Source organism: Streptomyces parvulus (assembly GCF_014648855.1).
Taxonomy (GTDB): domain Bacteria; phylum Actinomycetota; class Actinomycetes; order Streptomycetales; family Streptomycetaceae; genus Streptomyces; species Streptomyces parvulus.
Genome location: NZ_BMRX01000008.1, coordinates 256580 through 369978, shown reverse-complemented (window position 1 = coordinate 369978; position 113399 = coordinate 256580). Strand labels below are relative to the sequence as shown.

100 protein-coding genes and 1 pseudogene (1 of these 101 cut by a window edge) are annotated in these 113399 nt (G+C 73.3%); 57 read left to right on the top strand and 44 right to left on the bottom strand.

All coding sequences use genetic code 11. The features are described from left to right. The 4 genes in view from IE108_RS17905 to IE108_RS17890 are tightly spaced (at most 58 nt apart) and all read right to left on the bottom strand, a layout consistent with a single transcriptional unit that may run on beyond the window. Window positions 1-44: the start of a 1,4-dihydroxy-6-naphtoate synthase gene (locus tag IE108_RS17905; protein WP_064728506.1), read on the bottom strand. It extends 805 nt beyond the left edge of the window; 44 of the gene's 849 nt are visible here — the first part of the coding sequence; it begins with the start codon at window positions 42-44; its stop codon lies beyond the left edge, outside the window. After that, window positions 34-759 (bottom strand): futalosine hydrolase, encoded by a 726-nt coding sequence (locus tag IE108_RS17900; protein ID WP_107420442.1) that lies wholly within the window; start codon window positions 757-759, stop codon window positions 34-36. The genes IE108_RS17905 and IE108_RS17900 overlap by 11 nt, the downstream gene beginning before the upstream one ends. Beyond that, complete coding sequence (locus IE108_RS17895) at window positions 756-1268, bottom strand: DUF2771 domain-containing protein (RefSeq protein WP_181849146.1); 513 nt, start codon at window positions 1266-1268, stop codon at window positions 756-758. The genes IE108_RS17900 and IE108_RS17895 overlap by 4 nt, the downstream gene beginning before the upstream one ends. 58 nt (window positions 1269-1326) lie before the next feature. Next, window positions 1327-2718, bottom strand: a complete 1392-nt coding sequence (locus IE108_RS17890) for an MFS transporter (RefSeq protein WP_064728503.1) — start codon at window positions 2716-2718, stop codon at window positions 1327-1329. A 344-nt stretch (window positions 2719-3062) separates the two neighbouring features. On the opposite strand from IE108_RS17890, the gene IE108_RS17885 reads away from it, so the two are divergent. Together IE108_RS17885 and IE108_RS17880 are read left to right on the top strand one after the other, a co-directional pair. After that, window positions 3063-3986, top strand: a complete 924-nt coding sequence (locus IE108_RS17885; RefSeq protein ID WP_064728502.1) for a DUF3027 domain-containing protein — start codon at window positions 3063-3065, stop codon at window positions 3984-3986. 270 nt (window positions 3987-4256) lie between these two features. Beyond that, window positions 4257-7406 carry a sacsin N-terminal ATP-binding-like domain-containing protein gene (locus tag IE108_RS17880; RefSeq protein ID WP_064728501.1) on the top strand — a complete coding sequence of 1050 codons (3150 nt, stop codon included), beginning with the start codon at window positions 4257-4259 and terminating at the stop codon, window positions 7404-7406. Window positions 7407-7482: 76 nt separating this feature from the next. Here the strand turns inward: IE108_RS17880 and IE108_RS17875 are convergent, their stop codons facing one another. Both IE108_RS17875 and IE108_RS17870 read right to left on the bottom strand, forming a co-directional pair. Continuing rightward, on the bottom strand, window positions 7483-9876 hold the full coding sequence (locus IE108_RS17875; RefSeq protein ID WP_064728500.1) for an HAD-IC family P-type ATPase: 2394 nt from the start codon (window positions 9874-9876) through the stop codon (window positions 7483-7485). A gap of 99 nt (window positions 9877-9975) precedes the next feature. After that, on the bottom strand, window positions 9976-10230 hold the full coding sequence (locus tag IE108_RS17870) for a DUF2530 domain-containing protein (RefSeq protein ID WP_064728499.1): 255 nt from the start codon (window positions 10228-10230) through the stop codon (window positions 9976-9978). 198 nt (window positions 10231-10428) lie between these two features. Between IE108_RS17870 and IE108_RS17865 the strand changes: the two genes are divergently transcribed. Further along, a complete protein-coding gene (locus IE108_RS17865) occupies window positions 10429-11886 on the top strand; it encodes an NCS2 family permease (protein WP_064728498.1) in 1458 nt (485 codons plus the stop codon). Between the two features lie 11 nt (window positions 11887-11897). Here IE108_RS17865 and IE108_RS17860 read toward each other — a convergent pair whose 3' ends face one another. Beyond that, window positions 11898-12080, bottom strand: coding sequence for a ribbon-helix-helix protein, CopG family (locus IE108_RS17860; RefSeq protein WP_064728497.1), 183 nt, complete (start codon window positions 12078-12080; stop codon window positions 11898-11900). A gap of 156 nt (window positions 12081-12236) precedes the next feature. Between IE108_RS17860 and IE108_RS17855 the strand changes: the two genes are divergently transcribed. Then, window positions 12237-12674 (top strand): MarR family winged helix-turn-helix transcriptional regulator, encoded by a 438-nt coding sequence (locus IE108_RS17855; protein WP_064728496.1) that lies wholly within the window; start codon window positions 12237-12239, stop codon window positions 12672-12674. A 27-nt stretch (window positions 12675-12701) separates the two neighbouring features. Beyond that, entirely contained in the window at window positions 12702-14069 is a 1368-nt protein-coding gene (locus IE108_RS17850; protein ID WP_079163551.1) for an MFS transporter, read from the top strand. 12 nt (window positions 14070-14081) lie between these two features. On the opposite strand, the gene IE108_RS17845 is transcribed toward IE108_RS17850, so the two are convergent. After that, complete coding sequence (locus IE108_RS17845; protein WP_064728494.1) at window positions 14082-14669, bottom strand: Uma2 family endonuclease; 588 nt, start codon at window positions 14667-14669, stop codon at window positions 14082-14084. A gap of 116 nt (window positions 14670-14785) precedes the next feature. Between IE108_RS17845 and thpR the strand changes: the two genes are divergently transcribed. Continuing rightward, entirely contained in the window at window positions 14786-15358 is a 573-nt protein-coding gene (thpR, locus tag IE108_RS17840) for an RNA 2',3'-cyclic phosphodiesterase (RefSeq protein WP_064728493.1), read from the top strand. Window positions 15359-15480: 122 nt separating this feature from the next. Here thpR and IE108_RS17835 read toward each other — a convergent pair whose 3' ends face one another. Both IE108_RS17835 and IE108_RS17830 read right to left on the bottom strand, forming a co-directional pair. After that, on the bottom strand, window positions 15481-16473 hold the full coding sequence (locus tag IE108_RS17835; RefSeq protein WP_064728492.1) for an aldo/keto reductase: 993 nt from the start codon (window positions 16471-16473) through the stop codon (window positions 15481-15483). Window positions 16474-16585: 112 nt separating this feature from the next. After that, window positions 16586-17266 (bottom strand): GDSL-type esterase/lipase family protein, encoded by a 681-nt coding sequence (locus tag IE108_RS17830; RefSeq protein WP_064728491.1) that lies wholly within the window; start codon window positions 17264-17266, stop codon window positions 16586-16588. A gap of 121 nt (window positions 17267-17387) precedes the next feature. On the opposite strand from IE108_RS17830, the gene IE108_RS17825 reads away from it, so the two are divergent. After that, window positions 17388-18365, top strand: coding sequence for a hypothetical protein (locus tag IE108_RS17825; RefSeq protein ID WP_064728490.1), 978 nt, complete (start codon window positions 17388-17390; stop codon window positions 18363-18365). On the opposite strand, the gene IE108_RS17820 is transcribed toward IE108_RS17825, so the two are convergent. Then, window positions 18339-19145 carry a TetR/AcrR family transcriptional regulator gene (locus tag IE108_RS17820; protein ID WP_064728489.1) on the bottom strand — a complete coding sequence of 269 codons (807 nt, stop codon included), beginning with the start codon at window positions 19143-19145 and terminating at the stop codon, window positions 18339-18341. The two genes, IE108_RS17825 and IE108_RS17820, sit on opposite strands and share 27 nt — an antisense overlap. A gap of 90 nt (window positions 19146-19235) precedes the next feature. On the opposite strand from IE108_RS17820, the gene IE108_RS17815 reads away from it, so the two are divergent. Next, complete coding sequence (locus IE108_RS17815; RefSeq protein ID WP_064728488.1) at window positions 19236-20216, top strand: ATP-binding cassette domain-containing protein; 981 nt, start codon at window positions 19236-19238, stop codon at window positions 20214-20216. After that, complete coding sequence (locus IE108_RS17810; protein ID WP_064728487.1) at window positions 20213-21037, top strand: ABC transporter permease; 825 nt, start codon at window positions 20213-20215, stop codon at window positions 21035-21037. The genes IE108_RS17815 and IE108_RS17810 overlap by 4 nt, the downstream gene beginning before the upstream one ends. A 46-nt stretch (window positions 21038-21083) precedes the next feature. Here the strand turns inward: IE108_RS17810 and IE108_RS17805 are convergent, their stop codons facing one another. Together IE108_RS17805 and serC are read right to left on the bottom strand one after the other, a co-directional pair. Further along, a complete protein-coding gene (locus tag IE108_RS17805) occupies window positions 21084-21650 on the bottom strand; it encodes a GNAT family N-acetyltransferase (protein ID WP_064731819.1) in 567 nt (188 codons plus the stop codon). Window positions 21651-21893: 243 nt separating this feature from the next. Continuing rightward, a complete protein-coding gene (gene serC, locus IE108_RS17800; protein WP_064728486.1) occupies window positions 21894-23012 on the bottom strand; it encodes a phosphoserine transaminase in 1119 nt (372 codons plus the stop codon). 111 nt (window positions 23013-23123) lie between these two features. Here serC and IE108_RS17795 point away from each other — a divergent pair, with 111 nt between their 5' ends. From IE108_RS17795 to IE108_RS17785, 3 genes are all read left to right on the top strand, one after another. Beyond that, window positions 23124-26003: an FAD-binding and (Fe-S)-binding domain-containing protein gene (locus tag IE108_RS17795; RefSeq protein WP_064731818.1), complete on the top strand. Its 2880-nt coding sequence runs from the start codon at window positions 23124-23126 to the stop codon at window positions 26001-26003. 38 nt (window positions 26004-26041) lie between these two features. Continuing rightward, a complete protein-coding gene (locus IE108_RS35115; protein ID WP_079163829.1) occupies window positions 26042-27679 on the top strand; it encodes an FG-GAP-like repeat-containing protein in 1638 nt (545 codons plus the stop codon). A gap of 101 nt (window positions 27680-27780) precedes the next feature. After that, entirely contained in the window at window positions 27781-28344 is a 564-nt protein-coding gene (locus IE108_RS17785; RefSeq protein WP_064728485.1) for a DinB family protein, read from the top strand. A 21-nt stretch (window positions 28345-28365) separates the two neighbouring features. Here the strand turns inward: IE108_RS17785 and IE108_RS17780 are convergent, their stop codons facing one another. Then, the gene (locus tag IE108_RS17780; RefSeq protein ID WP_064728484.1) at window positions 28366-28983 is read right to left on the bottom strand and encodes a dihydrofolate reductase family protein; all 618 of its coding nucleotides are present in this window, start codon (window positions 28981-28983) and stop codon (window positions 28366-28368) included. Between the two features lie 91 nt (window positions 28984-29074). Then, window positions 29075-29527 carry an NUDIX hydrolase gene (locus IE108_RS17775; protein WP_079163550.1) on the bottom strand — a complete coding sequence of 151 codons (453 nt, stop codon included), beginning with the start codon at window positions 29525-29527 and terminating at the stop codon, window positions 29075-29077. Between the two features lie 176 nt (window positions 29528-29703). Here IE108_RS17775 and IE108_RS17770 point away from each other — a divergent pair, with 176 nt between their 5' ends. From IE108_RS17770 to IE108_RS17725, 10 genes are all read left to right on the top strand, one after another. Then, a complete protein-coding gene (locus IE108_RS17770) occupies window positions 29704-30717 on the top strand; it encodes an EamA family transporter (RefSeq protein ID WP_162494711.1) in 1014 nt (337 codons plus the stop codon). A gap of 105 nt (window positions 30718-30822) precedes the next feature. Further along, window positions 30823-32706 (top strand): serine/threonine-protein kinase, encoded by a 1884-nt coding sequence (locus IE108_RS17765; protein ID WP_064728482.1) that lies wholly within the window; start codon window positions 30823-30825, stop codon window positions 32704-32706. 133 nt (window positions 32707-32839) lie between these two features. Further along, window positions 32840-33634 carry a TIGR03084 family metal-binding protein gene (locus IE108_RS17760; protein WP_064728481.1) on the top strand — a complete coding sequence of 265 codons (795 nt, stop codon included), beginning with the start codon at window positions 32840-32842 and terminating at the stop codon, window positions 33632-33634. Beyond that, window positions 33631-35301 carry an acyclic terpene utilization AtuA family protein gene (locus IE108_RS17755; protein WP_064728480.1) on the top strand — a complete coding sequence of 557 codons (1671 nt, stop codon included), beginning with the start codon at window positions 33631-33633 and terminating at the stop codon, window positions 35299-35301. The genes IE108_RS17760 and IE108_RS17755 overlap by 4 nt, the downstream gene beginning before the upstream one ends. Window positions 35302-35373: 72 nt before the next feature. Next, entirely contained in the window at window positions 35374-36972 is a 1599-nt protein-coding gene (locus IE108_RS17750) for an acyl-CoA carboxylase subunit beta (RefSeq protein WP_064728479.1), read from the top strand. Between the two features lie 44 nt (window positions 36973-37016). After that, window positions 37017-38867 carry an acetyl/propionyl/methylcrotonyl-CoA carboxylase subunit alpha gene (locus IE108_RS17745; RefSeq protein WP_064728478.1) on the top strand — a complete coding sequence of 617 codons (1851 nt, stop codon included), beginning with the start codon at window positions 37017-37019 and terminating at the stop codon, window positions 38865-38867. 55 nt (window positions 38868-38922) lie between these two features. Further along, window positions 38923-40062: an acyl-CoA dehydrogenase family protein gene (locus IE108_RS17740; protein ID WP_064728477.1), complete on the top strand. Its 1140-nt coding sequence runs from the start codon at window positions 38923-38925 to the stop codon at window positions 40060-40062. Window positions 40063-40110: 48 nt separating this feature from the next. Beyond that, a complete protein-coding gene (locus tag IE108_RS17735) occupies window positions 40111-41679 on the top strand; it encodes a 4-coumarate--CoA ligase family protein (RefSeq protein WP_064728476.1) in 1569 nt (522 codons plus the stop codon). Beyond that, a complete protein-coding gene (locus IE108_RS17730) occupies window positions 41676-42410 on the top strand; it encodes an enoyl-CoA hydratase family protein (RefSeq protein ID WP_064728475.1) in 735 nt (244 codons plus the stop codon). Before IE108_RS17735 ends, IE108_RS17730 begins: the two co-directional genes overlap by 4 nt. Further along, window positions 42398-43024 carry a TetR/AcrR family transcriptional regulator gene (locus IE108_RS17725; protein ID WP_064728474.1) on the top strand — a complete coding sequence of 209 codons (627 nt, stop codon included), beginning with the start codon at window positions 42398-42400 and terminating at the stop codon, window positions 43022-43024. Before IE108_RS17730 ends, IE108_RS17725 begins: the two co-directional genes overlap by 13 nt. Window positions 43025-43081: 57 nt before the next feature. Here the strand turns inward: IE108_RS17725 and pdxH are convergent, their stop codons facing one another. Further along, entirely contained in the window at window positions 43082-43759 is a 678-nt protein-coding gene (gene pdxH / locus IE108_RS17720) for a pyridoxamine 5'-phosphate oxidase (RefSeq protein ID WP_107420194.1), read from the bottom strand. Between the two features lie 238 nt (window positions 43760-43997). Between pdxH and IE108_RS17715 the strand changes: the two genes are divergently transcribed. Together IE108_RS17715 and IE108_RS17710 are read left to right on the top strand one after the other, a co-directional pair. Continuing rightward, window positions 43998-45098: a citrate synthase 2 gene (locus tag IE108_RS17715; protein WP_064728473.1), complete on the top strand. Its 1101-nt coding sequence runs from the start codon at window positions 43998-44000 to the stop codon at window positions 45096-45098. 534 nt (window positions 45099-45632) lie between these two features. Continuing rightward, the gene (locus IE108_RS17710) at window positions 45633-47033 is read left to right on the top strand and encodes a PAS domain-containing protein (RefSeq protein ID WP_229851912.1); all 1401 of its coding nucleotides are present in this window, start codon (window positions 45633-45635) and stop codon (window positions 47031-47033) included. A gap of 21 nt (window positions 47034-47054) precedes the next feature. On the opposite strand, the gene IE108_RS17705 is transcribed toward IE108_RS17710, so the two are convergent. Then, a complete protein-coding gene (locus IE108_RS17705; RefSeq protein WP_064728471.1) occupies window positions 47055-47810 on the bottom strand; it encodes an SIS domain-containing protein in 756 nt (251 codons plus the stop codon). 199 nt (window positions 47811-48009) lie between these two features. Between IE108_RS17705 and IE108_RS17700 the strand changes: the two genes are divergently transcribed. Beyond that, window positions 48010-48702, top strand: coding sequence for an iron-dependent transcriptional repressor DtxR (locus IE108_RS17700; protein WP_064728470.1), 693 nt, complete (start codon window positions 48010-48012; stop codon window positions 48700-48702). 541 nt (window positions 48703-49243) lie between these two features. After that, complete coding sequence (locus IE108_RS17695; RefSeq protein ID WP_064728469.1) at window positions 49244-50113, top strand: alpha/beta fold hydrolase; 870 nt, start codon at window positions 49244-49246, stop codon at window positions 50111-50113. A gap of 47 nt (window positions 50114-50160) precedes the next feature. On the opposite strand, the gene IE108_RS17690 is transcribed toward IE108_RS17695, so the two are convergent. The 3 genes from IE108_RS17690 to IE108_RS17680 form a co-directional block, all read right to left on the bottom strand. Next, window positions 50161-51801, bottom strand: coding sequence for a hypothetical protein (locus tag IE108_RS17690; protein WP_064728468.1), 1641 nt, complete (start codon window positions 51799-51801; stop codon window positions 50161-50163). A 23-nt stretch (window positions 51802-51824) separates the two neighbouring features. Further along, a complete protein-coding gene (locus tag IE108_RS17685; RefSeq protein WP_064728467.1) occupies window positions 51825-52619 on the bottom strand; it encodes an ABC transporter ATP-binding protein in 795 nt (264 codons plus the stop codon). Between the two features lie 111 nt (window positions 52620-52730). Beyond that, the gene (locus tag IE108_RS17680; RefSeq protein WP_079163828.1) at window positions 52731-53384 is read right to left on the bottom strand and encodes a bifunctional DNA primase/polymerase; all 654 of its coding nucleotides are present in this window, start codon (window positions 53382-53384) and stop codon (window positions 52731-52733) included. Between the two features lie 313 nt (window positions 53385-53697). On the opposite strand from IE108_RS17680, the gene IE108_RS17675 reads away from it, so the two are divergent. Further along, window positions 53698-55083 carry an NsdA family TPR-like regulatory protein gene (locus IE108_RS17675; RefSeq protein ID WP_064728465.1) on the top strand — a complete coding sequence of 462 codons (1386 nt, stop codon included), beginning with the start codon at window positions 53698-53700 and terminating at the stop codon, window positions 55081-55083. Between the two features lie 201 nt (window positions 55084-55284). Further along, the gene (locus IE108_RS17670; RefSeq protein ID WP_064728464.1) at window positions 55285-57018 is read left to right on the top strand and encodes a hypothetical protein; all 1734 of its coding nucleotides are present in this window, start codon (window positions 55285-55287) and stop codon (window positions 57016-57018) included. Between the two features lie 51 nt (window positions 57019-57069). Here IE108_RS17670 and IE108_RS17665 read toward each other — a convergent pair whose 3' ends face one another. Next, window positions 57070-58386, bottom strand: a complete 1317-nt coding sequence (locus tag IE108_RS17665) for an ABC transporter substrate-binding protein (RefSeq protein WP_064728463.1) — start codon at window positions 58384-58386, stop codon at window positions 57070-57072. 117 nt (window positions 58387-58503) lie between these two features. Here IE108_RS17665 and IE108_RS17660 point away from each other — a divergent pair, with 117 nt between their 5' ends. Continuing rightward, the gene (locus IE108_RS17660) at window positions 58504-59004 is read left to right on the top strand and encodes an SCO4402 family protein (protein ID WP_079163548.1); all 501 of its coding nucleotides are present in this window, start codon (window positions 58504-58506) and stop codon (window positions 59002-59004) included. Window positions 59005-59065: 61 nt separating this feature from the next. Then, a complete protein-coding gene (gene purU, locus IE108_RS17655; protein WP_064728461.1) occupies window positions 59066-59959 on the top strand; it encodes a formyltetrahydrofolate deformylase in 894 nt (297 codons plus the stop codon). A gap of 167 nt (window positions 59960-60126) precedes the next feature. Here the strand turns inward: purU and IE108_RS17650 are convergent, their stop codons facing one another. Both IE108_RS17650 and IE108_RS17645 read right to left on the bottom strand, forming a co-directional pair. Beyond that, window positions 60127-61452, bottom strand: coding sequence for a maleylpyruvate isomerase N-terminal domain-containing protein (locus IE108_RS17650; RefSeq protein ID WP_064728460.1), 1326 nt, complete (start codon window positions 61450-61452; stop codon window positions 60127-60129). Then, a complete protein-coding gene (locus IE108_RS17645) occupies window positions 61449-62054 on the bottom strand; it encodes a sigma-70 family RNA polymerase sigma factor (RefSeq protein WP_064728459.1) in 606 nt (201 codons plus the stop codon). The genes IE108_RS17650 and IE108_RS17645 overlap by 4 nt, the downstream gene beginning before the upstream one ends. A 328-nt stretch (window positions 62055-62382) precedes the next feature. On the opposite strand from IE108_RS17645, the gene IE108_RS17640 reads away from it, so the two are divergent. The 3 genes from IE108_RS17640 (at window position 62383) to IE108_RS17630 (ending at window position 64357) form a co-directional block, all read left to right on the top strand. Then, window positions 62383-62763 (top strand): STAS domain-containing protein, encoded by a 381-nt coding sequence (locus IE108_RS17640; RefSeq protein ID WP_064731814.1) that lies wholly within the window; start codon window positions 62383-62385, stop codon window positions 62761-62763. Window positions 62764-62844: 81 nt separating this feature from the next. Next, a complete protein-coding gene (locus tag IE108_RS17635) occupies window positions 62845-63357 on the top strand; it encodes an EF-hand domain-containing protein (RefSeq protein WP_064728458.1) in 513 nt (170 codons plus the stop codon). 514 nt (window positions 63358-63871) lie between these two features. Then, the gene (locus tag IE108_RS17630; RefSeq protein WP_064728457.1) at window positions 63872-64357 is read left to right on the top strand and encodes an ATP-binding protein; all 486 of its coding nucleotides are present in this window, start codon (window positions 63872-63874) and stop codon (window positions 64355-64357) included. A gap of 386 nt (window positions 64358-64743) precedes the next feature. On the opposite strand, the gene IE108_RS17625 is transcribed toward IE108_RS17630, so the two are convergent. Beyond that, a complete protein-coding gene (locus IE108_RS17625; protein ID WP_064728456.1) occupies window positions 64744-65751 on the bottom strand; it encodes a GlxA family transcriptional regulator in 1008 nt (335 codons plus the stop codon). A 71-nt stretch (window positions 65752-65822) separates the two neighbouring features. Between IE108_RS17625 and IE108_RS17620 the strand changes: the two genes are divergently transcribed. Continuing rightward, a complete protein-coding gene (locus tag IE108_RS17620) occupies window positions 65823-67148 on the top strand; it encodes an MFS transporter (RefSeq protein WP_064728455.1) in 1326 nt (441 codons plus the stop codon). Here the strand turns inward: IE108_RS17620 and IE108_RS17615 are convergent. Further along, a complete protein-coding gene (locus IE108_RS17615; RefSeq protein ID WP_064728454.1) occupies window positions 67131-68330 on the bottom strand; it encodes a flavin-containing monooxygenase in 1200 nt (399 codons plus the stop codon). The two genes, IE108_RS17620 and IE108_RS17615, sit on opposite strands and share 18 nt — an antisense overlap. A 99-nt stretch (window positions 68331-68429) precedes the next feature. Here IE108_RS17615 and IE108_RS17610 point away from each other — a divergent pair, with 99 nt between their 5' ends. Further along, a complete protein-coding gene (locus tag IE108_RS17610) occupies window positions 68430-69041 on the top strand; it encodes a GNAT family N-acetyltransferase (protein ID WP_064728453.1) in 612 nt (203 codons plus the stop codon). A gap of 49 nt (window positions 69042-69090) precedes the next feature. Here the strand turns inward: IE108_RS17610 and IE108_RS17605 are convergent, their stop codons facing one another. From IE108_RS17605 to IE108_RS17595, 3 genes are all read right to left on the bottom strand, one after another. Further along, window positions 69091-69759, bottom strand: coding sequence for a pyridoxine/pyridoxamine 5'-phosphate oxidase (locus IE108_RS17605; RefSeq protein WP_064728452.1), 669 nt, complete (start codon window positions 69757-69759; stop codon window positions 69091-69093). Next, entirely contained in the window at window positions 69756-70181 is a 426-nt protein-coding gene (locus IE108_RS17600) for a pyridoxamine 5'-phosphate oxidase family protein (protein WP_064728451.1), read from the bottom strand. The genes IE108_RS17605 and IE108_RS17600 overlap by 4 nt, the downstream gene beginning before the upstream one ends. Before the next feature lie 302 nt (window positions 70182-70483). After that, a complete protein-coding gene (locus IE108_RS17595) occupies window positions 70484-71119 on the bottom strand; it encodes a TetR family transcriptional regulator (RefSeq protein ID WP_064728450.1) in 636 nt (211 codons plus the stop codon). A 134-nt stretch (window positions 71120-71253) separates the two neighbouring features. Between IE108_RS17595 and kbpA the strand changes: the two genes are divergently transcribed. Next, entirely contained in the window at window positions 71254-72000 is a 747-nt protein-coding gene (kbpA, locus tag IE108_RS17590) for an AfsK-binding protein KbpA (RefSeq protein WP_064728449.1), read from the top strand. A gap of 192 nt (window positions 72001-72192) precedes the next feature. Further along, complete coding sequence (gene afsK / locus IE108_RS17585) at window positions 72193-74586, top strand: protein serine/threonine kinase AfsK (RefSeq protein WP_064728448.1); 2394 nt, start codon at window positions 72193-72195, stop codon at window positions 74584-74586. Between the two features lie 12 nt (window positions 74587-74598). On the opposite strand, the gene IE108_RS17580 is transcribed toward afsK, so the two are convergent. From IE108_RS17580 to IE108_RS17565, 4 genes are all read right to left on the bottom strand, one after another. Further along, window positions 74599-75339 (bottom strand): class I SAM-dependent DNA methyltransferase, encoded by a 741-nt coding sequence (locus tag IE108_RS17580; protein ID WP_064728447.1) that lies wholly within the window; start codon window positions 75337-75339, stop codon window positions 74599-74601. A gap of 110 nt (window positions 75340-75449) precedes the next feature. Beyond that, entirely contained in the window at window positions 75450-75635 is a 186-nt protein-coding gene (gene afsS / locus IE108_RS17575; protein WP_064728446.1) for a regulatory protein AfsS, read from the bottom strand. A gap of 203 nt (window positions 75636-75838) precedes the next feature. Beyond that, window positions 75839-78817, bottom strand: a complete 2979-nt coding sequence (gene afsR, locus IE108_RS17570; protein ID WP_064728445.1) for an SARP-family global regulator AfsR — start codon at window positions 78815-78817, stop codon at window positions 75839-75841. A 90-nt stretch (window positions 78818-78907) separates the two neighbouring features. Next, the gene (locus IE108_RS17565) at window positions 78908-79333 is read right to left on the bottom strand and encodes a nitroreductase/quinone reductase family protein (protein ID WP_229851909.1); all 426 of its coding nucleotides are present in this window, start codon (window positions 79331-79333) and stop codon (window positions 78908-78910) included. An 88-nt stretch (window positions 79334-79421) separates the two neighbouring features. Between IE108_RS17565 and IE108_RS17560 the strand changes: the two genes are divergently transcribed. Next, on the top strand, window positions 79422-80207 hold the full coding sequence (locus IE108_RS17560) for an endonuclease/exonuclease/phosphatase family protein (protein WP_064728443.1): 786 nt from the start codon (window positions 79422-79424) through the stop codon (window positions 80205-80207). Window positions 80208-80213: 6 nt separating this feature from the next. Here the strand turns inward: IE108_RS17560 and IE108_RS17555 are convergent, their stop codons facing one another. Continuing rightward, a complete protein-coding gene (locus tag IE108_RS17555) occupies window positions 80214-81731 on the bottom strand; it encodes a CehA/McbA family metallohydrolase (RefSeq protein WP_064728442.1) in 1518 nt (505 codons plus the stop codon). Between the two features lie 197 nt (window positions 81732-81928). Between IE108_RS17555 and IE108_RS17550 the strand changes: the two genes are divergently transcribed. Beyond that, window positions 81929-84532 (top strand): bifunctional FO biosynthesis protein CofGH, encoded by a 2604-nt coding sequence (locus IE108_RS17550; RefSeq protein WP_064728441.1) that lies wholly within the window; start codon window positions 81929-81931, stop codon window positions 84530-84532. A 101-nt stretch (window positions 84533-84633) separates the two neighbouring features. Continuing rightward, a complete protein-coding gene (locus IE108_RS17545) occupies window positions 84634-85197 on the top strand; it encodes a hypothetical protein (RefSeq protein ID WP_079163827.1) in 564 nt (187 codons plus the stop codon). Here the strand turns inward: IE108_RS17545 and IE108_RS17540 are convergent. Genes IE108_RS17540 through IE108_RS17530 form a run of 3 tightly spaced genes read right to left on the bottom strand, consistent with a single transcriptional unit; the run spans window position 85181 to window position 86764 of the window. After that, window positions 85181-85693 (bottom strand): DUF2165 domain-containing protein, encoded by a 513-nt coding sequence (locus IE108_RS17540; RefSeq protein WP_064728439.1) that lies wholly within the window; start codon window positions 85691-85693, stop codon window positions 85181-85183. The two genes, IE108_RS17545 and IE108_RS17540, sit on opposite strands and share 17 nt — an antisense overlap. A 58-nt stretch (window positions 85694-85751) precedes the next feature. After that, the gene (locus tag IE108_RS17535; protein WP_064728438.1) at window positions 85752-85955 is read right to left on the bottom strand and encodes a DUF397 domain-containing protein; all 204 of its coding nucleotides are present in this window, start codon (window positions 85953-85955) and stop codon (window positions 85752-85754) included. Then, window positions 85952-86764 carry a helix-turn-helix domain-containing protein gene (locus IE108_RS17530; RefSeq protein ID WP_189397699.1) on the bottom strand — a complete coding sequence of 271 codons (813 nt, stop codon included), beginning with the start codon at window positions 86762-86764 and terminating at the stop codon, window positions 85952-85954. The genes IE108_RS17535 and IE108_RS17530 overlap by 4 nt, the downstream gene beginning before the upstream one ends. 425 nt (window positions 86765-87189) lie before the next feature. Between IE108_RS17530 and IE108_RS17525 the strand changes: the two genes are divergently transcribed. From IE108_RS17525 to IE108_RS17515, 3 genes are all read left to right on the top strand, one after another. Continuing rightward, window positions 87190-88011, top strand: a complete 822-nt coding sequence (locus IE108_RS17525) for a hypothetical protein (protein WP_064728436.1) — start codon at window positions 87190-87192, stop codon at window positions 88009-88011. Between the two features lie 44 nt (window positions 88012-88055). Continuing rightward, window positions 88056-88544, top strand: a complete 489-nt coding sequence (locus tag IE108_RS17520; protein WP_064728435.1) for a hypothetical protein — start codon at window positions 88056-88058, stop codon at window positions 88542-88544. 105 nt (window positions 88545-88649) lie between these two features. Beyond that, complete coding sequence (locus IE108_RS17515; RefSeq protein WP_064728434.1) at window positions 88650-89765, top strand: ADP-ribosylglycohydrolase family protein; 1116 nt, start codon at window positions 88650-88652, stop codon at window positions 89763-89765. Window positions 89766-89824: 59 nt separating this feature from the next. On the opposite strand, the gene IE108_RS17510 is transcribed toward IE108_RS17515, so the two are convergent. Beyond that, window positions 89825-90109, bottom strand: a complete 285-nt coding sequence (locus IE108_RS17510) for a DUF4190 domain-containing protein (protein ID WP_064728433.1) — start codon at window positions 90107-90109, stop codon at window positions 89825-89827. Between the two features lie 522 nt (window positions 90110-90631). On the opposite strand from IE108_RS17510, the gene IE108_RS17505 reads away from it, so the two are divergent. The 6 genes from IE108_RS17505 to IE108_RS17485 all read left to right on the top strand — a co-directional run bounded on the left by IE108_RS17505 (window position 90632) and on the right by IE108_RS17485 (window position 95625). Next, a complete protein-coding gene (locus IE108_RS17505; protein ID WP_226486532.1) occupies window positions 90632-91006 on the top strand; it encodes a hypothetical protein in 375 nt (124 codons plus the stop codon). A gap of 104 nt (window positions 91007-91110) precedes the next feature. Continuing rightward, window positions 91111-94419 carry an RHS repeat-associated core domain-containing protein gene (locus IE108_RS35110; RefSeq protein WP_064728432.1) on the top strand — a complete coding sequence of 1103 codons (3309 nt, stop codon included), beginning with the start codon at window positions 91111-91113 and terminating at the stop codon, window positions 94417-94419. A gap of 13 nt (window positions 94420-94432) precedes the next feature. Then, window positions 94433-94558 carry an LPXTG cell wall anchor domain-containing protein gene (locus IE108_RS35345; RefSeq protein WP_079163546.1) on the top strand — a complete coding sequence of 42 codons (126 nt, stop codon included), beginning with the start codon at window positions 94433-94435 and terminating at the stop codon, window positions 94556-94558. 306 nt (window positions 94559-94864) lie between these two features. Beyond that, a complete protein-coding gene (locus IE108_RS35105; protein ID WP_256036505.1) occupies window positions 94865-94996 on the top strand; it encodes a hypothetical protein in 132 nt (43 codons plus the stop codon). 48 nt (window positions 94997-95044) lie between these two features. Further along, on the top strand, window positions 95045-95182 hold the full coding sequence (locus tag IE108_RS17490) for a hypothetical protein (protein ID WP_159394612.1): 138 nt from the start codon (window positions 95045-95047) through the stop codon (window positions 95180-95182). Window positions 95183-95214: 32 nt separating this feature from the next. Beyond that, window positions 95215-95625, top strand: a complete 411-nt coding sequence (locus IE108_RS17485) for a VOC family protein (protein WP_064728431.1) — start codon at window positions 95215-95217, stop codon at window positions 95623-95625. Window positions 95626-95692: 67 nt separating this feature from the next. Here IE108_RS17485 and IE108_RS17480 read toward each other — a convergent pair whose 3' ends face one another. The 3 genes from IE108_RS17480 to IE108_RS17470 form a co-directional block, all read right to left on the bottom strand. Continuing rightward, window positions 95693-97276 carry a sodium:solute symporter family protein gene (locus IE108_RS17480; protein WP_064728430.1) on the bottom strand — a complete coding sequence of 528 codons (1584 nt, stop codon included), beginning with the start codon at window positions 97274-97276 and terminating at the stop codon, window positions 95693-95695. 217 nt (window positions 97277-97493) lie between these two features. Further along, a complete protein-coding gene (locus IE108_RS17475; RefSeq protein WP_064728429.1) occupies window positions 97494-99359 on the bottom strand; it encodes a DUF8823 domain-containing protein in 1866 nt (621 codons plus the stop codon). Between the two features lie 198 nt (window positions 99360-99557). Continuing rightward, window positions 99558-102002 carry a D-alanyl-D-alanine carboxypeptidase gene (locus IE108_RS17470; protein WP_107420192.1) on the bottom strand — a complete coding sequence of 815 codons (2445 nt, stop codon included), beginning with the start codon at window positions 102000-102002 and terminating at the stop codon, window positions 99558-99560. A gap of 190 nt (window positions 102003-102192) precedes the next feature. Here IE108_RS17470 and IE108_RS17465 point away from each other — a divergent pair, with 190 nt between their 5' ends. From IE108_RS17465 to IE108_RS17455, 3 genes are all read left to right on the top strand, one after another. Further along, on the top strand, window positions 102193-102951 hold the full coding sequence (locus IE108_RS17465; RefSeq protein WP_064728428.1) for a GOLPH3/VPS74 family protein: 759 nt from the start codon (window positions 102193-102195) through the stop codon (window positions 102949-102951). A gap of 303 nt (window positions 102952-103254) precedes the next feature. Then, entirely contained in the window at window positions 103255-104112 is an 858-nt protein-coding gene (locus IE108_RS17460; RefSeq protein WP_161342787.1) for a helix-turn-helix domain-containing protein, read from the top strand. 174 nt (window positions 104113-104286) lie between these two features. Then, entirely contained in the window at window positions 104287-104478 is a 192-nt protein-coding gene (locus IE108_RS17455; RefSeq protein WP_064728426.1) for a DUF397 domain-containing protein, read from the top strand. Between the two features lie 86 nt (window positions 104479-104564). On the opposite strand, the gene IE108_RS17450 is transcribed toward IE108_RS17455, so the two are convergent. Together IE108_RS17450 and IE108_RS17445 are read right to left on the bottom strand one after the other, a co-directional pair. Continuing rightward, window positions 104565-105086, bottom strand: a complete 522-nt coding sequence (locus IE108_RS17450) for a glutathione peroxidase (protein ID WP_064728425.1) — start codon at window positions 105084-105086, stop codon at window positions 104565-104567. Between the two features lie 9 nt (window positions 105087-105095). Then, complete coding sequence (locus IE108_RS17445) at window positions 105096-106094, bottom strand: ArsR/SmtB family transcription factor (RefSeq protein ID WP_064728424.1); 999 nt, start codon at window positions 106092-106094, stop codon at window positions 105096-105098. Window positions 106095-106186: 92 nt separating this feature from the next. Here IE108_RS17445 and IE108_RS17440 point away from each other — a divergent pair, with 92 nt between their 5' ends. After that, window positions 106187-107401 carry an MFS transporter gene (locus IE108_RS17440; RefSeq protein WP_064728423.1) on the top strand — a complete coding sequence of 405 codons (1215 nt, stop codon included), beginning with the start codon at window positions 106187-106189 and terminating at the stop codon, window positions 107399-107401. 153 nt (window positions 107402-107554) lie between these two features. After that, window positions 107555-109114 carry an MFS transporter gene (locus tag IE108_RS17435; RefSeq protein WP_064731811.1) on the top strand — a complete coding sequence of 520 codons (1560 nt, stop codon included), beginning with the start codon at window positions 107555-107557 and terminating at the stop codon, window positions 109112-109114. On the opposite strand, the gene IE108_RS17430 is transcribed toward IE108_RS17435, so the two are convergent. After that, entirely contained in the window at window positions 109050-110237 is a 1188-nt protein-coding gene (locus IE108_RS17430) for an RNA polymerase sigma factor (protein ID WP_064728422.1), read from the bottom strand. The two genes, IE108_RS17435 and IE108_RS17430, sit on opposite strands and share 65 nt — an antisense overlap. An 8-nt stretch (window positions 110238-110245) precedes the next feature. Next, complete coding sequence (locus tag IE108_RS17425) at window positions 110246-110653, bottom strand: YciI family protein (protein ID WP_064728421.1); 408 nt, start codon at window positions 110651-110653, stop codon at window positions 110246-110248. Window positions 110654-110960: 307 nt separating this feature from the next. Between IE108_RS17425 and IE108_RS17420 the strand changes: the two genes are divergently transcribed. The 3 genes and pseudogenes from IE108_RS17420 to IE108_RS17410 form a co-directional block, all read left to right on the top strand. Further along, window positions 110961-111974 (top strand): ATP-binding cassette domain-containing protein, encoded by a 1014-nt coding sequence (locus IE108_RS17420; RefSeq protein WP_079163545.1) that lies wholly within the window; start codon window positions 110961-110963, stop codon window positions 111972-111974. Continuing rightward, window positions 111971-112759, top strand: coding sequence for an ABC transporter permease (locus IE108_RS17415; RefSeq protein ID WP_064728419.1), 789 nt, complete (start codon window positions 111971-111973; stop codon window positions 112757-112759). The genes IE108_RS17420 and IE108_RS17415 overlap by 4 nt, the downstream gene beginning before the upstream one ends. A 168-nt stretch (window positions 112760-112927) precedes the next feature. Then, window positions 112928-113386 (top strand): annotated as a pseudogene (locus IE108_RS17410) (GtrA domain-containing protein); the annotation flags it as partial. Window positions 113387-113399 lie beyond the last annotated feature (13 nt).

Genomic DNA, 113399 nt, shown 5'->3' with positions numbered 1-113399 from the left:
TTGGGGCAGGGCGAGTAGGCGATCCGGAGGGTCTCAGCGCTCATGTGGGTTCCAACTCCTGAGGACGGGTGCGAGCTTCCCGAACGCGTCCGTCAGCGCCGCGAGGGCCTCGCCGATGCGCCAGGCGGCGCGGTCGCGGGGGCCGACCGGGTTGGAGACGGCGCGCAGTTCCAGGACCGGCACGCCCTGCGCGGCGGCGGCCTCGGCGACGCCGAAGCCCTCCATGGCCTCGGCCAGCGCGTCCGGGTGGCGGGCGCGCAGCAGCGCGGCGCGTTCGGCGGTGCCGGTGACGGTGGAGCCGGTCAGGACGGTGCCGGGACGGGCGCCGGTCGCGGTGGCGGCGGCGCGCACCAGGGCGGGCGGCGGACGGTGGGTGACGGTGCCGAAGCCGAGGTCGGTGACCGGCAGGAAGCCGTCGGCGGTCTCCGCGCCCAGGTCGGCGGCGGTGATCGCGTCGGCGACGACGAGCGAGCCGACCGGCGCGTGGGGCGGGAAGCCGCCGCCGATGCCGGCCGAGACGACCAGGCCGTAGGGGACGCCCGCCAGGGCCGCGGCGGTCAGCGCGGCGGCGGTGGAGGCGGCGGCGAGGGCGGGGCCGACCCCGGCGGCCAGGAGGTCCGGGCCGCCGTCCGGGACGCGGAGCAGGGCCGCGCCGGGGAGGGCCGTCTCGGCGGCCGGCGCCGGGAACGCCCGTGCCACCGCGTCCCGTTCGGCGGGGACCGCGGTGGCTACGAGAACGCGCGTGGGGGACGTGGTCAGTCGTCCTTCTTCAGCTTGAAGGACCACAGACCGGTGGCCGCCTCGCTGTCGTCCTTGCCGTCGCCGGCCTTGATGGTGACGAGCGTGGAGTCGCCCTGGGCGCCGTACTGGGCGTTGAAGAACACGCTGCCCGGGACCGTCCGGTAGGTGTTGTCCGTGTCGTCGGTGAGCTGCTGACCGTTCATCAGGATCGTCCAGCGCTCGTCGGCGACGTCCGGGTCGACGCCGAAGCGGACCGTGTCGTCGGCGTTGACGCTGATGGACTTGACGTCGTCGTCCTGGAGGCACTTCTGGATCTCGGCGTTCTCCAGGGTGTCGCCGTGCCCGCCGCACGCGGCCTCGGAGCTGACCGAGTCACTGCCGACCGTGACCGTGGCCATGGGCGTGGGCTTGTCACAGGCGGACAGCAGGAGCAGTCCGGCGGATACCGCGCCGGCGGCGGCGACGGCGCGGCGGCGCCGCACAGCGCCGTGTCCGAGGGCGGCAGTGCCGCGGAGCAACGTGGTCATGGGCGAAGGCTATCTGGCGCCCACGCCCCGCCCCCCACCTGGGTACGGCGTGGCGTGGTCACGCCACCCTCGGCCGGGCGGGCCCGCCGTGCCGCGCCGAGTCGACCAGCCCCCGTACGGTCGTCAGCCACCCGGTGGCGATGATCGCGGCCCCCACGGACAGGCCCAGCGTGCCGTTGAGGGGCAGCACGATGCCGACCGCGCCGCCGAGCACCCAGGAGACCTGGAGCAGCGTCTCCGAGCGGGCGAACGCGGAGGTGCGCACCAGTTCCGGCACGTCCCGCTGGATCAGCGCGTCCAGGGACAGCTTGGCCAGCGCCTGGGCGAAGCCCGCCACCGCCGCCAGACACGCCACCAGGACGGCGCTGAAGAACACCGCGGCCGTGACGGCGGCGCCCAGCACGATCGCGACCACCGTCACGATGATGATCTCCGGCGCCCGGGACCGCAGCCACGCCCCGACCGCCGTGCCCAGCGCGTTGCCCGCGCCGGCCGCGACCCCCACGATCCCCAGGGACACCGCCGCGCTCTGCCCGGACAGCGGGTGCACCCGCAGCAGGAAGGCCAGGAAGAAGATCAGGAAGCCGGTCAGGCAGCGGATGCCGGCGTTGGCGAGCAGCGCGTGCGTCACCGCCGGCCCGACCGTGCGCAGCCCCGGCCGCTTGCCCCGGCCCCGCAGCGGGCCGTGCAGGTGGTCCTCGTCGGCGGCGAGCAGCGCCCGGGCCTCGCCGCGCGCCGAGTCCACGGTGTGCGGCAGCGTGAAGGACAGCACGGTGCCCGCCACGAAGATCACGAAGGCGCCGTAGAGCGGCCAGCGCGGCCCCACCTGCTGGAGCCCGGCCGCGATCGGCGCGGCGACCCCGGTGGCGAGCAGGCCGCAGAGCGTGACCCGGGAGTTCGCCTTGACCAGGGAGAAGCGGGGCGGCAGCAGCCGCGGCACCACCGCGCTTCTGACCACGCCGTACGCCTTCGAGGCGACCAGCACGCCGAGCGCGGCCGGGTACATCTCGATGCTGCCGGTGATGACCGCCCCGGACAGCACCAGCGCGAGCAGCGCCCGCGCGGCCATCGCGCAGGCCATCGCGGCGCGGCGCCCGTGCGGCACGCGGTCCAGGAGCGGGCCGATCACCGGGGCGAGGAGGGTGAAGGGCGCCATGGTGATGGCCAGGTAGAGCGCGACCCGGCCGCGGGCCTCGTCGGTGGGGACGGAGAAGAAGACGGTGGAGGCGAGGGCGACGGTGATCATGACGTCCCCGGCGCCGTTCACCCCGTGCAGCTCGATCAGCTTGCCGAGGCCCGACTCGCCGGCGCCGTGCGCGTGCGTCGCCTTGCGGATGCCGCGCGCCGTCCCGGTCACCGGCAGGCGCAGGGCGCGGCCGAGCGCACGGAACCGCGAGCCGGGTCCACGCCTCCGGCTCCCGCCCTTGAACTCCGTCCGTGCGGCTGCCACCCCGTCATAGTGCCCCGAGAGCGGGCGCTATAGCGCCCCGACGGCACGGATGGCGGTGATCGAGTCGGGTGACGCGGACGCCGGCACGGGGTGGGAAGAGCGGACCTTACCCCGCCGAAACTCCCGTCGGTGTAGGCCCAGCGCACATGAGCAGGTAGCGTGCCTAGCGCGCCGTGGCGAACGTTCTCGGCCGCGCGCCTTACGGCCATCCCGCAGAATGGATGACGTAGGTGTGCCCGAGCGCGATCGGGCGCGGACGTCGACGCGGTCCACAGGTCCGCTCCGTCCGCCCCTCGCAGGCAGCGGCGCACTCGTGAGACGGCGTATGGAGAGAAGCGATACCTGTGAGCGCAGCGACAACGCGAAGCCGCACCCCTGACCGCCTGTGCGCCGAGGCACTCGACCTCGCACGCGCCGCAGCCGAGGAGGCAGCCGCCCCCGGCGTCGTCGGCGAGCACGAGGGCCTGGTGTCGGAGGGCGACCGGGTCGTCACCCACTACTTCGCCTGCAAGGAGATGGGCTACCGCGGCTGGCGCTGGGCCGTCACCGTGGCCCGCGCCTCCCGCGCCAAGGTCGTCACGGTCGACGAGGCGGTGCTGCTGCCCGGCCCCGACGCGCTGCTGGCGCCCGAGTGGGTGCCGTGGAGCGAGCGGCTGCGCCCCGGCGACATGGGCCCCGGCGACCTGCTGCCGACCGACGCGGAGGATCTGCGTCTGGAGCCCGGCTGGAGCGGCGAGGACGAGCCGCCGCCGAACTCCGCCGTCTCCCACGAGATGGCCGACCTGGTCGAGGCCGAGGACGCGGAGGTGACCGCCGGGCCGCCCGCCGAGCTGTCCATGGTGCCCGCCCGCGGCACCATCTCGGCGGTCGCCGAGGAGCTGGGCCTGCGCCGCACCCGGGTCCTGTCCCGGTACGGGCTGCACGTGGCCGCCGACCGCTGGGAGGACGGGTTCGGCCCGAAGACCGCGATGGCCCAGGCGGCCCCCGCGGCCTGCGTCAGCTGCGGCTTCCTGGCCCGCATCGGAGGCTCGCTCGGGCAGGCCTTCGGGGTGTGCGCCAACGAGTTCTCCCCGGCGGACGGGCACGTGGTGTCGCTGGCCTACGGGTGCGGCGGGCACTCCGAGGCGGCGGTCATGCCGAAGCCGCCGCGGGTGGCTCCGCCGGTGATCGACGAGACGCGGGTGGACCCCTTCCCGCTGCGGCCGGACTCCGACTCGGGGTCCGTGTCCGTGGCGGAGGACGAGGCGGCGGATCTGGGGCACTCGTAGCGTCCCTTGGTTGGGCGGGGGCGATGCGGGTGCGGGTGCTGGTGCGTCCGCAGGTGCGGGTGCGTCGTGGCTCGCGTCCCGGGGGCTGCGCCCCCGGGCCCCCCTGTCGGCCTGACGGCCTCGTCCTCAAACGCCGGACGGGCTGGAGAGTGCCGCCCGGGCTGGAGAGAGCCGCCCGCTGGAGAGAGACGCCCGGGCCGGAGGAATCCTGGGACCGGTGGCACGACCTCCTCGCGGTACCTTCGTCATCCGTCGATGAGGAGAGTCACCGTGAGCATGTTCGTACGGCCCGCCGCCGAGGGTGCGGACCCGTTCGGTACGGCCCGGCTGCGGCGCGGGGTGCTGGACGCCTGGGCGACGAGCCCGGCCCGGTTCCGCGAGGACGCCAACGCGGAGGAGGACCTCGTCCTCGGCGGCTACCGCGACCGGCTGGTCGTCGAGCTGGCGCAGAACGCCGCGGACGCCGCCGCGCGGTCCGGCGTACCGGGCCGGCTCCGGCTCACCCTGCGCGACGACGTCCTCGTCGCCGCCAACACCGGCGCCCCGCTGGACGCGACCGGCGTCGAGTCGCTGTCCACGCTGCGCGCCTCCGCCAAGCGCGACGCCGGGGACGGCGCCGTCGGCCGGTTCGGGGTCGGCTTCGCCGCCGTCCTGGCCGTCACCGACGAGCCGGCCGTGGTGGGCCGGCAGGGCGGGGTCCGCTGGTCCCTGGCCGAGGCCCGTGACCTCGCCGCCGACAGCGCCGGGCACAGCGCGGGGCTGGGCGACGAGATCCGGCGCCGCGACGGGCACGTCCCGCTGCTGCGGCTGCCGTTCCCCGCCGAGGGCAGCGCCCCCGGCCCCTACGACACGGCCGTCATCCTCCCGCTGCGCGACCCGGCCGCCGCCGACCTCGCCGAACGGCTGCTGAACGCCGTGGACGACGCCCTGCTGCTCGCCCTGCCGGGGCTGGCGGAGGTCGTGGTCGAGGTCGGGGACGACGTCCGTACGCTGACCCGCCGCACCGAGGACGGCCTCACCGTCGTCGAGGACACCGTCGAGGGCACGACCCGCTGGCGCACCACCGCCGCGCACGGCCCCCTCACCCCCGACCTGCTCGCCGACCGGCCGGTCGAGGAGCGGCTGCGCCCGCACTGGTCGGTGACGTGGGCGGTGCCCGTGGACGCCGACGGCGCCCCCGCCCGGCCCCGCACCAGCCCCGTGGTGCACGCGCCCACGCCCAGCGACGAACCGCTCGGCGTGCCCGCGCTGCTCATCGCGACCTACCCGCTGGACACCACCCGCCGGCACGCCGCGCCCGGCCCGCTGACCGACTTCCTGACCGAACGGGCCGCCGACGCCTACGCCGGACTCCTCGCCGACTGGCGCCCGGTCGCGGCCGGCCTCATCGACCTGGTGCCCGGCCCGCTCGGCAAGGGGGAGCTGGACGGCACGCTGCGCCGGGCGATCCTCGAACGGCTGCCGCGCACCGCCTTCCTGCCGCCCGCCGCGGACCCGGGCGACGATCCCGACCTGCCCGACGCCCTGCGCCCGCGCGACGCCGAGGTGGTGGAGGGGGCCGGCGCCGACACGGTGCGGGTCCTCGCCGAGGTGCTGCCGACCCTGCTGCCCGCCGGGCTCGAACGCCGCGTGGAGCTGCGCACGCTCGGCGTCGCCCGGGTGCCGCTGACCGACGCGATCGACCGGCTGGCCGGGCTGGAGAAGGACCCCGGCTGGTGGTTCCGGCTCTACGACAGCCTCGCCGGCGTCGACCCCGACCGGCTCTCGGGGCTGCCCGTGCCGCTGGCCGGGGAGGGCACCCGGGGCCCCGGGGCGGGGGCGGGGCGCACCACCATCGGGCCCCGGCAGGTGCTGCTGCCGTCCCCCGAGGCCGAATCCCTCGATCCGGAGGTGCTGACCCGCCTCGGCCTGAAGATCGCCCACCCGGACGCCGCCCATCCGCTCCTGGAGAAGCTGGGCGCCCTCCCCGCCACCCCGCGTGCCGTGCTCACCACGCCGCAGGTCCGGGCGGCCGTCGCGGCGTCGCTGGACGACGACGGCGGCGCGAACTGGGAGGAGGACGCCCTCGACGCCGAGGAGCTGGCGGACACCGTCCTCGGTCTGGTCCGCGACGCCGGGCTGGACGCCGGGGACGAGCCCTGGCTGGGCGCGCTCGCCCTGCCCGACGAGGACGGTGAACTCTCCCCGGCGGGCGAACTGGTCTTCCCCGGCGGCCCGTTCGCGCGGATCATGCGCGAGGACGAGGTCGCCGCCGTGGACGCGGAGCTGGCCGAGAGGTGGGGCCCGGACCCGCTGGCCGCCTGCGGCGTACTGGTCACCTTCGCCCTGGTCCGCGCCACCGACGTCGTCCTCGACCCCGACGAACTGGAGCCCCGTGAGGGGGACTTCGCCGAACCCGACGACGCGGGGCTGCTGGACGCCGTGGACGTGTGGAGCGAGGACGTCCTGGACCGCTTCCCGGAGAGCCCCGTCCCGCCGGTCGCCACCGAGATCGTCGCCGTGCGCGACCTGGACCTGGTGGACGACGACCACTGGCCCGAGGCCCTGGCCCTGCTGTCCCGGCCGCCGCTGCGCGACGCGCTGGTCCAGCCGGTCCGCGTGCTGCTGCCCGACGGCACCCACGAGGTCGTACGGCCGTACACCGCGTGGTGGCTGCGCGGGCACCCCGTCCTCGGCGGGCGCCGCCCCGCCGGTCTGCGCGCGGCGGGCTCCGACCCGCTGCTGCGGGGCCTGTACGACGAGGCCGACGCGACCGGCTTCGAGGACGAGCAGGTCCTGCGGGCGCTGGGCGTGCGCACCTCGGTCGCCGCGCTCCTCGCCGAGCCGGGCGGCGCGGCCGAACTCCTGGACCGCCTCGCCGACCCCGACCGCCCCGTCGCGGCCGCCCAACTGCACGCCCTGTACGGCGCGCTGGCCGACCTCGACCCCGAGCAGGTGACCCTGCCGGACGAGGTGCGGGCCGTGGTCGACGGCGAGGTGCGGGTGGTGGACGCCGCGGACGCCGTGGTCGTCGACTCGCCCGACCTGCTGCCCTTCACCTCCGGGGTTCCGCTGCTGCCGGTGCGGCCGTCCCGGGCCGCCGAGCTGGCCGAGCTGTTCCAGGTGCGGCGGCTGAGCGAGTCCGTCACCGGGCACGTGGACTCCGAGGGCACCGAGCACGACGTGCCGGAGCCGGTGCGGGTGCTGCTCGGCGCGCGCACCCCGGCGTCGTACGTGGAACACGAGGAACTGGTCGTCGACGGCGTGGACATCGACTGGCGGCTGACGGACGACGGGACGCTGCACGCGGCGACCCTGGAGGGGGTCGCCGCGGGCCTGGCCTGGGCGGCGCGCCAGTGGCCGCGACGGTTCGAGGTCGCGGCCCTCCTGGAGGACGAGTCCCGCACGGAGGAGCTGGCAAGGGACCGCTGGTTCGACTGACGGGTCCGGCTCGTGGGTGGGCGCGGCGCCGTCGTGGCTGGTCGCGCAGTTCCCCGCGCCCCTTGCGGCATCACCCTCAGGCCGGGAAGCGGTGGTCCACCCATCGCCACAGGAATTCCAGCGAGGCCGCGGCCACGACCGCGACCCCCACGGCGGCCCACGGCATGGTGACCCCCACCAGCTTCAAGGCGAAGAAGTCCTGGAGCCACGGGACCGCCAGGACCACCAGGAAGGCCGCGCCCATCGTCGCGACCAGCAGGACGCGCCACCACGTGTAGGGGCGGGCGATGATCGCCAGGACCCACATCGAGATCAGGAACAGGGTCAGCGTCGCCGCGCTGGTCTCCGCGTCCAGGGCGTTCGGGCCGCTGTAGTGGTGGCGGGCGATCAGGTACGTCGCGAAGGTCGCCGCGCCCGCCACCACCCCGCCCGGGATCGCATACCGCATCACCCGGCGGACGAAGTGGGGCCTGGCCCGTTCCTTGTTGGGGGCCAGGGCGAGGAAGAAGGCGGGGACGCCGATGGTGAGGGTGGAGAGCAGGGTCAGGTGCCGGGGCAGGAACGGGTACTCGACCTGGGAGCAGACCACCAGGATCGCCAGCAGCACCGAGTAGACCGTCTTGACCAGGAACAGGGTCGCGACCCGGGTGATGTTGCCGATGACCCGGCGGCCCTCGGCCACCACCGACGGCAGCGTGGCGAAGCTGTTGTCGAGCAGCACGATCTGCGCGACCGCCCGGGTCGCCTCCGAGCCGGAGCCCATCGCCACGCCGATGTCGGCGTCCTTGAGCGCGAGGACGTCGTTGACGCCGTCGCCGGTCATCGCGACGGTGTGGCCGTGCGACTGGAGGGCGCCGACCATGTCCCGCTTCTGCTGCGGGGTGACGCGGCCGAAGACCGTGCCCTCGTCCAGCGCCCCGGCCATCTCCTCCGGGCCGGTCGGCAGCCGGCGGGCGTCGACGGTCGCGCCGGACAGGCCGACCTTGGCGGCGACCGCGCCCACGGACACCGCGTTGTCACCGGAGATGACCTTGGCGCTGACGTCCTGTTCGGCGAAGTAGCGCAGCGTGTCGGCGGCGTCCGGGCGCAGCCGCTGCTCCAGGACGACCAGGGCGGTGGGCGTGACGTCCCGGGCGACCCCGGGGTCGGTCAGGGGGCGGTCGGCGCGGGCGAGCAGCAGGACGCGCAGGCCCTGTTCGTTGAGGCGCCCGGTCTCGGCGAGGGCGGGGTCGTCCTCGGCCAGCAGCACGTCGGGCGCCCCGAGCAGCCAGGTGCCCGAGGCGCCGTCGGGCCCGCTGAACGCGGCGCCGCCGTACTTGCGGGCGGAGGAGAAGGGCAGGGCGTCGGTGCGCCGCCACTCGCCGCTCGCCGGGAAGGCCTCGATGACGGCCAGGAGCGAGGCGTTGGGGCGCGGGTCGGCCGCGCCCAGGGCGCCGAGGACCGTGCGGACGTACGCCTCGTCGGCGCCGTCGAGGACGCGCAGGCCGGTGACGTCCATGCCGCCCTCGGTGAGGGTGCCGGTCTTGTCCAGGCAGACGGTGTCGACGCGCGCCAGGCCCTCGATGGCGGGCAGTTCCTGGACGAGGCACTGCTTGCGGCCCAGCCGGACGACGCCGATCGCGAAGGCGACCGAGGTGAGCAGGACCAGGCCCTCGGGGACCATCGGCACGATGCCGCCGACGGTGCGCGCGATGGAGTCGTCCAGCTCGTTGTCCTTGGCGAGCAGCTGGCTGAGGATCAGGCCGAGGGCGGTCGGGACCATCATCCACGTGACGTACTTGAGGATCGTGGAGATCCCGGAGCGCAGCTCGGACTGGACCAGGGTGAAGCGGCTGGCCTCCTCGGCGAGCTGCGCGGCGTACGCCTCCCGGCCCACCTTGGTCGCCTGGAAGGCGCCGCCGCCCGCGACCACGAAGCTGCCGGACATCACCGGGTCGCCGGGGCGCTTGACGACCGGGTCGGCCTCGCCGGTCAGCAGCGACTCGTCGATCTCCAGACCGTCCGCCTCGACGACCACGCCGTCGACGACGACCTTGTCGCCGGGCCCGGTCTCGATGACGTCGTCCAGCACGATCTCCGAGGTGCTGATCTCGGTGGCCGTCCCGTCCCGGCGCACCGTCGGGCGGACCTCGCCGATCAGGGCGAGCGAGTCGAGGGTCTTCTTGGCCCGCCACTCCTGGACGATGCCGATGCCGGTGTTGGCGAGGATCACGAAGCCGAACAGGCTGTCCTGGATGGGCGCGACCACCAGCATGATCACCCAGAGCACGCCGATGATCGCGTTGAACCGGGTGAAGACGTTGGCGCGCACGATGTCGGCCACCGAGCGGCTGCTGCGCACCGGTACGTCGTTGACCTGGCCGCGGCCGGTGCGCTCGGCGACCTCGGCCGCCGTCAGCCCGGTCGCCGGCGTGCGGGCGTGCCCCGGGTGCGCGGGGTCGAGCCGGTCACCGGCGTCGAGATGCGTCATGCGCTCGACGGTACGTGCGGTTTTGGGGCTTCACCCGCCGAAAGCGGCAAAGATCCGACCAGGGGAGGACGGGCCGGTCCGGCCCGTGATGCCCTGGTACTACTCGGCGTCGAGCGCCGCGCGCCGGAGCGCGGCCTCGCGGCCCCGGACGTACCAGATGCCGATCAGGCCGAGGCCGGCGCCGGCCAGGCAGGTCCAGACCCACCAGGCGTGGCCGCGGTCGTCGAACCAGCCGTAGAAGGGGAGCTGCGCAAGGAAGAGGACGAACCACAGGACGGTGCCGCCGATGATCGTCGGAACCACGGGGCCCTCCAGGGGCTCCGGCGCCTCGTGCCTGGGTGTCCACTTCGTCATGCGTACAGCTTACGAGGAGGGCGCGAACGGGTTGTCGGCACGGCGGTTTGGGGGTCTACGCGCGGAGATAGCGCTGCCGGGCTCATACGTTCATACTGAACCCGTTTGTCTCTGACCACTTTCTTTCGTAGAAAACCCCAAACGCAGAAACACCGGCCGGGCCGTGGGGGAACCCGCCGCCGGTGATGAGGTCTCCGCATGCCCACCTCGGCCTCCGCCAAGGTCCCCCCGTCCCCCGAGTCGCCCGAGGACCGGCTGCCCCCGCAGAACGGCCTCGACCGCTACTTCAGGATCTCCGAGCGCGGCAGCACGCTGCCCCGTGAGATCCGCGGCGGCTTCGCCACCTTCTTCGCGATGGCCTACATCATCGTGCTGAACCCGATCATCCTCGGCAGCGCGAAGGACATGTACGGCAACCAGCTCGACAACGGCCAGCTGGTCACCGCCACCGCGCTCACGGCCGCGTTCACCACGCTGCTGATGGGCGTCATCGGCAACGTCCCGATCGCGCTGGCCGCCGGTCTCGGCGTGAACTCCGTCGTCGCGCTCCAGCTCGCCCCGCGGATGTCCTGGCCGGACGCCATGGGCATGGTGGTGCTGGCGGGCTTCGTCGTCATGGTGCTGGTCGCCACCGGCCTGCGCGAGCGGGTGATGAGCGCCGTCCCCTACGGACTGCGCAAGGCCATCGCCATCGGTATCGGCCTGTTCATCATGCTGATCGGTCTCGTCGACTCCGGCTTCGTGACCCGGATGCCGGACGCCGCGCAGACCACCGTCCCGCTCCAGCTGGGCACCGGCGGCCACCTGGAGGGCTGGCCGGTACTGGTCTTCGTCCTCGGCGTGCTGCTGACGCTCGCGCTGATCGTCCGCAAGACCCCCGGCGCCATCCTGATCTCGATCGTCGTGATGACCGTGGTCGCGGTGGTCATCAACGCGATCGCCGACATCCCCTCCTGGGGTCTGACCACCCCGGAGTGGCCGGGCAACCCCGTCGCCACGCCCGACTTCGGGCTGGTCGGCCAGGTCAGCCTGTTCGGCGGGTTCGAGAAGGTCGGCGTCCTGACCGGCGTGCTGTTCGTCTTCACCGTGCTGCTCTCGTGCTTCTTCGACGCCATGGGCACGATCATGGGCGTCAGCGACGAGGCCAAGCTGACCGACGGCGAGGGCCAGATGCCGGGCATCAACAAGGTCCTCTTCGTGGACGGCGTCGCCGTCGCCGCGGGCGGTGCCAGCTCCGCCTCGGCCACCACCTGCTTCGTGGAGTCCACGGCCGGCGTGGGCGAGGGCGCCCGCACCGGCTTCGCGAACATCGTCACCGGCGGGCTCTTCGCCCTGGCGCTGTTCCTCACCCCGGTCGCCACGATGGTCCCGTCCCAGGCGGCCACCCCGGCGCTGGTCGCGGTCGGCTTCCTGATCCTGGCCGGCTCGGTCCGGGAGATCGACTGGTCCGACTTCACCATCGCGATCCCGGCCTTCGTGACGATGCTGATGATGCCGTTCACGTACTCGATCACCAACGGCATCGGCATGGGCTTCATCACCTTCTCGGTGCTGCGCCTGGCGGCCGGTCGGGGCCGGGAGGTCCCGGTCACGATGTACGTGGTGTCGGCGGTCTTCGCCTTCTACTACCTGATGCCGGCCCTCGGTCTGACCTGACCGTCCGGGGTTCAGGTGACCCCGTAGAACCGTTCCGTCTCCTCCACGGCGGACTGGAACCGCTCGTCGAAGTCATCCCGAATGAGCGTCCGGACGACATAGTCCTGGACGCTCATTCCCCTTTTCGCCGCATGGTGCCGGAGCCGTTCGAGCAGCTCCCCGTCCATCCGCAGGCTGAGCACGCTGGTCCCCATGCGGACGAGGGTCGCCCCCGCCGGCCGGGTGATGCTCCGATTTCCGGAAACGACTCACTCGTACGGGTGAACCGCGGGTTTCGGTGGCGTGCGTCACGGGCACGCGGGCGCATGTGCGGTGGTATTTCGCGAGACTAATGAGTTAGGCTAAGGAACATGCCGGACCTCAAGCATGGCGACGACGCCGCCGCCGTGAACTCCCTGCGCTCCGCCGTGATGCGGTTGTCCCGTCGCCTCAAGCACCAGCGGGTCGACGAGTCGCTCAGCCCGACCGAGATGTCGGTGCTCGGCACCCTCTCCCTCTGCGGCAGCGCGACCCCGGGCGAACTGGCCCGCAAGGAACACGTCCAGCCGCCCTCGATGACCCGCATCGTGGCGCTGCTGGAGGCGAAGGGGCTGGTCCGGCTCGAGCCGCATCCCGAGGACCGGCGGCAGAAGGTCGTCACGCAGACCGAGCAGGCCGTGGTGATGCTCGACGAGAGCCGCCGCAAGCGGAACGCGTTCCTGGCCACGCTGGTCGAGGGACTCGACGAGGACGAGTGGGCGAAACTGCGCGCCGCCGCCCCCGTGCTGGAGAAGCTCGCCCACAAGTAAGCAGTTCTCGCGAGGAGGCGAACCCTTTTGAGTACGGGATCCGGAGCAGCTTCCGCCCCCGCACCTGACGGCCACGACGACCCGACCGCCCACGACACCCCCCGCACGTCCCGGACCTCGATGTTCGCCTCCCTGAAGGTCAGGAACTACCGCCTGTTCTTCACGGGCCAGGTCGTCTCCAACATCGGCACCTGGATGCAGCGCATCGCCCAGGACTGGCTGGTGCTCAGCCTCACCGGCTCCTCGGCGGCCGTCGGCATCACGACGGCCCTCCAGTTCCTGCCGATGCTCCTCTTCGGCCTCTACGGCGGCGTCCTCGTCGACCGCCTGCGCAAGCGCCCCACGCTGCTGGTCACCCAGTCCGCGATGGCCCTCACCGCGCTGTTCCTCGCCGTCCTCACCCTGACCGGCCACGTCCAGGTCTGGCACGTCTACGTCGCCGCCTTCGCGATGGGCCTGGCGACCGTGGTCGACAACCCGGCGCGGCAGTCCTTCGTCTCCGAGCTGGTCGGCCGGGACCAGCTCCAGAACGCGGTCAGCCTGAACTCGGCCAACTTCCAGTCCGCCCGGCTGGTCGGCCCCGCCGTCGCCGGCCTCATGATCACCGGGGTGGGCACCGGCTGGGCGTTCCTCGCCAACGGCCTCTCCTTCGTCGCGCCGCTGAGCTGCCTGCTGCTGATGCGCGCCCGCGACCTGCACGCCGTCCAGCGCGCGCCGCGCGGCAAGGGGCAGCTGCGCGAGGGCCTGCACTACGTCGCCGGGCGACCCGAGCTGATCTGGACCATCACCCTGGTCGGGTTCATCGGCACCTTCGGCTTCAACTTCCCGGTCTTCCTGTCCGCCTTCGCCGACGACGTCTTCGACGCGGGGGCCGGGGCGTACAGCCTCTTCAACACCCTCATGGCCGTCGGCTCCCTGGCCGGCGCCCTGCTCGCCGCCCGGCGCGGCACGGCCCGGCTGCGGGTCCTGATCGCGGCGGCGGTGGCCTTCGGCGCGCTGGAGATCGTGGCGGCGACGGCACCGGGGCTGTGGCTGTTCGCCCTGCTCATGGTTCCGATCGGCGTCTTCAGCATGACGGTCAACGTCACCGCCAACACCAGCATCCAGATGTCCACCGACCCGGCCATGCGGGGCCGCGTCATGGCCCTGTACATGATGGTCTTCCTGGGCGGCTCCCCGGTCGGCGCCCCGATCGTCGGCTGGGTCACCGACACCTACGGCGCCCGGGTCGGCTTCGCCGCGGGCGGCGCGGTGGCCGCCACCGCCGCGATCGTCATCGGCCTGGTCCTGGCCCGCGTCGGCAACCTCCGCCTCTCGGTCGGCTGGCACCGGGGGCACCCGCAGGTGCGGTTCGTCCCGCGAGAGCGGCGGGAGGCGCTGGCACCGGCGGCGTGACCGCCTGCCGGGTCAGTCGCGGGGGAAGTCGTCGGTCTTGAGGGTGAGGCCGACGACGGTCCCGGTCAGGTCGACGTCCTCGCCGAAGCCGAAGCTGACGCGCGCGTGGTATTTGCCGTCCACGGGCAGCGTGTGCAGGTGCCACTCCGCGGCATAGGGGTCCACGATCAGGTACACCGGGACCTTTGCGGCGGCGTAGGCGTCCTTCTTGGGGCCGTGGTCGTTACCGGCAGTGCTCCGGGAGATCACCTCGGCGACGAACTCGACGTCCTCGGGGAGCCAGAGGCCCTTGCCGTCCTTCGAAGCCCCCTCGGCCAGGGCCACGACGTCGGAGGCGAAGCCGTTGAGGTAACCCGGGTAGTCCATACGGACGTCGGACTTGACGCGCTTGCGTGGGTACTTGGTGCGGAGCTGATCGTAGATGTCCGCGATGATGTCCCAGTGGGCGTCCCGCTGCGGCGTCATGAAGATGTGCCCCCCGACGATCTCGGCCTTGTATCCCTCGGGGACGGGCAACTTCTCGAGCCACTCGAACATGACGTCCAGAGTGAGCTCGGCGCTCTCTTCGGCCATCTCGATCCTGTCGTCAAGGACGGTCATCGTGGCGCTCCTCCCCGGCTGCCCCCGACGCGAGTGCAGCCGCGCGGTACAACGATACGCACGGTGACCTGGACACGCGCGGACGTACACGTGTTCCCCGGGGGAGACTGGTCGGCATGAGACTCTTCGCCGCCCTCCTGCCCCCCGAGGACGTCGCCGCCGCTCTCGCCGTCGAGGTGGACGCGCTGCGGAGGCTGCCCGGGGCGGACGGGCTGCGGTGGACCGGGCGGGCCGGGTGGCACTTCACGCTCGCGTTCTACGGGGACGTGGACGACGCCCTCGTGCCGGAGCTGTCGGAGCGGCTGGCGCGGGCCGCGCACCGCACCGAACCCTTCGGGCTGGCGCTGAGCGGCGGCGGGCACTTCGGGCACGGACGGGCCCTGTGGGCCGGCGCCGAGGGCGGCCTCGCGGACCTGCGGCTGCTCGCCGAGCGGGCGGAGGCGGCGGGGCGCAAGGCGGGCGTCGCGCCGGGGGAGCACCGGCGCTACAAGCCCCACCTCACGGTGGCCCGCAGCCGGCAGGCGCACGACGTGCGGCCGTACCTCGCGCTACTGGACGGTCTCACCAGCCGCACCTGGACCGTGACCCACCTGGCGCTGGTGCGCAGCAACCTGCCGCGGTCCGGCGTGCCGGGGGAGCAGCCCCGCTACGAGGCGGTCGCCCGCCACCCGCTCGGCGCGTCCGGTTAGGCTCGGGGGCGTGGACCCGAAGACCCGTAACCGGATCATGGCCGGTGTGCTCGTGCTGATGCTCGTCGTCGTGGCGGTGGCGGCGGCCCTCGGCTGAGCCGGCCGCCGCCCCGCTCACGGCGTTACCAGGCGAAGGCCTCCGGGGACGGCCCCGGGCCCGGGAAGATCTCGTCCAGGCCGGCCAGCAGCTCGTCCGACAGCTCCAGCTCCACCGCCCGCAGCGCCGAGTCGAGCTGCTCCGCGGTGCGCGGACCGACGATCGGGCCGGTCACGCCGGGCCGGGTCAGCAGCCAGGCCAGGGCGGTCTCACCGGGTGCGAGTCCGTGCTTGTCGAGCAGGTCCTCGTAGGCCTGGATCCGTGCGCGGCCCGCCGGGTCGGCCAGCGTGTCGGCGGCCCGCCCCGAGGCCCGGCGTCCGCCCTGGACCTCCTTCTTGAGCACGCCGCCGAGGAGCCCGCCGTGCAGCGGCGACCAGGGGATCACCCCGAGGCCGTACTCCCGCGCGGCCGGGATCACCTCCATCTCGGCCCGGCGCTCGGCCAGGTTGTAGAGGCACTGCTCGCTGACCAGGCCGATGGTGCCGCCGCGCCGGGCGGCGGTCTCGTTGGCCTGGGCGATCTTGTACCCGGGGAAGTTCGACGACCCCGCGTACAGGATCTTGCCCTGCTGGACCAGGACGTCGATCGCCTGCCAGATCTCGTCGAAGCCGGTGTCCCGGTCGACGTGGTGGAACTGGTACAGGTCGATGTGGTCCGTGCGCAGCCGCTTGAGGCTGGCGTCCACCGCCCGGCGGATGTTCACCGCGGACAGCTTGTCGTGGTTGGGCCACGCCTCGCCGTCGGCGGTCATGTTCCCGTACACCTTGGTGGCGAGGACGGTCCGGTCGCGCCGGTCGCCGCCCTTCGCGAACCAGTTGCCGATGATCTCCTCGGTGCGGCCCTTGTTCTCGCCCCAGCCGTACACGTTGGCGGTGTCGAAGAAGTTCAGGCCGGCGTCCAGCGCCGCGTCCATGATGGCGTGGCTGTCGGCCTCGTCGGTCTGCGGACCGAAGTTCATCGTCCCGAGGACGAGCCGGCTGACCTTGAGTCCTGTGCGTCCCAGCTGCGTGTACTCCATGCCTCCAAGCCAACGGCTTGGAGTGCGCTCCAGGCAAGTGATCCCGGGCCTCGCGCCCGCGCGGCGCCCCGCCGTCCGGGCAGGCGGCCGCGGACCGGCGCCCGGCGGCGCTCTACGCGGCGGCGGTGTAGGGCCCGCCGAGGCCCCAGTCCTCGTCCATCGCCTCGGCGAACGCGGCCGCGATGCGGTGCTCGCCGCTCTCGTTCGGGTGGGTGCCGTCGTACGTGTCCGCGTGGAACTCGTAGTCCGCTGGCGGCGGTACGAGCAGCAGCGGGGAGCCCGGTTCGTCGAGGTCGGCGAGGGTCTTGGCGAGGAGTTCGTTGAAGCGGTGGACCTGCCCGGCGAAGGTGGGGTCGGCGTCCACGCGGATGTTGTGCAGCACCGGCATCACCGCGATCCGCACGCGCGGGTTGGCCGCACGGGCCTCGGCGACGAAGGCGCGGACGTTGTCGGCGGTCTGCTCCGCGTTGGTGTAGAAGCCGAGGTCGATCAGGCCCAGGGAGACCAGGAGCACGTCCGCGCGGTACTCCCGTACCGCCCCGCCGATCAGCGGCGTCATGTGGTGCCAGCCCTCGCCCCAGCCGGCCAGGTGGGCGCGGGGGAAGGCGGGTTCGGCGTAGGCGTACGAGGTGGGGGCGTCCGTCACCTGGTCGTGCAGTGTCTCGCGCGGGCCGACGCAGGTGAAGGGGCGGCCGTACGAGGCGCACAGGTGCTGCCACAGCCGGTAGCGCCACGTGTGTTCGCCGGTGCTTCCGATCGTCATGGAGTCACCGACGAACATGAACCTGAGCATCCGCTCATCATGGACGATCGGTCGGGGCGGCGCGACGTGAGCCGGGCCACCCCGGATGTGAGCCCGGCCACCCGGGGTGAGGGCCGGGGTGAACGCCCGCGCGGGATGGCAGGCTTGGCGCATGCGCAGACCCCTCGCCCTCCTCGCCGCGGCCCTCCTCGTGGGCGCGTTCGCCGTGCCCGCCTCCGCAGCCGACGGCGTCCCCGGGAGCGACGGGTTCACCATCAAGGACCCGCGCATCACCGAGTCCAGCGGCCTCGCCGCCTCCCGCCTCCACCCGGGCGTCTACTGGACGCACAACGACCAGGACAACGGGCCCTACCTGTACGCCGTCGACGGCGCCACCGGCGAGACCGTCGCCCGCGTCGCCCTCTCCGGCGTCGGCAGGCCACGGGACGTCGAGGCGATCGCGGTCGGACCGGGCAACCGCATCTTCGTCGGCGACATCGGGGACAACCTCGGCGGCACCTGGCCGTACGTGTGGATCTACGAGCTGCCCGAGCCGAAGGAGCTGAAGGACCAGACCGTCAAGGCGACGCAGTACGTCGTCAAGTACGCGGACGGCGCCCGGGACGCGGAGTCGATGGTCGTGCACCCGAAGACCGGGCGGGTCTACCTCATCGACAAGAACGAGGACGGCGGGCACCTCTACGAGGGTCCGGCCAAGCTCTCCGCCTCCGGCACCAACGTCTTCCGGCCCACCGTCCCCGTCGACCTCTGGGCCACCGACGCCGCGTTCTCCCCGGACGGGAAGTCGCTCGCCGTGCGCGGCTACCTCGGGGGCATCTGGTACGACTGGAACGGCGGGAAGATCCAGCGCAAGGACCGGATCAGCGTGCCCCTCGGGCAGGGCGAGTCCGTCACCTACACCACCGACGGCGCGAAGCTGCTGCTCGGCATGGAGGGCGCGAACAGCCCCGTCCGGGCCCAGGACGCGCCCGGCGCGGGCTCCTCGGGCGGGGGCGGTTCCGGCGCCTCGGGCGGGGACGGCTCCGGCTCCGGCGTCCCCGGCGGGGACACCCTCAAGGTCGGGGCGGCCGGGCTGGTCGTCGCGTGCCTCGCGCTGTTCGGGCTACGCCGGCTGTTCCGGCGGCGCTGAGCCCGCCGGGGGGCCGGGGGCCCGCGCCGCGTTCCGGGCGGCCACGAAGTCCTCCAGGCCGTCCAGGATGCGCTGGAGCCCGAACTCGAAGTGGTCGAACCCCGGCCCGAAGGTGTCCTCCGACATCCCGGCCAGGACGGGGTAGCGCCCGCTGGTCATGGCCTTCACCAGCATCGGCTCCTGCGCCTCCCAGAACTGCGCGTCCGTGAGCCCCGAACTGCGCTCGGCCTCCTGCGCGTACACCTGCGTGCGGGCGGCCCCGACGACGTACCCGTCGACCATGATGATCACCGACAGCAGCTCGGGGTCGGTCAGGCCCATCGGCTTGATCCGGGAGAGCACCCTCTCCATGCCCTCCAGCGCGCTCGGGCCGAGGACGGGGCGGGACTGGTTGACCTCCAGCAGCCAGGTGTGGCGGCGGTAGAGGGCGAGCGTGGCGTGGCCGAGGGCGTGCAGCGCCGGGCGCCAGCCGCCGTCGCCGAGGTCGGCGGGGTTCTCCGAGGCGCGCTGCACGCGGTCCAGCATCAGGTCGAGCAGCTCGCCCTTGCCGGGGACGTAGCGGTACAGCGACATCGTGCCGGTGCCCAGCTCGGTGGCGATGCGGCGCATCGAGACGGCGCCGAGCCCCTCCCGGTCCGCGACCTCCACGGCGGCCTCCACGATCCGCTCCAGCGTCAGACCGGGCTTGGGCCCCCGGCTCGGACGCCGGCCGGTGTCCCACAACAGTTCGAGGGTGCGGGCGATGTCGCCGCTGCCGCTGGTCTCCGTGCCGCTCGCCATGGGCCCAGTCTAGGTCCGCCGAAAAAAACTGAGTACGGCGTACGCGTAATCGGGTACGGTGTACTCAGTTGGCGAGTGAGAGGGGGACCCATGAGCGACGGACACGCGGTGCGCGCCGAGGGATTGGAGAAGCGGTACGGCGGCAAACCCGCCCTCGACGGCTTCGACCTGGCCGTCCGCGAGGGCACCGTGCACGGCCTGCTCGGGCCGAACGGCGCGGGCAAGACCACGGCGGTGCGCATCCTGTCCACGCTGGTGAAGCTGGACGGCGGCCGGGCCGAGGTGGCCGGCCTCGACGTCGCCCGGCGCCCGCGCGAGGTGCGCGCCCGGATCGGCCTGACCGGCCAGTACGCGGCGGTGGACGAGGTGCTCACCGGCCGGCAGAACCTGGAGATGTTCGGGCGCCTGTTCCACCTCGGCGGACGCCGGGCCCGCGCCCGCGCCGTCGAGCTGCTGGACCGGTTCGACCTGACCGCCGCCGCCGACCTCGGCGTCGGCAAGTACAGCGGCGGCATGCGGCGCCGCCTCGACCTCGCCGCGTCGATGATCCTCGCCCCGTCCGTGCTGTTCCTGGACGAGCCGACGACCGGCCTCGACCCGCGCAGCCGCGGCGAGGTCTGGGACTCGGTGCGGGCCCTGGTGGCGGGCGGCACCACCGTGCTGCTGACCACGCAGTACCTGGAGGAGGCCGACCGGCTGGCCTCCCGCATCACCGTCATCGACCAGGGACGCTCCATCGCCGACGACACCCCGGACGGCCTGAAGGACCTGGTCGGCGGCGACCGCGTCGAGGTCGTCGTCGCCGAACGGGCCGAGCTGCCAAGGGTGGTGAAGGTGGTCGCCCGGGTCTGCGAGGGCGAACCGGAGACCGACGAGGAGGCGTTGCGCGTGCACGCCCCGGTCACCGACCGGGTGGCCGCGCTGACCGAGGTGGCCCGCACCCTCCAGGACGAGGGCGTGGCCGTGGAGGACATCGGGCTGCGCAGGCCCAGCCTCGACGACGTGTTCCTGCGCCTGACCGGACACCGCACCGGTGCCCGGACGACGGAGAAGGAGGCGGCGGCCGCATGAGCGCCCTCGACCCGACCACGGTCCCGCGCGAGCGCGGGCGTCTGTACTGGCTGCTCGCCGACTGCGGCAACCTGGTCCGCCGCGGCCTGCTCCACTACCAGCGCCAGCCCGTCAACATCGCCTGGCAGCTGGGCTTCCCGATCCTCTCCGTCCTCCTGTACGGCTACGTCTTCGGCAGCGCGATGAAGGTGCCGGGCGGCGGGGACTACCAGGACTTCCTGATGCCCGGCATGTTCGTCATGACGATGGCGTTCGGCTTCATCAACACCGCGACCCTCGTCGTCCACGACTCCACCAAGGGCGTCATCGACCGGTTCCGCTCCATGCCGATGGCCTCCTCCGCGGTGGTCGCCGGACGCGGCGTCACCGACCTGCTCGCCGCCTGCGCCGAGCTGGCCATCATGATGCTGACGGCGATGGCCATGGGCTGGCGGCCGGACGGCGGCTGGGGCTTCCTGGGCGCGTTCGGGCTGCTGCTGTGGCTGCGGTTCGCGCTGATCTGGATCGGCGTGTGGCTGGGCCTGCTCGTCCCCAACCCGGAGGCCGCGGGAGGGCTGTTCGCGGTCGCCTTCCCGCTGACGATGATCTCCAGCATCTTCGTCGCCCCGCAGCTCATGCCCGACTGGCTGGGCTGGGTGGCCGCCTGGAACCCCATCTCCTCCACGGCGGCCGCCGCCCGCGAGCTGTTCGGCACACCGGTCGGCGGCGGCGACTCGTGGATCGAGCGGCACGCGCTGCTGATGGCGGTCGGCTGGCCGGTGATCCTGACGGCGGTCTTCCTGCCGCTGGCGGTACGCCGGTTCCAGCGGCTGAGCCGGTAGGCACCGGCGGAGTGCGGTTCCGGCGGGTGGTCCGGCGTGCGGTCCCTCAGTGGACGGGGACGGCCGCCGGCCGCCACTCGCGCCTGAGCAGTCCGTACACCCACGTGTCGGACACCTCACCGTTCACGACGCACTCCTCGCGCAGCGTCCCCTCCCGCACGAAGCCGATCTTCTCCAGGACCCGGGCCGACGCCGCGTTGCGTGTGTCGGCCTCGGCCTGGACCCGGTTGAGGTCGAGCGTGTCGAAGCCCCACCGCAGGAGGGCGTGCGCGGCCTCCGTCGCGTAGCCGTGGCCCCACGCCGCCTCTTCGAGGCAGTAACCCGTCGACGCGCTGCGGAAGTCCGGGTTCCATTCACCCAGGAAGCACCAGCCGACGAAGACCCCGTCGGCGGAGCGCTCGATCGCCACCCGCGCGCCGGTACCTTCCTGCGCCATCCTCCCGGACCGCTCGACGAACAGCTCGCCGCGCGCCCGGTCGGTCCACGGCGCGGAGTCCCAGTAGCGCATCACGCGGGTGTTGCCGTGCAGCGCGAAGAGGGCGTCCACGTCGTCGGCGGTGAAGGGCCGCAGGCGCAGGCGGGCGGTGTGCAGTACGGGAGTCGTCAAGGGCATGCCCGCCATCCTGGGCCCTCTCGCGGTCCGGGGCGCGGCAATTTCGTCCGCTACGACCGTGCACGCCCTTGGCATAGGCCAAAAGCACTTTCACTCCTTCGACGCACTGAGATCAGACCACTTGAGCGCCGCGTGGACAGTGTCTCCGGAGGAGTTGTTCGGCGAGAAGTAGGGCGTGCGGATGCGCGGAGGGCGCCCGGCGGGTGATCCGCCGGGCGCCCTTTCACGTACGGCCGCCGGAGGCTACAGCTTCTCGATCACGTAGTCGACGCACTTCGTGAGCGCCTCGACGTCCGCCGGGTCGATCGCCGGGAACATCGCCACGCGCAGCTGGTTGCGGCCGAGCTTGCGGTACGGCTCGGTGTCGACGACGCCGTTGGCGCGCAGCACCTTGGCGACCGCGGCGGCGTCGATGTCGTCGGCGAAGTCGATGGTGCCGATGACCTGCGACCGCTTGGCCGGGTCGGTGACGAACGGGGTGGCGTACTTGGACTCGTCGGCCCAGGTGTACAGGCGGGTCGAGGAGTCCTTGGTGCGGCCGGTGGTGAAGTCCAGGCCGCCCTGGCCGTTCATCCAGTCCAGCTGCTCGCCCAGCAGGAAGAGCGTGGCCAGGGCCGGGGTGTTGTACGTCTGGTTCTTGCGGGAGTTGTCGATCGCCGTCGGGAGGGAGAAGAACTCCGGGACGTGGCGGCCGGAGGCGTGGATCCGCTCGGCGCGCTCGATCGCGGCCGGGGAGAAGACGCCGATCCACAGGCCGCCGTCGGAGGCGAAGGACTTCTGCGGGGCGAAGTAGTACACGTCGGTCTCGGCGATGTCGACGGGCAGACCCCCGGCGCCGGACGTCGCGTCGACCAGCACCAGGGAGCCCTCGTCGGCGCCGGCGACCCGCTTGACGGGCATGGCGACGCCGGTCGAGGTCTCGTTGTGGGTGAACGCGTACACGTCCACACCGGCCTCGGCGTGCGCGTCGGGGTGGGTGCCCGGGTCGGAGGAGACGACGGTCGGCTCGGCCAGCCAGGGCGCGAGCTTCGCGGCCTTGGCGAACTTGGACGAGAACTCGCCGAAGCTCAGGTGCTGCGACCGGTTCTCGATCAGGCCGTGCGTCGCGACGTCCCAGAACGCGGTGGAGCCGCCGTTGCCGAGGATCACCTCGTAGCCGTCGGGGAGCCGGAACAGCTCGCGGATGCCCTCGCGGACCTTGCCGACCAGGTTCTTGACCGGAGCCTGTCGGTGGGAGGTGCCGAGGAGGGACGTACCGGTGGCGGCCAGGGCGTCCAGCGCCTCCACCCGCACCTTGGAGGGACCCGCGCCGAATCGACCGTCCGCGGGCTTGATGTCAGCAGGAATCTGGATCTCAGCCACGTGCCGGAGGGTATCCCGTCGGCCAAACCGGGCGAAGCCATGTCCGTCCGATGAGACGAGATCTCCGCCTGGCGGACCTGTACGGAACGACGAGCGCCCATGCTGGAGGACATGACCGATCTGGAGGCAGCACTGCGCAGGGCCGTCCGCGGCGAGGTCGGGTTCGACGCCACCTCCCGCGCCCTGACGACGATGGACGCGTCCAACTACCGGAGGGTCCCGCTCGGCGTGGTGGCGCCGAGAGACGCCGACGACGTGGCGGCCGCGCTGGCGGTGTGCCGGGAGCACGGGGTGCCGGTCGTCGCGCGCGGCGGGGGCACGTCGATCGCGGGGCAGGCGACCGGGACGGGTGTGGTGCTGGACTTCACCCGGCACATGAACCGGCTGGTCTCCCTCGACGCGGAGGCGCGGACGGCCGTGGTCCAGCCGGGTCTGGTCCTCGACCGCCTCCAGGACGCCGCCGCCCCGCACGGCCTGCGCTTCGGCCCCGACCCCTCCACCCACGGCCGCTGCACCCTCGGCGGCATGATCGGCAACAACTCCTGCGGCTCCCACTCGGTGGCCTGGGGCACGACGGCCGACAGCGTGCGCGAGCTGACGGTGCTCACGGCGCGCGGGAAGCGGCTCCGGCTCGGGCAGGAGTGGTCCGGCGCCCCGGACGGCCTGCGGGAGCTGGTCGACGGCGGCCTGGCGCGCCTGCGCACCGGCTTCCCCGACCTCCCCCGCCGGATCTCCGGCTACGCGCTGGACGCGCTGCTGCCCGAGCGGGGCGCCGACGTCGCCCGCTCCTTCTGCGGCTCGGAGGGCACGCTGGGCGTGGTGACCGAGGCGACGGTACGGCTGGTCGATGCGCCACGCGCGCGTGCCCTCGCGGTGCTGGGCTACGCCGACGAGGCCGGGGCGGCGGAGGCGGCGGCCGGGCTGCTGCCGTACGGCCCGCTGACGGTGGAGGGCATGGCGGCCGACCTGGTGCCGTCCACGCGGGGGCTGCCCCGGGGCGGCGCCTGGTTGTTCGTGGAGACCGGCGGGGACTCGGAGGCGGAGGCACGCGCGCGTGCGGAGGCGATCGTGCGGGCGGCCGACGTCCTGGACGCGCGCGTGGTGACCGACCCGGCCGGGCAACGGACGCTGTGGCGCGTACGGGAGGACGCCAGCGGTACGGCCACGCGGATGCCGGACGGTGCGGAGGCGTGGCCCGGCTGGGAGGACTGCGCGGTGCCCCCGGCCCGCCTCGGCGCCTACCTGCGGGACTTCAGGGCGCTGCTGACCTCTCATGGGCTGCGCGGCACACCGTACGGCCACTTCGGCGACGGCTGCATCCACGTGCGCATCGACTTCGACCTGCTGACGGACGCGGGGATCGCGAGGTTCCGCCGCTTCTCCGAGGAGCTGGCGGACGTGGTCGTGGCGCACGGCGGCTCGCTCTCCGGGGAGCACGGGGACGGGCAGGCGCGGGCGGAGCTGCTGCCGCGGATGTACGGCGAGGAGACGGTGGCGCTCTTCGAGCGGGCCAAGGCGGTCTGGGACCCGGACGACCTCCTCAACCCCGGCATGCTGGTCCGTCCGGCGCCCCTCGACGCGAACCTCCGCTTCTCCGTCCTGCCGCGCGAGCCGGTGGACGTGGCCTTCGGCTACCCGGCCGACGGCGGCGACTTCTCGGCGGCGGTACGGCGCTGCGTCGGGGTGGCCAAGTGCCGTACGGCCTCCGCGGCGGGCGCGGACGTGATGTGCCCGTCGTTCCGCGCGACGGGGGAGGAGGAGCACTCCACGCGGGGACGCGCCCGGCTGCTGCACGAGATGCTCGCCGGTGAACTGGTGACGGACGGCTGGCGGTCGACGGAGGTACGCGACGCGCTCGACCTGTGCCTGTCCTGCAAGGGCTGCCGCTCCGACTGCCCGGTCGAGGTCGACATGGCCACGTACAAGGCGGAGTTCCTGCACCACCACTACGCGGGGCGCCGCCGCCCTGCCGCCCACTACGCGATGGGCAGGCTGCCGGTGTGGCTGCGCTGGGCGGCGCGGGTGCGGGTGGCGCCGGTCGTCAACGCGCTCGCGTCGGTGGCCCCGTTGGCGGCGGTGGCGAAAAGCCTGGGCGGGATCGCGGGGGAGCGTGAGCTGCCCCGCCTGGCCCGGGAGCCTTTCACCCGCTGGTGGCGCAGGCGCCCTGCGGTTCCGGCCCGCTCCGGCGATCTGGTGGTCCTCTGGCCCGACACCTTCACCGAGCACCTGTCACCGTCCGTGGGCCGGGCGGCCGTACGGGTGCTGGAGGCGGCGGGGCTGCGGGTGGCGCTGCCGCCGACGCTGCGGGGACGCGGCCCGGTGGGCGACGGTACGTCCAAGTCGCCGGCGGCGCTGCTGTCGGCCCGCCGGGGCCGGGTCTGCTGCGGCCTGACCTACGTGTCGACGGGCCAACTGGACCAGGCCCGCGCGGTGCTGCACCGCACGCTGGACCTGATGGCCCCGGTACTGGAGACGTCGGCACCGGTCGTCGTGCTGGAACCGAGCTGCGCCGCCGCGCTGCGCACCGACCTGCCCGAGCTGCTCCACGACGACCCCCGGGCGGCTCGGCTCGCCGCCCGTGTACTGACCTTCGCCGAGGCCCTGGAACGCCACGCCCCCCACTGGACCCCGCCCGCCCTGGACCGCCCGGTCACCGGCCAGACCCACTGCCACCAGCACGCGGTCCTGGGCGACGCCCCCGACCGCCGTCTTCGCGAGGCGGCGGGCCTGACCGGCGTGCTGACCGGCGGCTGCTGCGGCCTCGCGGGCAACTTCGGCTTCGAGAAGGGCCACTACGAGGTCTCGGCCGCCTGCGCGGAGGACCAGCTGCTCCCCGCGGTACGCCAGGCGCCGCCCGGCTCGGTCGTCCTGGCGGACGGCTTCTCGTGCCGGACGCAGCTGGAGCAGCTGGCGGGGGTGCGGGGGCGGCATCTGGCGGAGGTGCTGGCGGAGGGGCTGGACGGGGACGGCGGCGCTGGCGCGCGGGCGTGACCGGAACCGCGCGGCGCGCCCGGTGCGTGATCATCCCCATGGACGGTTCGGATGATCAGGCGGAGGTGCGGCGGCGGCGCATCGGCGGGCGGACGTGGGGGATCGGTGCCGGTGCGGTCGGGGTGGCGCTGGCCGTCGTCGCGGGGATGCTGGTCCTGGGCGGCGGTCCGGAGGGCGTCGCCGAGCCGTACGCGTGCCGGGCGCCGGCCGTGAAGGGCGCGTCCGCGTCGGGGCGGCCCGCGCCGGAGGGCTCAGGGTCCGCGTCGGGGCGGCCCGCGCCGGAGAGCGCCCCGCCCGCGCCGGACCGGCCCGCGCCGGACCGGCCCGCGCCCGAGGGGCACGCCGACTTCGACGGGGACGGCAACCCCGACCTCGCCCTCGGCTCCGGCGGCAGCGTGGAGGGCGGGAGCGGCGGCGGGAGCATCGAGGTCGCCTACGGGACGGGGGACGGGACGCGGATCGGGCGCTGCCAGTACCTCACGCAGGACGATCCCGGGATACCCGGGAACAACCGCGACGAGGCGTTCTTCGGTACGGACGTGGTGGCGCGGGACCTCGACGGGGACGGGTACACCGACCTCGCGTCCGCCGTCTTCGACTGGAAGCCGAGCGTGATCATCGTGTGGGGCTCGGCGGACGGGCTGGCCTCCGCCACGCGCGTGCCGGGCACCGACGTCAGCCACGTCTCCTGGGACAACGACCCGAGCCTCGACGAGCAGCTCGCCGCCGGTGACTTCGACGGCGACCGGCACCCGGACCTGGTCTTCGGGCTCGGTTCCGACAAGGGCCTGCTCAAGGGTCCCTTCCGGCGCGACGGCACCCCGGCCGGGACGGACCGCGTGCCCGCACCGCGCAGGCCCGCGCCGGACGTCGCCGACGCCAACTACGGCGACCTCGTGGCCGGGGACCTCGACGGCGACGGCATCGACGACCTGGTGAGCTTCCACAACGCCGACCCGGACCCCGAGGGGCCCTGGTCCGAGCAGGTCAGACCGGTGAGCTACCTGCACGGCGGCCGGGACGGCTTCACCCAGCCGCGCGGCGTCCGCCTCCCCGACGCCGGGACGGGCGCCGTCGGCGACGTGGACGGCGACGGCTTCGGCGACCTGGTCCTCACCCCCCGGGGCGGCGACGCGAGCCGCAGCTCGGTGACGGTCGTGTACGGCTCGGAGTCCGGGCCGGGCGGGCGCAGGACGACCGTCGACCGCGACACCCCGGGCGTGCCCGGCGAGGAACCGCAGGACGAGGACGCCGTCCTCGCCCCCCTCGGCGTCGGCGACGTCAACGGCGACGGGTACGCCGACGTGGTCGCCGGCGCACCCCGCTGGGACGTCTACGGGAAGCCAGGTCCAGAGCAGGTCCTGTTCCTGGCCGGCGGCCCGGACGGACTCGGCGGCGCCGGCGCCCGCCTCTTCGACGGCTCCGGCTTCGGCACCGACCCGGACGGCGGGGCCGACTTCGGCAGCTCCCTCGGCCTCACCGACCTGGACGGCGACGGCCACGCCGACCTCGTGGTGACGGCTCCGGGCAGCGACACGATCGACGGCGCGGCGTGGATGCTGCCCGGTACGGCCGAGGGGCCCGCGACCGAGGGCGTGGTCCGGCTGTCCGCCGACGCCTTCGACGACACGGAGGGCCTGGGCCTGCTGATGGGGGGTGCGGGGATCGCCCACTAGGCCGTCCGTCTCCGGGCTCGATCTAGGACCTGATCCGACCTATATGCCTCGTAGCGTGGTCTCACCGACGGAGCAGGAACACCGGAAGACGGAGACGGACCATGCCCTTCGAAGAGACCACCGACGGCACCCGCGAGGAGACCGCGGCCCCCGCCGCCACCGGCGAGCGCGCCGACCTGCTGGAGACGCTGGCCAAGCACCGGCACTTCCTCCGCTTCACCGCACGCGACCTCACCGACGAGCAGGCCGGCCTGCGGCCCACCGCCAGTGAGTTGTGCCTCGGCGGCCTGATCAAGCACGTGACCGCGGTGGAGAGGAGCTGGGCGGAGTTCATCGTGAACGGCCCGTCCGCGATGGGCGACTTCACGGCCATGACCGAGGCCGACTGGGCGCGGCGGGAGGCCGAGTTCCGGATGCTGCCCGGCGACACGCTGGCCGGTGTGCTGGCCGACTACGCCGAGACCGCCCGCAGGACCGACGAGCTGATCGCCGCCCTGCCCGACCTGGGGGCCGCGCATCCGCTGCCGAAGGCCCCCTGGTTCGAGGCGGACGCGCGCTGGTCGGCCCGCCGGGTGCTCATGCACGTCATCGCCGAGACCGCCCAGCACGCCGGCCACGCCGACATCATCCGGGAGTCCCTGGACGGCGCCAAGAGCATGGGCTGACCCGCACGGCCTCCCGCCCGGTCACCCGACGAAGCGGTACTTCAGGTGCGTCGCCAGGGGCGTCTCGACCGCCCCGACCTGTTCGAGGTCGCGCCGCCCCGCGTCCCCCAGCCCCTCGAAGAGGCGCAGCCCGCCGCCGAGGAGGACGGGCACCACGTGGAGCTGGAGTTCGTCGACGAGCCCGGCCGCGAGGTACTGCCGAACCGTGTCCGCGCCGCCCCCGATGTCCACGTTCCGGTCCCCGGCGGCGGCCCTGGCCCGCTCCAGGGCGCTGTGGATGCCCTCGGTGACGAAGTGGAAGGTGGTGCCGCCCTCCTTCACCAGGGTGGGGCGGGGGCGGTGGGTGAGGACGAAGACCGGGGTGCGGAAGGGCGGGTTGTCGCCCCAGAACTCCTCACCCAGGTCGTACATCGTGCGGCCCATCACCACCGCCCCGGTGGCGTCGAACCACTCGCGGACCAGCTCGGAGTCGCGGTTCTCGTCGCCGCCGGTCATGCCCTGGCGCTCCCGCCAGCTCGCCAGGGTGTGGATCCAGTCGAAGATGCGCTCGGCGCCGTCGCCCCCGGGGTTGTCGCGGGAGACGTTCGGGCCGGCGACGTAGCCGTCGAGGGTGATGGCGAAGTCCGCGGTGACGGGCATGAGGGGCACTCCTCGGGTCGGGGCGGGTGTACTGCCTTCACCCGTGCGTCGATCGGGAGCCCCCGCTTTCGACACCGCCCGCGAGGCTTCCTCAGGGCGTCGTCTCGCCCCGCACCAGCGGACCGCACACCGGCTGGCTGTCCTCGGGCAGCTCGTCGGGGCGGCACCAGCGGGCCTCCAGGATCTCGAAGGGGTCGAGACGCAGCTCGCCGCCGAGCAGCCGGGCCTCGTAGGCCACCTCCAGGCGGGTGCGCAGGCCGCTGTTGAGCATGACCAGGCGGCCCACCTCCACGTCCAGGGCGGTCTCCTCCCTGACCTCGCGCACGACCGTCTCCCGGAAGTCCTCGCCCCGGCGCGCGAAACCGCTCGGCAGGCCCCACTGGCGTCCCGGCGGCCACATCCGGTGCTTCAGCAGCAGGACCCGTCCCTCGTCGTCGCGCACGACGCCGGTGACACCGACCACGTACTTGGTGTGGAGCAGCCACATCACGCGGCTCTGCACGGGGCGCAGCAGGCGCCAGAGGCGGGCAACGAGTCGTCTCACCCTCCGGACGCTACCTCCTCGCCCGGCGGAGCCCGCCGCCGAGTCCCCGCCCACATCGCGGAAGTGCGTTGACAGCGACCCGCCCCGCTCGCGACAGTTGCTTGGAGGCTTTACACGCCTGACGAAGTCCACTGCTCTGTACTGTGCCGTACAGTGCGATGGACGACCGACGCGTCATGCACCGCCCCCGACCCGCCGCACCCCGACGTTCCGGAGCCACCGTGAGTACCCCCAGCACCCCGTCCCAGGCCGCCGCCACCCCCGTGGCCGGCCCGGACGCGGCCACCGCCACCGGCCACCAGAGCGCGCCGGGCGGCGGCCGGGGCTCCCTCGGGCCGGTCGGCCTGGTCCTCGCCGGCGGCCTCTCCGTGCAGTTCGGAGCGGCGCTCGCGGTGACCCTGATGCCGCGGGCGGGGGCGCTCGGCGTGGTGACCCTGCGGCTGGCGGTGGCCGCCGTCGTACTGCTGCTGATCTGCCGGCCCCGGCTGCGCGGGCACTCCCGGGCCGACTGGGGCACGGTCGTCGTCTTCGGCATCGCCATGGCCGGCATGAACGGCCTCTTCTACCAGGCCGTCGACCGCATCCCCCTCGGCCCCGCCGTCACCCTGGAGGTGCTCGGCCCGCTCGCCCTGTCCGTCTTCGCCTCCCGCCGGGCGGTCAACCTCATCTGGGCGGCGCTCGCCCTGGCCGGCGTCTTCCTGCTGGGCGGCGGGGGCTTCGAGGACCTCGACCCGGCCGGTGCCGCCTTCGCGCTCGGGGCGGGCGCGATGTGGGCGGCGTACATCGTCTTCAGTGCACGTACCGGACGCCGGTTCCCGCAGGCCGACGGGCTGGCGCTCGCGATGGCGGTCGGCGCGGTGCTGTTCCTGCCGCTGGGCATCGCCGAGTCGGGCGGCAAGCTCCTGGACCCGGTCACGATCGGGCTGGGCGCCGGGGTCGCCCTGCTCTCCTCCGTCCTCCCGTACACCCTCGAACTCCTCGCCCTGCGCCGCCTGCCCGCCCCCACCTTCGCGATCCTGATGAGCCTGGAACCCGCCATCGCCGCCACGGCCGGCTTCCTCATCCTCGACCAGGCCCTCTCCGCCACCCAGTCCGCGGCCATCGCCCTGGTCATCGCGGCCAGCATGGGGGCGGTGCGGACGCAGGTGGGGCGGGGGCGGAAGGTCAAGGCGGTGCCCGACCTGCCGTAGGACGCCCCGCGCCCACGCGCCGCCGGGACCCGGCCCGCCCGGACGTCACCCCGCCGCATAGGCTGCGGACCTGGTCATCTCATCGGGATCATGGGGAGGAAACCGATGAATCACACGGCCGAGGTCTTCCAGCCCTTGCGGGACGACGACCCGCGCGTGGTGGGCGGTTACCGGCTCGCCGCCCGGCTCGGAGCGGGCGGCATGGGCCGGGTCTACCTTTCGCACACCCAGGGCGGCCGCCCGGTGGCCGTCAAGGTCGTCCGGTCCGAACTCGCCGACGATCCGGCCTTCCGGCGGCGCTTCGGCCGCGAGATCAGGTCGGCCCGGAAGGTGAAGGGCGCCTACACCGCCGAGGTGATCGACGCCGACGCGGACGGCACCCCGCCCTGGCTGGCCACGCTCTACGTGCCGGGCCCGGCGCTGTCGGACGTCGTCGCCCGCGGCGGGCCGCTGCCCGTACCGGCGGTGCTGTGGCTGATGGCGGGCGTCGCCGAGGCGCTGCAGGCCGTCCACGACGCGGGCATCGTGCACCGGGACCTCAAGCCGTCCAACGTGCTGCTCGCCGCCGACGGCCCCCGCGTCATCGACTTCGGCATCTCGGTCGCCGCCGATAGCACCGCGCACACCGCCACCGGCACCACCATCGGCACACCCCAGTACATGGCGCCCGAGCAGGCCTCCGGGCGAGACGTCACGGCGGCGACCGACATCTTCTCGCTCGGCCAGACCGCCGCGTTCGCCGCGCTGGGGGAGCCGCTCTACGGGGACGGGCCCGCGGTCGGCGTGCTGTACCGGATCGTGCACTCCGAGCCCGACCTGTCCGGGCTGCCCGAACAGCTCCGCCCGCTGGTGGCCCGCTGCATGGCCGCCGACCCCGCGGAGCGGGCCACCGCGGCGGAGGTCGTGGCGTGGTGCCGGCGGGAGCTGGGGCGGGACGCCGAGGAGGGGGTGGGACCCGCCGTCTGGCGGGAGGTCGCCGGACCGGAGGTGCCGGTACCGCCGCCCGCCCCGGCCCCGGAGCCGGCCCCCACCGCGCCGTACACGGGGCCGTGGACCGCGCCCGGCGCGGCCGGCGGCCCAGCGTGGCCCGGCGTCGCGCCGCGCACGGGTACCGCCCGGGAGCCGGTCACCGAGCAGTGGCCCGCAACGGCACAGGGCCCCGCCGCCGAGGGGCCCGCCACCGCCCGGGCACCGCTCCCGGCACCGTGGCCCGGCGCCGCCCAGTGGCCCGCCGGCCCGTACGGGGCGACCGCGCCGCGGCGGCCGGATGGACCGGAGGAGCGCAGGCGCCGCAGGAGACGGGCCGGGCTGATCACGGCCGCCTCGCTGGCCGCGGCCGCCCTCGTGGGCACGGCGGCGTGGAGTGCCCTCGACGGAGCGTGGGACGCCCTCCGGGACCGCGCCCGGGACAGGGCGGCGTCCGCCTCCGGGACGCCCGGTCAGGGGACCGGGGAGACCAGGGAGACCGGGCAGGCGGAGGACGCGAAGGCCGGAGGCGCGGCCTCCGGATCCTCGGGCACGGAGACGGCCGCTCCGGGGGGCGCCGCGTCCGGCGGAAAGGGAGCGGCGGCCGATGGGCCCGCGGCCGACCCCGCCGTCCCCACGGCCCGTGCCTACGGGCCCCAGTGGCTGGACGGCAAGAACTCGCTCGGCCTCGGCACCGGAGAGACGCGCACGGACCGGAAGCAGGACATCCGCTTCGCCTGCCGGCAGGCGAGCTGCGCCCTGGAGAGCGACACCAGCGTCTTCAGCCTGCTCTTCGGGGAGCCGGGCGCCACCTACGAGGACTGCCGCAGCCAACTCGACGACGTGGCCGACACCGACGGCCACCGCCTCCCGCTCGCGGCGGCGTCGGCCGGGAGCGAGATCTGCGTCAAGCACCGCAACGGAGACATCGCGCTGCTCGTCGTCCAGGTGAAGTCGACGGCGATGCCGGACGTCGGCTTCGTCACCGCGGACCTGACGATCTGGCGGGCGGAGAAGGACTGAGCCGCCGCGCGCGGTCCGGCCGCCGGGAGCCGGGCGTACAAAATCATGCAAGCATGCTTGATTGTTAATGGGCGCGCCTGCCATGCTCCCCCCACACCGCCCCGCTCACCGCCGTGCCCGAGGGGAGCCCCACGTGTCCGACCCGACGCCCGTGATCGACGACCTGCGCGAGGAGAGCGAGGAACTCGACGCGCTGGTCGCCCGGTTGAGCCTCGCGGAGTGGGGGCTCGCCACGCCCGCACCCGGGTGGACGGTCGCCCACCAGGTCGCGCACCTGGCCTGGACCGACCGCGCCGCGCTGGCCGCCGTCACCGACGAGGACGCCTTCCGGGGCTTCGTGGAGCAGGCGCTCGCCGCGCCCGACCGGTACGTCGACGACGGTGCCGAGGAGGGCGCCCGGCAGGAGCCCGCCGTGCTGCTGGCCGCCTGGCGGGACGGCCGGAGGACCCTCCAGGAGGCCCTGCGCGGTGCCACCCCCGGCGCCCGCTTCCCCTGGTACGGCCCCCCGATGGCCGTCGCCTCGATGGCCACCGCCCGTCTGATGGAGACCTGGGCGCACGGCCTCGACATCGCCGACGCGCTCGGCGTCGTCCGCCCGCCCACCGGCCGCCTGCGGCACATCGCCCGCATCGGCGTCCGCGCCCGGGACTTCGCCCACGCCGCCCACGGACTCACCCCGCCCGGCGAGGAGTTCCGGGTCGAACTCACCGGCCCGGACGGCGACGTCTGGGCGTACGGCCCCGCGGACGCCCCGCAGCGCGTCACCGGCCCCGCGCTCGACTTCTGCCTGCTCGCCACCCAGCGCGCCCACCGCGCCGACCTCGACCTCACCGCCGAGGGCCCGGAAGCCGACCGCTGGCTGGACATCGCCCAGGCCTTCGCCGGACCGCCCGGCGCCGGACGGAAGCCGAAGGGGGCCGCGCGGTGAGCGTCCTGCGCGTCGGGAACGCGTCCGGCTTCTACGGCGACCGCTTCGACGCCATGCGCGAGATGCTCACCGACGGCCCCCTCGACGTCCTCACCGGCGACTACCTCGCCGAACTGACCATGCTCATCCTGGGCCGCGACCGGCTCAAGGACCCCGGCTCCGGCTACGCCCGCACCTTCCTGCGGCAGCTGGAGGAGTGCCTCGGCCTCGCCCACGACCGGGGCGTCAGGATCGTCGGCAACGCGGGCGGGCTCAACCCCGCCGGACTCGCCGACGCCGTACGCGCCCTCGCCGACCGCCTCGGCATCCCCGTCCGCGTCGCGCACGTAGAGGGCGACGACCTCACCGCCGCCCACCCGGGAGCCCTGGCCGCGCACGCCTACCTCGGCGGCTTCGGCATCGCGGAGTGCCTGCGCGCGGGCGCCGACGTCGTCGTCACCGGACGCGTCACCGACGCCGCCCTGGTCACCGGCCCCGCCGCCGCGCACTTCGGCTGGGCGCCCGCGGAGTACGACCGGCTGGCGGGCGCCGTCGTCGCCGGGCACCTGCTGGAGTGCGGGGCGCAGACGACCGGCGGCAACTACGCGTTCTTCCAGGACGGCGACGTACGCCGGCCCGGCTTCCCGCTCGCCGAGATCCACGCCGACGGCACCGCGGTCATCACCAAGCACGACGGCACCGGCGGCTTCGTCGACACCGGCACCGTCACCGCCCAGCTCCTGTACGAGACGGGCGGCGCCCGCTACGCCGGACCCGACGTCACCGCCCGCCTGGACACCGTGCGCCTCACCCAGGACGGCCCCGACCGCGTCCGCGTCGAAGGCGTGCGCGGCGAGGCGCCGCCGCCCACCCTCAAGGTCGGCCGCAACCGCCTCGGCGGCTTCCGCAACGAGGTCGCCTTCGTGCTCACCGGCCTCGACGTCGAGGCCAAGGCGGCGCTGGTGCGGGCCCAGTTGGAGCCCGCGCTCGGCAAGGCCGCCGACGTCCGCTGGGAGCTGGTGCGCACCGACCGGCCCGACGCGCCGACCCAGGAGACGGCCGGCGCCCTGCTGCGGCTCGTCGTCCGGGACGCCGACCAGCAGGTCGTGGGGCGGGCGTTGAGCGGCGCCGCCGTCGAACTGGCCCTGGCCAGCTACCCCGGCTTCCATGTGCTGGCACCACCGGGCAAGGCCGCCCCCTATGGGGTCTTCGAGGATGTGTACGTCCCCCACGGCGCCGTCGACCATGTGGCCGTCCTCCACGACGGGAACCGCATCACCGTGCCGGGCCCCCAGGACACCGCCGTACTGACCGACGTGCCGGAACCGCCCCTGCCGGACCCGCTCCCACCGGGCCCCGCCCGGACCGCCCCCCTCGGCCTCGTCGCCGGCGCCCGCAGCGGTGACAAGGGCGGCAACGCCAACGTCGGCGTCTGGGCCCGGACCGACGACGCCTGGCGCTGGCTCGCGCACGAACTCACCGCCGACCGCTTCCGGGAGCTGATCCCCGAGGCCCAGGGCCTGCCCGTCACCCGGCACCCGCTGCCCAACCTGCGCGCCCTCAACTTCGTCGTCGAGGGCATCCTCGGCGAGGGCGTCGCCGCCCGGCACCGCTTCGACCCGCAGGCCAAGGCGCTCGGCGAATGGCTGCGCGCCCGCCACCTGGACATCCCGGAGGTCCTGCTGTGACCGCCGTCCCGCCGTACCCCCCGGAGGCCGTGCTGTGACCGCCGTCCCGTCGTACCCGCCGGAGATCCTGCCGTGACCGTCCTCGCCTCCGCCCTCGACCCCGCCGCCCCCGACCACCGCGCCAACCGCGCCGCCATGCTCGCCAAACTCGCCGACCTGGACACCGAGCACGCCAAGGCGCTGGCCGGCGGCGGCGAGAAGTACGTGGCCCGGCACCGTAAGCGCGGCAAACTCCTCGCCCGCGAACGCATCGAGCTGCTCCTCGACCCCGACACGCCCTTCCTGGAGTTGTCCCCCCTCGCGGCCTGGGGCAGCGAGTACACCGTGGGCGCCTCCCTCGTCACCGGCATCGGCGTCGTCGAGGGCGTCGAATGCCTGATCACCGCCAACGACCCCACCGTGCGCGGCGGTGCCAGCAACCCCTGGTCGCTGAAGAAGGCCCTGCGCGCCAACGACATCGCGCTCGCGAACCGGCTGCCCTGCATCAGCCTCGTGGAGTCCGGCGGCGCCGACCTGCCCTCCCAGAAGGAGATCTTCATCCCCGGCGGCGCGATCTTCCGGGACCTCACCCGGCTGTCCGCGGCCGGCATCCCGACGATCGCCGTCGTCTTCGGCAACTCGACGGCCGGGGGCGCCTACATCCCCGGCATGTCCGACCACGTCATCATGGTCAAGGAGCGCGCCAAGGTGTTCCTCGGCGGGCCGCCCCTGGTCAAGATGGCCACCGGCGAGGAGAGCGACGACGAGTCCCTCGGCGGCGCCGAGATGCACGCCCGCACCTCCGGCCTCGCCGACCACTTCGCCCTGGACGAGCCCGACGCCCTCCGCCAGGCCCGCCGCGTCGTCGCCCGCCTCAACCACCGCAAGGCGTACGCCGATCCGGCACCGGCCGAGCCGCCCAAGTACGACCCGGAGGACCTCCTCGGCATCGTCCCCGGCGACCTCAAGGCCCCCTTCGACCCGCGCGAGGTGATCGCCCGGATCGTCGACGCCTCCGACTTCGACGAGTTCAAGCCGCTCTACGGCACCAGCCTGACCACCGGCTGGGCGAGCCTGCACGGCTACCCGGTCGGCATCCTCGCCAACGCCCAAGGGGTGCTGTTCAGCGAGGAGTCACAGAAGGCCGCCCAGTTCATCCAGCTCGCCAACCAGCGCGACATCCCGCTCCTCTTCCTGCACAACACCACCGGCTACATGGTCGGCAGGGAGTACGAGCAGGGCGGCATCATCAAGCACGGCGCCATGATGATCAACGCGGTCTCCAACTCCCGCGTCCCGCACCTGTCCGTCCTCATGGGCGCCTCCTACGGCGCCGGCCACTACGGCATGTGCGGCCGCGCCTACGACCCGCGCTTCCTCTTCGCCTGGCCCAGCGCCAAGTCCGCCGTCATGGGCCCGCAGCAGCTCGCCGGCGTGCTCTCCATCGTCGCCCGCCAGTCGGCCGCCGCGAAGGGGCAGCCGTACGACGACGAGGGCGACGCCGCGCTGCGCGCCATGGTGGAGCAGCAGATCGAGTCCGAGTCGCTGCCCATGTTCCTCTCCGGGCGGCTCTACGACGACGGCGTCATCGACCCGCGCGACACCCGCACCGTCCTCGGCCTGTGCCTGTCCGCCCTCCACACCGCCCCCTACGAGGGCGCGCGCGGCGGCTTCGGCGTCTTCCGGATGTGAGGGAATCCACTGTGGCCACCACTGTGACAAGCGAGGGGAACACCGTGATCGGTACCGTCCTCGTCGCCAACCGCGGCGAGATCGCCTGCCGGATCTTCCGCACCTGCCGCGAGTCCGGAATCCGAACCGTCGCCGTGCACTCGGACGCCGACGAGAACGCCCTCCACGCGCGCGTGGCCGACGCGGCCGTACGCCTGCCGGGCACCTCCTCCGCCGACACGTACCTGCGCGGCGACCTGATCGTGAAGGCCGCGATCACCGCGGGCGCCGACGCCGTCCACCCCGGCTACGGCTTCCTCTCCGAGAACGCCGGTTTCGCCCGCGCCGTCCTCGACGCCGGACTGACCTGGATCGGCCCGCCGCCCGAGGCCATCGAGGCGATGGCGTCCAAGACCCGCGCCAAGGAACTCATGGGCATCGCCCCCCTGGCCGAGGTCACCGAGGCCGACCTGCCCGTGCTGGTGAAGGCGGCGGCCGGCGGCGGCGGGCGCGGCATGCGCGTCGTACGGCGTCTCGCCGACCTGGACGCCGAACTGACCGCCGCCCGCGCGGAGGCGGCGAGCGCCTTCGGCGACGGCGAGGTCTTCGTCGAGCCCTACGTCGTCGGCGGCCGCCACGTCGAGGTGCAGATCCTCGCCGACACCCACGGCACCGTGTGGGCGCTCGGCACCCGCGACTGCTCCCTCCAGCGCCGCCACCAGAAGGTGATCGAGGAGGCCCCGGCACCGGGACTCGCCGAGGAGCTGGAGCGCGAACTCCACGACCTGGCCGTACGCGCCGCCCGCGCCGTCGACTACGTCGGCGCCGGCACCGTCGAGTTCCTCGTCGCCGACGGCCGGGCGCACTTCCTGGAGATGAACACCCGCCTCCAGGTCGAACACCCCGTCACCGAGGCCGTCTTCGGCGTCGACCTCGTCGCCCTCCAGCTCCGCGTCGCGGAGGGCCACACCCTCGACGACGACCCCCCGCCGGCGCGTGGCCACGCCGTCGAGGCCCGCCTCTACGCCGAGGACCCCGCGCACGACTGGGCCCCGCAGACCGGCCGCCTGCACCACCTCAGCGTCCCCGACGGCATCCGCCTCGACACCGGCTACACCGGCGGCGACGACATCGGCGTCCACTACGACCCGATGCTCGCCAAGGCGGTCGCCCACGCACCCACCCGCGCGGAGGCCGTCCGCCGCCTCGCCGGTGCCCTGGAACGGGCCGCGGTCCACGGCCCCCTCACCAACCGCGACCTCCTCGTCCGCTCCCTGCGCCACGAGGAGTTCACCTCCGCCCGCATGGACACCGGCTTCTACGACCGCCACCTGGCCGCCCTCACCGAGGCCGCCCCCGACCCCCTCGCCCCGCTCGCCGCCGCCCTCGCCGAAGCGAGCGCCGGCTCCGGCCGTTTCGGCGGCTGGCGCAACCTGCCCTCGCAGCCACAGGTCAGGCGGTACGCGGTCGCGGGCGAGGAACACGAGGTGCGCTACCGGCACACCCGCGCCGGCCTCGCGGCGGACGGCGTACGCGTGGTGCGCGCCGACGCCCGGCAGGTCGTCCTCGAAACCGACGGCGTACGACGCCGCTTCGACATCGCCCGTTACGGCGACACCGTCCACGTCGGCCCCACCGTCCTCACCGCCCTGCCCCGCTTCCCCGACCCCACCGCCCAACACGCCCCCGGCTCCCTCCTCGCCCCCATGCCCGGCACGGTCGTCCGCGTCGCGGAGGGCGTGACGGAGGGCTCCGCCGTAGAGGCGGGCCAACCCCTCCTCTGGCTGGAGGCGATGAAGATGGAACACCGGATCACGGCCCCGACCACGGGCACGCTGACCGCGTTGAACGCCGAGCCGGGCAGGCAGGTGGAGGTCGGCACCCTCTTGGCCGTAGTGGAGGGACACGCCGAGTAGGGGCGCGGGGAACTGCGCGACCAGCCACAACGAACCCGCACCCGGAAGGAGACCCATGCCCACCCTCATCGAAACCGAGGAACAGAAAGCCCTCCGCACCGCCGTAGCCGCCCTCGGCACCCGCCACGGCCGCAACCACGACCGAGACGCCCTCTGGGCGGAGGCCGGCAAACTCGGCTACCTCGGCGTCAACCTCCCCGAGGCCTACGGAGGCGGTGGCGCCGGCATCACCGAACTCTCCGTCGTCCTCGAAGAGCTGGGCGCCGCGGGCTGCCCGCTCCTGATGCTGGTCGTCTCCCCGGCCATATGCGGCAACATCATTGCCCGCTTCGGCACCGAGCAACAGAAAGACAACTGGCTCCCCGGCATAGCCGACGGCACCCGCCTCATGGCCTTCGGCATCACCGAACCCGACGCCGGTTCCAACAGCCACCGCATCACCACCACCGCCCGCCGCGACGGCGCCACCGGGGACTGGCTCCTCACCGGCCGCAAGGTCTTCATCAGCGGCGTCGACATCGCCGACGCCACCCTCATCGTCGGCCGCACGGAGGACGCCCGCACCGGCAAGCTCAAGCCCTGCCTGTTCATCGTCCCCCGTGACACCCCCGGCTTCGAGCGCCGCCAGCTCGACATGGAACTGCACGCCACCGAGAAGCAGTTCGAGCTGACCCTCGACGACGTGCGGCTGCCCGCCGACGCACTCGTCGGCGACGAGGACGCGGGCCTCCTCCAGCTCTTCGCCGGCCTCAACCCCGAGCGCGTCATGACCGCCGCCTTCGCCATCGGCATCGGCCGCCACGCCCTCGCCCGCGCCCTCGACTACGCCCGCGAACGCACCGTCTGGAAGACGCCCATCGGCGCCCACCAGGCCATCGCCCACCCCCTCGCCCAGGCGCACATCGAGCTGGAACTCGCCCGCCTGATGACGCAGAAGGCCGCACATCTCTACGACGCCGGCGACGACATGGCCGCGGGCGAGGCCGCCAACATGGCCAAGTACGCCGCCGGGGAGGCCTGCGTGAAGGCCGTCGACCAGGCCGTCCACACCCTCGGCGGCAACGGCCTCACCCGCGAGTTCGGACTCGCCTCGCTGATCACGGCGGCGCGGGTGGCCCGCATCGCCCCGGTGAGCAGGGAGATGATCCTCAACTTCGTCTCCCACCAGACCCTCGGTCTGCCCAAGTCCTACTAGGCATCCCGGGGCCGCGCCCCACGTCGTACGAGCCGCCCTGGAGGAACCGTGTTCCGCAGCCAGTACGCCGACGTCCCGCCCGTCGACCTGCCCATCCACGAGGCCGTACTCGGCCGGGCCGCCGCCTTCGGGAGCGCCCCGGCGCTGATCGACGGCACCGACGGCACCACCCTCACCTACGAGCAGGTGGACCGGTTCCACCGGCGCGTCGCCGCCGCCCTCGCGGAGGCCGGCGTGCGCAAGGGCGACGTCCTCGCCCTGCACAGCCCCAACACCGTCGCCTTCCCGCTCGCCTTCTACGCCGCCACCCGCGCCGGCGCCTCCGTCACGACGGTGCACCCGCTGGCCACGGCCGACGAGTTCGCCAAGCAGCTCGCCGACGCGCGGGCCCGCTGGATCGTCACCGTCTCACCGCTGCTCGACACCGCCCGCCGGGCCGCCGAACTCGCCGGCGGCGTCCAGGAGATCCTGGTCTGCGACAGCGCCCCCGGCCACCGCTCCCTGATCGACATGCTGGCCTCGACCGCCCCCGAACCCCGGATCGCGATCGACCCCGCCGAGGACGTCGCCGCGCTGCCGTACTCCTCCGGCACCACCGGCACCCCCAAAGGCGTGATGCTCACCCACCGCCAGATCGCCACCAACCTCGCCCAGCTCGAACCGCTGGTCCCGGCCGCCCCCGGCGACCGCGTCCTCGCCGTCCTGCCCTTCTTCCACATCTACGGCCTCACCGCCCTGATGAACGCCCCGCTGCGGCTCGGCGCCACCGTCGTCGTCCTGCCCCGCTTCGACCTGGAGCAGTTCCTCGCCGCCATCCAGAACCACCGCATCACCGGCCTGTACGTCGCCCCGCCGATCGTCCTCGCCCTGGCCAAACACCCCGTGGTCGCCGACTACGACCTCTCGTCCCTCAAGTACATCGTCAGCGCCGCCGCCCCCCTGGACGCCCGGCTCGCCGCCGCCTGCTCCCGCCGCCTCGGCCTGCCGCCCGTGGCCCAGGCCTACGGCATGACCGAACTGTCCCCCGGCACCCACGTCGTCCCCCTGGACGCCATGGCCGACGCCCCGCCCGGCAGCGTCGGCAAGCTGATCGCCGGCACCGAGATGCGCATCGTCTCCCTCACCGAGCCCGGCAAGGACCTCGGCACCGGCGAGGCCGGCGAGATCCTCATCCGCGGCCCCCAGATCATGAAGGGCTACCTCGGCCGGCCCGACGCCACCGCCGCCATGATCGACGAGGACGGCTGGCTGCACACCGGGGACGTCGGCCACGCCGACGCCGACGGCTGGCTCTTCGTCGTCGACCGCGTCAAGGAACTGATCAAGTACAAGGGCTTCCAGGTGGCCCCCGCCGAACTGGAGGCCCTCCTGCTCACCCACCCCGACGTCGCCGACGCCGCCGTCGTCGGCGCCTACGACGACGACGGCAACGAGGTACCGCACGCCCACGTCGTCCGCCGGCCCACCGCGACCGGCCCCTCGGAGAGCGAGATCATGATGTACGTCGCCGAACGCGTCGCCCCCTACAAACGCGTCCGCCGCGTCACCTTCATCGACGCCGTACCCAGGGCCGCCAGCGGCAAGATCCTCCGCCGGGAACTGCGAGGCACCGCATGACCCCGGTCCGCCGCACCCGCGAACGCGGCGTCGAGACCCTCACCCTCGACTCCCCGCACAACCGCAACGCCCTCTCCGCCACCCTGGTCGGCGACCTCGCCGCCGCCCTCACCGCCACCGCCGCCGACCCCGGCGTCCGCGCGGTCGTCCTCACCCACACCGGCACCACCTTCAGCGCCGGCGCCGACCTGCGCGACCCGCCCGACCCGGACGCGCTGGTCGGGCTCTTCCGGCAGATCGCCGAGCTGCCCAAACCGGTCGTCGCCCGCGTCGCCGGACACGTCCGCGCGGGCGGCCTCGGCCTCCTCGCGGCCTGCGACATCTCGGCGGCGTCCCACGACTCCACGTTCGCCTTCACCGAGGTCCGCATCGGCGTGGCACCCGCCGTCATCTCCCTCACCCTGCTCCCGCGCACCGACCCCCGCGCCCTCGCCCGCTACTACCTCACCGGCGAACGCTTCGACGCCGCCGAGGCCGCCCGCACCGGCCTCGTCACGGCCGCGGGCGACGACGTGGACGCCGTACTCGCACCCGTCCTCGACGGTCTGCGGCGTGCCTCACCACAGGGGCTGGCCGAGACCAAACGGCTGCTCACGGCTAGGGTGCTGGAGGCCTTCGACCGGGACGCGGCCGGCCTGACCGCGCTCTCGGCCCGGCTGTTCGCCTCCCCGCAGGCCCGCGAGGGGATGACGGCCTTCCTCGAACGACGGGATCCGGAATGGGTGGTGTGAGCGGCACCGCGAACACGGCGGACCGCGCCGAGCGCGTACCCAAGCAGGACCGCAGCCGGGTCACCCGGCAGCGGCTCCTGGAGGCCGCCGTGGCCTGCCTCGCCGAACGCGGCTGGGCCGGCTCCACGGTCTCCGTCGTCGCCGAACACGCCGGTGTCTCCCGCGGCGCCGCCCAGCACCACTTCCCGACCCGGGAGGACCTCTTCACCGCCGCCGTGGAGTACGTCGCCGAGGAGCGCTCGCTCGCCCTGCGCGCGCTCTTCCCCGACGGCGCGGCCACCGGCGACCGGCGGGCCGTCGTCGCCGCCCTGGTCGACCTCTACACCGGCCCCCTCTTCCGGGCCGCCCTCCACCTGTGGGTCGCCGCCTCCAACGAGGAGCCGCTGCGTGCCCGGGTCACCGAGCTGGAGGCCCGCGTCGGCCGCGAGAGCCACCGCACGGCCGTCGACCTCCTCGGCGCCGACGAGACCCGCCCCGGCGCCCGCGAGACCGTCCAGGGCCTCCTCGACATGGCCCGCGGCCTGGGCCTGGCCAACCTCCTCACCGACGACCGGGCCCGGCGGGAGCGCGTCGTCGACCAGTGGACCCGGCTGCTCGCCGCCGAGCTGGGCTGAGACCGGTCACGGACTGGGGCCGGTCACGGGCTGAGGCCGGTCACTGACGGGCCGGGGTCACGGGCTGAGCCGCTCCACCCGCCAGCTGCCGTCCGCCCGCGCCACGTACCGCAGCCGGTCGTGCAGCCGGTTCTCCCGCCCCTGCCAGAACTCCACCTCGCTCGGCGCCACCCGGAAGCCGCCCCAGTGCGGCGGCACCGGCACCTGCCCGCCCTCCGGGTAGCGCTCCGCCAGCTCCGCGTAGGCGGCGTCCAGGTCCTCCCGGCCCGCCACCACCGACGACTGCGCGCTCGCCCACGCCCCGAGCCGCGAGCCGTGCGGCCGGGAGCGGAAGTACGCGGCGGTCTCGTCCCGCCCGGTACGCCGCGCCACCCCCGACACGATCACCTGCCGGGCCATCGGATGCCACGGGAACAGCAGCGAGACGTACGGGTTCGAGCCCAGCTCACGGCCCTTGCGGGAGTCGTAGTTGGTGTAGAAGACGAAACCCCGCTCGTCGAAGTGCTTCAGCAGCACCGTGCGGGAACTGGGCCGCCCCTCGGCGTCGGCGGTGGAGACGACCATCGCGTTCGGCTCGAACAGCCCGCCCTCCGTCGCGGCCTGCTCGAACCAGCGCGCGAACTGCTCGACGGGACCGGCGGCCAGCTCGGACTCGGCAAGCCCCTGGGCCCGGTACTGCTTGCGCATCGAGGCGAGATCGAAGAGGACGTCATCGCGGTCGGTCACACCCGCCATCCTGCCGCATCCCCGGTGTCCTCCGTCACTGAGTGGCACTGAGTGCCGCAACCCCTCCCCAAGGGTGGCACTCGGAGATATCGTGCTGGTCCCGGCACGGTTGGACGAGTGGCCGTACGGGGCATCACAGGGGTGACCGCAGAACGAGGACCGCGAGTCGCGACGACCGTGGATCCGCTGGACCCGAGAAGGCCGACGGGTCGGTCACCACACATCCACGTCACGAGGGAGCCGCCTGATGTCCGACTTCGTACCCGGGCTAGAGGGAGTCGTCGCGTTCGAGACGGAGATCGCCGAACCCGACAAGGAGGGCGGCGCCCTCCGGTACCGCGGCGTCGACATCGAGGACCTGGTCGGCCACGTGTCCTACGGCAACGTCTGGGGCCTGCTCGTCGACGGCGCCTTCAACCCCGGCCTGCCGCCCGCCGAGCCCTTCCCCATCCCCGTCCACTCCGGCGACATCCGCGTCGACGTCCAGTCCGCGCTCGCCATGCTCGCGCCGGTCTGGGGCCTCAAACCCCTCCTGGACATCGACGCCGAGCAGGCCCGCGCCGACCTGGCCCGCGCCGCCGTCATGGCCCTGTCCTACGTCGCCCAGTCGGCCCGCGGCCAGGGCCTGCCCATGGTTCCGCAGCGCGAGATCGACAAGGCCGGGTCCGTCGTCGAACGGTTCATGATCCGCTGGCGCGGCGAGCCCGACCCCAAGCACGTCGCCGCGGTCGACGCCTACTGGACCTCCGCCGCCGAGCACGGCATGAACGCCTCCACCTTCACCGCCCGCGTCATCGCCTCCACCGGCGCCGACGTCGCCGCGGCCCTCTCCGGCGCCGTGGGCGCCATGTCGGGCCCGCTGCACGGCGGCGCCCCCTCCCGCGTCCTCGGCATGATCGAGGAGATCGAGCGCACCGGCGACGCCGAGGCCTACGTCAAGAAGACCCTCGACGCCGGTGAACGCCTGATGGGCTTCGGCCACCGCGTCTACCGCGCCGAGGACCCCCGCGCCCGCGTCCTGCGCCGCACCGCCCGAGAGCTGGGTGCCCCGCGCTTCGAGGTCGCCGAGGCCCTGGAGAAGGCCGCCCTGGCCGAGCTGCACGCCCGCCGCCCCGACCGCGTCCTGGCCACCAACGTCGAGTTCTGGGCCGCCATCATGCTGGACTTCGCCGAGGTCCCGGCCCACATGTTCACCTCGATGTTCACCTGCGCCCGCACCGCCGGCTGGTCCGCCCACATCCTCGAGCAGAAGCGCACCGGCCGCCTGGTCCGTCCCTCGGCCCGCTACGTCGGCCCGGGCTCCCGCGACCCGCACGACATCGAGGGCTACGCGACCATCGCCGACTGACCCCGCGCCGAGAACGCAGGCGACCCGCGAGTCAGGTTCCTCCAGAGGAGGAGCCGGCCGGACGTACCGGCGACTCGCGGGTCGGGTGACTGCGTTGGTTTGGCCGGCTGCGTGTGTCTCGCACACGCTGGTCCGGCACCGCACAAGATGTGGTGACGGGCCGCTAGCCCGCAGCCACCTCACGCGTCCGGTTGTCATACATTCGCCGGATCACCTCCTTTCGGTGTGGGGTCCACACTAGGAACGAGTCGCGGCCCGCATCAACCTCTTTTTCGAGAAGACACCGGCCCGCGCGATCCTGGCCGATGAGCCGATTGATCACTTCCGGCCGGTCGCCTACCGTTCCGCCCATGCCGAGGCCGCGGAGGGCCGCCGGGCACCCGTCATGACGGGGGCGTATGCCGAGTTTCCGCAGTACAACGATTTCTGCAATCTTGTGGGAACTCGGTGTGTGCTGCATCACGTTCGAGTTGAATGAAGGCCAGTGAGCGAACCGACGTACCGTACGGCGGACGCAGCCTGCAGGGGGTCCAGGTGAGTGCTTCCCGGCGTAGTGGGACCACCGACGAGCTGGGGCCGGACGAGCCGGAGCAGCCCGAGCGGGACGGTGCGGACCTGTTGGCCGCGCTCCTCGACGGGATGGACGCGGCCCTGTGCGCCTTCGACGCGGACGGGGTGGTCACCCACTGGAACCGCGAGGCGGAGCGGATCCTCGGCTGGAGCGCGGCCGAGGCCGTGGGCCGGCAGGGGTTCGCCGGCTGGGCGGTGCGCAGCGCGGACGCCGGTGAGGTGGAGGACCGGCTGCTGTCCGCGATGCGGGCACCGGGACGGCAGGTGCACGAGTTCGCGCTGCTGACCAAGGACGGCGGGCGGGTGCTGGTGCGCACCCAGTCCGCGGCCGTGCGCGGCGCCGACGGGAAGCCCGCGGGGGTGTACTGCGCGTTCAGCGAGGTGCACGCGCAGATCGACCTGGAGCGGTCCATCGCGCTGAGCGAGGCGCTGCTGGAGGACGCGAGCTGGGGTGTCGTCCTGGTGGACGCGGATCTGCGCCCCGCCGTGGTCAACGCGCACGCGGCCCGCGCGCTGGGCGCCGGGCGCACCTCGGTGCTGGGCAGGCCGCTCGGCGACCTGCTGGTCCAGGGCGTGGAGGACCTGGAGAACGCGCTGACGCACGTCCTGGCCGAGGGCGCGCCGCCCGGCCCCGCCGAGCTGTGGGTGGGGCTGCGGACGCCGGAGGGGGAGCGGCGCCGGTGCTGGCGCAGCGGGTTCGTGCGGCTGGCGTCGCCGCTCGCGGAGGAGCCGGTGCCGCTGGGCGTGGGCTGGCTGTTCCAGGACATCACGGAGGCCAAGCAGGCGGAGCAGGAGGCGGCGCTGCTGCGGTTCCGGGCCAATCAGCTGCACCGGGCGGCGCGGGCGGCGGCCGAGTGCGAGGACCCGGCGGAGGCGGCCGTCGTGCACCTGGACTTCGCCCTCGCCGGTTTCGCCGACCACGCGCTGATCGACCGGGTGGCGGGCGGGGCCGTGGACACCGACGCGGCGGGGCCGGTGCGGCTGGTGCGGGTGGCCGCGACGCCGTCCGGCGCGCCGGGGCCGAGCGTGCCGTCGGGCGCCTCCGGGATGCCGGTGCGCTACGGCGAGGGGCATCCGGCGTTGAGCTGTGTGGAGCGGGCGGGTTCGGTGCGGGCCGGCGCGGGGGCGCGGGCGGTGCCGGCCGAGAAGGCGCGCGAGTGGGCCGAGGCCCGGCAGTGGCCGGCGGACACGGTGCACGGCCTGTGCGCGGTGCTGCGCAGCCGGGGCCGGACGCTGGGCGTGGTGACGTTCCTGCGGGGCGCGGGGCGCAGCGCGTTCGAGCGGTCGGACGCGATGTACGCGGAGGACGTGGCCGTCCGGATCGCGACCGCGCTCGACCTGGCCGGTGCCGTGGGAGAGCGGTAGGGGGTGGCCGCGCCGGGGGGTTCAGCGCTGGTAGAAGATCCGGTCCCGGTACTGGTCGAGGACGCGCCCGTTCCAGTCGTGGCCGCCGTCCACGTTGCCCGAGCGCAGCAGGGGCGGTTCGATGCCGCGGTCGGCGAGGGCGCCGGCCGCCGCGGCCATCATGGCCTGCATGAGGGCGCTGGTGACGACCGTGGAGGCCGGCGCGAAGGGCGCCGGGACGGTGTCGAGGGTGAGTTCCGCGTCCCCGACGGCGATCTTCGAGTCGAGCACGATGTCGCAGTGGTCCCTGAGGAAGGTGCCGGAGCTGTGCCGGGAGGTCGTCTCGGAGGCGTACGCCACCGAGGTCACGCCGATGGTGCGGACGCCGAGGGCGCGGGCGTTCATCGCCATCTCCACGGGCATGGCGTTGCGCCCGGACAGGGAGACGATCACCAGGGCGTCGCCCTCGCGGAGCGGGGAGGAGTCCAGGACCGCGCTCGCGAGGCCGTCGACGCGTTCCAGGGCGGAGCCGAGGGTGGCGGGCATGACGTCGACGCCGACGACGCCGGGCACGGTGAGCAGGTTCATCAGCGCGAGTCCGCCGGCGCGGTACACGACGTCCTGGGCGGCGAGGGAGGAGTGACCGGCGCCGAAGGCGAAGAGCCGCCCGCCGTTCTCGACGGTGTCGGCGAGCAGGGTCCCGGCCGCCTCGATGCCGTCCGCCTCCTCGGCGCGGACGCGGCGCAGCAGGTCGATCGCCGCGTCGAGGAACTGCCCGGCCGGCTTGCGGTCGCTCATGCGGGACCCCTTCGGTGTGCCTGTGTCGCGGATCACGGTGCGGTCTGGACCAGTGCGGTGTCAATACGGCGGGGCGGGCCGCGGGGGCCCGCGCGCGCACCGCGAGGCACGGTTGTCGGTGGTATGCGTCAGAATTGAATCCAGGGCCAGCGCACGCGCCGGTGGCCGCGGCCTCCGGCAATCTCATCAAGGGGCACGTATGTCCGGACTGATCGACACCACGGAGATGTACCTCCGCACCATCCTGGAGCTGGAGGAGGAGGGTGTGGTCCCGATGCGCGCCCGGATCGCCGAGCGGCTCGACCAGAGCGGCCCGACGGTCAGCCAGACGGTGGCGCGCATGGAGCGCGACGGCCTGGTGTCCGTGGCGGCCGACCGGCATCTGGAGCTGACCGACGAGGGCCGGCGGCTGGCGACGCGTGTGATGCGCAAGCACCGGCTCGCGGAGTGCCTGCTCGTCGACGTGATCGGCCTGGAGTGGGAGCAGGTGCACGCCGAGGCCTGCCGCTGGGAGCACGTGATGAGCGAGGCCGTCGAGCGGCGCGTGCTGGAGCTGCTGCGCCACCCGACCGAGTCGCCGTACGGGAACCCGATCCCGGGCCTGGAGGAGCTGGGCGAGGCGGACGGCGCCGATCCGTTCCTGGACGAGGGCATGGTGTCGCTCGCCGACCTCGACCCGGGGGCGGAGGGCAAGACGGTGGTGGTGCGCCGCATCGGTGAGCCGATCCAGACGGACGCCCAGCTGATGTACACGCTGCGCCGGGCGGGCGTGCAGCCCGGTTCGGTGGTGAGCGTGACCGAGTCCGCCGGTGGTGTGCTGGTGGGCAGCGGTGGCGAGGCCGCCGAGCTGGAGGCGGACACCGCCTCGCACGTGTTCGTCGCCAAGCGCTGAGTCCGCCGGGCGTGCGGGGGTGCGCCGGCGCACGGATCGCGTCGTTTCGTTTTCCAGTGCGCCGAATAGCAGCGCCCGGACGCCGCGCGTGCAAGGCTGTGGCTAGAGGCATATGACGTAGGGGGCTCTTGGCCGTGCGCGACAGCGATGTCGCCCGGTCGGGGAGGGGGGCTTGACGTGCCGGAGAGACGGAGAGGGCCCCGGCGCCGTGTGGCGCCGGGGCCTGTCCTCCCCTGTGCTGACCCGGAGCCCCGAGCTCTCAGGGTCAATCCCCACGGACCGTTTTCCCCGAGCGGCCCGCCTCCCGTTGAAGATCTCCCCTGAGCAGCGGCGATCAATCCCCGAGGGGTGTCACTCGAATGAGGGGTGTTGCTCAGCGATACGGCCCTTTCGAATAGGTATTCGATACCCTGCGGGCGGGGGCGCGAGCAGGGCGCGACGGACCGGACGGACGCCACGGTCACGGCCGGCGCGGAGGCAGGACGGCAAGGCACGGCAGGCAGGACACGGTTCCGAGCGGAGCTTGGGGGTGCCAGGACCAATGGCGCGGCGCATCGACGTGACCGGCGCGGGCGGCGTACGCCTCGCCGCCTGGGAGTTCGGCGACCCTCCCAAGACCGACCGGACGCCCGGCACCGGGGACCGGCCCGGCGTGCTCTTACTGCACGGCCTGATGGGCCGGGCCTCGCACTGGGCCCCCACGGCCCGCTGGCTCTCCGCCCGGCATCGGGCCGTCGCCCTCGACCAGCGCGGCCACGGCCGCAGCGACAAGCCCCCGCACGGCTCCTACACCCGCGACGCCTACGTCGAGGACGTCGAGGCCGCCCTGGAGCAGCTCGGTCTCGGACCCGCCGTCCTGATCGGCCACGCCATGGGCGCGCTGACCGGCTGGCAGCTCGCCGCCAAGCGCCCCGACCTGGTCCGCGGCCTGATCATCTGCGACATGCGGGCCTCCGCCCTCGGCGCGGCCTCCCAGCACACCTGGACCGAGTGGTTCCGCGCCTGGCCCGTCCCCTTCGCCACCCTCGCCGACGTCCGCAAGTGGTTCGGCGAGGACGACCCGTGGGTGGAGCGGCCGAACCCGGCCCGCGGCGAGTTCTACGCCGAGGTGATGGCCGAGTCCCCGGACGGCTGGCGCCCCGTCTTCGACCCGCAGCAGATGCTCAGGACCCGGGAGACCTGGGTCTACGACGCCCACTGGGAGGAGCTGGCGCAGGTGCGCTGCCCCACCCTGGTGGTGCGCGGCCTCGACGGCGAGCTGGGCCGCGCCGAGGCCCAGGAGATGGTCCGCGTGCTGCCCGGCGGCCAGTACGCGGAGGTCGCCGACGCCGGCCACCTCGTGCACTACGACCAGCCGGAGGCGTGGCGGGCGGCCATCGAGCCGTTCCTGGACGCCCTCATGGACGCCTGACCGGCCCCCCGGACCCGTCCGGCCCTCGCCCGTCATCCCCTGCCGCGTCACCCCCTGCTGACCGCCGTGAGGATCTCGGGCAGCCGCGCGGCCGTGCGCGGCGCCGCCAGCCGCAGCCCGAGCAGCGTCAGGGCCGCCCCGTACACCGTGCCCACGGGCAGGAGCAGCCAGCCCAGGCCGGCGGCGCCCCGGCTCACGTTCAGCCAGACGGTCAGCGCGATCACCGGCGCGCACAGCAGCGCCGCGCCCACCATGCCGCCGAAGATCGAGATCCAGGCCAGCCCGACCTGTCCGGGGGCGACGTTCTTGTACCCCTCCTGCGGAATGGAGTACGGGAACCGCGCCGAGGTCCAGGCACCGGTCGCCAGCATCGCGCCGAGCAGCGCGAAGGACAGCCCCAGCGTCTCGGGCAGGGCGGGCCAGTCGTCGAGCATCGCTGTGGTCAGGACCGTGACGAGGGTGGCGTAGGGCAGGGTGATCAGGAGCAGCGCCAGCGCGCGGGCGCGCAACTCGACGTAGGCGTCCCGCGTCGACGAGATCGTCAGCGCGACCATCCAGAAGGCGGACGTGTCCTGTCCGAACTGGTTGTACATCTGGATGCCGAGCATCCCCGCGGCGAAGCAGGCGAAGTAGACCGAGCCGGTGCCCTGCCAGGCGTTGAACACCGGCACGATCAGGCCGATGGCCAGCGACGTCACCCAGGCCGCCTTGGTCTTCGGGTCGCGCCACACATAGCGCAGCGTGCGCTCCATGGTCGTACCGGTGCGGCCCGCGGGCAGCAGCCGCGCGAGCCCCGACGGGCCGCGCTCGCGCACCGGCCGGGTGTCGCCCTGGACCGTGGAGCCGTCCGGCGTGGTCATCAGCCGTGTCAGATGGCGCGCCCACACCCACAGCAGCAGCACCAGGGCCGCGGCGGTCAGCGTGAGCTGCGCGAGGGCGGTGCCGTACGCGCCGTCGCCCGCCGCGTCCATCGCGCCGACCGCAGAGGCGGGCGGCACCCAGCGCAGTACGCCGGCCGCCGGGTCGAGCTGTTCGAGCCCGGAGGAGCCGAGCCGCTGCGCGCCGAAGTTGACGAGCTGCGCGCCGACCGCGACGACCAGGCCGCTCAGCACCGCGAGGTCGCGGCCCTTCCGGCTGGTCAGCAGCCGCACGTTGGCCGCGGCGACCGCCCGCGCCAGGGTCACGCACACCAGCAGCGCCAGCACCGCGCCGACGACGCCGACGGCGTACGCCGCCCCGCCGTGCGCGACCGCGGCCACGGACCCGGCGAACATGCACAGCGTGAACAGCGGCCCGATGCCCACCAGCGACGACGTCAGCAGGGCCCGGACCAGCGGCCGGGGCCGCAGCGGCAGCATCACCAGCCGGGTCGGGTCGAGCGTCTCGTCGCCGCCCGGGAAGAACAGCGGCATCACCGCCCAGCCGAGTCCCAGCACGGCCGCCAGGAGCACGACCAGGGACGCCACGTGCGCGTGCCCGCGCAGCGCGATCAGGCCGATCAGCTGGAGCGCGGCGAAGAGCAGCACCACGACCGCGGAGGCGACGTACGCGGCCCGCCGGCCGCCGGACTGCCGCAGCCCGTTGCGCAGCAGGGACAGCTTCAGCCGTACGAAGACGCCGGTGACGGAGGCGGGCGCGGCGGGCGGGCCGGACGCGCCGGAGGGGACGAGCGGGGCGTCCGTCGTCATCGGGGCCGTCGGGTCCGTCGGGTTCACCGGGACCCGCCGCCCAGCCAGTCCAGGTCGGAACCGGCGTCCCGCCCTCCGGCGCCGACGAGTTCGAGGAACGCCTGCTGGAGTGAGGGCGCCTCGCCGCGCACCTCGGCGAGCGTGCCGGTGGCGCGGATGCGTCCGGCGGCGAGTACGGCCACCCAGTCGCACAGCGACTCCACCAGCTCCATCACGTGGGAGGAGAAGACGACGGTGGCCCCGGAGGCGGTGTAGCGCTCCAGGACGCCCCGGATGGTCTGGGCGGAGACCGGGTCGACGCCCTCGAACGGCTCGTCCAGGAAGAGCACTTCCGGGTTGTGCAGGAGCGCGGCGGCGAGCCCGATCTTCTTCCGCATGCCGGTCGAGTAGTCGACGACCAGCTTGTGCTGGGCGCCGGTCAGGTCGAGCACGTCGAGCAGCTGCGTGGCCCGCTTGTCGACCTCGGCGCCGGGCAGCCCCCGCAACCGGCCGGTGTAGGCGAGCAGTTCACGCCCCGACAGCCGCTCGAACAGCCGCAGCCCCTCGGGCAGCACCCCGATCCTGGCCTTGACCTCGACCGGGTCCTGCCACACGTCGTGGCCGACCACCTCCACCGACCCCTGATCGGGCCGCAGCAGCCCGGTCACCATGGAGAGGGTGGTGGTCTTCCCGGCCCCGTTGGGCCCGACCAGTCCGATGAACTTGCCCGCGGGCAGATCGAGATCGATCCCGCCCACGGCGATCTGCTGCCCGAACCGCTTCCAGAGCCCCCGCACCCGCACCGCACTGTCACTCACCACGTCTCCCTCCGTCGCCATGAACCCTACGGGGGAATGGCGCCCCCGTAGGGGGCGCGGGGAACTGCGCGATCAACCACGTACTGCCTGCAGTCGCCAAACAACAACAACCCGGCAGATGAGTAGGCGCCCCTAACGATCCCGCCCGCACGCATACGCCAACGGCGACACCAGTTCCTCCACATCCGGCAGCCACCGATTCGCGGCCGTCGGCCGGCAGGCCCACTGCACGGCACCCCCCGCCCCGAACCGCGTGGGCGGCGCCGCCACGTACGCCCCCTCCCCGAGCACGCCCAGATCAAGCGCCCGGGGCGCCCACCCCAACCGCCGCACGAGGTCCGGCACCTTCGCCCCCGCACCCGGCAGAACGAAGAACCGCATCCGCCGGTCCGGCGTCAACGTCACCGGCCCCAGCGTCAGCTCCATCCGCTCCATCCGGGCCAGCGCCAGGAAGCCCGCGGTCTCGGGCACGTCGACCGCGTCGAAGGTCCGCCCCGTGGGCAGCAGGATCGACGCCGTCGGCTGCTTCTGCCACATCCGGCGGGCCACCGTCGCGCTGCCCGTCGCCTGCGCCGCCCAGTCCTCGCGCGCCGGGTGCGCGCCCGGGGCGGCGCACGCCGCGTCCCCGCAGGAGCAGCGCTGCACCCCGTCGTCCGGCACCAGCCAGGTGCCGGGAAACACGTCCCAGTGGCGCTCCTCGGCGTAGCGAACGGCGGTCTCCAGCAGCGACGTGCCGCGCTGCTGCGGGATCTGGGCGGCTTCGGTGCCCGGGATGGTCTCTTCCACGTGGAACACAACTCCCTTGCCCACCCCGGGTTACGGGGCGCCGGGTGCGCGGGGGAGGAGCATCGGTTCCGCATGTGGGGCGCATGGGGGCATACGCGGGGGCGCGCAGGAGGATTCGCCGCGGGAGCTGGGTAGCCACGTCTGGGGCCGGCAGCGGCCGTTACCCCGGCAATCCTCGTAAGCATTGCAAGCTTCGCAAGTCTCGCATTGTCGGCACATCGACTGGGCATTGATCTTCACGGCCGGATCCGCTTCGTCCCACGATCCGCCGGGACAGCATCGAGACCGCATGAGACCGCATGGGGGTTACGCCATGGCCGCAAGGCCTCTCGTCGCGCGGCAGCCGAACGAACGACTGCAGGCGCTCATTCAGGAAGCGGGCTGCTCGAACGCGGGCCTCGCCCGCCGGGTCAACGTGTGCGGGGTCGAGCACGGTCTCGACCTGCGGTACGACAAGACCTCGGTGGCCCGCTGGCTGCGCGGCCAGCAGCCGCGGGGCCGCGCGCCGGCGATCATCGCCGAGGCGCTGGGCCGCAAGCTCGGCCGCACGGTCACGATCGACGAGATCGGCATGGCCAACGGCAAGAACCTCGCGTCCGGCGTCGGCCTCCAGTTCTCGCCGACGGTCCTGGGAGCCATCGAGCAGGTCTGCGAGCTGTGGCGCAGCGACGTGGGGCGCCGGGACTTCCTGTCCGGTTCGTCCGTCGCCGCCTCCGCGCTCGTGGAACCCAGCCGGGACTGGCTGATTTCCGCCCCCGACTCGCAGGTCTCGCGCTCGGCCGGACCGCGGGTGGGGCCCTCCGACGTGGCGGCCGTGCGGGCGATGACACAGGCGCTGACGGACCTGGACCACCAGTACGGCAGCGGTCACGTCAGGCCGGTGCTGGTGCACTACCTGAACAGCGTGGTCTCCGGGCTGCTCGCCGGCTCCTACCGGGAGGCGGTCGGGCGGGAACTGTTCGCCACCGTCGCCCGGTTGACGGAACTGGCCGGATACATGGCCGTCGACACCGGCCAACCCGGCCTGGCCCAGCGGTACTACATCCAGTCGCTGCGGCTCGCGCAGGCGGCCGGCGACCGCGGCTACGGCGGCTACGTGCTGGCCGCGTCCATGAGCCACCTGGCCGCGCAGCTCGGAAACCCCCGGGAGATCGCGCAGTTGGCGCGGGCGGCGCAGGAGGGCGCCCGCGGGCGGGTGACGCCGCGCGCGGAGTCGATGTTCCACGCCGCCGAGGCCCGGGGCCACGCGCTCCTCGGCGACGTGCGCTCGGCCCACGAGGCGGCCGGGCGGGCGGTCGGCGCGATGGAGGCGGCCGATCCGTCCTCCGGCGACGACCCCGTGTGGATCGCGCACTTCGACGAGGCCTATCTCGCCGACGAGTTGGCGCACTGCCACCGCGACCTCGGCCAGGCCGACGCCGCGGCGCGGTACGCGCGGCAGTCCCTGGACGGCCACCCCGAGTCGCGGGCCCGCCGGCGGGCGATCGGGCATGTGCTCTTGGCCACGGCCCAGGTGCAGCAGCGGGAGATCGAACAGGCCTGCAACACGGCGACGAAGGCGGTGGAGCTGCTGGAGACCCTGCGGTCCAACCGGGGTGCCGAGTACCTGGAGGATTTCCAGGCCCGGTTGGAGCCCTACCGGGAGGAATCCGTGGTCAGGGAGTTCGGGGCGCGGCTGGATCTCCAGGCCGCCGCGTGAACGGACGGGCCGCGGCCGCGTGAACTCACGTGAAACTCCGGCGCGATGATCGCGAAGGAACGTGACCAGCGTGCCGCGGCCCGGTTTTGTTACCGCCGTCACAGGGAAAGAGTTGACGCCCCAGGCGGCGTGGCAGTGGGCTCGGGGGACCCGGTAGCGTGAGCCGACGATTCCGAAGGTCCCCCATTCGTAGGAGTCCCGGTGACGCAGAGTGGACAGGGCGAGGAGCCCTCGGCGCGACAAGCGCGCGAAGGCATCGTGCTGCCCTCGGACGGTGGCGAGCCCTTGCTGCCCGGCATGACCGGCGGCTCCGCCGGCCCGCAGGCCGGCGGTCCCGTGCCCGCCTCGGCGCCACCCGGCGGCCAGGCCTGGGACCGCCCGTGGGGCCCCGAGCAGCAGAGCCCGCAGTCCGACCAGGGCTGGCCCGGCCCCTCCGGCGCCCAGCCCTGGGAGACCCCGGAGACGGCGCGGCCGCCCGCGCAGCCGCAGGCCTGGCCGCCCGCACAGTCCGGCCCGGCGCAGGACCACGGAGCCCTGCCGTCCCCGGCGGGCCCCGGCCCGCTCCCCCCGGAGGGCGCGCAGCCCCCGGCGTACGGCGCACCGGCCGGCAACCGGTCCTACGCCGACCAGTCGTACGGCGACCAGTCGTACGGCGATCAGTCCTACGGCGATCAGTCCTACGGCGACCAGCCCCACGGCCAGGCGTACGGTGCCCAGCCCCCGTACGCGCAGGCGCAGCCCGGACCCCAGCCGCACCAGCAGCCGCAGCACCAGCAGGGCCACGGGTTTCCGCCGCCGGCCGACGAGGGCGCGACCCAGTTCATCCCGCCGGTCGCCGCCTCCGGTGACGAGGGTGCGACGCAGTACATACCGCACATACCGCCCGTGGGGCCGGGGGCGCTGCCGCCGGAGAGACCCGCGCAGTCGCAGGCCGAGTCGACGCAGTTCCTCGGCCGCGCCCCGCAGTACCCCGCACCGCCCGCGGCCGGGCAGCAGTCCCCGCCCGCCGCCCACTCCGACGCCGAGGCCACGCAGTACATCGCGCCCGTGCCCGGCGGCCCCTACGGCGCCGCGCCCGGCGGGGACGAGGGCCGGCAGCCGCCCGCCGAGTTCGACAACCTCTTCCGCGGCGCCCCCGGAGCCGACGGCCCCGCCTCCGCCACGCAGCAGATGCCCCGCTTCGACGAGCCGCAGCCGCACCGCGGCTCCGGCCCGTCCGCGTACGTCCCGCAGGGTCCGGGCGGCGGCGGTGGCGGTGGCGGCAGGCGGCGCGGGAACGACGGCGGTGGCGGCGGCCGGGGCGGCTCGCGCGTGCCGCTCATCGCGGCCGTCGGCGTGGCCCTCGCGGTCGTCGGTGTCGGCGCCGGAGCGATGATGGCCGGCGGGGGAGGCGACGACGAGAAGAGCGAGAACCAGCCGGTCTCCGCCACCGCCCCGGCCTCGGAGTCGGCGTCGGCCTCCGCGCCCGAGTCCGCCGACCCGGTCCGGCAGCAGGCCGTGGAGCTGGACAAGCTGCTCGCCGAGAGCGGCAACGGCCGGACCACCGTCATCAGGGCCGTCGGCGACGTGAAGTCCTGCGACAACCTGCCCCAGGCCGCCAAGGACCTGCGCGAGGCGGCGAAGCAGCGCACCGGACTGGTCGCGAGCCTCGGGAAGCTCTCGGTGGACAAGCTGCCGCGGCACACCGAGCTGACCGCCGCCCTCAACAAGGCCTGGCAGGCGTCGGCGTCGGCCGACAACCACTACGCGGCCTGGGCCGACCAGACGGCCGGGAAGAAGGGCTGCAAGAAGGGCGCCGCCCGCACCACCAGCCACACGCAGGCCGGCAACCGGGACAGCGGCACGGCGAGCAAGGAGAAGGCCGAGGCCGCGGGGCTGTGGAACGCGATCGCCAAGGAGTACGGCCTGACCGAGCGCCAGCCGACCCAGCTCTGACCCGGTGGGCGGGCCGCCCCGCGGCCCGCCCGGGTCACGCCGTCGGAGCGCTCAGTTCACGTCGGCGTTCTGGAGCACGCGGGTGGTGTCCACGGCGCCCTCGCGTGCCGACACCAGGCGGCCCTCCCGGACGACCTGAAGGGTGACCTCGGCGTTGACCAGGCGCGGGAAGCCGACCGAGGCGAGCTTGTCGGCGAAGGTCCACTGGAGGGACGGGGTGAGCCCGCCCGTGCCGACCTTCAGCCCGCCGTCCAGGGCGCGCCGGACGGTGTCGGCGCTCACCTCGCCGTCCCCGAGGGACCCGACGATCTCGGCGAGCACGGTGTACGCGATCCAGGTGGTCTGCACCCCGGCGTCCGCCGCGTCGATGTCGTTGTCGCCGAACGCCTCCTCCTTGATCACCTTCTTCATCCCGCTCCAGGCGGGGTCGCTCACCGACGGGTACCAGCCGGTGACGTACGCGCCCTCGTAGGGGCCGGAGGGTCCGCCGCTCGCGTTGATCGTGGTCTGGTCGACGCTGCCGAGCACGGTGGCGGTGCGGACCTCGGGGTGCTCGGCGCGGGCCCGGCGGAAGGAGTCCATGAAGGTGCCGGTGCGGTCCCCGAGGACGGGCACCACGCATCCCGGGTCCTCGGGGTCGGTGGTCGTCCGCTCCAGCGCCCGCTGGGACTGTCCGCCGTATTCGGTGGCGTCCTCCGCCGCCCGCTGGTCCTGGGCCCGCTCGTGCCCGCCCGAGGTCAGGCCCGAGTCGAGCAGCACGGGCAGCTGGTCGCCGGCGATGGTGTCGGGGCGGACGAGCGCGACCGGCCCGCAGGTCCGGGCCAGCGTGCTGCCGAGACCGGCCAGCAGCGCGGGCTGGCCCCCGTTGACCGGGTAGGACAGCGGACTGGTGAACTCCGTGTTGGTGATGCCGTAGCCGCCTATGTACGGGATTCCGGCGCCCTCCAGCACGGGGAAGAAGGAGTCGGCGTGCTGGCTGTAGGACCCCACCACGGCGACCGCGTTCTCCTTGACGGCCCGGCGGGCGCACTTGGCCGCGGCCACGCTGTCGTTGTGGTCGTTGCAGGTCAGCACGTTGAGCCTGCGGCCGTCGAGACCGCCCCGGTCGTTGATCCAGCGGGCGTAGGCCTGGGCGAGGGCGGGCATGCCCGGCTTGTTGGTCGCGCCGGTGTCCTGCGGGGCCCAGGTCATCACGGTGATCGGGTCGTCCCCGGAACCCCCCGTCGTACCGGGGACGACCCCGCAGCCGGCGGCGAGCGACGCACACGCCACCAGCGCGCCCGCGGACAGGAGTCCGGTCCGGGTGGCCCGGAAGCGGCGGCGGAGGCCGCCGGGGTGAGCGCTGCGGGAGGGTCGCCTGCCGGTCATGTACCCGCACGATTCCCTCACGCGGCTAACCTGGAAGTGACCTGCGGTCAACGCGTGGTGACGCGGAGGTGAATTGCGGGGGCCGGTGGGGCGCGTGGGGGAAGGAACGTACGATCGATGACCGTGCAAGGTTCGGAGAAGTCTTCCCGTCGCGGCCGTCGCTCCCCCACCATGGGCGGCATGCCTCTCAACGACATGCCGTGGTGGCGCTGGCGCAGTCAGGTGCGCTCCGCGCTGCACATGCTCTCCGCGCCCGCCTTCCAGCGTGACGTCTGGCTGGCCGGGGTCGACGGCTACGGCGACGTCACGGACGCGGTGTACCGCCTGGTGGAGGACACCTGGCTGGACCACTGGTCCGCCGAGAAGTACGTCGGCACGGTCTTCCGCGACTCCCAGGAGGCGGCGCTGGTCGACACCGCGGTCCTCCGGGTCCTGCGGATCATGCACCAGGTGGGTCCGGACGCGGCGGTGAACGCCTATCTCGACCACCCGGACTGGCCGGAGGCGGTACGGGCGGCGCGCGACGCGCACGTGCGGCTGGCCGCGAGCGACGGTGAGGACCCGGAGGCGGAGCCGCGCTCGCTGGAGCTGCTCCAGATCATGACGCGGGCGGTCTGAGCCGGTCCGCCTGGCGGGACGGGAATCGGTCCCGGGTGCCGGATATGGGACCCTGTCCAGCATGACCGAGCAGTCCACCGCCGCCGCTTCCCCGGCCGCCGCACCGGCCGACCAGTACGTCCTCACCCTCTCCTGCCCCGACAAGCAGGGCATCGTGCACGCCGTGTCGAGCTACCTCTTCATGACCGGCTGCAACATCGAGGACAGCCAGCAGTTCGGCGACCACGACACGGGTCTGTTCTTCATGCGCGTCCACTTCTCGGGCGACGCCCCGGTGACCGTGGACAAGCTGCGCGCCAGCTTCGCGGCGATCGGTGACGCCTTCCACATGGACTGGCAGATCAACCGGGCCGACGAGAAGATGCGCATCGTGCTCATGGTCAGCAGGTTCGGGCACTGCCTGAACGACCTGCTGTTCCGGGCGCGGATCGGGGCGCTGCCGGTGGAGATCGCGGCGGTGGTGTCCAATCACACCGATTTCGCGGAGCTGGTGGGCTCCTACGACATCCCCTTCCACCACGTCCCCGTGACGAAGGACACCAAGGCGGAGGCCGAGGCGCGGATCCTGGAGATCGTGCGCGAGGAGGACGTCGAACTCGTCGTGCTGGCCCGCTACATGCAGGTCCTCTCCGACGACCTGTGCAAGCAGCTCAGCGGGCGGATCATCAACATCCACCACTCCTTCCTGCCGAGCTTCAAGGGCGCGAAGCCGTACCACCAGGCGCACGCGCGGGGCGTGAAGCTCATCGGCGCGACGGCGCACTACGTGACGGCCGACCTCGACGAGGGGCCGATCATCGAGCAGGAGGTCGAGCGGGTGGGCCACGACGTCACGCCGGACCAGCTGGTGGCGGTGGGCCGGGACGTGGAGTGCCAGGCGCTGGCGCGGGCCGTGAAGTGGCACGCGGAGCGCAGGATTCTGCTGAACGGGCACCGGACGGTCGTTTTCGCCTAGCGGGGCGGGGGGTTCCGTCGCGTCGGCGGGTGCGGGTGGATCGTGGCTGCTCGCGCAGTTCCCCGCGCCCCTGAAGGGGCGCTCACCGCACGTACCTCAAGGGGCGCGGGGAACTGCGCGACCAGCCACCGATCACCCGCACCCGCCGACGAACCCGCAACCGCCCCCTACATCCTGCTCAAGCTCGCGGCAGCGAACAGCACGTCCCTGATCGCCTCCCGGTCCCCCAGCTGCCCCGCCGCCGCATCCGCCGGAGGCACATGGCCCGCGGCCAGGCGGCAGAACTCCACGCCGTCCAGGGCGACATGGGCCACCTCGTGCTCGGCGGAGCCCACCGCTCCGGGGGCGTCGAGCGGGATGAGCCACTCGCCGCCGCCCGAACCCTCGATCTCCAGCCGCAGGCTGCGCCCGGGTTCCCCCGCGGTGACCAGGTGCGGCCCGCCGGGCGCCGCGAGACCAGCCCGGCGGCGGGCCGCGAGGGCACCCGGCAGCATCCGGGCCGCCAGGTCGATCATGCGGTTGAGATGGCGGGCGGCGGGTGGCTCGTACGGGTAGTCCACCGCCTCGGCGATGTCCTCCGCGTGCACCCAGCACTCGAACGCCCGGTCCAGCATCGCGTCCCGCAGCGGCAGCTCGAAGTCGCCGTACGAGACCGGCATCCCGCCCTCGTCCCCGGTGAACGACACCGTCCGCACGATGCCGTGGCTCTGCTCCCGCCAGGGGGCGCGGACCAGGCGGGTGGGCGGGTAGTGGGAGGCCCGCCAGTACGCCTCGGTGCGCGCGGCGGGTCCGCGGCCGGCGGCGGTGATCTCGCCCATGGGGTCGGCCAGGCCGAGGCCGACGGCGACCGCGCCGTCCACGGTGAGCAGGTGGGCGAGGACACCGGCGACGGTGGTGCGGCGGCTCGCGGGGCCGTCGGCCTCGAACCAGCGCAGCCGGACCGGGGCGTGCCACTCGGCGTCCCCGATGTCCTGGAGCAGCGCGTCCAGCCGCGCCGTCTCGGCGTCGTACGGAGCGGCCCACTCGGGCACCGGGATGCGCGGCGGGCGCCGCTCCAGGCAGCCGTCCAGGACGCGGGTGCGCAGGGCGGGGTCCAGGTCGAGGCTCTCGGGGCGCTGGAGCAGCGTGACCGCCTCGCGCAGGCGCACGGCCTCGTCGGCGCAGGCCGCGCAGTCCCCGATGTGCTCCTCGACGGCGGACGCCTCCTCGGCCGAGCAGGCGGCCAGGGCCCACGCGCCGAGCAGCGAGGTCAGCACGTGGTGCTCCAGCACGACGGGCACCACGTCGGGCAGCGGCTGCCCGGAGTCCTCGACGGAGGCCCGGGGCAGCGGTATCCGCGGCTGCCCGTCCCCAGGGCCGGGCCCTCCGAAGCCTCCGGGGCCCTCGGGCCCGCCGGCGTCCCCGTACTCACCGGCACCTCCGGCGCCCCCGGCGCCGCGAAACCCCCCGGCCTCGCCCGTGCCGTCCTCCGCGTCGTCGTCCCGGGGCCTCATGCCGCGCCCCCGTATCCCGGCGGGGCCTTTGGCGCCTCGGGCGCGGTGGGGGCGTCGCGGGCGGTGGAGAGGAGCTGGAGGCCCAGGCGCAGGCGGCGGCGGGCCTCGTCCTCGGTGACGCCGAGGTCGGCGGCGGTCTGGCGGTAGTCGCGGCGCTGGAAGTAGGCCAGCTCCAGGGCGGCGCGCAGCGGGGCCGGCATGGACTGGACGATGTAGTCGGCGCGGGCGGCGACCGAGGCGTGCCGCACCTTCAGCTCCAGCTCCTCGGCGGTCCCCGGGCCCCCGCGGGCCAGCGCGGCGGTCTCGGTGGCCCGCAGCCGCTGCACGGCGAACCGGTGGGTGAGCGTGGCGACCCAGGTGCGCAGCGGCCCCTGCCGGGGGTCGTAGGCGTCGGGGTGCTCCCAGACGTGCGCGAAGACGTCCCGGGTGATGCGGTCGGCGGCCCGCTCGTCGTCGAGCACCCGGTGCGCCAGGCCGTGCACGAGCGAGGCGAACCGGTCGTACAGCTCGCCCAGGGCGGCGGCCTCGCCGCGGGCGAGCCGCTGCTGCATCTTGCGGTCCCAGCGCATCGGCACGTCCCTCTTCACGTCCCTCTTCGCCATGCGGCCCCTCCACCCCCCGTCCGTTCCGCCGTCGTCCAGCCTGCGGCCGTTCTCTCCCCGAATGTAGTCGGCACGTCCGACCGCGCACGCCCCTTTGTGGCAATGTGCGCCCCCGGCCCGCCACGGGTGGTAAGGGCTTCTACTACCCTCCATCGTGCGACCGGATTCGATCGAATGAGATCGAAACAGTCAGAAACAAGCCTTTATTGATCGGGCCTCGTTTCCGGCCGGGTGTTTGCGGGAACGGCCGCTGGGCAGGCGCGCGGCCAAGAAGCGTAGGCGTGGCTTCCGTTTCGGCTGAATACGGACGTACCGGCGAATGAAGGGCATGGTGGTGACGTTCAATGTGACCGGCGGCGAGCAGGGCCAGTGGGCCGTGCTCCAGGTGTCGGGCGAACTGGACCTGGTGACGTCACCGGTGCTGCGGCAGCGGGTGCACGACGAGGTCGCCGAGGGGCGGCACAGCCTCGTCCTGGACCTTTCCGAGGTCCTGTTCTGCGATTCGAGCGGCGTCGGGGTGCTCATCGCCTCCCGGCGGCTGATCCGCTCCTGCCAGGGCCGGCTGCGCCTGATACTGCCGGCCCAGGGAGCCGTCGACGGCTCCCACGTCAACCGTGTCCTCGGCGCGCTCGGTGTGCGCCGGCTCTTCGACTGCCACCCCGACCTCGCCTCGGCGACCGGGGACGAGTCGCGGCCCCTGTCCGCGTAAGTCGTGCCCGCGGCGGCGCCCGGCGTCGTACGCTCCGGGCGAGACGCACCCGACACCGACGTGAGGCGGCCGGAGAGAACCATGGTCAACAGCGAGTACGAGCGCAGGATCGCCGCGCGGTTCAGCATCTTCGACCAGGACGGCAACGGTTACATCGACCGTTCGGACTTCAGCGGGGCCGCCAAGGCGCTCCTCGCCGAGTTCGGCGTCGCCGCCCGGTCCGACCGCGGGCAGGCGCTGTACGGCGGTGCCGAGGCGCTCTGGCAGGGCCTCGCGGGCATCGCCGACCGGGACGGCGACCAGCGCATCACCCGTGAGGAGTTCGTCACGGGCGCGGTCAAGCGCCTGCGGGACAGGCCGGAGCGGTTCGCCGAGATCGCCCGCCCCTTCCTGCACGCCGCCCTCTTCGTCGCCGACGCCGACGGCGACGGGTCCGCCACCGTCGAGGAGACCGCCCGCCTGCTGACCGCCCTCGGCGTGCCCGGGGACACCGCCCGGGAGGTCGCCGGCGGCCTCGACGCCGACGGCGACGGCAAGGTGGGGGAGGCGGAGATCGTCCCGGCCTTCGCCCAGTACTTCACCGTTCCCGAGTAGCGCGCGCCCCGGCGGTGCCACGCGACGCCTCCCGCGCCGCGCGCGGATGTCGCGGATCGTGGCACCACGGTGTCACTGTGCGTTGATACCGGGTTGTGTCCGCCGGGTGGGCCGTCACGGCCCGGAGTCGGTGCCACACTCCGGTACCTTGTACGGGATGCGAGTGGTCGCGAGCGCCTGCCGTGCCGGAGCAGCCCTGGGGGCGGCTCCGGAACCGACGGTGCGCGCCTTGCCCCGCAGGGTGGAGAGGCCGTCGGCCGACGCCTGTTCGACTCCCCGGAAAGCGCGTCGCACAGTATGCCGCACGGGTACTCCTTCGCGCTGGAATATGCCCGAAGCGCTTGTTGGGGTGACTGTACGTCAACCATGCTGTCCCACAAGGGAATCACGTTCCGTGATCCCGTCCCCGGCCGTTGATCTGGCCATGCTGTCAATGGCTACGATCGTGGCCCACGTGAGGCGCGAGCCTTTGTGTCCGCCGGTTCGGATGGTGTGAGCGGTGCAGATGCTTCAAGTGCAGCTGGAGGTCAGGCCCGACCCCTCCGAAGTGGCGCGTGCCCGTCGGTGGACGCGTTCACGGCTCGCCGGGTCGGCGATACGGTCCGACGAGTCCCTCGCCGAGACGCTGATCCTGCTCGTCTCCGAGCTGGTCACCAACGCCGTGGTGCACACCGGCCGTTCGGCCGTGCTCCGGCTGGTGCTGCCGGACGCGCGGCCGGGGGACCCGGGGGAGACGGGGGAGACCACCGTCCGTCTCGAGGTGGACGACGCCAGCGACTGCGCCCCGGTGCCCCGTTGCGTGGACGACGAGGCGACCGGCGGCCGGGGCCTCGCCCTCGTCGACGGGCTGGCCGACCGCTGGGGCTGGAGCCGGGAGGGCACCGGCAAGCGCATCTGGTGCGAACTGGACCGCTGCGCCGGGCGCGAGGACACCGCGCCGGAGTGCGGGACAGGCGGCGGCGCGGTGGCGTACGAGGGTTACGCGTACGAGGCCGTGTAGCGGACGGCGTTCCCACGGCCGGTGTTCACGCGTCCGGCTTCCCCCGGCCGGTGTTCACGCGGCCGGCGGTGACGCGGCAGTGCGCCGGGCGTGCTTCCGTGCGCTTCCCCGGCGAACGCGGGCGAAAGGAATGAAACCCCCATCTCCGGTTGACGGATCGTGACCGCTTCCTCACGCTTGTGGACAGCGATTCGCCGCGAGGGGACGACGAGGGCCCGGTGACGGGGCCCTCGGCGAGTGCGGGTCGCTGTTCGGCGGCGGTTCCCCGGGGGCGAAGGGGCCGCGCGGGGCGCCGGAGTCGGGTGGCGGCGCGCGATGCCATGCTCGGGGCGACAGCGCCGCGCCGCCGGCCGACACATCGGGGCGTCGTGTTCCCCGGACGCCGCTCATTCTCCACAGGCTGTGGACAACTCCGTCCGGAAGGTCCTGCGGTACGCGGTCGGCGTGACCCCCAGGGCCGCCTGGAGGTGCTGCCGCATCGACTGGGCCGTGCCGAACCCCGAGTCCCGCGCCACCTGGTCGACGGAGAGGGTGCTGGACTCCAGCAGGTACCGCGCCCGCTCCACCCGCTGCCGGGTGAGCCACTGGCCCGGACTGACGCCTACCTCCTCGCGGAAGCGTCGCGTGAAGGTGCGTACCGACATCGACTCCTGGGCGGCCATGTCCCGCAGCTGGATCGGCTCGCCCAGCCGGCCGAGCGCCCAGGCGCGGGCACCGGTGGTGGAGGACTGCTGCGGATCGGGCACCGGCCGCTCGATGTACTGCGCCTGCCCGCCGTCCCGGTGCGGCGGTACGACGGTCCGGCGGGCCACCTCGTTGGCGACGGCCGTGCCGTGGTCCCGGCGCACGATGTGCACGCACAGGTCGATGCCGGCCGCGACCCCGGCCGAGGTCAGCACGTCGCCGTCGTCGACGAACAGCACGTCGGCGTCCACCCTGATCCTCGGGAACAGCCGCTGGAAGTGCTCGGCGGAGGACCAGTGCGTGGTCGCCGGACGGCCGTCGAGGTACCCGGCGGCGGCCAGCACGAACCCGCCCGTGCAGATCGCGACCAGCCGGGTGCCGGGCCGGATCAGCGCCAGCGCGGCGGCCAGCTCCCGGGTCAGCACCCCGTCCTCGTAGACCGGGCCCAGTTCGTAGGAGGCGGGCACGACCACCGTGTCGGCGGTGGCGAGGGCCTCCGGGCCGTTCCCGACCAGGATCGCGAAGTCGGCGTCGGTCTCGACCGGCCCCGGCGGCCGGACCGAGCAGGTCACCACCTCGTACAGCGGGCGCCGCAGCTCGTCCCGGGCGAGGCCGAAGATGCGCTGCGCGATGCCCAGTTCGAAGGGGAGCAGACCGTCGAGGGCCAGGACGACGACGCGGTGCGGGCGGGGCGGGCTGTCGGAGGGCATGGCCCGATCCTAGCGAACGCTGACCTTCGGGCCACTCGTTCCGACGGGCCCGGTGCCCGAAGCTCAGTGACGTGACCCAGACAACCGACGCCGCCGCAGCCCCCGCACACCGGCCGGAGCCCGCCGGGCCGCGCCGCCGCCCGCGCGTCCACCGCGCCTGGTGGGTCGCCGCCGTCACCTTCGTGACGATCATCGGCGCCGCCGCCTTCCGCTCCCTGCCCGGCATCCTCATCGACCCGCTGCACCAGGACTTCGGCTGGTCGCGCGGCACCATCGGCGCCGCCGTCTCCGTCAACCTCGCGCTCTACGGGCTGACCGCGCCCTTCGCCGCCGCGCTGATGGACCGGTTCGGCATCCGGCGGGTGGTCGCCGTCGCCCTCGCCGTGATCGCGCTCGGCTCCGGGCTGACGGTCTGGATGAACTCGGCCTGGCAGCTCATCCTCTGCTGGGGCCTGCTGGTCGGACTCGGCTCCGGCTCGATGGCCCTGGCCTTCGCCGCCACCGTCACCAACCGCTGGTTCACCGAGCGGCGCGGCCTGGTCACCGGCGTCCTCACCGCCGCCTCCGCCTCAGGCCAGCTGATCTTCCTGCCGCTGCTGTCCTGGATCGTCGAGACGTACGACTGGCGCCCGGCGGCCGTCACCGTGGCCCTCGCCGCGCTCGCCGTCATCCCCTTCGTCTGGCTGCTCCTGCACGACCACCCGGCCGACGTCGGCCAGAAGCCGTACGGCGCCGAGGAGTTCGTCGAGAAGCCCGCGCCCGTCCCCGGCGCCGCCCGCCGCGCGCTCACGGTGCTGTTCTCCGCCGTGCGCACCGGCCCCTTCTGGCTCCTGGCCGGGACCTTCGCGATCTGCGGCGCCTCCACCAACGGCCTGATCCAGACGCACTTCGTGCCCGCCGCGCACGACCACGGCATGCCGCTGACGGCCGCCGCCTCGCTGCTCGCCGTGATCGGGGTCTTCGACGTGGCCGGCACCATCGCCTCCGGCTGGTTCACCGACCGCTTCGAACCCCGCCGCCTGCTCGCGGTCTACTACGCCCTGCGCGGCGTCTCGCTGCTCTTCCTCCCCATGCTGCTGGCGCCCAGCGTCCACCCGCCGATGGTCTTCTTCATCGTCTTCTACGGCCTCGACTGGGTCGCCACCGTCCCGCCCACCCTCGCCCTGTGCCGCGAGCACTACGGCGAAGACAGCGCGATCGTCTTCGGCTGGGTCCTCGCCTCCCACCAGGTGGGCGCGGCGCTCGTCGCCTTCCTCGGCGGCGTGGCCCGCGACCACTTCGGCTCCTACGACGTGGTCTGGATCGCCTCCGGCGCCCTGTGCGCGGCGGCGGCGCTGATGGCCCTGGTGATCCGCCGGCGGCCGGTGGCGCCCGCGCTCTCAGCCGGGCAGGCGTGAGACGGCGGTGCCCTCGTGCTTGGCGACCGCCTTGGCTATGCGGCCGGCGTCCAGGGAGAGTTCGCGCAGCATGCCGCTGATCGGGTTGGTGAAGCCGGTGAAGTACAGGCCGGGGGCGCCGGCCGGCGCGCTGCCGCCCCGGACCACCGGTCTGCCGCGGTCGTCCAGGACGTCGAGGTGGCCGACCAGGCCCTCCAGGCCCCGGAGGTAGCCGGTCGCCGCGATCACCGCGTCCGGCGCGAGGCGGGTGCCGTCGGCGAGCAGGACCTTGCCGTCCTCGAAGCCGTCCACGGCGGCGACGACCTCCACCCGGCCGCTGCGCACCGCGTCGATCAGTCCGACGTCCTGGACCGGCACCGCGCCCTCGGCCGCCCTGGTCAGCAGGCCGGTGTCGGGCCGGGGCAGACCCCGCGCCGAGAGGTCGGGGACGCTGATCCGGGCCAGCGGACGGGCCATCCGGTCCACCAGGCGGGCCGGCAGCCGCCGGATGAGGACGCCGCTGTACTGGGCGGGCCAGCCGGCGGTGGAGCGGCGCACGATGTGCGGCACCGTGCGCACCGAGAGCCGGACCCGGGAGGCACCGCCCTCCACCAGGTCCACGGCGATCTCGGCGCCGGTGTTGCCGACGCCCACGACCAGGACGTCCCGGCCCGCGTAGGGGGCCGCGTCGCGGTACTCGGCGGCGTGCCGGAACTCACCGGCGTACGCGGCCCGGCCGGGCCAGTCCGGCACCCGCGGGGTGTGGTTGTAGCCGGTGGCGACCACCACCGCGGACCCGGTCAGCTCGCGGCCCCCGGAGGCGTGCAGCAGCCAGCCGCCGCCGGACGCGCGCTCGACGCGGAAGACCTCCACGCCGGTGACGATCTCCAGCTGGTGGTACTCGACGTACTTCTCCAGGTACCGCACCACGTCGTCGCGGGAGACCCAGCGCCCGAACCTGCGCGGCATCGCGAGGCCGGGCAGCGCGGACAGGCGCCGGGTGGTGTGCAGCCGCAGCCGGTCGTAGTGGCGCCGCCACGAGTCGCCGACGTGGCCCGCGCGCTCCAGGACGACGGCCCGCAGGCCGCGGGCGCGCAGCGCCTGGGCGACGGCGAGGCCGCCGGGCCCGGCGCCGATGACGTACACGGGGCGGTCCGCGGGGTGGGCGGGCTGCGGTGCAGCGGACGCTGTGGAGTCGGCCATGCGGCGAGCGTAATCGCGCTCCCCGTTGATGGGTCTCGGTCAAGACCGGAATCGGTTGCGGATCGGTCACGACGGCCGCGGGTCGGCTTCAATGGCCGGATGGCCCACACACGTACACACGCCCTCGGCCCCTCTCCGGCCGGCCCCCGCGGGCACGGTCTGCGCCTGCGCTCCTGGGACCCGGACTCCGACGCGGACGCCGAGGCGTGGCTGCGGGGCTTCCTGGACCCCGAGTTCCAGCGCTGGAACACCCCGCTCAAGCTGTGGACCGATCTCGCCGGGGCCCGCGAGTCGCTGCGAGCCCGGGCCCGGGACGCGGCCGACGGCCGGTCCGTGTCCTTCCGCGTCACGGACGAGGAGAGCGGCGCGACGCTGGGGCACATGGGCGTCAACGAGATCAGCCGCGCCATGAAGGTGGCCCGGGTCGGCTACTGGGTCCTGCCCGAGGCGCGCGGCCGGGGCGTCGCCGTGCGCTCGCTCCTGCTCGCCTCGCGCTGGGCCTTCGCCGAACTCGGCGTGCACCGCCTGGAACTGGGCCACGCGGTCGGCCACGACGCCTCCTGCCGCATCGCCGAGAAGTGCGGCTACCCCGGCGAGGGCACCCTCCGCGAGGCCATGTTCCAGACCGGCCGCCACGACCGCTTCCGCGACGTACACCTCCACGCCCGCATCGCCACGGACCCGGAACCACCGGTTCCCGCGGCCCGCTGAGCCGGAGCGGCCGGAGCGGCCGCACCGACCGCGCCGCCCCGGCGCGCCCTCAGGGCCAGAGCAGCCGGCGGTGCCAGTCGGTGCCGTTCTCCGTCCGGTGGTACGCCAGGCGCAGGTGGCGGCGGTGGGCGTCGCCCTGGAAGAACTCCACCTCGTGGGGGCGCAGGTGGTACAGGGTCCAGGTGGGGGCGGGGGCCGCGGGTTCACGGGACGCTCGTTCCCAGGCCGCCTCGGAGGCGCGGGTCAGTTCCTCCACCGAGTCCAGCTCCGCGCTCTGCCGGCCGGTGAGGGCCGCGGCCAGCGCCCCCGTCGACCGTGCGTGCAGATCGGCCATGGCCTCCGCGGCCGGCGCGGCGGCGACCGGGCCGCGCACCCGCACCTGGCGGCCGAGCACCGGCCAGTAGAAGGCGAGCGCGGCGTACGGGCGTCCGGCCAGCTGGCCGCCCTTGCGGCTGTCGGCGTGGGTGGCGAAGGACCAGCCGGCCGCGTCCGCGCCGTGCAGCATCACCACCCGCGCGTCGGGCAGCCCGTCGGCGTCGGCCGTGGCCAGCGTCATGGTGTGCGGCTCGGTCTGCCCGGCGGCCACCGCCTCCGCGAACCAGCGCGCGAACAGCTCCACCGGGTCCCCGGGCGCGCCGTCCGGCTCGAAGGGCCGCAGCTCGGTGACGGCGGGGTCCCACACCCGCAGCGACCGCAGCAGCTCCTGGACGCCCTTCACACCGAGCCGAGGTCGGAGGAGACCCAGCGCTCGGGCCGCATCGTCACGATGACCTGCTCGCCGTGGTTCGCCGAGGCGAAGGCGACGTACCCGTCGACCTTCTCGGCGGGGAGGTAGCGGGCGGCCAGCTCGCGCAGGTCCTTCTCGGTGGCGGGCACCGTGTCGAGGACCGGCCCCTCCACGGACACGTACCGGATGGTGGGCTCCACCCGGTCGACCATCAGCGAGAAGCGGCCGGCGGCACGGATCCGCCGGTTCTTGCGGCTGTCGAGCCCGGTCATGATCCACACGTCGCCGCCGGGCGCGTACTGGTACCAGATCGGCACCGACAGCGGCGCGCGTCCCGGCTCCCCGTCGACCGCGAACGCGGCGATGTGCGGCTCGGCCAGGAACGTCTCACGCTCTTCGCGGGTCAGGGCCATCTCGGTGTCCTCCAGCGGTTACGGGCGTCGGTGCTGAGCACAACACCGGCCGGGTGCGGGGCTGTTCCCCCATCCTGGCCGTCGCGGGGCCGGACTTCGAGGCGGCGCTCGTCGTGTCGGGGCGCCCTGGGGCGCGGCGGTCGCCGAGGCCGGGCGGGGGGCGGCGGGCGGGGCCGGCGAGACGGTGCCGGAGGCGCGGCGCCGCTGACAAGCGCGATCGGTGGCGTACTGCGGGTATTGCGGCTAGTGCGGGTGCTGCGGGTGCTGCGGCCGCGGTGGGGCTTGGCGCGGGGCCCGGCGGGCTACTTGGTGGGCTTCCTGCCGGTGACGCCCAGGTACATCAACAGCGCCAGGTTCGGCTTGAGTTCCGCCTGCTTGACGCCCCAGGAGGAGAAGCCCTTCTGCTGTGAGGCGGCGCCCGCGAGCATCACGACCAGGGACCCGGCGATCGCCGCGGGGTTCACGTCCTTGTCGACCCGGCCCTTGGCCTGGAGGTCGGCGACGGAGTCCGCGAGGGAGGAGTTCACCGAGTTGAGGATCTTCATCCGGATCTTGGAGAAACGTTTATCCCCCTCGGCCGCGCCGAGTTCGACCACACGGAGAATCGCGTCGTTCCTGCGCCAGAACTCCATGAATCCGTCGACGAGTTCCTGTGCCGTCTGCCAGCCGGCCTTGCCGGTCCACGAACGGCCCGCCGTCAGCCCGGCCAGGGACGCGCTCTCGGCGGCCATCGTCTCGGCGATCTCCAGAACGGCGCCCTCGACGTCCGGGAAGTACTGGTAGAAGGTCGCGGGCGAGGTGCCGGCCTTGCGGGCGACATCGATGACTTTGACATCGCGATAGGGGGAGGAGCTGAGCATTTCGCTGAGGCAGTCGAGCAGTTTCTGCCGGGTCGCCTGCCCACGTCTACCGGCCACGCGGCCGTCGACGGTACGCACTTGTCCTGTCATGCCGTCAGCTTACCGACGGGCGTTCCGCGCGCGATTCGGCCGACTGCAAATGGGGTGCGCGCACCTGAGGAGGCCGGTGCGCCCCGTCTGCGCGGCACGGGCGACGCGGCTACGTTGACCGCATGGCTGAAAACGGGGAATCAGAGAAGACGCCGGCGGCCCCGCCGTCCGGCCGCGCGGAGGGCACCCCCTGCTGGGTCGAGGCGCAGCTCTCCGACGTCGAGGCGGGCAGGCGCTTCTACGGCGAGCTGTTCGGCTGGACCTTCGAGGAGACGGAGGAGTCCGTACGGGCCTCGCTGGACGGCGAGCCGGTCGCCGGCCTGGTCCGCAAGACGGACGGCCGGATGCCCACCGTGTGGACGGTGTACTTCCACACCCCCGACGCCCGCGCCCTCGCCGGGCGGATCCGCGCCGGCGGCGGCCAGATCGTCACCCCGCCCCACCTCGTCGGCGACCTGGGCACCGGCGCCCTCGCCGCCGACCCGGAGGGCGCCGTCTTCGCCCTCTGGCAGCCCGCCGGGCACCCCGGTTTCGGGCGCCGGCACGAGCCCGGCACCTTCGCCTGGGCCGAGCTGTACACCCGCGACACCGACGCGGCGAACGCCTTCTACGGCGACCTCTTCCCCGACTTCCTCTTCGGCCCGGACGCCGAGCCCGACTTCGGGCGGGCCCCGCTCTCCGACGTCTTCGCCGCCGAGATGCCGCCGCACTTCCTCGTCCACTTCCTGGTCCGGGACGTCGAGGCCGCCCTCGGGGCGGTGGCGCGGCTCGGCGGCCGGGTGCGGGTCCCGCCCTTCGAGACGTCCTACGGGCGCTCCGCGGTGGTCTCGGACGGCCAGGGAGCGTCGTTCGCGCTGCTCCAGCGCTGAAGCGGGGGCGGGCCCCGGTCCTCGGGCGCCCGGGATGCGGCGAGACACCCCGATTGTCCCCAGGTTCGCCACCAGCGCCTCGGACAGGAAGAATCGGGGTGCGTGGCGCCACACGGGTGCGGTGGTGAGACGCTGCACTTCGGTCGCGTACATAAGTGGGTGGCGCGGCCCGTACGGGGAGGTGGCAGGCAAGTGGTGGATCAGCTGATGCAGCACGATCCGCGGCGGATCGGGCCGTTCGAGGTGCTGGGCCGGCTGGGGGCCGGCGGCATGGGGCTGGTCTTCCTCGCGCGCTCGGCGTCCGGGCGGCGCGTGGCGATCAAGACGGTGCGCACGGAACTGGCGGAGGACCAGCTCTTCCGGGTCCGCTTCACGCGCGAGGTCGAGGCGGCCCGCGCGGTCTCCGGCTTCTACACGGCGGCCGTGGTCGACGCGGACCCGCGCGCGGCGGTGCCGTGGCTGGCGACGGCGTACGTCCCCGCGCCCTCCCTCGAGGAGATAGTGAACGAGTGCGGGCCGCTCCCGGCCCAGGCGGTGCGCTGGCTGGCGGCGGGCGTCGCGGAGGCGCTCCAGTCGATCCACGGCGCGGGCCTGGTCCACCGCGACCTGAAGCCCTCCAACGTCCTCGTCGTCGAGGACGGCCCCCGCGTGATCGACTTCGGCATCGCGTCCGGTGTCTCGAACACCCGTCTGACCATGACCAACGTCGCGGTCGGCACCCCCGCCTACATGTCCCCCGAGCAGGCCAAGGACTCCCGCAGCGTCACCGGGGCCAGCGACGTGTTCTCGCTGGGTTCGATGCTGGTCTTCGCCGCCACCGGCCACCCGCCCTTCCACGGGGCCAACCCGGTCGAGACGGTCTTCATGCTGCTGCGCGAGGGCCCCGACCTGGAAGGACTCCCGGACGAGCTGCGTCCGCTGATCGAGTCCTGCATGCAGATGGAGGCCACCGGCCGCCCCAACCCCGCCGACCTCCAGGCCCAGCTCGCCCCGCACCTCTTCGGCTCCGGTTCCGACGACAGCGGTACGGCGTCGGCGTGGCTGCCGGAGCGCGCGGTGGGCCTGATCGAGAGCCGCCGCGGCGGCCGACCCGGCGCCAGGCCCGCCCAGTCCGGCGGACGCGGTCCGTCCGGCGCCCGGCCCGCCGTACCGGCCCCGCAGCTGCCCCCGCCGCCCGCGCACGACCCCGTCGTCCCCGCGCCGCCCGCGCACGTGCCCGCCGTCCCCGCGCCCGTCGGCGCGCCCGACGCCGGGCCGGTCCGGCTGGCCGGCGCGGCGGTGCCCATCGGCCCCGGCCCGCGCGTCGCCGACATGCGCGCCGCCGCCGTCGCGGCGCCCCCGCCGGAGTCCGCCCTCACCGCGTCCTGGTCCCGGGTGCGCCCCGGCGTGAACGGCGCCGACCCCGCGCTGCCGTCCGCCCCGCCCGCGCCCACCGCGCCCCCCGAGGCCTCGCCGGCCGGCTGGCGTCCCTGGCGCTTCCGCATGTCCAACGACGTCTGGGGCACGCCCCGGGTCGCCGGGGACCTCGTCCACGTCACCTCCTTCGAGGTGCACGCCCTGGACGTGGCGACCGGCCGCCGCCGCTTCAAGACCCGGGACGTCGCCTGGTCCATGGCGGTCGCGGACGGCCGTATCCACGCCTCCGACGGCCCCACCCTGTACGCCCTCGACGCCCGCGAGGGCGGCGACCTCTGGCGCGTCCAGACCGACGCCTGGGTCTACTCCCTCCAGGCCGAGCGCGGCACGGTCGTCACCGCCACCCGCGGCGGCGGCGTCCAGGCGTGGGAGGCCTCCGGCGGCCAGAAGCTGTGGGAGGTCACCGGCGCCCAGACCGACTTCGAGTCCCCGGAGGCCGCCGCCGCCCTCCACGACGGCACGGTCTACGTCTGGCAGGACGCCCGGCTGCGCGCCCTGGACGCCCGCACCGGCGACGAGAGATGGTCGTACCCGATCGGCGACGCGGCCTCCTGCGGCGGTGTCCCGGTCCGCGTCACCCAGGCACCCGACGGCTACGTCTACGTCGCGGCCGGCACCCGGGTCCTCGCCCTGGAGGTCGCCTCCGGCCACGTCCGCTGGCACTTCGAGGCGCCCGCGGTCTTCCTCGCCCCGCCCGCCTTCGTCCCCGGCCCCGCGGTGACCGGCGGCGGCGTCTACCTCGCCGACTACCTCGGCACGGTGTACGCCCTCGACGCCACCGACGGCCGCGACCGCTGGCGCATCGCGACCGAGGCCCGCTCCTCGACCGACCCGGTGCTGGTCGCCGCGGGCCACGTCCACGTGGGCAGCGGCAAGGGCCTCTACACCCTGGACGCGGTCACCGGCACCCCCAAGTGGCGCTTCCAGGCGGGCGGCGACATCGTGGGCGCCCCCGCGGTGGCCGAGGGCCGCATCCACTTCGGCTCCACGGACCACCTGCTGTACACCCTGAAGGCCGACGACGGCCGCCTGCGCTGGAAGCTGGCGACCGGCGGCGAGATCACCGGCTCCCCGGTCGTGCGGGACGGCATCGTCTACGCGTGCAGCAAGGACCGCTGCGTGTACGCCCTGGACGCGGAGAAGGGGACGGGGACGGCCCGGACCACCTGATCCGGGGCGCGCTCAGGCGGGCTTGCGCCAGACGGAGATGTGCTTCTGGGAGTCCTGGACGAACGGCGACCCGTCCCAGTCCGCGACCCGGCGCTCCAATTCGAGCCCCGCGATCCGGGCCATCAGGTCCAGCTCGGCCGGCCAGGCGTACCGGTGCCGGGAGTTGTCGCGGCGGTACCGGCCGGTGTTCTCGTCGCGGGTGAAGTGGTTCGAGACGAGCATCTGCCCGACCAGGTCGAAGGTGTCGAAACCGAGGTGCCGGTCGGAGACGTCGAACGGCACCGCGACCTGACCGGGCGGCAGGCGCCGCAGCGGGGGCACCTCCAGCTCGATGACGAACCGGCCCCCGGGGCGCAGATGGCGTGCGGCGTTGCGGAAGCACTCGACCTGCTCGTCCTGGGTGAGCAGGTTGGAGATGGTGTTGTAGACGAGGTAGACCAGGCTGAACTCGCCCGGGACCACGGTCGTCGCCATGTCCCCGATGGTCACCGGCAGGGTGTCCTCGTCGGCCTTGCGCCGCAGCACGGCGGCCATGTGCTCGGAGAGTTCGATGCCCGCGACCGGCACGCCGCGTTCCCCGAGCGGTACGCCCACGCGCCCGGTCCCGATGGCGAACTCCAGGGCCCGCCCGTCACCGGCGAGTCCGGCGAGGAAGTCGAGGGCCGGTCCGAGGGCGTCGGCCGAGGAGTTCTCGGCCTCCTCGGTGTCGTAGCGGTCGGCGGTCGCGCGGCTCCACAGCTCACTGCTCGTCACGGGCGGCCACTCTGCCGGGTCCCGGCCCGCGCTGTCGAAGCATTTACGACGACCACGACCGCGGCGGCTCCCCTCCGCGCCGCCGCGGTCGATCCCCGTGCGAGGAGGGTCTACTGGCCGTCCCGCTTGAGGGCGGGCGGGGTGGGCATGTTGTTGTCCATCGTCTTGATCGCGTCCTCGGCCGGCGGCGCGGGCATGTTGTTGTCCTGCGTGGTGACGGTGCCGTCCTTGGCCGGCGGCGCGGGCATGTTGTTGTCCTGCGGAGTGGCGGCCGCCTCGTCCTTCTTGTCGCTCATGCGCTTGCTCCTCTGCGAGTCGAACGGTGAGAAAAGCCCGTCCGGTAGCTCCCCCGAGGGCCACCGGACGGGCGTTCGGAGCCGCACACTAACCCGTCGGCTCACCGGTCACCCGTCTGCCCCCCGACGCGACGGCGTGACAGGAACGAGCGTGACGGACGGCGATAAACGAATGCTGAACGGCCCGCCTCCGGGCCCGCCCCTCACGCCGCGGTCGCCGGCTCCAGCAGCGTCCGCACGGTGTCCGCCTCCGGGGAGCCGTTGGCCTCGTAGAGGTTGAGGGCCTCGTGCCAGCAGGCCCTTCCCCGGTCCACCTCGCCGAGGGCGCTCAGAGCGTGCCCGAGGAGTTTCAGCACGTTGCCGCGCATCTGGTCGCCGCCGATGCAGCCGAGGGCCAGGGCCTGTTCGGCGTGTTGCGCGGCCGGTCCCGGGCGGTGGGCCTTCAGGTGGGTCTCGGCGATCCTGAAGTGGGTGGTGCCCGCCCACAGCCGCTGCCGGTGGTCCACGAAGATGGTCAGGGCCTGCGAGAACTGCGCGAGGGCGTCGATGTGCCGGCCGGCCGTCGCGAAGGCCACGCCCAGCGCGTAGTGGCCGTTGGCGAGGCGCATCGTGCTGCCGACCCGGACGTGCACGGCCAGGCCGTTCTGCGCGAACTCGATGGCCTTGGAGGTGTTGCCCATCCCCATGTAGGCACGCGAGAGATTGCACAGGGCGGTCGCCTCGCACAGCCCGTTGCGGGCCTCCCGGAACCCCTCGATGGCGCGGTCGAAGAACATCTTGCCGTCGGAGTACCGGTGTTGGTGCAGCGCGATCAGGCCGCGGTCCTGCGCGGCCCAGCTGGCGGCGGTGGGGTCGGCCGCGGCGGTCGCCCGTTCCATGGCGAGACGCGCCTCCTCGGAGGCCTGCCGGATGCGCCCGGACACCAGCAGGAACCCGGTGAGGGCGATGCGCGCCCTGCCCTCCGCGCGGGTGTCGCCCGCGGCCCGCGTCGCCTCGCGCACGGCCATCGCCGTCGTCTCGTACTGGCGGGAGTTGGCGCCCGACTCCGCCAGGTCCCGCGCCGCCCACAGCAGATCGACGGCCCGGCGCAGCCGCTCCGTCCCGGCGGCCTGGCGGACGCAGGCCAGCAGGGCCGAGGACTCGGTGTAGAGCCAGTCCAGGGCCGCCGGGCCGGCGGTGAAGCGGAGTCCGGGATACCGGGTCGCCTCCAGGTGGTCGACCAGCCGGTCCCCGGGCCGCTCGATCGCGTACACCCCCGCCGCCGTGGCCAGGTAGAAGTCCAGCAGCCGCGACAGCGCCGCCCCCCGCTCGCTCGGCGGGTGCTCGTCCCGTTCCGCGCAGGCACGCGCGTAGAGGCGGACCAGGTCGTGGAAGCGGTAGCGGCCGGGGGCCGCCGACTCCAGGAGGGACGTGTCGACCAGGGACTCCAGCAGGTCCTCGGTGTCGTCCACGGGCAGGTCCAGAACCGCCGCCGCGGCCGCGAGGGAGATGTCCGGGCCGTCGGCCAGGCCGAGGAGGCGGAAGGCGCGGGCCTGGGCGCGCTCCAGCTGGCCGTAGCCCAGCTCGAAGGTGGCCTTGACCGCCAGGTCACCGGCCTGGAGTTCGTCGAGGCGGCGCCGCTCGTCCGCCAGCTTCGCGGCGAGGACCGAGACGGTCCAGGTGCGGCGGGCCGCGAGCCGGGAGGCGGCGATGCGGATCGCCAGCGGCAGGAAGCCGCACGCGCCGACCACGTCCAGGGCCGCCTCCCGCTCGGAGGCCACCCGCTCCTCGCCGACGATCTTCGTGAAGAGGGCCAGCGCCTCCTCCGGGGACATCACGTCCAGGTCGACCAGGTGCGCCCCGGCGAGGTCCACCATCCGCACCCGCGCGGTCACCAGCGCGGCGCAGCCCTCGGTGCCCGGCAGCAGCGGCCGTACCTGCGCGGCGTCACGGGCGTTGTCGAGCAGGACGAGGACGCGGCGGCCGTCCAGGACGGAGCGGTAGAGGGCGGCGCGCTCCTCCAGGGAGTCGGGGATGGCCGAGTCGGCCGTGCCGAGGGCGCGCAGGAACGCGCCCAGCACCGTCTCCGGCTCCGCCGCCCGCGCGCCCGCGCCCTGGAGGTCGACGTAGAGCTGCCCGTCCGGGAAGGCGGCCCGCGCCTGGTGGGCGACGTGCACGGCGAGGGTGGTCTTGCCGACGCCGCCGATGCCGGCCAGCGCGGAGACGGCCATGACGCGGCCGCCGTTCGCCTCTCCGGCGCCGGACGCCGAGGACAGGACGTCGCTCAGCTCCCGCACGAAGGACGCGCGGCCCGTGAAGTCGGGCACGGTGGCGGGCAGTTGGGCCGGGCGGACCGGGGACGGCGCCGACTCCGGTGCCGGTGCCGACGTCTCGGCGAGGCCCGGGTCGGCCCGCAGGATGCGCTGCTGGAGGTCCTGGAGGCCGGGCCGGGGGTCGACGCCGAGTTCGTCGGCGAGCAGGCGGCGCGTGTCCGCGTAGACGGCGAGGGCCTCCGCCTGGCGGCCGCTGCGGTACAGGGCCAGCATCAGCAGCTCGCGCAGCCGTTCGCGCAGCGGGTGGGCCGCGGTGAGCGCCGTCAGCTCCGAGACCGCCTCCGCGTGGCAGCCCTGCTCCAGGTCCATGTCCAGGCAGGTTTCGAGGAGTTGCAGCCGCCACTCCTCGAGGCGGACGCGCTGCGCCTCCGCGTAGGGGCCGGGGACGCCCGCCAGCACCTCGCCGTCCCATCGCGCCAGCGCGCCGCGCAGCACCTCACGGGCGTGGCACAGGTCGCCGGCGGTGCGCGCCTTCTCGGCCTCGGTGGCCAGGTCCTGGGCCACCGCGAGGTCCAGCGCCCCCTCGCCGAGTCCGCGCACGGCGTACCCGCCGGACTCGCTCACCAGCACGCCGGGGTCCAGGATCTTCCGCAGCCGGGACGCGTACGTGCGCAGCGCCGCCAGCGCCTGCGACGGCGGCTCCTCCCCCCACAGCGCGTCGATCAGCTCGGCCGCGGTCGCCGTACGCCCCTCGCGCAGCAGCAGCGCGGCCAGCAGTGCGCGCTGCTGCGGCGAGCCCGTGGCCAGCGCCTCCTCCCCGCGCCAGGCGCGCACCGGTCCGAGCACGCCGAAGCGGAGCGCGGCCGACCCGTCCGGTTCTCCCGGGGCCCCGGGACGCCGCTGCTCCGGAACCCGCGGTCCACCTTCCATGCCGTCCCCCTAGACATCCTGAGCAACCAGGCCAGTTTGCCTTGTTCATGCCGACCACGTCAGCCGTGGGAGACGCCGATCACACCTTCCTCACCTGCCCGCTTCCCGGCCCAGCTCCACGCGCACCGTCAGCAGGCCCGTCCCGGTGCCCATCGCCCGCACCGCGAGGCTGTTGAGGCGGGGGAGCCGGCGCAGGCGGGCGAGCGGGTCGTCGTCGGGCAGGAGATGGGCCGTGCCGTGGTGCCAGCGGCCGCGCAGGCGCACCCGGACGCGCGGGTCGGCGCGGATGTTGCGGACGTACTGGGACCGCTCACCGAACTCCGAGACCAGCCAGAAGTCGTCGCCGACCCGGCGTCCGCCGACCGGGGTGCGGCGGGGGAGGCCGGAGACGCGGCCGGTGGTCTCCAGGAGGATCTGGCCGGGCAGCCGGCGCACGACGGCGTTGAGGCGGCGCTGGAGCGCCGTGACGGTCCGGTACTTCTTCTCGGCGCCGGCCTGCTGGGGGGACATCGACATCGTTCGTTCACGCTCCCGTCTGTTGTGTCTCCATGTTCCCGGAAAACCTCAGGGGGACGGGCGTGGCGGATGGACGGGTGGTGCGGGTGTGCGTGTCGTGACGTGGAACCTGTGGTGGCGGTTCGGGGGGTGGGCGGAGCGGCAGAAGGGGATCCTCGCCGTGCTGCGGGAGTTGCGGCCCGACGTGGTGGGGCTGCAGGAGGTGTGGTCCGACGGCGAGGGGGAGCACCTGGCCGGGTGGCTGGCGCGTGAACTCGGCCTGCACTGTGCCTGGGCGGCCTCCCCGGCTCCCGGGCGGTGGCAGCGGCGGATCGGGGACCCGGGCGTCGGCATCGGCACCGCGGTGCTCAGCCGCCGGCCCGTCGTGGAGAGCGCGGTGCTCAGGCTCCCCGCGCCCGCCGAACTCGACGACGGGAGACAGGCGCTGTACGTCCGCCTCGACGGGCCCGGCCACCAGGTCCCCTTCTTCACCGTGCACCTCAACTCCGGCGCGGACGCGTCCGGGGTGCGGCGCGCGCAGGTGGCCGCCCTGGTGGACTTCGTCGCCGCCCACCGGCACGGCACCGCCTTCCCGCCCGTCGTCACCGGCGACTTCAACGCCCGCCCCGCCTCGCCCGAGATACGCCCCCTGCGGACGGCGGGGCTCCACGACGCTTGGCGGTACGCCGCCCCCGGGCAGCCGTCCGGCACCTGGGGCCCCGGGGATCCGGACGGGCCGGAAGCGCTGAGCGCACGCATCGACCACGTGCACGTGGGCCCGCCCGGGCCCGGGGGCCTCGGCCGGGTCCGGGCGGTCCGGCGGGCCGGTGACCGCCCGGTCGAAGGCGTCCTGCCCTCGGATCACGCGGCGGTCGTCGCCGACCTGGACGACTGAGAGCGGTCAGCGCCCCAGGAACACCGGGTTCGTGAACGCCGCCAGCGCCCCCGGCAGGGGACCCGCCGCCGCCTCGTGGCGGACCTCGGCCCTTACGTACGCCGCGTAGGACGCCGTCGTCCGCCACTCCGCGACGCCCGCGCCGGACACCGGCAGCGGGTCGCCGGTGAACAGCACGCCCTGGTCGGTGACGAAGCGCACCGTGCAGCGCGGCGCCCCGGTCACCTCCAGGCGGACGGTGACCGGGGTGTCCCGGTCCACGCGCAGCCGCTCGCCGATCCCGGCGTGCTCGCCCCGCCCGCCGGACGCGGTGAAGGACAGCGACAGGCGCGATGACTCGGCGACGTAGGAGCGCCCGGCGCGGATGCCCTCCTGGATGGCCTCCCGGGTCAGGTCGTCGGCGAGCACGACGGTCTGCGGGCGGCCGATCACGTCGGGGGAGCGGTGGGAGTCGCTGCTGCCCATCGCCGGGATCCAGCCCCGGCCGCCGTCCCGCCCCGCCCGCACCGAGGCGACCAGCATGCCGTCCCAGTCGGCCAGCGCCACCTCGTCGTCGGGCGTGTAGGGGCCGTTCCACACCTCGACCGCGTCGGCCTCGTCGAAGCCGAACTTCCAGTTGCAGCCGATGCAGGTGGCGTGCGGGTGGGCCGGGACGACCAGCCCGCCCGCGCGGCGGATCTCCCGGGCGAACCGGCCGAAGCGGTTGTCCCGGGCCCGGTAGCGCCAGTCGACGAAGGTCCCGGGGTCGGTGCCGAGGGCGACGACGTGGCCGTTGCGGGTCGTCACCTCCTCGCCCAGCATGACCAGCAGGTCGTCCCCGGCGAGGTCCGCCCAGTGCGCGTGCGCCGAGGGGGTGTTGTGCTCGGAGGAGTTGATGAAGTCCAGGCCCGCCGCCCGGGCCAGCTCCGCGATCTCGGCCAGGGTGTAGCGGCCGTCGGAGTACTCGGAGTGCAGGTGGCAGTCGCCCCGGTACCAGGCGCGGCCCCGCCCCCGGGCCCGCTCCGGCGGGTACACCGGACGGGGCGTCTCGTCCTGCTCCCCGTAGGTCAGCGTGATGGTGATCTCGTACGCCAGGCCCTGCGGGGCGACCGTGTACGGGCCGAGGGCGATGTGCCAGGTGCCCGGCCGGATCCGCCCCGGGAGATAGCCGGGCGTCGCGTCGTCCGCCCGGACGAAGAACTCCGTGCGCGCCCCGCCCGACCAGCCGCGGAACCCCCGGCCGCCCAGCTCGGTGCCGCGCTCGTCGAAGAGGCCGATGTCGAGGGCGTTGCCCGGGGTGCCGGCCGGGACGGCCGGGCGGTCGTAGGAGTACGCGACGTGTATCTCGCGCACGTCGGCCGGGACTTCGACCGGGACGTACACGAAGTCCGGCGAGCCGGTGGGCAGCGTGCCGCGCACCGTCCGCTTCCGCTGTTCCCGCGGTGCCGCTGAGGCGAAGCTCACGCTCCCCAACGTAAGCGCGGCGGCGGCTCCCGTCACGAACACCGCGCGCCTGCCGATCCCGGCGTGGTCGTCCTCGCACATGCTGCTGCTCCCAGTGTCGTCACGGTCATGACATCGGTGGTGCAGGGGTTGGTGCGTGCAACCCTCGTATTGAGCCGTGAACTCCCGTGCAAGGAAAGGGGTTCGGCGCATGTCCGCGCGGCGAGGGCCGAAAGCCGCGCGACGGGCCCCGCGGGACGGGAAACCCGCCCTGATCACGGCGCTCGTATGCTCGAAGGATGACGACTTCCGCGACCTCCGGAACCGGACCCGCCGACCCGGCCGGCCCCACCGAGAACTCCCTGCGTCGCGCCCTCAAACGCGCCCGGGACGGCGTCGCCCTGGACGTGTCCGAGGCCGCCGTGCTGCTCCAGGCGCGCGGCGAGCACCTCGACGCCCTCACCGCGTCCGCCGCCCGGGTCCGGGACGCGGGCCTGGAGGCGGCCGGGCGCCCCGGCGTCATCACGTACTCGAAGAGCGTCTTCGTCCCGCTGACCCGGCTGTGCCGGGACAAGTGCCACTACTGCACCTTCGTCACCGTCCCCGGCAAGCTGCGCCGGGCGGGGCACGGGATGTTCATGTCGCCGGACGAGGTGCTGGACATCGCGCGCAAGGGCGCCGCCCTCGGCTGCAAGGAAGCGCTCATCACGCTCGGCGACAAGCCCGAGGACCGCTGGCCCGAGGCCCGCGAATGGCTGGACGCGCACGGGTACGACGACACGATCGCGTACGTCCGCGCCATCTCGGTCCGCATCCTGGAGGAGACGGGCCTGCTCCCGCACCTCAACCCCGGCGTGCTGTCCTGGACGGACTTCCAGCGGCTCAAGCCGGTGGCGCCGTCCATGGGCATGATGCTGGAGACGACGGCGACCCGCCTGTGGTCCGAGCCCGGCGGCCCCCACCACGGCTCCCCCGACAAGGAGCCCGCCGTACGGCTGCGCGTCCTGGAGGACGCCGGACGCTCCTCGGTGCCCTTCACCTCGGGCCTGCTCATCGGCATCGGCGAGACCTACGAGGAGCGCGCGGAGTCCCTGTTCGCGCTGCGCAAGGTCTCCCGCTCCTACCACGGCATCCAGGAGCTGATCATCCAGAACTTCCGCGCCAAGCCGGACACGGCGATGCGCGGCATGCCGGACGCGGAGCTGGACGAACTGGTCGCCACGGTGGCCGTCGCCCGGCACATCATGGGCCCGTCCGCCTGCCTCCAGGCCCCGCCGAACCTGGTGGACGCCGAGTACGAGCGGCTGATCGGCGCCGGCATCGACGACTGGGGCGGGGTCTCCCCGCTCACCATCGACCACGTCAACCCCGAGCGCCCGTGGCCGCAGATCGAGGAACTCGCCGCCAAGTCCCGCGCGGTCGGCTTCGAGCTGCGGGAACGGCTGTGCGTCTACCCGGAGTTCGTCCGGCGCGGCGAGCCCTGGCTGGACCCGCGGCTGCGCCCGCACGTGGCGGCCCTCGCCGACCCGGCGACCGGCCTGGCCCTCCCCGACGCACCGGTGGTGGGGCGCCCCTGGCAGGAGCCGGACGAGGCCTTCACCGCGTCCGGCCGCACCGACCTGCACACCGCCATCGACACCGAGGGCCGCACCTCGGACCGCCGCGAGGACTTCGACGAGGTGTACGGCGACTGGGCCGCCCTGCGCGAGGCCGCCGCGCCCGGCATGGCGCCCGAGCGCATCGACACCGACGTGCGCGCCGCGCTGGCCACGGCGGCCGACGACCCGACGCGGCTGACGGACGACGAGGCGCTGGCCCTGCTGCACGCCGACGGCCCGGCGCTGGACGCCCTGTGCAAGGTGGCCGACGACGTGCGGAAGTCGGCGGTGGGCGACGACGTGACGTACATCGTCACCCGCAACATCAACTTCACCAACGTCTGCTACACCGGCTGCCGCTTCTGCGCCTTCGCCCAGCGCCGCACCGACGCCGACGCGTACACGCTCTCCCTGGACCAGGTCGCCGACCGCGCCGAGCAGGCGTGGGAGGTGGGCGCGGTGGAGGTCTGCATGCAGGGCGGCATCCACCCGGACCTGCCGGGCACGGCGTACTTCGACATCGCGAGGGCGGTGAAGGCCCGGGTCCCCGGCATGCACGTGCACGCCTTCTCGCCGATGGAGGTCGTCAACGGCGCGACGCGCACCGGCATGTCGATCCGGGAGTGGCTGAGCGCGGCCAAGGAGGCGGGCCTGGACTCGGTGCCGGGCACGGCGGCCGAGATCCTCGACGACGAGGTCCGCTGGATCCTGACCAAGGGCAAGCTGCCCGCGGCCACCTGGATCGAGGTGATCGAGACGGCCCACGAACTGGGCCTGCGCTCCTCCTCGACCATGATGTACGGCCACGTCGACCAGCCCCGGCACTGGCTCGGGCACCTGCGCACGCTGGCCGGCATCCAGCAGCGCACGGGCGGCTTCACGGAGTTCGTGACGCTGCCGTTCATCCACACCAACGCGCCCGTGTACCTGGCGGGCATCGCGCGGCCCGGCCCGACGGTCCGGGACAACCGCGCGGTGACGGCGATGGCCCGCCTCCTCCTCCACCCGCACATCCCCAACATCCAGACAAGCTGGGTCAAACTGGGCACGGAGGGCGCGGCGGAGATGCTCCGCTCCGGGGCGAACGACCTCGGCGGCACCCTCATGGAGGAGACGATCTCCCGGATGGCGGGCTCCTCCTACGGGTCGTACAAGTCGGTCAAGGACCTGATCGCGGTCGCGGACGCGGCGGGCCGCCCGGCGAAGCCCCGGACCACGCTGTACGGGCCGGTGCCCGAGGAGCGGCAGCGGGCGGCGCGGGACTCCGACGGGCACCTGCCCCAGCTGCTGCCGGTGCTGGACTGAGGCCCGGGCGACCGGGCGGGGGCCGGGCGGGCGCGCAGTACGATGATCTGGCCCCAGGTGTACCGGGGTCCCGTAGATGATCGCTGAGGAGATGCGTGCCCGTGCCTGCCCGACTTCCCTCATGGGCGTGGGTCTCCGGTCTGACCGTGGGCGCGATCGCGGCGGTGACCTTCCTGGCCGTGCAGGCGGACCAGGGGCCCCATCCCACCGCCGCGGCGACCAAGCCGGCCCCCACGGCGTCCGCGGGCAAGGACCCGGCGCCGAAGGAGACCGCACCGGCCCGGGTGCCGGACGGCTCCGGCACCGGGCGGCGGGTCGTGTACTCGGTCGAGCAGAAGCGGGTGTGGCTGGTCGACGCCAGTGACGCCACCCGGCGGACCTTCACGGTGTGGCCCGGCACGGTGGACCCCGGTCCGGGCAGCTACACGGTCAGCAGCCGCACCGAGGGCGCCACGACCGGCTCCGACGGGGTGGAGATCGAGCGGATCGTCTACTTCGCCCAGCAGGACGGCGTCTCGGTCGCCTTCTCCAACGCCGTCGACGGCTCCTCGCCGCCGCCGCCCGCCTCCGGTACGAAGACGGGCGGCATACGGCTGCACAAGGCCGACGGGACGGCCGTCTGGGACTTCGCGACGACCGGCACGAAGGTCACGGTCGTCGGCTAGCCTCGTCGCCGCCGGACGGCAGGTGGGCGACGATCAGCACGACGCCGCTGATCAGGAAGACCCGGGTCGCGGCGTCCAGCCCGTTCCAGTCCGCCGACTGCCACATGGCGAACCACTCGCCGCCGATCCCGATGAACCCGGCCCCGAAGAGCAGCATCAGCATCAGGGTGCCGTACGTGGTCAGCCGCCGGGCGGAGGCGAGGTCGCGGCGTATCCAGAGCCAGGTCGCGCCGATCAGCACGAGCGCGGCCACGGTCTCCCAGGCGATGATCGCCACGTACGCCGCGTCCTGGAGACCCTTGCTGGTGATCGCCCGCCACATCAGGTCGTCGTCCTTGAACGTGGTGTCCATCGCGAGGACATGGCGCACGAAGTCCCGGTTCGTCCCGAAGTCGGTGATGTTGCCGAACGCGACGAGGGCGATGTACAGGGCGAGGACGCCGGTGAGGACGGTGGCCGCGAGGCCCAGGGGACGGGGGTGTCTGGTGATGGTCATGGCCCCACCCTTCCCCATGCCGCCCGTGCTCAGCCGACCAGGAGGGCCGCCCGGGTCATCAACTGGGCTTGCCCGGGCCCGTCGTGACGGTGTGCACGAACGCGGTCCAGGAGACGTCGGTGAAGGTGAGGCGGGCGGCGGTGGGGTTCTTGGAGTCGCGGACGTGGATGGTGGAGGTGGCCGGGGGTATCGCCACCTCGACGCACTCGGGGCCGTCATTGCTGCTGTAGCTGCTCTTGAACCACTTCAGCGCAGGGGTCATGTCTCTTCTCCCATGACTTTCTCGATGAAGGCCAGTGACTCACGGGGCGTGAGTGCCTGCGCCCGGATGATCCCATAGCGCAAGTCCAGGGTGTGGATCTCGTGGGGTTCGCGGATGAGCCGGTTGTGCAGCTGGCCCTCGGCGTGCCCGAACGCCTTGCCACCCCGCAGTTTGAGCAGCTGAAGCGACCCCGCCATCCCCGCGTGATCCTCCCGGGCCGTCGGCATCACCTGGATCTCGACGTGCCTCAACTGGCCGATCTCCAAGAGATGTTCGAGCTGCTGCCGCAGTACCATTCTGCCCCCGAGTGGGCGCCGCAGCGTCACCTCTTCCTGGACAAAGGTGAGCTGGGCCCGGGGCACGCGATCGAAGACCGCCTTCCGCGCCATGCAGGCGGAGACGTAGCGGTCGACCTCTTCCTCCGTGAACGCCGGGCGCCGCATCGCGTACAACGCCCGGGCGTACTCGGGCGTTTGCAGCAGCCCGTGGATGTGATGACCGGCGTACGCCCCCAACTCGACCGCCTCGTCCTCCAGCCTGGCAAGGTCCCGCACCTTCTTCGGATACCGGGCCTTCTCCACGTCCTCCTTCATCGTGGCGAGCTTGCCGTCCGCGCCCAGGACCTCGTCGGCCTTGTCCAGGAAGTCCGGCTTGGGGATGCGCCGCCCGCGTTCGACGGAGGAGACCAGGTCCTCTCCGTACCCGATCGCGGCGCCCAGCTCCGGCTGGGTCATCCCGGCCGCCTCGCGCCACATCTTGATCTGCCGCCCGACCGTCTTGAGTACGGCCTCGGACTCCTCGTCTTCCATGTCTTCCCCTCCCGTAACGGTCACCCTCGGTGTCGAGATCGTCACCGTTCAGAGTAGGGATGGGTGGCCACGCTGGGTGACGTGATCGGGAAATGGTCCCGGTACGTGGCCCCGGGCCCTGGGCGCCCACGACCCGGTCGCCGCGAGGGGCCGCCGGGGTCAACTGGCCCTCCCCGCCCACCGGATCGTGGCCGGACGCGACCCGGCCGGACGCGACGCCAAAGACCAAAGAACCGGGGAAAGAACCAACCCACCCCTGCCGTCCTCGCAGATCACTCTGGCGGGTGAACATCACCAACTCGGCTGGCGCGGAGGGCCGTTCATGGTGCAGCGTCTGCCGCAACAACACCAGACATGATTCGGCCCCCGCCGGGACTGCCATCCCACTGCGAGGGCCTGATCACCGAGGAAGTGGACCCTTCCCGATGACTGAGCAGAACCCTAGCGCGCACGCGCGCCCCGCGTCCGGCCGTTACCCGGGCGGCGTAGAGCACGAGAACGTCCCCCACCACGACAACTTCACCGTGGTCGGCAACCACCTCCTCCAGCACCCCGAGCTGTCCCTGACGGCGATCGGGCTGGCCGTCCACATCCAGTCGCTGCCCGTCGGGGCGCCGGTCGGGATCAAGATGCTGGCGGGCAAGTTCCCGGAGGGCGAGATCCGGATCGCCGCGGCCCTGCGGGAGCTGGAGGAGCACGGCTACCTCGCACGCACCAAGGAGCGTCTTCAATCGGGCCGAGTCGTGACCCGGACGGTCTCCCGCAACAAGCCCCGCGCGTTCCTGGCGGCCGCCCTGCCGCCGGTCGAGCCGCCCGCACTCCCGGCCCCGGAATCGCGCCCCGCTCCGGCGGCCTCCGGAGCCGACGGACCGACCCCCGCCTCCGACCTGCTCGCGCGCCTGCGCCTGCACGACTCCCGCCTGCTGCTCACCGAACGGGACGTCCGGCGCCTCGCGCCCTCCGTCGCCGTGTGGCTGGAGCGCGGCGTCCCGGCGAGCGCCGTGGAGCGGACCCTGACGGCCGGCCTCCCCCAGGAGCCGATCCGCCACCCGGCGGCCTTCCTGGAACGCCGCCTCACCGCCGACCTCCCCCCGTCCCTCCCCGCACCCCGCCCCCAGGCCCCCGCCCCACGCCTCCCCGACCCCCTCCAGACCTGCGACGGCTGCGAACGAGCCTTCCGAGCCCCACACGCGGGCCACTGCCGCGACTGCCGGGAGACCGCCGCCCGGCGGTGCGCGGCGGCGTAGAAACCGGCTCGACCCATGGCGCCTCGGGACGGAATCATGGACGAATGACGTCGGCCGAAGCAGCAGCACTCGCCTTGCAGGACCGGGCCGCCCTGTGGCGGACGGGCGAGGCCGGTGCGGCCGATGTCGTCTCCAGCGCCTGCGACGCGCTCGTCGCCGGCGTCGACAGTCCGGCCCTGCGCGTTCTGGCCGCCTGCACACGTGCGGAGGCGGACTACGACGTGCACGATCTCCTGCCTCCCGCACTCGACGAACTGGGTCTCGTCCTCCACCCGGCGGGCAGCCGTGCCGCACACGAGGCCGGCGTACGAGCCCTGGCCACCCGCACGCTGGCCGGCGAGCTGACACCGCGCGAACTGGCCTTCCGCGTACATGGGCGCTTCGGACACGACTTCCCCCTGGCCGAACGTCTGGCCGCACTGGACGACGAGTACGACTACCTCGAACTCGGCGACGGGACACCGGCCCAGGTCGACGCCGACGTTCTGGCGGAAGCGCGGCGGATCACCGCGGCGGTCCGCCCCGTGCCATGACGTGAACGTTTCCACACCGTTCCGCCCCTGAAGCGACCGTCCGCCTTCGAATAAAGTGCTGGACGTCGTACGTACGGACCATGTCGATGCCGAGGGGAGGTCCGGGTGGGCGCGACAGCCGGTGCCGTCTGGGGGCGTGCCGAGCAGCAGGACTTCCGCAGCCGGGTGCGCGGGACGCTGCTCGGTGTGGCCGTCGGGGACGCGTTCGGCGCGCCCGTCGACGGGCTGGACCTCGACGGGATCCGGGAGGAGCACGGTGCGGAGGGCCTGACCGACCTGGCCCCCGCCTACGGCAGGCGCGGCGCCGTCACCCACCTCACGCAGCTCAGCCTGTTCTCCGTGGACGGGCTGATACGGGCCCAGGTACGGCGGGACACCGGCGCCTGGCACCCCCCGACCGACCTGCACCGCGCCTACCGGCGCTGGGCGGCGACCCAGCGCGACTGGGGGCCCGACCTGCGGCGCAAGGACGACGGCTGGCTCGCCCACGAGGAGTGGCTGTACGTCCGCCGGGACGCCCCGCGCGCGCTGCTGCTCGGGCTCGGCGACGAGACCATGGGGACGCCGGAGGCGCCCAAGAACCCCGGTGAGCGCGGGCCCGAGGCGGCGGCACGGTCGGCGCCCTTCGGCCTGCTGGTCGGCTGGGAGCCGCAGCTCGTCGTCCAGCTCGCCGTGGAGTGCGCGGCGCAGACCCACGGGCACCCCACCGGGTACCTGGCGGCGGGCGCGTACGCCGTGATCGTGCACGGGCTGGCGCGCGGGGAGAGCCTGGACGCGGCGGTGCAGCGCGGGCTGGCCCTGCTCGCCGCCCGGCCCGGTCACCAGCCCGTGACCGAGGCGCTCCAGCACGCGCTGGGCGCGGTACGGCAGGGGCTGCCGACCCCCGCGCGGGTGACCGAGCTGATGGGCGAGGGCACGGCGGAGGGCCTGGTCGCCGTCGCGGTGTACTGCGCCCTGGTCGGCGAGGACGTACGGCACGGACTGCGGCTCGCCGTGAACCACGACGGCCCCTCCGGCGCGACCGGGGCCCTCACTGGCGGCCTGCTGGGCGCGCTGCACGGGGAGACGGCGCTGCCACCGGCCTGGCTGGCCGAGCTGGAGGGCCGGGCGACCCTCCTCGAACTGGCCGACGACTTCGCCATGGAGATGACCCAGGGCCCGGCCCTGCACGGCCCGGCGGGCTCGTCCCCGGCCTGGCTGACCCGCTACCCGCGCGCCTAGAACGCGAGAGGCTCCGCGCGGCAGATCCGCGCGGAGCCCTCGGCCGACCGGTTCGGGCGTCAGCCGCCCACGTACCAGCTGAAACCGCCGTTCGAGGCGGCCACGGCCATCAGCACGATGAAGAGCAGGACGTCGACGATGCCGAGCGCGATGGCGGCCTTCGCCATCCCGGCGCCGCCCTTGGCCCCGGCCTGCCGCAGGCCGACGGCACCGAAGACGATGGCCAGCGGGCCGAGCACGATGTTCAGGATGAAGATGCCGACGACGCCGCACGCGAGCCCGGCGACGGCAAGTCCGTTGGTGCGCGAGCCTGATGCGGACGCGCTGTTGCTGAAGTTCGTCATCGCTCTCTCCCCACGTCGGGTCCGGCTTCCGTGTGCTCCCTTGTGCCCCGCCTTCCGACGAACAGACGGCATGCGCACAAACACTTTCGGTCGCGGTTTACCGGGCCTTTGCCGCGGCGCGGCCCGCCTCCGTCCACACGTGTCCAGATCACGCCGCTTCGACCTGCCCGAAAAGCGCTATGCGGAGGGGCTTGTTCTGGCCCGCCTAGTTCGTGTGTTCGAGGGCACGGGGGTCAACTTGTGTGGCTTGTGTGACAGGTTGTGACTTCCTCGTGACCACTGGGGTCGGCGGGGGCTGTCTTCCTGTGGGGGGAAGTCTTGATTCGACGCACCAACGGTGCGCGCCTTTCGCGTGCCCGAAAGAGCTTCAGATCGCTTGCTTGTGCGGCCGCCGCGTCGGGGGCTTTCGCCCTGACGCTGGCCGGGGCGGGGACGGCGTCCGCCGGTACGGGGCCGCGCCCCGCTCCCGCGGACGCTCCGGCCCGCGCCGCGGCCGGCGCTCCGACGGAGGCCGGAAACCCCTTGTCCGCCCGGGCGTTGGAGGCCGGTGTCTGCGCGGACGCGTATCAGATCGGCACCACCTCGTATGCCTACCGGGGGACGGAGCAGATCGCCTCGGTGAAGCAGTTCTACTCGCCGGAGTGCGACGAGAACTACGGCTACGTGTGGGTGTGGAAGTCGTTCCTGGACAAGAAGATCAAGTTTGATCTGCAGGTCGGTGTGTGGTCCTACGACCGCTCCACGCTGCTGGGCGTGCGCCGCGAGTACGACTCGCTCAACCAGGAGTTCTGGGGCAACGGCGCCGACACCGTCGACGACTGCACCTCGGGCGACGGGACCCTGACCATCGCCAGTGAACCGGGCAGCTACGCCGCCAGGACGTCCAAGCGCTGCTGACGCCTCGCGGGTGCGGGTGGCAGCCGCCCACCGGCTGCCACCCGCCGGGACCCGCTCCTCACATCCCCGGCCCTGAAGCCTGATCAATCCAAGGAGAGTTCCTCATGCGCTCCCGCATGCCCGAAAACCGGCGGACCAGACGCGGCAGACGCTCCGCGGCGACGGCGATGGTCGCCTCGGCCGCCGGGGCAGCGCTCCTGGCAGCCCTGATACCCGCCCAGGCATCGGCCTCGCCGGCCGGTAAACCGGCCCCGCCCCGGCAGACGGCCTCCCCGGTGGGGAAGACCGCGGCGCCCGCGAGCACACCCATCGGTGTCGCGGGCAAGGACCGTCCGCTGCTGCAGCCGGGCATCCTCCAGTCCACCTTCCAGGGGCTCGGCATCGGGCAGGTCCCCTGGTCGGAGTTCTTCGAGGCGCCCCTGTCCGACTCGGTCGGCGCGCAGGTCAACTACGGCAACGGCAACCTGCTCCTGTCCGTCAACGCCTTCGACATCGCCGACGCCGGCCCCGGCCTGTCCCTGGGGCACGCATACAACGGCCTCAACACGAGTTGGAAGGCGACGACCGGCAGCGACTACCTGGTCCACGAGCCGAACACCACCTCGGTCTACGTCCAGGGCCCCTCCAGTACCATCGCCGTGTTCGAGCGGGACGGCTCCAAGTTCACCCCGGCCCCGGGCTACAAGCAGGACCTGACCCAGTCCTCGGACAAGAAGTCCTACACCCTCACCTCGCGCAAGAACGGCCAGAAGACCACCTTCACCCGCTCCGGCACCACCGGTGACGCACGCGTGAGCAAGGTCGAGGACAAGAACGGCAACGCCACCACGGTCTCCTACTCGGGCGCCTTCACCTCGAAGATCACCGCGGCTTCGGGCCGGACCCTGACGTTCGACAACGATGGCAAGCAGATCACCAAGGTCACGGACAACACCGGCCGGTACGCGTCCTACACCTGGTCCGGGAACGACCTGAAGACGTTCACCGACACCGACGGCAAGACCACGGTCTTCGACTACGACACCTCGCACCGCGTGACGAAGGTGACCACGGCGGAGGGCCGCGAGACGCGGTTCACCTGGAACACCAACCTCCTCGCCTCGATCACCCGCGTCGTCGACAAGGCGACGGGCGCCGGCGCGACCACCGCGTTCCGCTACATCCTTCCGCAGCCGGGCAGCGAGGGCGAGGGCGTGGCCCGCGTCACGGATCCGCGGGGCAAGCACACCGAGAAGACGGTCGACGCCCGCTGGCGGGTCAAGAAGACGACCGATCCGCTCGGCCACGAACGCTCCAGGACGTGGGGGCCGGACAACAACGTCACCAGCGCGGTCGACGGCATGGGCGTCGGATCGACTCCGGGCAACACCGTGAAGTTCGACTACGACGACTCCTTCAACCCCAAGACCGCCACCCAGCCCACCGGCGCCCAGTCCACGATGGCCTGGACCCAGAAGGCCGGCGGCCACTACCCCGAGACCCTGACCTCCGCCGGCGGCGACAAGGTCACCAACGGCTACGACACCTCCGGCAACATGATGTCGCAGACCGACACGACCACCGGCTCCGACGGCGCCAAGTGGACCTACGACTACAACCCGAAGTCCGGCACGATGGACTGCGACGGGCTGCCCGGCCAGCGCTGCTCGGCCACCGACCCCGAGGACAACAAGACGTCCTTCACCTACGACTCCAAGGGCAACCTGACGACGGTCGACCGCCCGTCCGCGCAGGAGGACGTCACCTTCACCTACGACGTCCTGGGCCGCACCGACACCGTCACCGACGGGCGGGGCGTGGAGACGGTCTACACCTACGACAAGCGCGACCGGCTCAAGACGCAGACCAGTGACGGCAAGCTCACGACGTTCGTCTACGACGCCGACGGCAACATCAGGTCCCGCACCTCTCCGGCGGGGGCGAGCGTCTACACGTACGACGAGCAGAACCGCGAACGCACCCGCACCCTGCCCGCGGGCGGCTCCAGCTCGGTCACCTACGACGAGGCGGGCAACGTGAAGGCCGCCACCGACGCCGGCGGCACCCTCGCCTACGACTACAACGACGCCAACCAGCTCATCACCCTGACCCAGCCGGGCGGTGCGAAGACCAGCTACGGCTACGACAAGAACGGCGACCGGACCACCACCACGTACCCCGGTGGCACGGAGCAGAAGACGGACTACGACAAGTCCAGCCGCGCCGAGAAGATCGAGGTGAGGAACGGCGGCAGCGTCCTGTCGACGATCACCTACGACTACAAGAAGTCCGGCAGGGACAGCGACAAGATCCACAAGCGGACCACCGACGGCGCCGCCCTCGCGTACACCTACGACACCAAGGGCCGCCTCACCAAGGCCGTGGAGACCAAGGACGGCTCCACCACCGCCGGCTGGGCCTACTGCTACGACAAGGCCGGCAACATGACCGGCCGCTCCACCGGCACCAGTCTGCCCGCCTGCGACAACGCCCAGTCCGTCCGGGAGTACAACAACGCCAACGAGCTGACCTCGCTGGGCGGGAACACGGGCTTCTCCTACGACGGCGACGGCAACGAGATCTCCGCCGCCTCACCCACCGGTGCCCGCTCGGCCGCCCAGTGGACGCCGTACACCCAGCTCTCCGCCCTGACGGCCTCCGGCACCGCCTCGGCCTACGGATACGCGGGTCTGGACAACAACGACCGTCTGACGCGCGGCAGTTCGACGTTCACCAACGCCGCGATCGGCATGACGCGGGAGAACACCACCGGTTTCGTCCGGGAGCCGTCGGGCACCCTGACAGCCATGACATCGGGCGGGGCGAGCCAGTACTACCTCACCGACGTCCAGGGCAGCGTCATCGGTCTGATCGACGCCACCGGCAAGCGCACCGCGACCTACAGCTACGGCCCCTACGGTGAGGCCCGCACCACCAGCGGCACCAACCAGCCCTACCGCTACACCGGCACCTATCTCGACCCGTCCGGCCTGTACAAGATGGGCGCCCGCTACTACGACCCGCAACTCGGCCGCTTCACCCAGCCCGACCCCTCGGGTAAGGAGTCCAACCTCTACGCCTACGCCGCAGGCGACCCCGTCAACCGGGTCGACCCCAGCGGACTGCTCTCACTGGGCGAAGGACTCGGCCTGGCAGGGACCGTAGTCGGACTTGTCGCCCTGGCCCCGGTATCGGCGCCCGTGGCAATCGGAGCGGCCGCAGTGGGCACCGGCTTGAGTGTTGCGGGGTCCATTGCATCAGGCAATTCTGCAGGGGAAACCGCAGCGGTCGGAATCCTGGGGCTAGGGACGGGTGGCGTCGGAGCCGCGACAAAGCTGGCTGGTATAGGGGGAAAGACAGGCCTGGGGGTTGACCTCGGATACACCGCATTGGGTTACTTCGGCGGTGCAGGAATAACGGGCGGATGGCTTTGAGAGGTGGAATTGAATGAACCTAGCGGTAGTGGGTACCGGATTCGAGGACAATGCGGCAGCCACCGTCATCCTCGGAGTGATAGTCATGGTGGTGGCATTCGCCCTGCTCTACTGGCGCCGCAAGCGTGAAAAGAAGTAGCAGACGCTCTGAATGGCCCTCTTTCATCCTGTCCCCGGCCGGGATGGGATGGGCTGGCCAGGTGCGGTGACGTGACGAAGTCCCTCGTCGTCGGTATGTGGATCTCACGCAACACGACATCTTCCGGGGGGCTTCGGTCTCCATCACGACATGGGCTTCGCCGGCGACGGAGACGCCGGCGAAGCCGCCGCGCACTCAGGGGGCAAGCGCACCGCGAGCACTGACCACACGCCACCCGTCCCCAGGAGTGCGGAGGCTCGAAATGATTTCACTCGCGGCATTCGTCGGTCAGATGAAGGACACCGCATGACGTCGACACTCGCTCGATCCGGCGCCGCGATCGGAGGAAGCGTCGGCGTGACGGTCGCCGTCATCGCCGTCGGCCTCCTCATCTTCGCGGTCGTCTCGCTGCGGAGGAGGAGCAGAGGCGACAAGTGACGGCAGTCGGCTTCCGCCCCTCCACAGACGACGACCAAAGGATCCGGCATGGAACTGCCCCTGTTGGCGATGGGAACGGGAGTCAAAGGAAGCCCCCTCGCCACGACGATCATTCTCGTGGTGGTCGTGGGGGTGGCCACCTGGTCCTTCTTCCGTGATCAGAAACGGCGGAAGAGCAAGGACTGACCACACCCCCCGTTCCCGCTAGCGTGGCTCGCATGGGTATCAGCATTCACACCACCGTCCTCCCGCACGACGACCCGGACGCGTCGCTGGTGTTCTACCGGGACGTCCTCGGGTTCGAGGTGCGGCAGGACGTGGGGCAGGGCGCGATGCGCTGGATCACCGTCGGGCCCCCCGGGCAGCCGGACATCTCGCTGCTGCTGGCGCCGCCCGCCGCCGACCCCGGGATCACCGAGGCCGAGCGCCGGACCGTCGCCGAGATGATGGCCAAGGGCACCTACGGGTGGCTGCTGCTGGCCACCAAGGACCTCGACGGCACCTTCGAGAAGCTGCGGGCGGGGAACGCCGAGATCGTCCAGGAACCGACCGAGCAGCCGTACGGCATCCGGGACTGCGCCTTCCGCGACCCGGCCGGCAACCAGATCCGCATCCAGGAAGTGCACTGAGCCCGACGTCCCCGGCCGGCACCCGCCGTCACGGGTACCGGCCGGAGGCGGAGACGTGCGCGCCGGGCTAGTCGCCCACCTTGCTGCCCGTCTTCGCGTCGCCCACCCCGCCGGCCGGCGCCGGGATCGCGGCCGCCGCGCCGGACATGTCGCCGTCGTCGTCGGTGTTGACGCGCTCGATGATCGCCATCCGCTCCGGGGTGTCCTCCGGCTTCAGGAAGCCGATCACGATGTACAGGACCAGCGAGACCGCCAGCGGGATGGAGACCTGGTACTCCAGCGGCACCCCGCCCTCGACGTTCCAGCTGATCGGGTAGTTGACCAGCCAGAAGGCGAGCAGGCCCAGCGCCCAGCTGGTGAGCGCGGCCGTCGGGCCGGAGCGGCGGAAGGGCCGCAGCAGACCGAGCATCATCGGGATCGCGATCGGGCCCATCAGTCCGGCGACCCACTTGATGACGACCGTGATGATGTCCTTGAACGTCGGCGAGTCGACCTGCGTGGCCACCGCCATGGACAGCCCGAGGAAGACCACCGTCGTCAGCCGGGCCGCCAGCAGCCCCGAGCGCCGGCCCCAGCCGCGCGCCCGCTTCGACAGCACCGGCGCCACGTCACGCGTGAACACGGCCGCGATGGCGTTGGCGTCCGAGGAGCACATGGCCATGGTGTGGGAGAAGAAGCCGACGATGACCAGGCCGAGGAGGCCGTGCGGCAGCAACTGCTCGGTCATCAGGGCGTAGGAGTCGGAGCCGTCCGGCTTCTGCGACTCCACCAGCAGCGGCGACATCCACATCGGGAAGAACAGCACCAGCGGCCAGACCAGCCACAGCACCGCCGACAGCCGCGCGGAGCGCGAGGCCTCGCGGGCGTTGGGCGTGGCCATGTAGCGCTGGGCCTGGTTGAGCATGCCGCCGTTGTACTCGAAGAGCTTGATGAAGAGGAAGGCCAGCAGGAACACCGTTCCGTACGGGCCGACCAGCGGTTTCGCGTGGCCCTGGAGGGCGGGTTCGTCCCAGACGCCGAAGAAGCCGCCGTAGTCCCCGAGCTTCATCACCACGGCCACGAACATCGCGACCCCGGCGAGGAGTTGGATGATGAACTGGCCCAGCTCGGTCAGCGCGTCCGCCCACAGGCCGCCGATCGTGCAGTAGATGCCCGTGATGACGCCGGTGATCAGGATGCCCTGGTTGAGGGAGATGCCGGTGAAGACGGACAGCAGGGTCGCGATGGCCGCCCACTTCGCGGCCACGTCCACGATCTTCAGCAGCATCCCGGACCAGGCCAGCGCCTGCTGGGTGGGCAGGTTGTACCGGTTCTTCAGGTACTCCAGCGGCGAGGCCACGTGCAGCCGTGAGCGCAGCCGGTTGATCCGCGGCGCGAACAGCTTGGAGCCGATGGCGATGCCGAGCGCGATGGGGAACGACCACGTCACGAACGACGTGACGCCGTAGGTGTAGGCGATGCCGGCGTAGCCGGTGAACATCACCGCGCTGTAGCCGGACATGTGGTGCGAGATGCCGGACAGCCACCAGGGCATCTTGCCGCCGGCCGTGAAGAAGTCGCTCACGTCGTCCACGCGTTTGTGCGACCACACGCCGATCGCCACCATGACGGCGAAGTAGCCGATGAGCACGGACCAGTCGAGACCGTTCATGTGCCCCCTTCCGGGGTCCGCCTTGTGAACTCCGCTCAGCTGGCTGGCACTTCGCACGAGCGGGGTAGGGGCGAGGGAGGGCGCGAAGTGCCCGCTCATCGTGGTTGCGCCGACGCGGGCACGACAAGGAAGCGGAAGGTCAAGAGCAAGTAAAAATGTTCGGCTTGCTGACCTCTGTTCACTTACATGAACAAGGCGGAGTCTCTCCGCAGGCGCCCTACCGCAGCTCCTCCGGGCACGGCGTACCCCGCTGGAGCCCGTACGGAGCCCCCAGCCGGTAGGTGCCCGCCTCGGGCGCGACCAGCAGCGTCCACTTGTCGCCCTCGGCGGTCTCCTCGGTCTCCGTCACGCAGCCGTTCACGTTGTCGTACGTCTTCGGCGTGCCCTCGGGGCTGTTCCTGGAGGCCTCGGTCTCCTGCGGCGGCTGGAGCTTGTTGCCCTCGTCGTCCACCAGGCTCAGCCACGGCGAGTACGGCACCCGGACCAGGATCCGGCCCGGCTTGCGCACGTCGATGGTCCACTCGCCCTGCTCGGCGCGCTGGACCTCCGCGTCGGGCTCCGCCAGCGGGGTCGGGTTGGTCACCTGGAACAGCTGCCAGTTGGCGTCGCCCCAGACCTGCTTCAGGTACGGCAGCCCGCGCTGGACCAGCTCCCGCTCCCGCTCGCCGCCGTCGCCGTCCGGTTCGTCCTTCGGCAGCACCACGAAGTGCACCGCCCAGCGGCGCAGCCACTCGTGGTAGTTGGCCGAGTTGAGCGTGTCGTCGTAGAAGAGCGGGTTGCGTTCCATGTCGGCCTGGCGGTTCCAGCCGCGGGCCAGGTTCACGTACGGCGCCAGCGCCGAGGCCTCCCGGTGGGAGCGGGCGGGCACGACCTCGACCCGGCCGCGCTCGGCGCCGACCTCCTGGAGTTCGTTGACCAGCGGCGCCAGCTCCCGCGCCCAGGACGCGGCCGGTGTGGTGTGGATGATGTCGTCGGCCGACTTGAAGCCGATCCAGGCCACGAAGCCGACGATCGCGACCACCAGCGCGTACCACTTGCGCGACTTGGGCACCGTGAACGGCAGCGCCGCCACCAGCGCCACCCCGGCGAAGAGCATCGCCAGGCGCGTGATGTTGGAGCCGATCTGCGAGCTGATCACCCAGACCAGCAGCACGGCCAGCCCGTAGACCGCCGACGTGATCCGCACGGTCGTCCACGTGCGCGGCACGAACGCGTAGACCAGCCCCGCGTACAGGATCGGCAGGGCCGCCGAGCCGAAGGACATCGGCTGCGTGCCGGAGAAGGGGAACAGCCAGGCCGACAGCGCCACGACCGCCGCGGGGGCCAGCCCGAGCGACCAGGCGCCCGGCCGCCGCTTCTGGAGGAACAGCGCGACCGCCACCAGGCCCACGAACAGGCCGGAGACCGGCGAGGCCATCGTGGACAGCGCGGCCAGCGGCGCCGCGCACAGTCCCTTGGCCCAGCGCTCGTAGCGCCAGCGGTAGGGCCAGCAGAAGACCGCGGCGACCGCGCCGAGGCCGAACATCATGCCGAGGCCGAAGGTCACCCGGCCCGACGCGGCGTTGCCCAGCAGCCCGAACAGGCCCGCCAGCGACGCCCACAGCGGATTGCGCACCGCACGGCTGCGGATCAGGATCATCGTCAGCAGACCCGCCGACAGCGTGCCCGCGATCATCATCGTGGTCCGCACGCCGAGCACCGACATCAGGTACGGCGAGACCACGCTGTACGACACCGGGTGCATGCCGCCGTACCAGGCGAGGTTGTACGCCGAGTCCGGATGGCGGCCGACGAACTCCGACCAGGCGTCCTGCGCCGCGAGGTCGCCGCCGCTGTTCGCGAAGGTGAAGAACCAGACGACGTGGAGGATGCCGGCCAGGACGGTCACGGACAGCACGGGATGGCGGAGCATGCGCTCGCGCACGGCGTGGAAGGCGGCGTTCACCGCGGACGGCGCCTCGGGTGCGGGGCGTTCGGGGTCACCGCCGCCGCCCTCCCCGCGCGGTGCGGGTACGCGTGGTCGCGGGCCGGCGTCCTGGCCCTGATCGGCGTCGTCGGCGCGTGTCGGCTCCGCAGTGGCCACCTGAAGGCACTCCCCGTGTCCCGTCTTCTGCTTTGGGCCGTGTCCCGTTCCGGCGACCGGCGACCTGCCCCGTTTCGTGACGCTAGCACGCAGCCCGGGGCCGTGGCTTCCTCACTTGCGGCGCCCCACGCGAACGCCCCCGCGGCCGGTCGGCCGCGGGGGCGTTGGGCTTCGGTCCGGCCCCCGCGGGGCCCGGAGTCAGCCCACGCGGGTGAGCTTGTCCGCGAAGCCGGGCTCCGCGAGGTCGTCCCGCAGGGCCACCGGCACCTTCACCGCCCCGCTGCTTCCGCCGTCGCCGACCGCGAGGGTGCCGACCTTCGTCCCGGCCTTCGCCGTGTGCGGCACCTCGTCCGCCTTGAACGTCAGCTTCACCGTCAGCCCGGCCCAGCCGACCGCCTTGACGTCCTGCGTGGCGACGACCGGCGTGCGGCCGCCGAGACCGTCGTCGACGTACCCGACGACGGTGCCCTTCTTCACGATCGTGGACGACTCCAGGGTGTCCTGCGCGGCCCGGATCAGCTTGTCGCTGGAGTCCAGCGCGGCACCGAGGATGGTGTTGTCCGCGCCGCCCGCCGGCTGGCGCACCACGGCGCCGACGATGGTCCGGGTCTCGCCGTCCACGTCCTTCTTCGCGGCGAAGACGAGGTTGCCGAGCGCGGAGGTGGTGGTGCCGGTCTTGATGCCGACGACGTCGTTGTGGCCGACCAGGTGGTTCCAGTTGGAGTGGTTGACGCCCTTGTAGTCGTCGTAGGACATCATCGCGGCGACCTCGCGGAACGCGGGCTCCGTCATCGCCGCCTTGGCCAGCTTCACCTGGTCCACGGCCGTGCTCACGGTCGTGTTGTTCAGGCCCGAGGGGTCGGTGTACGTGGAGTTGGTCATCCCGAGGTCCTCGGCGGCGGCGTTCATCTTCTCCACGAACGCCTTCTCGGAGCCCGCGTCCCAGCGGGCCAGCAGCCGCGCCACGTTGTTCGCGGACGCGATGAGGATGCTCTCCAGGGCCTCGCGCTGCGAGATCGAGTCGCCCTCGAACACGTTGACCGTCGACTCCTGGCCCGCCTGCGACTGGTCCTCGGCGGCCTGGTCGATCTTGATCTTCGGGCCGTCGGCGCCGCTCTTGAGCGGGTGGTCGCGCAGGATGACGTACGCCGTCATGACCTTGGCCACACTCGCGATCGGCACCGGCTTCTGGTCGCCGGACGAGCCGAACGAGCCGATGCCCTGCACGTCCAGGGCGGCCTGCCCGCTGGACGGCCACGGGATGTCCGGCTTGCCGCCCTCGAAGGTGAAGCTGTCCTCCGCCGTGAGGTCCAGGGTCGGCGCGGGCAGCGGGCGCATCGACTGCGCCACCGCGAACACGATCAGCAGCAGCACGACCAGCGGCGTCCAGATCTTGACCCGGCGCACCGTCGTCCGCAGCGGGGTCTCCGGCGGCGGCGGGGTGTTCGTCAGCTCCGCCAGCAGGTCCAGCGGCGGCTTCGGCGGCACCGGCTGCTGGGTCGTCCGCTCCGGCCCGACCTGCGGTACGGCGGCGGTGGGGGCGTTGCGGAGGGCCTGCGGGCGCTCGGCGGGCCCGGTGGGCTCGGCGGGTGCCTTCGGGGCGCCCGGCGGCTTGCGTGTCGCCGGGTCGTCGAGGTGGCGCAGCGCGACGAACTTGCTGGTCCGCTCGACGTCGCGGGGCTCGTCGGCCTTGTCGGCCTTGTCGCTCGCGGCCGCCTTGTCGGTCTTGCCGGACTTCTCGCGGACCGGGGGGACGTCGCCCAGCTTCAGCATCGTCGTGGGCTGGTCCACGGAAGGCTTGGCGGGGCGCGTCTGGAACACGGCGGTGGGCTGGTCGACCGGCCGCTCGTCGCCCGTTCCGGCGTCCGCGTCCGGGGCGGAGTCGTCGGGGGCGTCCTCGGAGTCGCCGCCCTCGGCCTCAGCGGCCTTCTCCGGGGCCTCGGGGGGCTCCTGGGCGGCCGTGGTCTCCTCGGTGGTCTCCGGGGCCTCCAGGTGCGCGTTGGCGGCGGCCCGCTCGTCCGCGGTGGCCACCCAGGCGGCGACGGCGTCCCGCAGCCGGCCGTCGCCGGGGGAGTCGGAGTCGTCGGAGTCGTCGACGGGGCTGGACTTCTCGGACTTGGTGGACTTGGCGGGCGTATCGGCAGCCGCGTCCGCGTCCGCCTCCGCGTCCTTGCCGTCGGCTCCCGTGTCCTCTTCGCTGCTTTCATCCGCTTCGTCGGATACGTCCGCCTCGGGACCGTCGGCCTCGTCGGCCTCGTCGGCCTCGTCGGCCTCGTCGGCCTCGTCGGCCGTCACGGCCTCGTCGGCCCGCTCGGTCTCCTCGACCGGAGACTCCGTCTCGGCGTCCGTCTCCGCCTCGGAGGCCGTCTCGGCGTCCGTCTCCGTCTCCGTCTCCGTCTCGCGCGCCGACAGCACCCGCGTCGCCGTGTCGACGCCCCCGCGGGGGCCCTCGGAGCCGTCCGAGCCGGCGGACGCCGAGGACTTCGCGCCCTCCCTCGTCACCGCCAGCCGCGGATCACGCCGCTCGCTCGCCTCGGTCCTGGCTTCGGGAACCGGACCCGCGCTCCCCGACGTCGGTTCTTCCGACGACTCGCGCTGCTTCGACCTGTCGGGGGACTCGCCCGCCACCGATGCCTCCTCCATGCGCCGCACAGTGCTGTGCGCGCTGCCGATCCCGTACCGAAACCATGTACCAGTGTCCTGTGTACGGGGGGAACCCACGCGGTAGACGAGAACGACATACCTACTGGTTCCACTACGAACCGGTCACGCACCCTCGACAGACCAATGTGAGAGGGGTCACCCTGTCTGTCATCCACGCGGGGAGGCATGGATGGGCAGGAGCCGCAGAACACTTCCGGAGGAGCTTCTGCTGCTGGCGCTGGACCCGACCACGGGTACCACCGCACAGCCGCAGTCGCTCGACCTCGGTCTGGCCGGAGCACAGCTCGTCGAGCTGGCGCTGGCCGGACGGATAGCCCCAGACGGGGATCGTATCGCCGTGGTGGCACCACGGCCGACAGGAGATCCAACACTGGACTGCGCGTTGGAGTTGCTGCGAAGGCGTGGCGCTCCCGTACGGGCGGTCAACTGGATTGGCGGACCCCGGCTGGGGCTGCGCCAGACCTACCTCTCGCATCTGGAGCGATGCGGCATGGTGCATGCCGTGGAGGGCCAGATGTGCGGGGTGCTGCCGACGACTCGCTACCAGGCGACCGACACGGCGATCAGCCGGGAGATCAAGGCCCGGCTGGACTCGGCGATCCGCACCGGCGTCCCGCCGGACCCGCGGACCGCCGCGCTCGCCGCGCTGGCCCACGCGGTCGGTCTCGGCAAGCACCTCTACCCGGGCAACGAAGGACGCTCGTCGCGGTCCCGCCTGCGGGACCTCATCCGGCACGACCCCATGGGCGGCCTGGTGGCGCACGCGGTGATGGACGTCCAGAACGGCGCGGGGGCGCAGCAGCGCCGCGCTCCGGCCCCGGCCGGCCGCCAGGCCGCCGGACCGGGCGGCAGGCCCGCCCCGGAACCCGCCCACGGCGTTCCGGCGCAACCGCGCCACGGATCGATGGCGCGTGCGGTGGCCCACTGAGCCGCACCGCACCGCAGTGACGCACCCGCAGTACCGCACCGCCGCACCACCAGTCCCCGAGCCCGGTCACGGGAGCCGCAGGTCCGCGCGGGGCGGCGGGACCGACCGCACGTCCGGCACGCCCGGACGGCGGCACGGCCCGCCGCCCCGCGCGGCCATGTGCACGGGTGTCGTCCCGAACTGGCGTGTACGCGGCGCATATAGACCGTTTCCCAGCGGTAGAAAGCACCTTGGTGGCAGTCTGCTCAGCAGCAGATACGCAAAGTGGCAAGTATGAGTCACGCAGCCGGAGGTGCACGTCCCGTGGCGTCGAGTGTCAATCCCACCGTAAGGCGGCGTCGGCTGGGCCAGGAGCTGCGCCGGCTCCGCGAGCTCAAGGGCATGACGGCCGAGGAGGTGGCGGAGCGGCTGCTGGTCTCGCAGTCGAAGATCAGCCGCCTCGAGAACGGGCGGCGCAGCATCAGCCAGCGGGACGTCCGCGACCTGTGCGGGGTCTACGAGGTCGAGGACCAGCGGATCGTCGACTCGCTGATGCAGATGGCCAAGGACTCGCGCCAGCAGGGCTGGTGGCACGCGTTCGGGGACATCCCGTACAGCGTCTACATCGGCCTGGAGACCGACGCGGAGTCGCTGCGGACCTACGAACCGCAGATCATCACCGGGCTGTTGCAGACCCGGGCGTACGCCGAGGCGCTGATCCAGGGCGCGCTGCCCGAGACGTCGGTCGCCGACATCGAGAAGCGGGTGCAGGTCCGGATAAGGCGTCAGGAGCGCATCTCCGCCGAGAACAACCCGCTGCGCCTGTGGGTGGTCCTCGACGAGGCCAGCCTGCGTCGCGTGGTCGGCGGAAAGCAGGTCATGCGGGAGCAGTTGGAGCACGTCGCGGAGATGTCGCAGCTGCCGCACATCACCGTGCAGGTGCTGCCGTTCGACGTCGGCGCGCACCCCGGCATCAACGGCCAGTACTCGATCCTGGAGTTCGCCGACGCGGCCGACTCCAGCGTCGTCTACATCGAGGGCGTGACCAGCGACCTGTACCTGGAGAAGGCGCTGGACGTGCAGAAGTACACCGTGATGTACGAGCATCTGCGGGCGCAGGCCCTCAACGTGGAGCAGTCCCGCCAGCTCATCGAGGACGTCGCCAAGGAGTACGCGCGCTGAGGAGGGGCGGATGGTACACCCCGGACTGGTGGTACTGGAAGACTCACCTGGAATATGCCATCCGGTCGGGTGAATGGCTGCTCCGTACGGGGAGGTCAGCGAGTAGCGTCGATCACGCCAAAGATCACACGTCATTGGCGTAAACCGCACTCAGCACTCGCCATCGGAGCAGACATGGCAATTCTTCAGGGCGCCCAGGAATCGTGGACCAAGTCCTCCTACTCCGGAGGGAACGGCGCGTGCGTCGAGGTCCGGTCACCGGTCGTGGCGGCACTCTCCGTCCGTGACTCCAAGGTGCAGGAGGGCCCGGTCCTCGCCTTCCCCGCCGACGCGTGGAACGCGTTCGTGGGCTCGGTCAAGAACTAGCCCCACGCCCCACCCGGCCCCGCCGAAGACGGAGCCCTCTCGACCAGTTCGCCGACCTTGCCGAGAGGGCCCTGTCCCGTCGCACCTCAGCCCGCCAGGCGGGTCTCCAGGGCCGACACCACTTCGGGGGACTCCGGCTCGGTCTGCGGCGCGAACCGGGCGGCCACCTTGCCGTCCCGTCCGATCAGGAACTTCTCGAAGTTCCAGCGGATGTCCCCGCTGTGCCCCTCGGCGTCGGCGAAGCCGGTCAGGCGGTCGTAGAGCGGGTGGCGGTCCTCGCCGTTGACGTCGACCTTCGCGGTCATCGGGAAGGTGACGCCGTACGTCGCCGAGCAGAACTCGGCGATCTCCTCCGAGCTGCCGGGCTCTTGGCCCATGAACTGGTTGCAGGGCACGCCTAGGACGGTGAAGCCCTGGTCCGCGTACCGCTCGTGCAGCCGCTCCAGACCGGCGTACTGCGGCGTGAGCCCGCACTTGGAGGCCACGTTCACCACCAGCACCACCCGGCCCGCGTACTGGGAGAGGTCGGCGGACCCGCCCTGGAGGGCGTCGATCCCGACGTCGAGGGGGAGGCCTTCGCTGCTGCGCGCGTTCTCTGAGGTCGTCATGAGCGGATGCTAGCTCCGCCCGGTGAAGGGCCCCCCGGCCGCCTCCCCGGTCGCCGCCTCGACCAGCACCTCCCCGGCCGCCGTCCGTGAGTACAGCACCGACCGCCCCGCCCGGCGCCGCTCCACCAGGCCGGCGTCCAGCAGGATCCGCAGGTGCCGTCCGACCGAGCCGAGGGCCTGTCCGGTCACCCCCACCAGCTGGCTGGTGCTCATCGGGGAGCCCAGCAGGACCAGCACACCCGCGCGGGCCGGGCCGAGCAGCGCGCCGAGCGCCGCGGGGACGGCCCGCGCACCGTCGTCCGCGAGGGCACCCGTGCACGGGTAGACCACCGCGTACCGCTCCGGTTCCTCCCACGCCACCCAGCCCTGCCGCTGCGGGGTGATGGGCACGAGGGCCAGCTCGGCCCCGGACAGGTCGCGCGGCGGGTACGGGTTCAGGTTGATCTGGAGGCGGCTGTCGCCGAGCCAGCGGGTGCCGGGCCGCAGCGCGTCGAGCACCGCCGCCCAGCCGCCCCGGCCGACCCACGCGGTCCGGGCGACGACATCCGCCTCCAGGACACGGCGGCGCCGCTCCCAGTCGGGCCGTACGGCCTCCGCCCAGACGTCCTCCAGCAGCGCGGCGGCGCGTTCGGGCAGATCGTCCCGGTCCAGGGCGGGGGGCAGCACACCCCCGAGGGACACGGCCAGGTCGGCGCGGGCCGCGGCGGGGCTGGCCGCCCGGACGCGTGCGACGCCCTCCTCGAAGGTCTCGCCCTCGCGCGGGGCGGGCGTGAGGAAGTCGGCGATCCACTCCCGGCCGACGCCCGAACGGACCAGCAGCCCCGTCACCGGATCGTCCGCGAGCCGGCGCCGGTAGGCGGGCAGCCGGGCGTCGAGCCAGGCCCGTTCGCCCGGGTGCGCGGCCACTCCCGCGTGCAGCAGCTTCAGGCACGCGAAGGTCTCGGCCAGGGGCGAGACGACGAAACGGCTGCGCGCGAGGGTGTCGGCGTTGATCTGCCACCAGCCCATACGGCCCCTCCCGCCGACGGTTCCCGCCTTCGACCTTTCGCACGGGCGCGAAAGAGTAACGTCCGGTCCCCGCGGCGGCCCAGACTCCCCGCATGCCGGACACCCGCCGCACGAGCTACGCGGACCTCTTCCGCACCCCGGAATTCAGCCCCCTCTTCCTCTCCTCCTCGGCCAACATCGCCGCCCAGACGGTGAGCGGACTGGCGCTCGCCACCCTGGTGTTCCGGGCCACCGGATCGCCGCTGCTGTCCGCGCTGAGCATGTTCGGTCCGGCGCTGGCCCAGGTGCTGGGCGCCACCCTCTTCCTCTCCGGCGCCGACCGGCTCGCCCCGCGCACCACGCTGGCGGCGCTCTCCCTGGCCTTCGCCGCCGCCACCGCTGCCCTCGCGCTGCCCGGCCTGCCCGTCTGGGCGATGCTCGCCATCGTCCTCGCCGAGGGACTGATCGCCTCCCTCGGCGGCGGCGTCCGCTGGGGACTGCTGACCGAGATCCTCACCAAGGACCGCTACCTGACGGGGCGTTCGCTCTTCAACATGATGAGCGGCCTCATGCAGATCGCCGGATACGCGGCCGGCGGCGTCCTGGTCACCCTGCTGTCCCCGCGCCTGTGCCTGCTGCTCGCGGCCGGACTGTACGCCGCCGCTGCCGCCCTCGCCCTGCGGCTACCCCACCGCCCGCCGCGCGCCGCCGGCCGCCCCTCCGTGCGCGCCACCTGGCACGCCAACGCCCTGCTCTGGTCCGCCCGTCCGCGCCGCCACGTGCTGCTGGCCCTGTGGATCCCCAACGGCCTCGTCGTCGGCTGCGAGTCGCTCTACGTCTCCTACGACCCCCGCGCGGCCGGCACCCTGTTCGCCTGCGCCGCGCTGGGCATGTTCGCGGGCGACGTGACGGTCGGCCGGCTGCTCCCGGCCCGGCTGCGACCCCGGTTCGGCGTCCCGCTGCTGGCGCTGCTGGCCGCGCCCTACCTGGTCCTCTTCCTGCGCCCGCCGCTCCCGCTGACCGCCGTACTGGTCGCGCTCGCCTCCGTCGGCTTCGGCGCGAGCCTGGTCCAGCAGGAGCGCCTGGTCGCCCTCACCCCCGACGAACTCTCCGGGCACGTCCTCGGACTGCACTCCGCCGGGATGCTCACCCTGCAGGGCCTCTCCGCCACCCTGGCCGGCACGGTCGCCCAGTTCACCTCCCCGGCGACGGCGATGACCGCGATGGCGGCCGGCTCCCTCACCGCGACCCTCGCGCTGACGGCGGCGAGCCGGCGCGGCGCGACGGACGGGGGACTGCTGCCCAGGCGGGTGGCGCGGGCGGCCTGAGGACCACCCCGACGACCCCGGCCGCGCCGGGCTCCGGGTGCGCGGTCGGCGGGCCCGGCGCAGACTGACCGGGTGAGCGGAACGCACACGGAGCGGGACCCGGACGCGCTCGGTGCCGGTCGCGTCGCCTCCCAGTCGCTGGCCCTGGCCGCGATGATGTTCGCGGTGGCGATGACCTTCATCGACCAGACCATCGTGTCGATCGCGGCTCCCGACATCGTCTCCGAACTCGGCCTGTCCACCACCGGCATGCAGTGGGTGATCAACGCCTACCTGCTCTCGCTGGCCGCCTTCTTCGCCCTCGGCGGCCGGCTGGCCGACCTGTGGGGTCCGCGGCGGGTCGTGGTGGCGGGCACCCTGATCTTCGTCATCTCGTCGGTGCTGTGCGGCTGCGTACCCACCGGGGACTGGGCGCTGACCTGGCTGATCATCTTCCGGACCACCCAGGGCCTGGGCGCCGCGCTGCTCTTCCCGGCCGCGCTGGCCGTGGTCGTCGCCGTGTTCCCGGTCGCCCGCCGGGGGCGCGCGCTCGCCCTCTTCTTCGGTGTCACCGGTGCCCTCACCGCCATCGGACCGCTGCTCGGCGGCTGGCTGACGGCCTGGACCTGGCGGTCGATCTTCTGGGTCAACGTCCCGGTCGCCATCGTCGCGCTGGTCCTGACGGCGCTCGCCCGCATCCCCGACCGCAGGCGTCAGGAGACCCTGGACGTGAAGGGTGCCGCGCTGATCGTCGTCGGCATGGGCCTGAGCGTGCTCGGCTTCCAGCAGTCGGCGGCCTGGGGCTGGGACTCCGTGGCGACCTGGGCCTGCATCGTGGGCGGCCTCGCTATCCTGTACGTCTTCTGCCGCTACGAACTCCGCGCCCCCGGCCGCCCCCTGATCAACCTCGCGGTCTTCCGCGACCGGGCGTTCACCGTGGACGCGCTGGTGCTGTTCTTCGCGATGCTCGCGTTCGTCCCGGTGTTCTTCTTCGCCTCGGTCTACGCCCAGGTCTCGCTGAGCGCCTCGCCCAACCAGGCCGCGCTGTACCTGCTGTACTTCTTCGCCGGGTTCGCCATCGCCTCCCAGTGGGGCGGGCGCATCCTCGACAAACGCGGGGCCCGTCCGGCGCTGCGCCTCGGCTGCGCGCTCGGCGCCGTCGGCTTCGCGCTGTGGGCGGGGAAGCTGACGGACCTCTCGATGCACGACCAGTGGCCCTACGTCGCCCTGGCCGGCGCGGGCATCGGCTTCATCCTCGCCCCCGCCTCCACGGACGCCGTCAACCGCGCCATCGACGCCTCGTACGGCGAGGTCACCGGCATCACGCAGACCGTCCGCAACTACGCGGCCAGCGTCGGCCTCGCCGTCTTCGGCACCATGCTGACCCACACCATGACCGACAACGTCGAACAGACCCTGCGCGAGCGGGGCGTGGCGCCGGACACCGAGCGCTCCGTGGCCCGGCGGATCACCGAGACGGTCACCGGCAACGCGGACGCCCGGGTGCCCACCGGCGACGGCCCCGTCGCCACCGCGACGCGGGACGCCATGTCCGCCGTACGCCTCGACTTCGCCGAGGCCAACCAGTGGGTCTTCTACGGCATGGCGGTCGTCCTCGCCATCGGGTACTTCTGCGCCCTGCGGCACCCCGGCGGCCGGGCGCCCGACGTCAGTCCGGCCGAGGACGCGGGCCGTCCGTCCTGGGCCGCTCCCCGGGAGGGCGATGGGCGTTGAGGCGGGCCGCCTGCCGGGTGAGGTGGTCGCGCTCGGCGAGGTTGGACGCCTTGCGCGCCGCCTCCGCGTACAGCCGGGCCGCCGTCTTGGGGTCGCCGTCGCGCTCGTGGAGGTAGGCCGCCGCCGCGGTGTGCCGGGGGAGCGCGGGGTCCACGGCGGCCAGTGCCGCCAGGCCGGCCCGCGGTCCGTCGGCCTCCCCGACGGCCACCGCGCGGTTGAGCCGCACCACCGGGCTGTCCGTCAGGCCGGCCAGCTCGTCGTACCACTCCACGATCTGCACCCAGTCCGTCTCCTCGGCGGTCGGCGCGTCGGCGTGCAGGGCCGCGACGGCCGCCTGGGCCTGGAACTCGCCCAGCCGGTCGCGGGCCAGCGCGGCCTGGAGGATCGCCACGCCCTCGGCGATCGTCGCGGTGTCCCACCGGCCGCGGTCCTGCTCGGCGAGCGGCACCAGGGCGCCGTCCGGGGCGGTCCGCGCGGCGCGCCGGGCGTGGTGGAGCAGCATCAGCGCCAGCAGCCCCGCCACCTCCGGATGGTCGACGGCGGCGGCCAGCTGCCGGGTGAGCCGGATGGCCTCGGCGGCCAGGTCGACGTCGCCCGAGTAGCCCTCGTTGAACACCAGGTACAGCACCCGCAGCACGGTCGCGACATCACCGGGCCGGTCGAACCGGGCGCCGGAGACGGTGCGTTTGGCGCGGCTGATGCGCTGCGCCATGGTCGCCTCCGGCACCAGGTAGGCGCGGGCGATCTGCCGGGTGGTGAGCCCGCCGACGGCGCGCAGGGTGAGCGCGACCGCCGACGACGGGGTCAACGAGGGGTGGGCGCACAGGAAGTAGAGCTGGAGGGTGTCGTCCGCGGACGGCGCCGGGCCGGGCGGCGGCTCCTCGTCCACCCGGTCCTCCCGGCGTCGGCGCGCGGTGTCGGACCGGACCGCGTCGAGGAACCGCCGCCAGGCCACCGCGACCAGCCACCCCTTCGGATCCCGGGGCGGGTCCTCGGGCCAGGTCCTGACCGCCTCCACCAGGGCGTCCTGGACGGCGTCCTCGGCCGCCGCGAAGTCGGCTCCGCGGCGGACGAGGACACCGAGCACGCTCGGGGTGAGGCTCCTCAGCAGGACCTCGTCCATGCGCGGGGTCACTCCGTGACGGTGGGCGGCTCGGCCAGGAACGGACGCAGCTCCAGCCACTCGTGGATCGGCCTGCCGCCCGCGCCCGGGGCCGCCGACAGCTCGCCGGCCAGCTCGACGGCGCGCTCGTAGGTGTCGACGTCGATGATCATCCAGCCGGCGATGAGGTCCTTGGTCTCGGCGAACGGGCCGTCGGTGACCGGGGGGCGGCCCTCTCCGTCGTACCGGACGAAGGTGCCCTCGGGGGCGAGCGCCTGGCCGTCGACGAACTCGCCGGTCTTCTCCAGGCGGTCCGCGAAGTCCCGCATGTACTGCATGTGCGCCGAGATCTCCTGCGGCGTCCACTGGTCCATCGGTACGTCGTTGACCGCGGCCGGGGCGCCTCGGTAGTGCTTGAGCAGCAGGTACTTGGCCATGATGCGTCTCCTCGGTGCTGGTGCGGTCCATTGTGGCCGCGTGCACCCCTGGGACGGAGCGGCACGGGGGTTCTCGACATCGCGGGCCGGATTTCCCGGAGATTTTTTCGGCGCCGTCCGCCGCCCCTCTGACCTGCGGTGTCGCCGCTCTGGCGCGGAGTGACGCCATGTGGCACCAGTAGGCGCCATCATCTCTCTTGCGTATGGCGCCATTGTGGTGCCATGATGACGTCACGACGTCAGCGGGGCGTCGGAACGCACCGCACTTTCGTCCCCAGCCGCTCACTCCTCCGAAAGGGAGGGCCCCATGCCTTCTGCTGTCATGCCCACATCCGGCCGCGGTGCCGCAGGGGGGCCCGCGCCGGCCGCGATCTCCGCCGTCGGTCTGCGCAAGTCCTTCGGTGACAAGGTCGTCCTGGACGGCATCGACCTGCGGATCCCGGCCGGATCGGTCTTCGCGCTGCTCGGTCCGAACGGGGCGGGCAAGACCACCGTGGTCAAGATCCTCTCGACCCTGATCACCGCCGACGGCGGAGAGGCCCGGGTCGGCGGTCACGATCTCGCCACCCAGGCGCAGTCGGTGCGTGCCGCGATCGGTGTCACCGGCCAGTTCTCCGCGGTGGACGGTCTGATCACCGGCGAGGAGAACATGCTCCTGATGGCCGACCTGAACCACCTGTCCAAGGCGGAGGGGCAGCGGGTCGCCGCCGAACTCCTGGAGCGCTTCGACCTGGTGGAGGCCGCGAAGAAGCCCGCCTCGACCTACTCCGGGGGTATGAAGCGGCGTCTGGACATCGCCATGACCCTGGTGGGCGGCCCGCGGATCATCTTCCTCGACGAGCCCACCACCGGCCTCGACCCGCGCTCCCGCCACAACATGTGGAGGATCATCCGCCAGCTCGTCACCGGCGGCACCACGGTCTTCCTCACCACGCAGTACCTGGAGGAGGCCGACGAACTCGCCGACCGCATCGCCGTGCTCAACGGCGGCCGCATCGTCGCCGAGGGCAGCGCCGACGAACTCAAGCGCCTCGTCCCCGGCGGTCACGTCCGCCTCCGCTTCACCGACCCCGCCGCCTACCGCGCCGCAACCGACGCCCTCGCCGACGCCGCCCGCGACGACGAGGCCCTCACCCTCCAGATCCCCAACGACGGCACCCAGCGCGAACTGCGCGCGGTCCTCGACCGACTGGACGCCGCCGGTATCGAGGCCGACGAACTGACCGTCCACACCCCCGACCTCGACGACGTCTTCTTCGCCCTCACCGGCTCCACCGCCGTCCCCGCCCAGGCCGACCAGTCCAAGGAGACCGTCCGATGAGCACCCTGTCCCTCGCCGTCCGCGACTCGACCACCATGCTCCGCCGGAACCTCCTCCACGCCCGGCGCTACCCCTCCCTCACCCTCAACCTGCTGCTCACCCCCGTGATGCTGCTCCTGCTCTTCGTCTACATCTTCGGCGACACCATGAGCGCGGGAATGGGTGCCGGCGCGGACCGCGACGCCTACGTCGCCTACCTCGTCCCCGGTCTGATCCTCATGACGATCGGCAGCACCACGATCGGCACCGCCGTCTCCGTCTCCAACGACATGAGCGAAGGCGTCATCGCCCGCTTCCGCACCATGGCCATCCACCGCGGCTCGGTGCTCATCGGACACGTCATCGGCAGCGTTCTCCAGTCCGTCCTCAGCGTCGTGTTCGTGGGGGTCGTCGCCGTCGCGATCGGCTTCCGCTCCACCGACGCCACGGCCCTGGAGTGGCTGGCCGCGTTCGGGCTGCTCGTCCTGTTCGCCACCGCCCTCACCTGGATCGCCGTGGGCATGGGTCTGATCAGCCCCAACGCCGAGGCCGCCAGCAACAACGCGCTGCCGCTGATCTTCCTCCCGCTCATCTCCAGCACCTTCGTGCCGATCGACGCGATGCCCGGCTGGTTCCAGCCGATCGCCGAGTACCAGCCCTTCACCCCGGCCATCGAGACCCTGCGCGGCCTGCTCCTCGGCACCGAGATCGGCCACAACGGATGGCTCGCCCTCGTCTGGTGCCTGGCGCTCACCGTGCTCGGCTACTTCTGGTCGAAGTCGGTCTTCGACCGCGACCCGCGATAGCACCGGACCGGCTCCCGGCCGGCGGCCCAAGGCGGCGCACCCCGACACCGAGTCGGGGTGCGCCGCCTTTTTGGCGGCACCTGGACGCCAAAAAGCGCTAGCGATGGCATCATATGTGTGCCATAGTGGTGTCATCACAGTGCAGGCCATCGGCAGGGGGGAAGAATCATGGAGAAGGTGACCGCGGACAGAGCGCACGGCCGGCAGCAGGAGGCGCCGGGCGCCCTCGCCGCCTTCGCCCGGTTCGTCGCCCTCGGCGGCGGCGTGGGGCTGGCCTCCAGCATCGCGGTGGCCGCCCTCGCCGCCCGGCTCCCCTGGGCCCTGGCCAACGCCCTGGTCACGGTGGTCTCCACGCTGCTCGCCACCGAGCTGCACGCCCGCTTCACCTTCGGCGCCGGCGGGCGCGCGACCTGGCGCCAGCACACCCAGTCGGCCGGGTCGGCGGCGGCCGCGTACGCCGTGACCTGCGTGGCGATGGCCGCCCTGCACCAGCTGGCGGCGGCCCCCGGCGCGGTCCTGGAACAGGTCGTCTACCTGTCCGCCTCCGCCCTCGCCGGCGTCGCGCGCTTCGCCGTACTGCGCCTCGTCGTCTTCGCCCGCGGCCGTACCCGCCCCGCGGACGGCGGCCGTACCGGGGACG

What these genes read in the sequence shown, in the direction of transcription:
- IE108_RS17895 (WP_181849146.1), bottom strand. Translation starts at nt 1,268, where the DNA reads ATGACCACGTTGCTCCGCGGCACTGCCGCCCTCGGACACGGCGCTGTG.
- IE108_RS17875 (WP_064728500.1), bottom strand. Translation starts at nt 9,876, where the DNA reads ATGACGCATCTCGACGCCGGTGACCGGCTCGACCCCGCGCACCCGGGG.
- IE108_RS17870 (WP_064728499.1), bottom strand. Translation starts at nt 10,230, where the DNA reads ATGACGAAGTGGACACCCAGGCACGAGGCGCCGGAGCCCCTGGAGGGC.
- IE108_RS17865 (WP_064728498.1), top strand. Translation starts at nt 10,429, where the DNA reads ATGCCCACCTCGGCCTCCGCCAAGGTCCCCCCGTCCCCCGAGTCGCCC.
- IE108_RS17860 (WP_064728497.1), bottom strand. Translation starts at nt 12,080, where the DNA reads ATGGGGACCAGCGTGCTCAGCCTGCGGATGGACGGGGAGCTGCTCGAA.
- IE108_RS17855 (WP_064728496.1), top strand. Translation starts at nt 12,237, where the DNA reads ATGCCGGACCTCAAGCATGGCGACGACGCCGCCGCCGTGAACTCCCTG.
- IE108_RS17845 (WP_064728494.1), bottom strand. Translation starts at nt 14,669, where the DNA reads ATGACCGTCCTTGACGACAGGATCGAGATGGCCGAAGAGAGCGCCGAG.
- thpR (WP_064728493.1), top strand. Translation starts at nt 14,786, where the DNA reads ATGAGACTCTTCGCCGCCCTCCTGCCCCCCGAGGACGTCGCCGCCGCT.
- IE108_RS17835 (WP_064728492.1), bottom strand. Translation starts at nt 16,473, where the DNA reads ATGGAGTACACGCAGCTGGGACGCACAGGACTCAAGGTCAGCCGGCTC.
- IE108_RS17830 (WP_064728491.1), bottom strand. Translation starts at nt 17,266, where the DNA reads ATGCTCAGGTTCATGTTCGTCGGTGACTCCATGACGATCGGAAGCACC.
- IE108_RS17825 (WP_064728490.1), top strand. Translation starts at nt 17,388, where the DNA reads ATGCGCAGACCCCTCGCCCTCCTCGCCGCGGCCCTCCTCGTGGGCGCG.
- IE108_RS17820 (WP_064728489.1), bottom strand. Translation starts at nt 19,145, where the DNA reads ATGGCGAGCGGCACGGAGACCAGCGGCAGCGGCGACATCGCCCGCACC.
- IE108_RS17815 (WP_064728488.1), top strand. Translation starts at nt 19,236, where the DNA reads ATGAGCGACGGACACGCGGTGCGCGCCGAGGGATTGGAGAAGCGGTAC.
- IE108_RS17810 (WP_064728487.1), top strand. Translation starts at nt 20,213, where the DNA reads ATGAGCGCCCTCGACCCGACCACGGTCCCGCGCGAGCGCGGGCGTCTG.
- IE108_RS17805 (WP_064731819.1), bottom strand. Translation starts at nt 21,650, where the DNA reads ATGCCCTTGACGACTCCCGTACTGCACACCGCCCGCCTGCGCCTGCGG.
- IE108_RS17795 (WP_064731818.1), top strand. Translation starts at nt 23,124, where the DNA reads ATGACCGATCTGGAGGCAGCACTGCGCAGGGCCGTCCGCGGCGAGGTC.
- IE108_RS35115 (WP_079163829.1), top strand. Translation starts at nt 26,042, where the DNA reads ATGGACGGTTCGGATGATCAGGCGGAGGTGCGGCGGCGGCGCATCGGC.
- IE108_RS17785 (WP_064728485.1), top strand. Translation starts at nt 27,781, where the DNA reads ATGCCCTTCGAAGAGACCACCGACGGCACCCGCGAGGAGACCGCGGCC.
- IE108_RS17780 (WP_064728484.1), bottom strand. Translation starts at nt 28,983, where the DNA reads ATGCCCGTCACCGCGGACTTCGCCATCACCCTCGACGGCTACGTCGCC.
- IE108_RS17770 (WP_162494711.1), top strand. Translation starts at nt 29,704, where the DNA reads ATGCACCGCCCCCGACCCGCCGCACCCCGACGTTCCGGAGCCACCGTG.
- IE108_RS17765 (WP_064728482.1), top strand. Translation starts at nt 30,823, where the DNA reads ATGAATCACACGGCCGAGGTCTTCCAGCCCTTGCGGGACGACGACCCG.
- IE108_RS17740 (WP_064728477.1), top strand. Translation starts at nt 38,923, where the DNA reads ATGCCCACCCTCATCGAAACCGAGGAACAGAAAGCCCTCCGCACCGCC.
- IE108_RS17730 (WP_064728475.1), top strand. Translation starts at nt 41,676, where the DNA reads ATGACCCCGGTCCGCCGCACCCGCGAACGCGGCGTCGAGACCCTCACC.
- IE108_RS17725 (WP_064728474.1), top strand. Translation starts at nt 42,398, where the DNA reads ATGGGTGGTGTGAGCGGCACCGCGAACACGGCGGACCGCGCCGAGCGC.
- pdxH (WP_107420194.1), bottom strand. Translation starts at nt 43,759, where the DNA reads ATGGCGGGTGTGACCGACCGCGATGACGTCCTCTTCGATCTCGCCTCG.
- IE108_RS17715 (WP_064728473.1), top strand. Translation starts at nt 43,998, where the DNA reads ATGTCCGACTTCGTACCCGGGCTAGAGGGAGTCGTCGCGTTCGAGACG.
- IE108_RS17705 (WP_064728471.1), bottom strand. Translation starts at nt 47,810, where the DNA reads ATGAGCGACCGCAAGCCGGCCGGGCAGTTCCTCGACGCGGCGATCGAC.
- IE108_RS17700 (WP_064728470.1), top strand. Translation starts at nt 48,010, where the DNA reads ATGTCCGGACTGATCGACACCACGGAGATGTACCTCCGCACCATCCTG.
- IE108_RS17695 (WP_064728469.1), top strand. Translation starts at nt 49,244, where the DNA reads ATGGCGCGGCGCATCGACGTGACCGGCGCGGGCGGCGTACGCCTCGCC.
- IE108_RS17690 (WP_064728468.1), bottom strand. Translation starts at nt 51,801, where the DNA reads ATGACGACGGACGCCCCGCTCGTCCCCTCCGGCGCGTCCGGCCCGCCC.
- IE108_RS17685 (WP_064728467.1), bottom strand. Translation starts at nt 52,619, where the DNA reads ATGGCGACGGAGGGAGACGTGGTGAGTGACAGTGCGGTGCGGGTGCGG.
- IE108_RS17675 (WP_064728465.1), top strand. Translation starts at nt 53,698, where the DNA reads ATGGCCGCAAGGCCTCTCGTCGCGCGGCAGCCGAACGAACGACTGCAG.
- IE108_RS17665 (WP_064728463.1), bottom strand. Translation starts at nt 58,386, where the DNA reads ATGACCGGCAGGCGACCCTCCCGCAGCGCTCACCCCGGCGGCCTCCGC.
- IE108_RS17660 (WP_079163548.1), top strand. Translation starts at nt 58,504, where the DNA reads ATGACCGTGCAAGGTTCGGAGAAGTCTTCCCGTCGCGGCCGTCGCTCC.
- purU (WP_064728461.1), top strand. Translation starts at nt 59,066, where the DNA reads ATGACCGAGCAGTCCACCGCCGCCGCTTCCCCGGCCGCCGCACCGGCC.
- IE108_RS17650 (WP_064728460.1), bottom strand. Translation starts at nt 61,452, where the DNA reads ATGAGGCCCCGGGACGACGACGCGGAGGACGGCACGGGCGAGGCCGGG.
- IE108_RS17645 (WP_064728459.1), bottom strand. Translation starts at nt 62,054, where the DNA reads ATGGCGAAGAGGGACGTGAAGAGGGACGTGCCGATGCGCTGGGACCGC.
- IE108_RS17640 (WP_064731814.1), top strand. Translation starts at nt 62,383, where the DNA reads ATGGTGGTGACGTTCAATGTGACCGGCGGCGAGCAGGGCCAGTGGGCC.
- IE108_RS17635 (WP_064728458.1), top strand. Translation starts at nt 62,845, where the DNA reads ATGGTCAACAGCGAGTACGAGCGCAGGATCGCCGCGCGGTTCAGCATC.
- IE108_RS17625 (WP_064728456.1), bottom strand. Translation starts at nt 65,751, where the DNA reads ATGCCCTCCGACAGCCCGCCCCGCCCGCACCGCGTCGTCGTCCTGGCC.
- IE108_RS17615 (WP_064728454.1), bottom strand. Translation starts at nt 68,330, where the DNA reads ATGGCCGACTCCACAGCGTCCGCTGCACCGCAGCCCGCCCACCCCGCG.
- IE108_RS17610 (WP_064728453.1), top strand. Translation starts at nt 68,430, where the DNA reads ATGGCCCACACACGTACACACGCCCTCGGCCCCTCTCCGGCCGGCCCC.
- IE108_RS17600 (WP_064728451.1), bottom strand. Translation starts at nt 70,181, where the DNA reads ATGGCCCTGACCCGCGAAGAGCGTGAGACGTTCCTGGCCGAGCCGCAC.
- kbpA (WP_064728449.1), top strand. Translation starts at nt 71,254, where the DNA reads ATGGCTGAAAACGGGGAATCAGAGAAGACGCCGGCGGCCCCGCCGTCC.
- afsS (WP_064728446.1), bottom strand. Translation starts at nt 75,635, where the DNA reads ATGAGCGACAAGAAGGACGAGGCGGCCGCCACTCCGCAGGACAACAAC.
- afsR (WP_064728445.1), bottom strand. Translation starts at nt 78,817, where the DNA reads ATGGAAGGTGGACCGCGGGTTCCGGAGCAGCGGCGTCCCGGGGCCCCG.
- IE108_RS17565 (WP_229851909.1), bottom strand. Translation starts at nt 79,333, where the DNA reads ATGTCGATGTCCCCCCAGCAGGCCGGCGCCGAGAAGAAGTACCGGACC.
- IE108_RS17555 (WP_064728442.1), bottom strand. Translation starts at nt 81,731, where the DNA reads ATGTGCGAGGACGACCACGCCGGGATCGGCAGGCGCGCGGTGTTCGTG.
- IE108_RS17550 (WP_064728441.1), top strand. Translation starts at nt 81,929, where the DNA reads ATGACGACTTCCGCGACCTCCGGAACCGGACCCGCCGACCCGGCCGGC.
- IE108_RS17540 (WP_064728439.1), bottom strand. Translation starts at nt 85,693, where the DNA reads ATGACCATCACCAGACACCCCCGTCCCCTGGGCCTCGCGGCCACCGTC.
- IE108_RS17535 (WP_064728438.1), bottom strand. Translation starts at nt 85,955, where the DNA reads ATGACCCCTGCGCTGAAGTGGTTCAAGAGCAGCTACAGCAGCAATGAC.
- IE108_RS17530 (WP_189397699.1), bottom strand. Translation starts at nt 86,764, where the DNA reads ATGGAAGACGAGGAGTCCGAGGCCGTACTCAAGACGGTCGGGCGGCAG.
- IE108_RS17525 (WP_064728436.1), top strand. Translation starts at nt 87,190, where the DNA reads ATGACTGAGCAGAACCCTAGCGCGCACGCGCGCCCCGCGTCCGGCCGT.
- IE108_RS17520 (WP_064728435.1), top strand. Translation starts at nt 88,056, where the DNA reads ATGACGTCGGCCGAAGCAGCAGCACTCGCCTTGCAGGACCGGGCCGCC.
- IE108_RS17510 (WP_064728433.1), bottom strand. Translation starts at nt 90,109, where the DNA reads ATGACGAACTTCAGCAACAGCGCGTCCGCATCAGGCTCGCGCACCAAC.
- IE108_RS35110 (WP_064728432.1), top strand. Translation starts at nt 91,111, where the DNA reads ATGCGCTCCCGCATGCCCGAAAACCGGCGGACCAGACGCGGCAGACGC.
- IE108_RS35345 (WP_079163546.1), top strand. Translation starts at nt 94,433, where the DNA reads ATGAACCTAGCGGTAGTGGGTACCGGATTCGAGGACAATGCGGCAGCC.
- IE108_RS35105 (WP_256036505.1), top strand. Translation starts at nt 94,865, where the DNA reads ATGACGTCGACACTCGCTCGATCCGGCGCCGCGATCGGAGGAAGCGTC.
- IE108_RS17490 (WP_159394612.1), top strand. Translation starts at nt 95,045, where the DNA reads ATGGAACTGCCCCTGTTGGCGATGGGAACGGGAGTCAAAGGAAGCCCC.
- IE108_RS17485 (WP_064728431.1), top strand. Translation starts at nt 95,215, where the DNA reads ATGGGTATCAGCATTCACACCACCGTCCTCCCGCACGACGACCCGGAC.
- IE108_RS17480 (WP_064728430.1), bottom strand. Translation starts at nt 97,276, where the DNA reads ATGAACGGTCTCGACTGGTCCGTGCTCATCGGCTACTTCGCCGTCATG.
- IE108_RS17470 (WP_107420192.1), bottom strand. Translation starts at nt 102,002, where the DNA reads ATGGAGGAGGCATCGGTGGCGGGCGAGTCCCCCGACAGGTCGAAGCAG.
- IE108_RS17465 (WP_064728428.1), top strand. Translation starts at nt 102,193, where the DNA reads ATGGGCAGGAGCCGCAGAACACTTCCGGAGGAGCTTCTGCTGCTGGCG.
- IE108_RS17455 (WP_064728426.1), top strand. Translation starts at nt 104,287, where the DNA reads ATGGCAATTCTTCAGGGCGCCCAGGAATCGTGGACCAAGTCCTCCTAC.
- IE108_RS17450 (WP_064728425.1), bottom strand. Translation starts at nt 105,086, where the DNA reads ATGACGACCTCAGAGAACGCGCGCAGCAGCGAAGGCCTCCCCCTCGAC.
- IE108_RS17445 (WP_064728424.1), bottom strand. Translation starts at nt 106,094, where the DNA reads ATGGGCTGGTGGCAGATCAACGCCGACACCCTCGCGCGCAGCCGTTTC.
- IE108_RS17440 (WP_064728423.1), top strand. Translation starts at nt 106,187, where the DNA reads ATGCCGGACACCCGCCGCACGAGCTACGCGGACCTCTTCCGCACCCCG.
- IE108_RS17435 (WP_064731811.1), top strand. Translation starts at nt 107,555, where the DNA reads ATGATGTTCGCGGTGGCGATGACCTTCATCGACCAGACCATCGTGTCG.
- IE108_RS17430 (WP_064728422.1), bottom strand. Translation starts at nt 110,237, where the DNA reads ATGGACGAGGTCCTGCTGAGGAGCCTCACCCCGAGCGTGCTCGGTGTC.
- IE108_RS17425 (WP_064728421.1), bottom strand. Translation starts at nt 110,653, where the DNA reads ATGGCCAAGTACCTGCTGCTCAAGCACTACCGAGGCGCCCCGGCCGCG.
- IE108_RS17420 (WP_079163545.1), top strand. Translation starts at nt 110,961, where the DNA reads ATGCCTTCTGCTGTCATGCCCACATCCGGCCGCGGTGCCGCAGGGGGG.
- IE108_RS17415 (WP_064728419.1), top strand. Translation starts at nt 111,971, where the DNA reads ATGAGCACCCTGTCCCTCGCCGTCCGCGACTCGACCACCATGCTCCGC.